This is a genomic window from Synechococcus sp. FACHB-909, from assembly GCF_014698945.1.
Classification (GTDB): Bacteria; Cyanobacteriota; Cyanobacteriia; order PCC-6307; family Cyanobiaceae; genus Cyanobium.
Genome location: NZ_JACJTY010000006.1, coordinates 57,672 through 161,369 on the forward strand (window position 1 = coordinate 57,672; position 103,698 = coordinate 161,369).

Below are 103,698 nucleotides of genomic sequence, written 5' to 3' on the forward strand. Positions count from 1 at the left end.
CCCCGGTGACCCTGGCGATCAGGCGGTTGGCCAGCAGGGAGGGCAGCAGCCGGTCCAGGGCCCCATCCTGGCGCTGGTGCCGCCAGCCGCTCACCAGGTCCAGCTCGTCCTGCTCCAGCCGGGCCAGGAGCATCGGGATGTCGGCGGGATCGTTCTGGAGGTCGCCGTCGAGGGTGACGATCACCCCGCCGCCGCTGGCATCGAAGCCGGCGGCCATGGCGGCCGTCTGTCCGTAGTTGCGCCGCAGCAGCACCGCCACCAGCTCGGGCACCCGGCCGGCCAGATCCCGCAGGACCGCGGGGGTGCCGTCCTTCGAGCCGTCATCCACCAGGACCAGCTCGAAGGTGCGCCCCAGCGGCCGCAGGGCCGCCAGCAGTTTCTCCACCAGGTGGGGAAGGCTCTCCTCCTCGTTGTAGAGGGGGACGACGACGGAAAGTTCGGGGGAAAGCTCGGGAACGGAGAGTTCCGGACTGTGGGCCAGGGCTGCCCCCGCCATGACCGTTCCCCAGGACTCGTGGCCTGAACTTACCTCAGGGGGGCAGGGGACTGCCGTCGTGGCTGTGCATCACCCGCCCCGCGCCCCGCAGTTCGGCGCGGTAGTGGCACGCCACAGGATCCCGGTTGCGGGGGTTGAGGTCGTCGATGCCGATGCCGTCGCGGCCGTGCTGGCGCCCGGAGCTGTGCAGATAGCGGCCCCCGCCCAGGTGCAGGGCCACGTGGGTGCAGCTCCGCGGGGTGCCGAAGAAGATCAGGTCCCCCGGCAGCAGCAGGCTGGTGACGCCGCTGGCCACGGCCACCGGGCGGCAGAAGCGCTCCTGCAGGTAGGCATCGCGGGGCAGCCAGATGCCGGCCTGGGCGAAGGCGGCCTGCACCAGCCCGGAGCAGTCGAAATCGGGCCCCAGGGTGCCCCCCCAGAGGTAGCGGTTGGGGCGGTGGCGGGCGGCCTCGGCGAAGGCGAGCACCGCCTCCAGGCGGGCGGCGATCCGGTCGCGATCGAGGCGGGGCAGCGGCGGCGGCGCCGCCACCTGGTGCCCGTGGCTCGCCAGGGCCGCCGCGTCCATCCAGCAGGGGTAGCCGTCCTCGTGCAGGCGGACCCGCAGGCGGGTCTCGGCGCCGCCGCCCCCTGCGGCCCCCAGCACCCTCAGGCTCCGGCCGGTGTGGACCTCGGTGGCCAGCCCCGGGCCCTGGGGCCGGCTGTAGGCCGGCAGCGGCCGGGTCAGGGTCCAGACACGGCCTGGCGCCGGCAGGGTGCCTAAGGTCGCCATCGCAAGGTGCCGCCGCTGATGGCGTTCTACAGCCCGGATCCGGCCATGGGCGAGGCCCTCCGCCAGCTGATCGGCCGACTGGAGGCGGAGGGGCGCCCGGGGCTGGGGGAGCAGATCTCCGTCACCTGGCTCCGCTACGGCGATTCCCTGGTGGGCGCGGCCGAGGGCCTGGGCCAGGAGGAGTTCTGGGGCCGGACGGTAACCGGCGCCTCCTGGGCGGGTCCGACGCCCCGCTATCCCGCCAGCGTCGTGAAGCTGGTCTATCTGGTGGCGGCCGAAGCCTGGCTGCAGCGCCAGCTGATCGAGGACGGACCGGAGCTGCGCCGGGCCCTGGCCGACATGGTGCGCGATTCGGGCAACGATGCCACCAGCCTGGTGGTGGATCTGCTCAGCGGCACCACCAGCGGTCCGTCCCTGCCGCCGGAGCGCCATGCCGCCTGGTGCCGCCAGCGCCAGGTGGTCAACGACTGGCTGGCCCGCCTCGGCTGGAGCGAGGTGGCGGGGGTGAACGCCTGCCAGAAGACCTGGGCGGAGGGCCCCTACGGCCGCGAACGGGACTTCTACGGCGCCGAGCTGGAGAACCGCAACCGCCTCAGCACCGATGTCACGGCCCGCCTGCTGCACGCCGTGATGGCCGGCGCGGCGGTCTCCCCCCCGGCCTGTCGCCGCATGACGGCGCTGCTGCACCGCTCCCTCGACCCCCAGGCCCGGGCCGCCGATCCCGAGAACCAGGTGGATGGCTTCCTCGGGGCCGGCCTGCCCGAGGGGGCCCGGCTGTGGAGCAAGGCCGGCTGGATGAGCCAGGCGCGCCATGACGCCGCCTACGTGGAGGTGGACGGGAGGGCGCCGATGCTGCTGGTGGTCTTCAGCGAGGGTCGGGTCCGGGCCGCCGACGAGACCCTGCTGCCGGCCATCGCCGCCGCCCTGCTGGACGCCTGACCCTGCCCCGCTGACTGCCCCGCCCCAGTGACGTCCCCGCCCCTCGATGTGGTTCCCCTCGCCCTGGGGGCGGCGGTGAGCCCGATGCTGCTGGTGGGACAGATGCGCACCCTCACCGCGCCGGGGTCCGGCGTGCGTCAGAGCTGGGCCTACGTCGCCGGCAACGCCGTCGTGGTGGCGGGCTGGGCTCTGGTGGGGCTGGGCTCGGGGGGCTCCCTGCCGACCCGCGCCGCCGCCGGCGCCGATCCGGTGTCCGCCGGCCTGCGGCTGGTTCTGGCCGCCGTGCTGCTCGCCATCGGCGCCCGGGCCCTGCACAGTGAGGGGCCATCGGCCTCCACCGCCCCGGGGGGGCAGTCCCTGGGCCGATCCTTCGGGCTGGGGATCGCCCTGATGGCCGGCAACCTCACCTCCCTGGTGCTCTACCTGCCGGCACTGCAGGACCTGGCCCGTTCCGGCCTGGCGGCGGCCCCCCTGGCCGCCCTGGTGCTGCTGGTGAGCCTGGTCACCCTGGCGCCTTCGCTGCTGCCGCCGCTGGTCCTGGTGCTCACGGGGGCCTGGGGTCGGGCCCGCCTTGAGCAGCTCTGCCACTGGACCGTGGCCCACCAGGGCCGGATCAATGGCGGTCTGTGCTTTGTGTTCGCGGCCTATCTGGGCTGGAGCGGTGTCGCCAGGCTCTGAGCGGACCTGGCGACGGGGGCCCGGGAAGGGCCCTGGGGTCGGCCCACCGAAGGGCCTGGAACGGAGAGGGAGGGATTCGAACCCTCGACAGAAGTTGCCTCCTGTAACTCCTTAGCAGGGAGCCGCTTTCAACCACTCAGCCACCTCTCCAGTGGCACAGCGAGCTTATCAGGGCTCGGACTCGGACCCCGGCGGCAGGGGCGCCCCCGGGTCCGGGGGCACGGCCAGACGCGGCAGGCGGTGCTTGAAGCCGCAGAGGATCTCCCAGGGGATGGTGCCGCAGCGCTCGCTCCAGTCGAGGGGGCTGATCGTCTCCCCCTCCTGCTTGCCCAGCAGGGTGACCATGCTGCCCACCTCGATGCCGGGGGCCTCGGTGGCGTCGATCACCAGCTGGTCCATGGTGATGGCGCCCACCTGGGGCAGGCGCCGGCCCTCGAAGAGGACGTCCATGCGGTTGGAGAGCTGGCGGGGCACCCCGTCGGCGTAGCCGATCGACACCACCGCCAGCCGGCTGGGCCGGCTGGTGCGGTAGCGGTGGCCGTAGCTGACGCCGACCCCCGCCCCCACCTGGCGCAGCAGGGTGACGCGGGCGTGGATCTGCAGGGCCGGCCGCAGGGGCACCACGCCGGCCAGGTGGGCCGCCGGAGGCTGGCCGTAGAGGGCCAGCCCCACCCGGACCAGGTCGTAGTGCTGAGCGTGCCCCCGCAGGGTGGCCGCCGAATTGGCAAGGTGACGGCAACAGGCCTCCAGGCCCTGTTCGGCCAGGCTGGTGAGGACCGTCTCGAAGCGCTGCTGCTGCAGCGCGTTGAGGCCGTCGTCCTCCCCGGGGGCGGCATCGGCGCAGGCCAGATGGGAGTAGAGGCCCGCCAGCTCGAGGGCCTCCATGCCCTGCAGGGCCGCCACCAGCCTGGGTCCCTCCTGCCAGTCGGCGCCGAGGCGGGCCATGCCGGTGTCCAGCTTCAGCTGCACGGTCATGGGGCGGCCGCTGCCGCTGGCCAGGTTCTGGCAGAGCAGGGCTTCCCGCATGCTGCTGAGGGTCGGCATCAGCTGCCAGCGCAGGCAGCTGCGCAGCTCCTCGGGCTGGGTGAGGTTGCCGAGCACCAGCACCGGAGCGGAGATGCCGGCGCGGCGCAGCTGCAGCCCCTCACCCAGGGTGGCGACCCCGAAACAGGACGCCCCCGCCTCCAGGGAGGCGCGGGCCACCGTCAGGGCGCCGTGGCCGTAGGCGTCGGCCTTGACCACCGCCATCAGCTGGGTGGCCGGGCCGATGTGGCGCCGCAGGGCCCGCACGTTGGCCTGGATGGCCGCGGTGTTCACCTCCACCCAGGCCCGCTGCCGCGACTGGCGGGTCTCCTCCGTCGCACTGGCGCTGGCGAGCGAAGCGGTGGTCATGGGCGACGCCTGAGGGGGTGGACCATGGAAATCATGGGAATCCCGTTAGCATGCCGCGTATCCAGCGGACGGGAATGGGCCACGTACTCGTTCTGAATGCGTCCTACGAACCGCTGAACATCACCACGTGGCGGCGCGCCATGGTGATGCTGCTCAAGGGGAAGGCCGAGGGGCTCGAGCACGACCCCGAGCGGACGATCCGTCCGGACCATTTCCTGCCCACGGTGATCCGGCTGCGCCAGTTCGTGCGGGTGCCCTACAAGCCGCTCCCCCTCACCCGCCGCAACGTCTTCCATCGTGACGGCCACGCCTGCCAGTACTGCGGCTACAGCGGCGAGCAGCTCTCCATCGACCATGTGGTGCCCCGCAGCCGGGGCGGCACCGACGTCTGGGAGAACGTCACCACCGCCTGCCTGCCCTGCAACGTGCGCAAGGGCAACCGCACCCCGCGGGAGGCGGGGATGCCCCTGGCCCGGGAGCCCCGCCGCCCCCTGGGCAGCCTGAGCTTCGAGGCCAACCGCCGCATCCGCTCCGGTCAGCACCAGGAGTGGGCCAAGTACGTCATCGGCGCCTGACCCGACTCGCGTCGTCACCGGGCCCCTCAGCCGCCGGTCCCGGTGGCTTCGAGGGCGAGGGCCTCCAGACCCTGGCGCTGCTCCTCGGCGATGCAGGCGCCGATCAGGTCCTCGATCTGGCCGGCCAGCACGGGCTCGAGGGAGAAGTTCCGCCCCAGACGGTGGTCGGTCACCCGGTTGTCCTTGGCGTTGTAGGTGCGGATCTTCTCGCTGCGGTCGCCGCTGCCCACCTGGGCGCGGCGCACGGAACGCTCGGCGGCGTTGGCTTCCGCCAGCTGGCGCTCGTAGAGCTTGGCCCGCAGGATCTCCATGGCCCGCTCCCGGTTCTGCAGCTGGGAGCGCTCCTGGGTGCAGAACACCCGGATGCCGGTGGGCTTGTGCAGCAGGTCGACCGCCGTCTCCACCTTGTTGACGTTCTGGCCGCCGGCGCCGCCGGAGCGGGCCGTGCTGATCTCCAGATCCCCAGGGTCGATCTGCACCTCCACCGGGTCGGCTTCGGGCATCACCGCCACGGTGGCGGTGGAGGTGTGCACCCGCCCCTGGGATTCGGTGGCCGGGACCCGCTGGACACGATGCACGCCCGCCTCGAACTTGAGCCGGCTGTAGACCGCTTCACCGCGGATGGCGAGGATCAGCTCCTTGTAGCCCCCCAGATCGGCCTCCGAGGCGCTCACCGGCTGCACCTGCCAGCCCTGGCCCTGGGCGTAGCGCTCGTACATGCGGGCCAGATCCCCCGCCCAGAGGCTGGCCTCATCACCGCCGGCACCGGCGCGGATCTCCAGCATCACGCTGCGCTCGTCACGGGGATCCGAGGGCAGCAGGCTCAGGGTGAGGCGGTCGTTGAGGGCGTTGATCAGGCCCTCGAGGCTGACCAGCTCCTCCGTGGCCAGGGCCGCCAGTTCCTCGCCGGCGGGGTCGTCGCGGTGGGCCCGCAGCAGGGCGCGGGCCTCCTCCCGTTCCTGCTCCAGCTTGCGCAGCCGCTGGTAGTCGTTGACCAGGGGCTCCAGCCGCGCCCGTTCCCGGGCGATCGCCTGCAGCCGGGCCGGATCGGAGGCCACCGCCGGATCCGCCAGCTGGCGCTCCAGTGTCTGGAAGGTGCGGCAGGCGGTGTCCAGCCGGGATTGCAGCAGCTCGGAATCCATGGGGCGGCACCGGCAATAAAAAGGGCCGGGTGCGTCAGGCACCCGGCCAAAGCAGAACCGGACCGTCGCGTGGTCCGGGGGGCCGAGGGATCGCTCAGGCCTAGAGACGCGTCAGGCTTCGGAGGCGGCCGGCTCTTCGGCCGGGGTGGCGGCGGCTTCGGTGGCCTTGGCGGCCTTCTTGGCACCCGAGGCGGAATCGGTGCTGCCCATGCCGTACTTGCGCATGAAGCGGTCGACCCGGCCCTCGGTGTCGAGGATCTTCTGGGTGCCCGTGTAGAAGGGGTGGTTGCCGCTCCACACGTCGACCGTGAGCTCGGGCTGGGTGGAGCCGGTGGTCATCACCACCTCTCCGTTGCAGATCACCTTGGCGTCCGGATACCAGGTGGGATGGATGTCGGCTTTCGGCATGACGGAAATCAGCGCTTGGAGAACTGGGGAGCCTTGCGGGCTTTCTTGAGGCCGTACTTGCGACGCTCCTTGGCCCGGGGATCGCGGCTCAGGTGGCCTTCGATCTTGAGGGGTTTGCGGTTGTCGGGGGAGAGATCGCAGAGGGCACGGGCCGCACCCTGCTTGATGGCATCGGCCTGGCCGGTGAGGCCGCCGCCGCGCACGTTGACCAGGAGGTCGTACTGGGCTTCCAGACCCAGGGTCTGCAGGGGAGCCTTGACCGCCGCCAGATAGACGGGGTTGTAGTTGAGGTAGTTGTCGCCGGGGCGGCCGTTGATGGTGACGCTGCCGCTGCCGGGGACGACCCGCACACGGGCGACGGCGGTCTTGCGACGGCCCGTGCCCCAGTAGACGACGCGGTTGGAGGTGCTGGTCATTGGGCGGCGGCGGCGGGATCGAGGGCGAGGGGCTGGGGCTGCTGGGCTGCGTGGGGATGCTCGGCACCCTTGTAGACCTTCAGCTTGCGGAACAGCTGGCGGCCCAGGGCGTTGTGGGGAAGCATGCCCTTGATGGCCTTCTCGATGATCCGCTCCGGCAGGCGGGCCTGCAGGTGCTCGAAGGTTTCGGTCTTCATGCCGCCGGGACGGCCGGAGTGGCGCCGGTAGATCTTCTGGGTGGCCTTGTTGCCGCTGACGCGCACCTTGTCGGCGTTGATCACCACCACGAAGTCACCCGTGTCGAGGTGGGGCGTGAAGGTGGGCTTGTTCTTGCCGCGCAGCACCTGCGCCACTTCACTGGCGAGACGGCCGAGGGTCTGGTCCGCTGCGTCGACCAGATACCACTGGCGCTCGAGCGAATCGATGGAGGGTGGGGTTGTCTTGTTCATCGCGCCGGCGGGCCGGTTTGGGGTGAGCCCATCGCAGCCGGATGGGTCGGGACAGGAAGATTCGACCCTACCGTGTCGCCGGATCCGGCGAATTCGGAGAGGCACCGGCTGCCTGGGGCCACCGGACGGGGCTCCCTGCAGGGCACTCAACCGATCGGATCGTCGCCGAAGGGATCGGCGGGAGGATCGCGCGATTCCAACAGAAATCGCGGTTGACAATCATACCAGGCGGCCTCAGGGAACACCGGCTCCGGGTAGCCCACCCGCAGCAGGCAGAGACCCTGGGGCGGCGCGGCCTCCTTCACGGCGTGGCGGGCGCCGCTGCGCCAGCGGTGCAGAAACTCCGAAGCCGCCAGGCGACCCTCCCCCACCGCCACCAGCTGGCCCATCAGCAGGCGCACCATGCCATAGAGGAAGCCGCTGGCCTGCACCTCGGTGACCAGCAGATCACCGCGGCGCTCCACGTGCACCTCCTGGAGGGTGGTGCGGGCATGGGCGCGGCGGCTGCCCGCGCGCTGGAAGGCGGAGAAATCGTGCTCGCCCAGGAGGGCCTCGAGGCACCGGGCCATCAGGGCCTCATCCAGACGCCACTGGTAGCGGTGCCAGCTCCAGGGGGCCAGGAAGAGGTTGGGGGTGCGGCCGTTGTGGATCGTGTAGCGGTAGCGCCGGTAGGTGGCGCTGAAGCAGGCGTGCCAGTCGCCGGTCACCTCGGCGGCGGCCCGCACCCGGACCGTGGGCGGCAGGCGGCCGTTGAGGGCCTTGGCCCAGCGGGTCACGGGGATGGGACCGGCGGCATCGAAGTGCACCACCTGGGCGGCGGCATGCACCCCGGTATCCGTCCGGCCCGCCGCCACCGCCCGGACGGGCCGGTGCGGGTCGAGGGCCTCGATGGCGGCCTCCAGGGTTTCCTGGACGCTGATGTGATGGGCCTGCCGCTGCCAGCCGTGGAAGGCGGCTCCGTCGTACTGCAGCGAGAGGGCGATCCGTTTCAGACCAGCTCGATGATGGCCATCTCGGCGTTGTCGCCACGGCGGCGCACCGTGCGGATGATGCGGGTGTAGCCACCCTGGCGATCGCCGTAGCGGTCTTGGGCCTTGTCGAACAGGGCGTGCACCAACTGCTTGTCGTAGATGTAGCCGATGGCGCGGCGGCGGGCGGCGAGGGTGCCGTCCTTGGCCAGGGTGATCATGCGCTCGGCTTCATCACGCAGGGCCTTGGCCCGGGCCTTCGTGGTGGTGACGCGGCCTTCACGGATGAGCTGGGTGGTGAGACCACGCAGCATGGCCTTGCGTTGGTCGGCGGGGCGTCCCAGCAGGGGGACTCGGCACTGGTGTCGCATGGTGGGGACGGGGCGGGTGGCGAAACGGGGAAGGGGAAACCGCCTTTCAGCCGCTGGTGCGGCTCTGGGGCAGGGAGATGCCGATCCTCTCGAGAGCCTCGATCACCTCGTCGGCGGACTTGGAACCGAAGTTCTTGATCTCCAGCAGGTCTTCGTAGCTGAAGCCCATGAGGTCGGAGACGGAGTTGACCTGGGCGCGCTTGAGGCAGTTGTAGGCGCGCACGGAGAGGTTCAGCTCCTCCAGGGGGATCTGGGCCTCGGCCGACGGCTCGGGTTCCAGGCCGGGCTCCTCGGTCATGGTGAGGGTGGCCAGGGGCTGGAACAGGCTGATCAGCTGGTTGGCGGCCTGGGCCATGGCGTCGTCGGGGGTGACGCTGCCGTTGGTCTCGATCTCGATGCGCAGGCGCTCGTGGGCCGAACCGCCCTCGCCGACCGCCGTCTCATCGACGGTGTAGTTGACCCGGCGGACGGGCATGAACACCGCATCGATCTGCAGGAGATCGATGGCGGAGGTGTCCTCGTTGTGGCGATCCACCGGCCGGTAGCCGACGCCGCGCTCGACGTGAACCTCCATCTCCAGGCTGTGGCCCTCGGCCACGGTGGCGATCTCCCGGTCGCCGTCGATCACCTGAACCTGGGGAGAGAACTGCAGATCCGAGGCGGTGACCCTGGCCGGGCCGTTCACCATCAGACGGCCGATCTCCAGGTCGCGGCTGCGGCTGTTGACCGGCACCGACTTGCAGTTCAGCAGGATGTCGAGCACGTCCTCGCGCACACCGGGAACCGTGGCGTACTCGTGGTTGACCCCGGAGAGACGCACCGCCGTGATGGCGCTTCCCTCGAGACCACCGATCAGCACGCGCCGCAGGGCGTTGCCGAGGGTGGTCGCCTGACCCCGGTCCAGGGGGCCGATCAGGAAGACGCCCGTCTGGGAACGGTCGTCGGCGACCTGGTGCTCGACCCGATCGATCTGGTAGTGCAACACGGTCTGAGGAGGTGAAAAGGGAACGGTGGCCGCGACGGCGGCCCGGGGAAGGCGGGAAGGAGGCCGGAGGAACTCCGGGGGCTCAGACCCGGCGGCGCTTGGCCCGGCGGCAGCCGTTGTGGGGCAGGGGGGTGACGTCGCGGATCAGGGTGATCTCGAGACCGGCCACCTGCAGGGCGCGGATGGCGGTTTCACGGCCGGAGCCGGGGCCGCGCACCAGCACTTCGATCTGACGCATGCCCTGCTCGAGGGCGCGACGGGCGGCGGCTTCGGCGGCGGTCTGGGCGGCGAAGGGGGTGCCCTTGCGGGCTCCCTTGAAGCCGCTGGCGCCGGCCGACGACCAGCTCACCACCTCACCGGCGGTGTCGGTGATGGAGACGATCGTGTTGTTGAAGGTGCTCTGGATGTGCGCGACGCCATTGGGCACGTTGCGCTTGGCCTTCTTGGGGCCGGTCTTCTTGGCTGGTTTGGCCATGGCGGTGACCCCGCGGCTGCGGGGAGGTGATCGGAGGACTGGGGGGGAGCCCCGGTGACGACCTCCGCAAGGGGAGGGCGGCGGGACTGTGGCCCGGTGGCTGCCGCGAGGGGCCACGGGCCGGGAGATGGTGCAGGCAGGGAAGGCAGGGCGGGCCCGGAGGCCCGGACCTCACTTCTTCTTGCCGGCGACGGTCTTGCGGGCGCCGCGACGGGTACGGGCGTTGGTGCGGGTGCGCTGGCCGCGCACGGGCAGGCCCATGCGGTGGCGGCGACCCCGCAGGCAACCGATGTCCTGCAGGCGCTTGAGGGCCATGCCCTCTTCGCGGCGCAGGTCGCCCTCGAGGACGAAGGAGTCGGCGGCGCCGCGCAGCTTCTGCACGTCGCCGTCGCTGAGGTCCTTCACCCGGATGTCGGGGCTGACCCCCGACTTGGCGAGAATCTTGCGGGCCCTGGTGAGCCCGATCCCGTACACGTAAGTGAGTGAGATCTCAACCCTCTTGTCACGAGGGATATCGACACCGGCGATCCGAGCCACGTCAGGAAACGATCAGAGGGCAAAGGGGGTGGCGGCCGAAGGCGGCCGCCGTGGAAGCGTGGGGGGTCAACCCTGACGCTGCTTGTGCTTCGGGTTGGTGCAGATCACCATGACCCGGCCGTGGCGACGGATCACCCGGCATTTGTCGCACATCTTCTTGACTGAGGCACGCACCTTCATGGGCGTTGTGCTCTCCGAATTTGCAAACAGCTACCTTATCACATCAGTCCGTCAAGCTGGCTACGATCCTCTCCGCGATCGCCTCCACGGTGCCGGAAGCCTCCACGTTGCAGAGCAGGCCCAGCTGGCGGTAGTGGTCGATCAGGGGGGCGGTCTGCTCCTGGTACACCACCAGGCGGTTGCGGATCACCGCTTCGTTGTCGTCGGCCCGGCCGCGGGAGAGCAGGCGCTGGATCAGCACCCCGTCCTCCAGCTCCAGCAGCAGCACCCGTTCGATGCGCTGGTCGAGCTCCGCCAGCAGGTCGTCGAGGGCCTCGGCCTGGGCGAGGTTGCGGGGGAAGCCGTCGAGGAGCCAGCCGCCCGTGTGGCCCTCGAGGCGGCTGCGCACGATCGCCAGCACCAGGGTGTCGCTGACCAGCTCGCCCCGGGCCATCACCGCCTCGGCCTCCTGGCCCAGGGCGGTGCCGGCCTTGACCTCCGCCCGCAGCAGATCACCGGTGGAGAGATGCAGCAGCTGGTGACGTTCAGCCAGGAGCTCGGCTTGGGTGCCCTTGCCGGCGCCGGGGGGACCGAGAAAGAGGAGTCGCTGTTTCATGGGAAGGGAAACGGGAGAAGGGACCTACTGGCGGACCAGTCCTTCGTAGCGCTGGGAGATCACGTAGGTCTGGACCTGCTTGGCGGTGTCGATGGCCACGCCCACCAGGATCAGGAGGGAGGTGGCCCCGAGCCCCTGGAAGGTGCGCACCTGGGTCGCGCCTTCCACGGCTGAGGGGATGATCGCGATGGCGCCCAGGAACAGGCCCCCCAGCAGGGTCAGGCGGTTGGACACGCCCGAGAGGTAGTCGGCGGTGGCCGAGCCCGGCCGCACCCCGGGGATGGCGACGCCGGAGCGCTTCAGGTTGGTGGCGATGTCCACCGGGTTGACGGTGAGGGAGGAGTAGAAGAAGGCGAAGCCGCAGATCAGGGCGAAGTACACCACGGCATAGACCCAGGGGGTGCTGCTGGTGGGGTTGAGGTAGCCCGCCACCCGGATCAGCCAGGGGCTCTTGGTGAGGTTGGCGATGGTGAGGGGCAGGAAGACCACTGCCGAGGCGAAGATGATCGGCATCACGCCGCCGGCATTGAGCTTCAGGGGCAGGTAGCTCTGGCGGGAGGCCAGGGTGCTGGCCCCGCCCACCTGACGTTTAGCGCTGACGATCGGGATACGGCGGCTGCCCTCCTGAAGGAAGATGATCCCCACGATCGTCACCAGGAAGACGAGCACCAGCACGACGATGCCGCCCACCGTGGCCCGGTCGCCGCTCTGGGCCAGCTGGATGGTGGAGCCGAGGGCCTTGGGCAGGGTGGCGACGATGTTGATGAAGATCACCAGGGAAGCCCCCTGGCCGATGCCCCGCTCGGTGATCACCTCGCTGACCCACATCACCACCATCGATCCGGTCACCAGGGCCAGGCTCGTCTGGACGACGAACAGCCATTCCGGCAGGCCCGGCAGGGCGTACTGCCGCAGGATCAGGGCGAAGACGATGCTCTGGAGGATGCCCCAGCCCAGGGCCACGTAGCGGGTGATCTGGGCCAGCTTGCGGCGCCCGGCTTCCCCCTCGTTCTTCTGCAGCTCCTCGAGCTGGGGCAGGGCCGCCGTCATCAGCTGGATGATGATCGAGGCGTTGATGAAGGGCAGGATGCCGAGGGCGAACACGCCCAGGGTCGACAGGCCGCCGCCGGTGAAGATGTCGAGGAAGCCGATCAGCTGGCCCCCCTGGCGGATGAAGTCCTGGAAGGCGACCCGGTCGATGCCGGGCACCGGGATGTAGATGCCGAGTCGCACCAGCAGCAGCAGGCCCAGGGTGGTGAGCACCCGATCCCGCAGGCCCTTCGACTGGACCAGCTGGACGAGGATTTCAGCGGCGCTCGGATTGCGCCCCCGGCTGAGGAGCATGGTGATGTCGGGAGTGGAGGGAACGGGGCGCTACGACCGGAGCCGCCTGCCGCAGCACAAGGCTACGGGCAGGCGGCTCGCGGCTGGGGACAGGGCAGGGCCCGGCCTCAGTCGATGATCTCGCAGGTGCCGCCGGCGGCTTCGATCTTGGCGCGGGCCGAGGCGGTGAAGGCGGCGGCGTGGACGGTGAGTTTCACCTTCAGTTCGCCGTTACCGAGCACCTTCAGCGGGTAGCGGGGGCTGGTGACCAGACCCGCCTGCTCGAGGGACTCGAGGCTGACCGTGCTGCCGGCCTTCAGCTCACCCAGCCGCGACACGTTGATCACGGTGTAGTGGGTGGGGTTGATGACCGGGAAGTGCTTGAGCTTCGGGATCCGGCGGTAGAGGGGCATCTGGCCACCCTCGAAGCCGGGGCGGGTGGGCCGGCCGGAGCGGGACTTCTGGCCGCGCATGCCGAAGCCGCAGCTGGCGCCCTGGCCGGCGGCGATGCCGCGACCCTTGCGCAGCTTGCGCCGGCGCGAGCCCGTCTGGGGCTGGAGACTGTTGAGAGAGAAGGACGTCATGGCGGGCCTCAGGAGTAGATCTGCTCGAGGGAGATGCCCCGCTCCTTGGCGGTCTCCTTGTGGGTGCGCAGGCCTTCGAGGGCCTGCATGGCGGCGCGGGCGTTGTTGAGCGGGGTCTTGGAGCCCAGCCGCTTCGCCAGCACGTTCTTGATCCCGGCCAGTTCGAGCACGGTGCGGATCGAACCGCCCGCGATCACCCCGGTACCGGGGGCGGCCGGCCGGATCAGCACGCTGGCGGCGCCGTCGCGGCCGTTGCTGAGGGTGGGGATCGAGCTGGTGCGGGTGAGGGGCACCTTGACCAGATGCTTCTTGCCGTCGGCCACGCCCTTGCGGACGGCACCGATGACATCGCCGGCCTTGCCGACGCCCACACCCACCTGGCCGCGTTCGTTGCCGACAACGACGATGGCCCGGAAGCTCATCTTCTTGCCGCCCTTGACGGTCTTGGAGACGCGGCGGATCTGAACCACCCGCTCCTGCCATTCGGAGTCGCGTTCCTGGCCGCGGCGGTTGTCGCGGCCACGGCCGCCGCCACCGCGGCGGTCACCCTTGGCATCGCCGCGGCCACCGCCGCCGCCGCCCCGGCGCTGCTCCTGCTGGCCTTCGGCAGCGGCGGGGACGTCGGAGGCCGCAGGCACGGCACCGGTCTGGATCTGGTCGTTGGTTTCGGTCATGGTGAGAGCAGGGATCAGAACTGAAGGCCCGCTTCCCGGGCGGCGTCAGCAAGGGCCTTGACCCTGCCGTGGTACAGGTTGCCGCCGCGATCGAAGACCACCTGCTGGATGCCCTTGGCGAGGGCGCGCTGGGCGACGAGCTGGCCCACCGCGATGGAGGCATCGCAGTTGGCACCCACCGTGACGCTGGTGCGCAGGTCCTTGTCGAGGGTGGACGCGGCACAGAGGGTGCTCTGGGCGTCGTCGTCGATGACCTGGGCGTAGATGTGGTTGTTGGAGCGGAACACGGCCAACCTGGGACGGTCGGCAGTGCCGGAGAGCAGACGACGCAGGCGGCGGTGACGCTTCTGGGTCTGCTGTTTGCGGGAGAGGGTAGACATGGGGGATCAGACGGATGACGCTCGAGCAGACCTCATTTCTTGCCGGTCTTGCCGGCCTTGCGCAGAATCCGCTCACCTTCGTACTTGATGCCCTTGCCCTTGTAGGGCTCGGGCGGACGGATGCCGCGGATCTTGGCCGCCTCGTTGCCCACCAGCTCCTTGTCGGGGCCGGAGACGAAGACCGAGGTGTTGTTCTCGACCGAGAAGGTGACCCCTTCGGGGGGAACCATCTCCACCGGGTGGCTGTAGCCGGCGCTGACCACGAGCTTGCGCCCCTGGACCTGGGCGCGGTAGCCCACGCCGACGATCTCGAGCTTGCGGGTGAACCCCTGGCTGACCCCTTCCACCATGTTGGCGACGAGGGTGCGGCTGAGGCCGTGACGCTCCCGGGAGCGGCGGTGGCTGCTGGTGGGACTGACCACCACCGTGCCGCCTTCCTGGCTGACGCTGACGCCCTCCGGGAGAACGCGGCTGAGTTCCCCCTTGGGGCCCTTCACGGTGACCGCCAGGCCATCGAGGCTGACGGTGACCTTGTCGGGGATGGGGATCGGGGCTTTACCGATACGAGACATGGAACAACTCCTGGGATCAGTAGACGTAGCAGAGCACTTCGCCGCCGACGCCCTGCTTGCGGGCATCACGGTCGCTCATCACACCCCGGGAGGTGGAGATGATCGCCACGCCGAGGCCGCCCAGCACCTTGGGCAGCTGGCGGGTGTTCTTGTAGATGCGCAGGCCGGGCTTGCTCACCCGCTGCACGGAGCGGATGGTGGGCTGACGGTGCTTGCCGCTGTACTTCAGCTCGAGCACCAGCTGGCGCTGCACACCTTCACCTTCCTCGGCGATGGCGCCGATGAAGCCTTCCTGGTGCAGCACGTTGGCGATGCTGCGGGAGAGCCGGGAGGCGGGAATCCTGGTGCGCTCGTGGCGCTTCTCACTCGCATTGCGAAGGCGAGTGAGCATGTCTGAGATCGGGTCGTGGTTGGCCATGGTCGTGTCCGGGAGGGGGCTCAGGTATTGCGGAACGGCATTCCCATTTCGCGGAGGAGGGCCCGGCCCTCTTCGTCGTTACGGGCGTTGGTCACGATCGTGACGTCCATCCCCCGGATGGCATCGATCTTGTCGAAGGAGATCTCGGGGAAGATGATCTGCTCCCGGATCCCCAGGGTGTAGTTGCCCCGGCCGTCGAAGCTCTTCGGGCTCACACCGCGGAAGTCGCGGATGCGAGGCAGCGCCAGGTGGATGAGACGCTCGAGGAAGGCATACATCCGCTCGCCCCGCAGGGTGACGGCCACGCCGATCGGCATGCCCTGGCGGATCTTGAAGGCGGCGATGGCCTTCTTGGCGCGGGTCACCACCACCTTCTGACCGGTGATGGTCGCCAGTTCGGTGATCGAGGCCTCGAGGGCCTTGGCGTTCTGGGCGGCTTCACCGAGGCCCCGGTTGACGGTGACCTTGACCACCTTGGGAACCTCGTGGACGTTGGAGAGGTTGAGATCCTTCAGCAGCTTGGGCTGGATCGTCTCCCGGTAGCGCTGTTTGAGTGACATGACGGGGGGATGGGGGGGCGCTTCTGGACGTGGTCAGAAGGCGGACGGGGAAGGGAGGCAGGGACGCGGAGCGTGGGGGGCGTCGCGGAAGGGTGTGTGGGCGGCGACGCGTTCGGGGGCGGTCAGTCGAGCACCTCCCCTGTCTTCTTGAGGCGGCGCTTCTTGCTGCCGTCCTCCTGGACGACGATTTCCACCCGGCTGGCCACCTTGTTGGCGGTGGAGTACAGCATCACGTTGGAGGCGTGCAGGGACGCCTCTTCGGTGACGATGCGGCCGGTCTCGCCCTCCTGGGTGGGCTTGACGTGGCGGGTGCGCAGGTTGATGCCCTGCACCACGACACGGTTCTCGTTCGGCAGGGTGCGCAGCACCTCGCCGGTCTTGCCCCGGTCCTTGCCGGCGATCACCTGGACGGTGTCGCCCTTGCGGATGCGCATCTTGACGCGCTGGACGGGCCGGGCCTTGGGGGTTGCGGTGGCCATCTCAGATCACCTCCGGGGCGAGGGACACGATCTTGGTGAAGTTGCGCTCGCGCAGCTCACGGGCGACCGGGCCGAAGACGCGGGTGCCCTTGGGGTTGTTGTCGTTGCCGAGGATCACCGCGGCGTTGTCGTCGAAGCGGATGGCGTTGCCGGTGTCCCGGCGCAGCGTGGCCCGGGTGCGCACCACCACGGCCTTGACCACATCCGACTTCTTGACGCCCATGTTGGGCATGGCGTCCTTGACGGCGGCCACGATCACATCGCCCACGTGGGCGTAGCGACGGTTGGTGCCGAGCACCCGGATGCACTGGATGCGCTTGGCGCCGCTGTTGTCAGCGACGTTGAGGAAGGTTTCCTGCTGAATCATGGGGAGTTCCTCAGCCGGCGCTGGTGGGGGAGAGAACCTCAGCGACGGCCCATCGTTTGGTGCGGCTGAGGGGGCGGGTCTCGGTGATCCGGACCCGGTCACCCACGCGGCAGCTGTTGGCTTCGTCGTGGGCTTTGTAGCGGGTGGTGCGGCGGACGGTCTTCTGATAGATGGGATGGGGGAAGCGGTTTTCCACCGCCACCACCACCGTTTTGTCCATCTTGTCGCTGACGACGGTGCCGACCCTTTCCTTGAGTGCCATGGGGATCGAGGGGGGAATCAGGAGGCGACGGTGGAGCGTTGACGCTCCTCCTGCACCGTCAGCAGGTGGGCCAGCTTGATGCGGGACTCCTTGAAGCGGTGCGGGTGCTCCAGACGGCGGGTGGCCTGCTGGAAGCGGAGGTCGAACAGTTCGCGACGGACGCCATCGATCTGTTCGGCGATCTGGGCGTCGCTGAGCGAACGCACATCGGTGATGGTGGGACGGGCCATGGTCAGGATTCCACTGCGAGGGCGGGTTCGGGGGCGGCTGCCACCTGATCGGCCAGGGCGAGGAACTTCGTCTTGAGCGGCAGTTTGAACTGGGCCAGACGCATGGCTTCCTTGGCGATTTCGGGCGTGATCTCGGGGCCACCCATCTCGAAGAGAATGCGGCCCGGCTTGATCACGGCCACCCAGAATTCCGGGTTGCCCTTACCGGAACCCATGCGGGTTTCGGCAGGCCGCATGGTGACGGGTTTGTCGGGGAAGATCCGGATCCAGATCTTGCCCCCCCGCTTGACGTAGCGGGTCATGGCACGGCGGCTGGCCTCAATCTGACGGGAGGTGATCCACCCGCACTCCTGGGCCTGCAGGGCGAAATCGCCGAAGGCGATGGTGTTGCCGCGCGTGGCGATGCCGCGCATGCGGCCTCGCTGCTGTTTTCGGAACTTGACGCGTTTTGGACTCAGCATGGTTCAGGCCTCCTGATCACTCCTCGTTGGAGCGGTCTTCGAACTGTTGCGGCCGGCGGTTGGCGCGGCGTTTCGGTGCTCCACCCACGGGCAGCTGGTCTTGCTGACCGGGAAGCACCTCCCCTTTGAACACCCAGACCTTGATGCCCAGGACCCCATAGGTGGTGGTGGCCACCTTGGTGGCGTAGTCGATGTCGGCGCGGAGCGTGTGCAGGGGCACGCGACCCTCGCGGGTCCACTCCGTCCGGGCGATCTCGGCGCCGTTGAGGCGTCCGCTCACCTGGAGCTTGAGACCCAGCACCCCGGCCCGCTGGGCGCGCTGCACCGCCATGCGCATGACGCGCCGGAAGGCCACCCGCTTCTCCAGCTGCTGGGCGATGTACTCGGCCAGCAGGAAGGCGTCGGCGTCGACCCGCTCCACCTCGACCACGTTGATGCGCACCTGACGGTGGGCGTCGCCGAGGGTCTTCTGGATGCCGGTGCGCAGCTCTTCGATGCCGCTGCCCTGGCGGCCCACGAGAACGCCCGGACGGGCGGTCTTGAGTTCCACTTCGAGCTGGTCGGCCTTACGGGCGATCAGCACGTCGCTGATGCCGGCGGCGGCGTACTTCTTGTTGATGAACGACCTGATCCGGTCGTCCTCCTGAAGGAGGACGGGGTAGGTCTTGCTTGGGGCGTACCAGCGGGAGCGGTGTTCCTGGGTGATCCCCAGGCGCAGGCCGGTTGGATGGATCTTGTGTCCCATCGGGCGGTGTCCTCGGGGGTCAGGCGGTGGGCGCTGCCACAGCAATGCTGATGTGGCAGGTTTGCTTTTTGATGGCGTAGGCGCGGCCCTGGGCCCGGGGCCGGAACCGCTTCAGGGAGGGTCCCATGTCGGCGCTGGCCTGGCTGATGACCAGGGTGGCCGGATCGAGGCCGAGGTTGTGCTCGGCATTGGCGACCGCGGAGCGGAGCACCTTGGTGATCGGGCCCGTGGAGCGGTAAGGCATGAACTCGAGCATGATCAGGGCGTCGCGGTAGGTGCGACCCCGGATCTGATCGAGAACCCGGCGCACCTTGGACACGGAACCGCGGATGAAGCGGCCGTGAGCCAGGGCCTGGGTGTCGGGTGTGGTGGTTGCCATCGGATCAGCGGCCTCCCTTCTTGTCTTTGATGTGACCGCGGAACGTGCGGGTGGGGGCGAATTCGCCCAGCTTGTGGCCCACCATCTGCTCCGTCACGTAGACGGGCACGTGGGCCTTGCCGTTGTGAACGGCAATGGTGTGGCCGATCATCATCGGCAGGATGGTGGAGGCCCGTGACCAGGTCTTGATCACGGTCTTGTCGTCGGCAGCGTTCTGCTTCTCCACCTTGCGAAGCAGGTGGTCGGCGACGAACGGGCCTTTCTTGAGTGAGCGTCCCATGGCGGATCAGGCGAACAGCAGAGCGGTGTGGGTCATCAGGAGTCGCGTCCGCCACGGCTCCGTTTGGAGGTGCGGCGTCGTTTCCGCAGCACGAACCGGTTGCTCGGCTTGTTGCGCTTGCGGGTCTTGAGGCCCAGGGCGGGTTTGCCCCAGGGCGTGACCGGACCGGAACGGCCGATCGGTGCCCGGCCCTCGCCACCACCGTGGGGGTGGTCGCAGGGGTTCATCACGCTGCCGCGCACTTCCGGACGGCGGCCCAGCCAGCGCTTGCGGCCGGCCTTGCCGAGGCTGGTGTTGCGCTGCTCGGCGTTGCCCACCTCACCGAGGGTGGCGTAGCACTCGCGGCGCACCAGCCGCACCTCGGTGGAGGGCAGCTTGAGGGCGACGTAGTCCCCTTCCTTGGCCACCACCTGGGCGCTGGCCCCGGCGGTGCGGACCATCTGACCGCCGCGACCGGCGTAGAGCTCCACGTTGTGGACGCTCGAGCCCAGGGGGATGGCCGAGAGGGGCAGGGCGTTGCCGTTCTCGATCGGGGCGTCCGGGCCGGAGATGACGCTCTGGCCCACCGCCACGTTGGCGGGGGCAAGGATGTAGCGCTTCTCGCCGTCGGTGTAATAGAGCAGCGCCAGACGGGCGTTGCGGTGTGGGTCGTAGTGGATCGCGGCCACCTTGGCGCTCACACCGTGCTTGTCGCGACGGAAGTCGACGATGCGGTAGAGGCGCTTGTGGCCACCGCCGCGGTGGCGGCAGGTGATCACGCCGCGGTTGTTGCGGCCCTTGTGGCGGTGCTTGGACACCACCAGGCCCCGTTCCCGGTTCTTGCCCGTGATGTCACTGAAATCAGTGACGACCAGCGTGCGGGTGCCGGGGGTGTTGGGCCTGTAGTTGCGGATTGCCATGACGTTTCAGACCCCTCAGGACTCAGGGAACAACTGGATGGCGTTGCCTTCGGCAAGGCGCACCACCGCTTTCTTCACCTGGGCACGTTTGCCGGCGAAGCGCCCCACCCGACGGGAGCGGCGGGGGGGATTCATGGTGCTGACGCCGACGACCTTGACGTCGAACAGATGCTCGACGGCCGCCTTGATGTCGGGCTTGGCGGCCCGATGGTCCACCTCGAAGGTGTACTGGTTGATCTCGATGGCCCGGGTGGCCTTCTCGGTGATCAGCGGGCGACGGATCACGTCCGCCAACCGGCCTGCAAAACGCTCAGACATCGCCGTAGACCTCCTGAATCTTCGCCAGTGCCTCTTCGCTGAGCACCAGCTTGTTGGCATGGAGCAGATCGAACACGTTGAGCTGATCGGCGGCGATCAGCTTCACCTTCTCGAGATTGCGCACCGAGCGGGTCACCGCCTCGGGAGCGCCATCGAGGATCAGCAGCACCTTGGCGCCGGCCTCGATGCCGAAGCGGGACAGGGCGGCGGTGATCTCCTTCGTTTTGGGGGTGTCGAGCCCGGCGCCGAAGCCCTTCACCACGATGATGTCCGCGACGCGGCTCATCAGGGCGGTGCGCAGGGCCAGGCGACGCTCCTTGCGGTTCATCGCCACGGCATAGCTGCGGGGCTTGGGTCCGAAGATCACGCCACCGCCGGGCCGCAGGGGGGTGCGGATCGAGCCCTGGCGGGCCCGGCCGGTGCCTTTCTGCTTGTAGGGCTTGCGACCGCCACCGGCCACTTCGGCGCGGGTGAGGGTGCTGGCGGTGCCCTGACGGGTATGGGCCAGCTGGCGCACGACGGCGCGGTGGAGCAGGCCGTTGGCGGATGTTTCCTTGGCGACCTTGAGGTCGAGGGGAGCTTTGCCGCTCTCCTTGCCTTGCCAGTCGCGGATCACACAGTCAGTCATGGGTGTTCTCCTCAGTTCGCTGCGGGCACGCCCACCCGCCGGGCCGGGCGGATGTCGAGCAGGGCGCCGGGCTTGCCGGGTACCGAGCCCTTGACGACGAGCAGATTGCGTTCTGCATCCACCTTGAGGATTGTGAGGCCGCGGGTGGTGATCTGCTTGCCGCCGTAGCGACCGGCCATCCGCTTGCCGGGGTAGACCCGGCCTGGGGTGGTGCCGGCGCCGATGGAGCCTGGCTCTCGGTGGTTCTTGGAGCCGTGGCTCATGGGACCGCGGCTGAAGCCGTGGCGCTTCTGGAGGCCCGAGAAACCACGACCGATCGTGTCGCCGCTGACGTCGACCTTCTGGCCGGGGGCGAAGTCACCGACGGTGACGGCGGCCCCGAGCTCGAGGCCGTCGATGGCCTCCAGCCGGTACTCCTTGAGGTGCCGCAGGGGCGCCTCGCCGGATTTGGCCAGGTGGCCCTTGGCGGGCTTGTTGACGAGCTTGTCGCGCGTCTCGCCGAAGCCGAGCTGCACCGCGGTGTAGCCGTCGGTGGCTTCGCTCTTGAGTTGGGTGATGCGGCAGGGACCCGCTTCGATCAGGGTGACCGGAATGGATTTGCCTTCTTCGTCGAAGAACTGGGACATACCCAGCTTCTTCCCGAGAATGCCGATGGACATGGGAGGGAGAACAACACCAGCTGGACTGCCGAGGCGTGCCGCCATGGATCTGGGCCGAGGCCCGACATCCGTGGAGGACCCGCTGGACGGCGGGGGGGCTGAATTCGTGGAATCGCAGATTGACCCGAGGGTCAGGAGCTAGCGAGGCGAATCAGCGGGCTGGGACTTGCCGGAAGCGGTGAGGCCTCGGGCAGTATCCCGACGGTCCGGACAGCGACGAGCGCTGCAGGAGTCGTACGGGCCGGGAAGGGTTCGTCACCACTGACGGACCCCGTACCGTTCTCTGGAGGCCCGGCTAGCGGACGGGCACAGATCTTCGGCACAAGAGACAACAGTACCCCATGGTGTGCACCACCACCCCTGGGACCCTCATCGGCTGCCAGACTCAGCCCCGATTCGCCTGCCGCTCCCGATGCCCCTGCTGATGACCGGCCGTGGTTTCCGCACCGAGCTGGAGCGCTGCGGTGCCCTCGCCCTGTTCGTTCCGCTGGAGGGCGGCGCCGAGACCCGGCTGCTGCGGCGGCTGCGGGCGGCCGGCTACCGGGCCCACCTCACCTCCGCCCGCGGGCTGGGGGATCCGGAGGCCTACCTGCTCCAGCTGCACGGCATCCGGCCGCCCCACCTGGGCCACCACAGCGTCGGCCAGGCGGCCGCCGTGGGCGAGGTGCAGCGGGTGATGCCCCAGCTCGGCCCTGCGCTGGCCGGCGAGGGCCCGGTGCTTCTCTGGCTGCTGGAGGGCCAGGTGCTGAGCAGCTCCGAACTGGCCGCCCTCTGCGAGCTCTGCCGCCGCGAACCGCGCCTGAAGCTGGTGGTGGAGATGGGCGGCGCCCGGGCCCTGCGCTGGCAGCCGCTCGAACAGCTCGTGCCGGCCTGAGCTGAATTCACCCCATAGCCTGGGTCCGTTCCGCGGACTCCCAGGCCTTGAGTGAGCGGCTCGGATTGATCTGGGGTTCGGCCTTCTTCGCCGGCTCCCTGGCCCAGGCCACGGCCTGGCTCACCGGCCAGCCGGCGGTGGTGCTGCTGCTGGCGGTCGGCCTGATCACGGGCCACGCCGGGTTCGACCTGGTCCATCCCGAGAACCTGGGGGCCGGCCTGGAGCCCCTGGTCGGTCTGCTGGTGAGTCTGGTGCTCTTCGACGGGGGGCTCAACCTGCGCCTGGCGGGCCGCGATCTGCAGCGGTCGGTGCTGCAGCTGGTGCTGGTGCGCCTGGTGCTGGGGCTGCCCCTGGCGGCCCTGCTGGCCCATGGCCTGGCGGGGCTGCCCTGGCCCCTGGCGTTGGTCTACGGCGCGATCGCCCTGGCCACCGGTCCCACGGTGGTCACCCCGATGGTGCGCCAGCTGCGCCTGGCTCCGAAGCTGGGCCAGCTGCTGGAGGCGGAGGGCCTGATCCTCGAACCGGTCAGTGCGGTGCTGGGCCTGGTGCTGCTCCAGGTGATCCTGGGGGACCTGGGCAGCTGGCAGGAGGTGGCCTCCCGACTGCTGCTGCGCCTGGGGGGCGGGGTGGTGCTCGGCGGCCTGGCCGGGCTGCTGCTGTCGGAGGTGCTCCGGCGCCTGGCCGCCGTGGCGGCGGCGCGCGGCGGCGCGGGGCCGGCCGAGCCCGGTGGCCTGGAGCTGCAGCTCACCCTTGGGGTGCTGTTTCTGATGTTCAGTGGCTGCGAGGCGCTGCTGCCGGAGTCGGGCCTGCCGGCGGCGGTGAGCGCGGGGGTGGTGGTGGGGCTGCGCCTCGATGCGGCCGCCACCCAGCTCGACGCCCTGATCCGCCAGCTGGCCATGCTGGCGATCACGGTGCTGTTTCCCCTGCTGGCGGCCGATGTCTCCTGGGCCGAGCTGAGTCCCCTCGGCCTGGGCGGCCTGGCCTGCGTGCTGGGCCTGATGCTGATCCGCTGGCCCCTGATCCAGCTGACGGGCCTCGGCCTGCCCAGCCTCGACTGGAAGGAGAAGGCCCTGCTCAGCTGGATCGCGCCGCGGGGCATCGTCACCGCGGCGGTGGTGAGCCTGTTCGCCCTCGAGCTCGACCGGGCCGAGGTCCCCGGCGGCGCCACCCTCAAGGGGCTGGTGTTCCTGACCATCCTGCTGACCGTGGGCCTGCAGGGGTTTTCCGCCCCCTGGCTGGTGCAGCGTCTCGGGCTGGCCCAGCCGGAGATCGCGCCGGAGCTGCCCGGCACCGGCTGAGGGCCCTGCCGGTGGCAGGATCGTTTCGCCCCACGCGCGCCATCCATGGGTGCCTTGCTCCGGGGCCCAGCGCCGATGATCCGGCAGCACCCCGAGCAGGCCCTGGCCTCCGGAGGCTGGGTGAAGCTGATCGGCGGAGCCAGCAACCAGGATCTGGCCGCCATCGAGGACCTGGCCGGCATCCATGCGCTGGCCGGGGTGCACTGCATCGATGTGGCCGCCGATCCGGCGGTGGTGGCCGCGGCCCGGCGGGGCATGGCCTGGGCCGAGGCCCGCGGCGCGGTCCGTCCCTGGCTGATGGTCAGCCTCAGTGACGGCCTCGACCCCCACTTCCGCAAGGCCTGGTTCGATCCGGACCGCTGCCCGCCCGCCTGCCCCCGGCCCTGCGAGCGGGTCTGCCCCGCCCTGGCCATCGGCGGGACCGGGGTGGTGGAGGAGCGCTGCTACGGCTGCGGCCGCTGCCTGCCGGCCTGCCCCCTGGGGCTGATCGAGGAGCGCAGCCAGGTGCTGGAGGCCGCCGGCGTGGGGGCCCTGCTCGCGCAGTTGGCCCCGGACGCGGTGGAGCTGCACACCCGGCCCGGGCGGCTGGAGGCCTTCGGCGATCGGGTGGCCCAGCTGGCCGCCAGCGGGGTGCCGCTGCGCCGGGTGGCGGTGAGCGCGGCCCTGGAGGGAGGGGCCACGGTGGAGGAGCTGGCGGCGGAGCTCTGGCAGCGGTTCCGCCTGCTCCGTGGGGCCGGCTTCCGGCCGCTCTGGCAGCTGGATGGCCGGCCGATGAGCGGTGATGTGGGGGCCGGCACGGCCCATGCGGCGGTGGCCCTGCTGGAGCGGCTGGGGCCGCTGGCGCCGCCGGGTCCGCTGCAGCTGGCCGGCGGCACCAATGCCCACACCCTTGCGGTGCTGGCCCGCTCCCCGGCGGCCCGGCCCCGGGCGGCCGGGGTCGCGTTTGGGGGGGTGGCCCGCCGCCAGCTCCAGCCCCTGCTGCAGGAGGCCCAGGCTGAGGGGCGACGGCTGCTGGACCTGCCCCTGCTCTGGCCCCGGGCCCTGGCCATCGCCGAAGTGCTGGTGGCCCCCTGGCTGGCCCGTGGTGTCAGCGGCCCCCGGGGTCTGGCGGGCCCCGGGCCCGGCTAGAACGAACGGACAGCTCCCCCCGCCGCCCCCTGGAGCCTTCGCCCCCCCCCTCCCTCTCCCCCCAGCGGGTCACCGACGACCTGGATCGTCTGCTGGCCGTGCTGCCGCCTGTGGTGCAGCGGGCCCTGGCGGGGCCGGAGCGGCGGGAGGGCCTGCTGGAGGTGGTGCTCGACCTGGGGCGGGTGCCGGAGGCCCGCTACCCCGGCCGGGTTCTGGCCCTGGGCAACGACGCGATCGCGCGTTCCGATCTGGCGGCGGTGCTGCAGCGTCTTGGCCCCTTCGGCGGTGACAACCGGGCCGGCATCGAGCGCACCCTGCACCGCATCAGCGCCATCCGCAACCGCACCGGCGACGTGGTGGGACTCACCTGCCGGGTGGGCCGGGCCGTGTTCGGCACGGTGGCGATGGTGCGCGACCTGCTGGACACGGGCCAGTCGCTGCTGCTGATGGGCCGCCCCGGGGTGGGCAAGACCACGGCCCTGCGGGAGATCGCCCGGGTGCTCGCCGACGACCTGCAGCGCCGGGTGGTGGTGATCGACACCAGCAACGAGATCGCCGGCGACGGAGACATCCCCCACCCCGCCATCGGCCGGGCCCGGCGGATGCAGGTGGCGCGCCCGGAGCTGCAGCACCAGGTGATGATCGAGGCGGTGGAGAACCACATGCCCGAGGTCATCGTCATCGATGAGATCGGCACCGAGCTGGAGGCCCAGGCGGCCCGCACCATCGCCGAGCGGGGCGTGATGCTCGTGGCCACCGCCCACGGCAACGAACTGGCCAACCTGATCCGCAACCCCACCCTCAGCGATCTGGTGGGGGGGATCCAGTCGGTGACCCTGGGGGACGAGGAGGCCCGCCGCCGGCGCACCCAGAAGACCGTGCTGGAACGGGCGGCCGAGCCCACCTTCCCCCTGGCGGTGGAGATGCACAGCCGGCACCGCTGGCTGGTGCACCGCGACGTGGCCGGCACGGTGGATCTGCTGCTGCGCGGCCAGCCCACCCATCCCCAGGTGCGGGAGCTGGGCGGCGACGGCCGCCGGGTGCTGCGCGACGACGGCCCCGCCCGCCCGGCCGCACCGCCCGCCTGGGCCCCCGCCGCCGTGCCCCCCCGGCGCCCCGGCCCCGCCCCCCTGGCGGTGGTGCCCCTGCCCGATCCGGCGGCCCCCCGGCCGGCCGCTGCCACCGCCGCCCCGGCGCTGCCCGCCCTGCGGGTCTACGGGGTGGGGCTGGCGGCCCAGCAGCTGGAGGAGGCCGTGCGCCGCCGCCAGCTGCCGGTCCAGGTGGTGGAGGGCCCGGAGCAGGCGGATGCGGTGCTGAGCGTGCGCGGCCAGCTGGGGCGCGACCCGGAGCTGCGCCGCCAGGCCCGCGACCTCGGCCTGCCGATCCTGGTGATCAAATCCGACACCCCCCACCAGCTGCAGCGGGCCATGGAGCGCCTGCTGGAGCGGCGCCGGGGGGGAGGCGGGACGGACGGGGAGGAACCGGCCGCTCCGGCCCGCCTCGACGACGCCCATGCGGCCCTGGAGGAATGCCGGCTGGCGGTGGAGCAGGTGGTGCTGCCCGAGGGCCGGCCGGTGGAACTGCTGCCCCGCAGCGAGGCGGTACGGGCCCTGCAGGCCGAGCTGGTGCACCACTACCGGCTGCGCAGTGCCGTGTTCGGGCGCGGCCTGCAGCAGCGGCTGCGGGTCTTTCCCGCCTGAAGGGGCCTGCCGCCGGGGTGGACGCCGGCGAGTTGACGAAGGACCAGCCGCTGTGGGTAACTAGCAAGGCGCCGGTTTCGGACCGACGCCTGTCCCATCCCATGGGCTTGATTGGGCCGTCGCCAAGCGGTAAGGCATCGGGTTTTGGTCCCGACATTCCTAGGTTCGAATCCTAGCGGCCCAGTTTTTTCTCTTCTTCTCACCGGTGCCTGAACGCCCGTTGCTGGTGTTCGATTTCGATGGCGTGCTGGTGGACGGCATGGCCGAGTACTGGTGGTCGGCCCGGCGGGCGGCCCTGGCCCTGGTCGCCGGAACCGCCGCCCCCGCCGACTGGCAGCTGCCGGAGCAGGCGCCCCCGGGGTTCGCCCTGTTGCGGCCCCTGATCCACAAGGGCTGGGAGATGGTGCTGATGGCCGCCGAGCTGGGACGGCCCGACGTCGATCTCGACGCCGCCCTGGCTGATTACGACACCTTCCTCGGGGCGGCCCTGCGGCGCTGGGGCTGGGCGACCGACCAGCTGCAGCAGGCGCTCGAGGGGCTGCGGGCCGAGGCCATCGCCGCCGACCCCGACGCCTGGCTGGCCCTGCACCGCTTCTACCCCGGCGTCGAGGCTCGCCTGCGGCGCCTGGCGGCGGAGGGGGCCGACTGGGCGGTGCTCACCACCAAGGGCGGGGCCTTCGCCGCCCGCCTGCTGGCCGCCGCCGGCCTCACGCCCCTGGCCCTGTATGGCCACGAACAGGGCAGCAAGCCGTCGGTGCTGGCGCAGCTGCTGGCCGGGCACGACCCCGCTGAGCGTCCCCTGTGGTTCGTCGAGGACCGCCGCCCCACCCTGGAGCTGGTGCGGCGCACCCCCGGGCTGGAGGCGGTGCGCTGCTATCTGGTGTCGTGGGGGTACCTGGGCCCCGGGGACGGGGAGGGGCTGGCCCCCATGGGCATCCGCTGGCTGGAGCCCGCCGGTTTCGAGGCCCCCCTGGCGCTCTGGCCATGAACCGCTAGAGTACGCCCGTACTACACGGGATTGATACGCCGGCCGCTCCGGGTGGCACTGGTTCTCCAGAGGTCGCAGGATGGCGCCCGGTTCCGGCCCCCTTTCCCATCCCCCACCCCGCGCCTGCACGGCTCCTGCCGGCTGCGGCCCGTTCCATCACCTACCCCCACCATGCCTGCCGATTCCAGGGCCACGGCCGCCGCCGCAGCGTCTTCCTCCTCCCCCTCCACCTCCTACGTGTCCGCCGCCGCCCCCAGCGGCGATCCCCGGGCCGCCGCGGAGCGCGACAAGGCCCTGGGTCTGGTGCTCACCCAGATCGAGCGCAACTTCGGCAAGGGCTCGATCATGCGGCTGGGGGATGCCTCCCGCATGCGGGTGGAAACGGTCCCCACTGGGGCCCTCACCCTCGATCTGGCCCTCGGGGGCGGCTATCCCAAGGGCCGGGTGGTGGAGGTCTACGGACCCGAGAGCTCCGGCAAGACCACCCTCACCCTCCATGCCATCGCCGAGGTGCAGAAGCGCGGCGGCGTGGCGGCCTTCGTGGATGCGGAGCATGCCCTCGATCCGGTCTATGCCGCCGCCCTCGGGGTCGACATCGAAAACCTGCTGGTCTCCCAGCCGGACACCGGCGAGATGGCCCTGGAGATCGTTGACCAGCTGGTGCGCTCGGCCGCCGTCGACATCGTCGTCGTCGACTCGGTGGCGGCCCTGACGCCCCGGGCCGAGATCGAAGGGGAGATGGGCGACCTGGCGGTGGGCAGCCAGGCCCGGCTGATGAGCCAGGCCATGCGCAAGATCACCGGCAACATCGGCAAGTCCGGCTGCACGGTGATCTTCCTCAACCAGCTGCGCCAGAAGATCGGCGTCACCTACGGCAACCCGGAAACCACCACCGGTGGTAACGCCCTCAAGTTCTATGCCTCGGTGCGCCTCGACATCCGCCGCATCCAGACCCTCAAGCGCGGCACCGAGGAGTACGGCATCCGGGCCAAGGTGAAGGTGGCCAAGAACAAGGTGGCGCCCCCCTTCCGCATCGCCGAGTTCGACATCCTCTTCGGCCGCGGCATCAGCACCCTGGGCTGCCTGCTCGATCTGGCCGAGGAAACGGGCGTGGTCACCCGCAAGGGCGCCTGGTACAGCTATGAGGGCGACAACATCGGCCAGGGCCGCGACAACACGATCGCCTGGCTGGAGCAGAACCCCGGGCCGAAGGAGGTGATCGAGACGCTCACCCGCCAGAAGCTCACCGAGGGTTCCGAGGTCACCGCCAACTCGATGAAGCCCCTGGCGGCGGCGGCCAAGCTGGCGGCCGCCAAACCTGCGGCCGGTCCCGAGGCCGCCGAGCTGGAGGAGCTGCCCGCCGCGGGCTGATGATCCCGGGGGCCCCTGAGCCAGGCCCCCGGGGCGCCTGGTTCAGGGCTGGGCCGGCAGAGCCGCTCCGGAAGCCCTGGTGCTGGCTGCGGCCGGCTCGGCCGTGGGCTGCAGCACCAGCACCACCCGCTGCAGTTCCTGGATCGCGTCGGCGCCCTCAAGCTTCACCAGCTCCTGGCCGTTGCGGGACTCCACCCAGCTGATGCCGAAATCGGACACCAGCAGCCGCACCATGTGGTTGTCACCCAGGTCGGCGACGAAGGAGGCGCCATGGCCGTCGCGGCCGTCGCCGCAGGTGTAGCAGGTGGCTACATGGCCCTGTTTCCGCAGGGACACTGCCAGGGCCTGGAGGCTCAGGATCAGATCCTCAACGGCCGAGCGGTACTGCTCGGCCAGACGGAGAAACATGAGTCGTTCCCATCACGATCCGCAGATCATAAGGATTTCTTCCGATTCTCGCCAGGCGCTGCGGCGCTGATGGGGAGACCCGCACCCAGGAGACCCGCACCAGGTAAGCCCCCCGGTGTCCCTGCTCAGCCGTCGGCCAGGGTCCACCAGCCGGCCGCCGGGCCGATGAAGCGCACGGTGACCCAGAAAAGGGCCAGGCCGCCGATGCCGATCCAGGCCCCCTTGGTGGTGATCGCCACGAAGCGGGAGGCCTGGTCGCGGGTCAGGGGCAGCCAGTCGACGATCCGGGGGGACGTGTCGACGGTCTTGGTTTTGCTGGCGCGTGGCTTGTCGCGGGGCGGCAGACCCTGCTCGGCCCGGCGTTTGGCTTCCCCCATCAGGCGTTCGGTGGCAACTGGCAGCAGGCTAGGAGTCGGGCCGCAACCGGTTCAGGGCCACCCAGGGCTCCAGGGCGGTGAACACCAGCCGCCCCCAGCTGCGGCCCCGCAGGCGGCCGTCCAGCACCGCCAGCCGGCCGCCGCTGCGGCGCAGCCCCGCCACGCCCCGCTGCAGCCGGTTGAGGGCCTCCGGCAGCAGCAGTTCCCGGAACCAGTCACGGCCCTGCTGGCGCAGCACCCCCACCCGGGCCGCCGTGAGCGGATCCTCCAGGCTGGCGATCGGCAGCAGGCCCACCACCACCTGGCAGGGCAGGGGCAGGCGCGGCTGGTTCTCCAGCCACCAGTCCCAGCTGCAGCACACCACCCCGTTGCTCTCCGGGGCCAGGTTCTGGTGGCACACGCGGCTGCCGAACTCGGCGGCCAGGCCGCTGGCCAGGCCCAGGCACAGGGCCGGATCGTCGATCAGCACCACCGACAGGCCGCCCTGGCCCAGGACCAGCCGCCGGCCCTGCTCCAGCAGGTGCTCGGCGTACTGGGGACTGTTGGGCAGGGGCTGGCGCAGGGGGGCGTAGAGGGGCAGGGGGTCGGAGAGGGGGGGATCGGCCAGGTCCAGCACCACCGCGGGCTTCAGCCCCAGGGCGGCACCGGAGGCGGGCTGGCCCTCCGCCGCCCGGCCGGTGGCCAGCTCCCCGATCAGCACCGCCCCCCGCCCCACCAGCAGGCCGGCCAGTTCGTTCAGGGGTTCGAGGGGTTGGCGCAGCAGGTTCCATTGCAGCAGGGACGGATCCACCCGGGCCCAGCTGCTCCAGCCCGCCCCGGCGCTCAGCCAGCGGGGCCAGGGCTCGGGGAGGGGCTCCAGCAGCCGCAGCAGGTGGCGCAGGGGGGCTTCGTCATCGTCGGCCAGGGCCACCAGCCGGTGGGGGGAGCGGGGATGGGCGAGCACCCGGCGGCTGAGCCGTTCGTGCAGGGCCAGCAGGCAGCCTTCGGCGCTGGGCTGGACGCGGCGCAGCTGGTCCCAGTGGCGGGGCTCCAGCTCCACCTCCAGGGCCTCGCGCAGGGCCGCCTCCAGGGTCTCGGCCTCGGGGATCACCAGTTGCCGTTCCCCCAGTTCGCCCTGGCGCCAGGCCGTCACCAGCTCGCGGTGGTCGAGCAGCCATAACGGGGTGCCGGCGGGGGCCCCGGGCCCTTCCCAGCAGGCCAGCTCCAGGCCCACGCTGCGCAGTCGGGGCCACTCCACCCGCAGCAGCCGCTGGCGCAGGGACGGGGTGACCACCAGGGCCAGGGGGACCTCGCTGAGGGCCAGGGGCACCAGCAGGCTGATCCACCAGCTGGGGGCGGTGCCGGGGGCCAGCCGCACCAGGGTGTGGTCGGCCCGGCGCAGGCTGCGGGCCACCAGCCTGCTGAGGGTGAGGTGATGGGGCCAGCGTTCCACCCCCTCTCGCTGCAGGAGAGCCTTGAGGTGCTGGTGGGCGCGGGCTTCCAACATCGCCGGATCGTAGGAAGCTGGCTCCAGCCGATCCGCAGCGACGATGACACCCCTCTGGCAGCGCGAACCGGTGGGGGTGGTGGGCCTGGGGCTGATCGGCGGCTCCCTGGGGCTCGATCTGATGGCGGCCGGGGCCCAGGTGCGGGCCCTGGTGCACCGGCCTTCCACCGCCGTGCGGGCCAGGGAGCGGGGGCTGGCCAGCGTGGTGAGCACCGATCCGGCGGTGCTGGCGGGCTGCGGACTGGTGCTGCTGGCCCTGCCCCTCGACCGGCTGCTGGAGCCGGATCCCGCCCTGCTGGCGGCCCTGCCGGCCGCGGCGGTGATCACGGATGTGGGCTCGGTGAAGGGGCCGGTGCTGCGCCGCTGGCGCCAGCTGCTGGCGGCGAGCGGCGGCGGCCCGGCTGCGTCCCGCTTCGTGGCCTCCCATCCGATGGCGGGCACGGCCCTGGCCGGGGTGGAGGCGGGGGAGAGGGGGCTGTTCCAGGGACGGCCCTGGGTGGCGACCCCGGAGCCGGACACCGACCCGGCGGCGCTGGCGGCGGTGCGGGAGCTGGCGGAGGCCCTCGGGGCCCGCTGGCTGTGCTGCGACGCCGAGGCCCACGACCGGGCCGTGGCCCTCATCTCCCACCTGCCGGTGCTGGTGGGGGCGGCCCTGCTGCAGGCGGCCGACGCCGGGGGCGATGCGGCCTGCGCCACCCCGGAGGTCGGGGCCGGCCTGGTGCGGGCCCTGGCCTCCAGCGGCTTCGCCGACACGACGCGCGTCGGCGGCGGCAACCCGGAGCTCGGCATGCTGATGGCCCGTTCCAACCGGGAGGCGCTGCTGGAGGCCCTGGGGCACTACCGGCGCTCCCTGGCCGGCCTCGAAGCGATGGTGCGGCAGGAGGACTGGGGCGGACTGGAGCAGTCGCTGGTGCTCAGCCAGCAATTGCGGCCCGACTTCCTCTGACGCGGCCCGACTTCCTCTGACCGTGGGATGCCGATAGGCTCCGTGCCACATCGATGCCTCCGGGCCCGGCGATGAAGACCAGGCCATCGCGACCGTCTCCGCGCATCCGCGGCGCCAGTGGCGCCACGGGCGGCCGTGGAATCCGCAGTCGCCGGATCCGGCCCGGGTCCTCCCCGGGCACCGTGGTGTTCGTGGGCGAGCAGCGGCTGGCCAAGGTGCAGATCGATGTCATCCATTACGACGCCGATGGCTGGTCGGAGCATCGCGATTTCACGGTGAACGGCTGCGCTGAAGCGGTGACGGAGGGCAGCATCACCTGGATGAACGTCAGTGGCGTCCATGACGTCGCCCTGGTGGAGCGTCTCGGCGCGTGCTTTGGCCTGCATCCGATGACCCTGGAGGACATCGCCAATACCACCCAGCGCCCCAAGGTGGAGGAGTTTCCGGGCTATGTCTTCATGGTGTTGAAGATGATCGCCTTCAACGAAGACACCCAGACCATTGACATTGAACATGTGAGCGTCGTCCTCGGCGATCACTTCGTGATTTCCTTCCTTGAGGATGACGGTGACGTCTTCGACGGGGTGCGTGACCGGATCCGTTCCTCCGGTGGCCGGATCCGCTGGATGAAGGCCGACTACCTCGCCTACTCCCTGCTGGACGCCGTTGTCGACCATTACTTCCTGGCCGTGGAACGGATGGGCGACATCATCGAGGAGGTGGATGATCGGCTGCTGGAGGATCCCCACCCCGGCGACATCAAGGAGATCCATAGCCTCAAGCGCTCCATCCTCAGCCTGCGCAAGGCCGTCTGGCCGATCCGGGAGGAGGTGGCCATGATCGTCAAGAGTGAGTCCTCTCTGCTGACGGCCGAGAGCCGGGTGTTCTGGCGCGACCTCTATGACCACTGCATCCAGATCATCGATCTGGTGGAGACCCACCGCGACATTCTCGGGGGCATGCATGACACCTACCTCTCGATCCTCAGCCATCGGATGAACGAGGTGATGAAGGTGCTGACGATCATCTCCACGATCTTCATCCCGCTCACCTTCATTGCCGGTGTCTATGGCATGAACTTCAAGGAGATGCCCGAGCTGGAGTGGCGAGGCGGCTACTACTCGGTGTGGGGGGTGATGATCGTGATCGGCGTCTCCCTGTACCTCTATTTCCGCCGCAAGCAGTGGCTCTGAGGGCCGCACCGGGATCCGCGGTGGTTATGTAGCCAATGCCACTGATTTTGGCTTTTCTTTCTCCCCGCTACGGATCATTGCCGCACCGGGCCGTTCGTGGGCGGAGGCGGCACCCGTTTCTACGGTTGCTCAGGATGCGTTGAGCACGCGTGAGTTTCCTGAGTGATGCGATGCAGCTCCTGAGGGACGCCGGCACGGCGGCGGGCCTCTCCGAAGGGGCGATCCAATGCCATGCCGGCTGCTACCGGGAGAACCTGTCCCGCTGCAGCGAGGCGATGCTGCAGTACGAGCGGGTGTGGCTGCAGCAGCAGCTGCGGGCCCTGCGGGACTGCGAGGGCCATCCGGTGCTGATGGCCCGGGTGGGCGGCGAGGATCGGCTGCGCGCGCTGGTGTCCCAGAGCGTGCTGTTCCAGCTGCTGCTGCAGAACGAGTTCGCCCGGCGCGGCCTGACGCCCGAGGAGCCCCGCGGACCGGTGGTGGCGGCCGAGGAGGCCTGGGAGATCACCAGCGTGCAGGTCAAGCGCGAGTGGGGGATCCTGCCCACCTGAAGCGGATCGCCCTGCTGCACCTGGGGCGGATCCACGACGAGACGCCGGCGCTGCGCGCCCATCTGGCCCGGCGCGGCATCGCCAGCGAGCTGGTGCCCCTGCCCCCGCTTGCTAAGGATGGCGCCCCTGCTCCTGACTGGGGACGCTTCGATCTGGTCAGTGTGCGCGACTGCCGCGGCAGCCACCGTCACGGTGACTTCCTGCCCCGGATCCGGGCCCTGGCCCAGCGGCTCGAAGCCCTCGGGGTGCCCCTGGCCAACCCCTTGCCGGTGATCGAGGCCGGCCATGCGAAGAACGCCTACCTGCCCCAGCTCGCTCAGGAGGGGGTGGCCCTGATCCCCAGCCGCTGGCTGCCCCGCGGTTGGTGCGGATCCCTGGCGGAGCTCCTGGACACGTGTGGTTGGCAGGAGGCGGTGCTCAAGCCGGCGGTCGGCTCCCTTGGGTGGCACACCTACCGGGTGCGCCGCGAAGGAGCGCACCTGACGATCACGTCAGCCGATGGCAGCCGGCCCGTGGTCGCCGGCGCGATGGCGGCAGGCGCGGTTGATGGCTGGCTGGCCTCCCTGACCCGTGGCGGGGAGGTGTGTCTGCAGCCGTTCCTGCACGGGGTCTGCATGGACGGGGAGTTCAGCGCCGTGATGCTCGGCGGACGTTTCTCCCACGCGGTGGCCAAGACCGTGGCGGCCGGCGGCTGGATCGCCCACGAACGCTTCGGGGGCGCCAACACCCCGCGGGAGGCCAGTGCGGCGGAGCGACGGTGGGCCGAGGCGATCGAGGAGCGCCTGCGCCGGCGCTTCGGGGTGCTGCCCTATGCCCGCATCGACGGACTCCGCGATGGGGCGGGCGAGCTGCTGCTGCTGGAGTGCGAGCTGGTGATCCCGCGCCTGTTCCTGGGTGAGGGCGAGGCCTTCGACCGTTACGCCGAGGTCCTGCTGGGCCCCGCCAGCACCCGCATGGCCTGGTAGCCGTCGAGGGTGGGCGGTTCGCTTTCGGGCAGCTCCTCGGAGCGCAGGGCCACGGCCACCGTCGCGACCCAGGGGCGGGTGCCCGTGTCGGTGGGGAACACCAGCACCACGGTGCCGGCCGAGGGGGTGGTGGCGGGATCCTCCGCCACGATCTCCAGGGCCACCCGGGTGCGGCGGCACTGGAGGGCACGGGCTTCCAGCAGGGCCACGAACTCGTCGGTGTTCCAGCGCGCCTCGGTGCCCTGGCAGGGGAAGCGCTCACTGAGTCCGGCGGCGCTCAGCTCCTCGATGGTGCTGCCGCGGCGCCCATCCCACACCAGCAGCAGGTTGGCGTCATGGCTGAGGGCGTTGTGCTCGACCCGTTCGCGATCCAGCACCAGACGACGCTCGAGACCCTGCTTCTCGGCGGGCATCGAGAGGCACACCTTGAGGGCCTGGGCCACCTCACAGCTGCGCCCTTCGCAGAACCCCCGATGGGCGGTGAGGATGTCGTCGGCAGCGGCCACGATCTCCAGGGCCGGCAGGCTCTGGGTCAGCTCCTGCATCATGGCGTTGAACAGAACACCCCCATCACCGAAGGGGCCGCGGTCGGGATCGGTGGCCTCCAGCATCTGATCGATGGCGGAGCGCACCAGCTCCCGCCTCCAGGTCAGATACGTCATGGGGAATCACTCCGGGTGCAATTTTTTTCAGTGTGTCCCCAGGGGCGAAAACAAGCCACGAGCTGTTACATTCGCCGGCTTTTGTATCAACAGCCACTGTTCAAGGTGTTGGATTCGTGATCAACCGGCTTCCCGTCGCAGCCGCAGCATCGGCGTCTCGCCCTCGAAGCCCTCGTCGTAGGCGGTGTCCTCGAGCTGCCCCTGCCAGCCAGGCGGCAGCGAGGCCAGCAGGGGCTCCACCCAGGGATGGACCTTCGGTCGCCGCTCGATCGTGTGGGCGGGGTAGATGCGCACCTCCCGCCGGCTCACCCGCAGCAGTTCGGCCAGGGCGCGGCGGTGCCACTCCAGGTCGAAGTCGGGTTGTTCGCTGAGTCCGCCGTCGGCGATCGGTGCGTAGCAGAAGAGCAGGTGGCCGCAGAGCACCAGATCGAAACTGGCCGCCTCAAAGGGAAGGTCCGGCAGCGCTGCCGCCCGGTAGGCCTCCGGGTGGTCCCGCCGGTCGGCGAGGAACGCCTCCAGGGCCTCCAGCTTGCCTTGCTCGAACCGGGACAGGTCGAACTCCGGCCGCAGCGAGTGACTGCGGGCCAGGCGCTCCATGGTGAAGGCCACGTCGTCGCGGCAGCGTTGTTCCAGCTCCGCCAGCGACAGGTCGAAGAGGGGGTCGGCCGCCACGCTCTCCACCCCGGCGGCCCGGGCCAGGGCGGTGAACGAGCCCGGACCGCCCGGGCAGTCGAGCACCCGCTGGCCGCGCCAGTCGGCCAGGTCGAGGTTGAAGAAGGCCAGGGCGTCGGCCCCGGTGCGTCCGAAGAACACCACCCTTGGCAGATCCATGCCCGGTCCCCATTGCGGAGCAGACGCTAGCCGCCGGAAGGGGTTGGGCCGACGGAACGCCGCTGGCCCATTGGACCGCCGGGCGCCCCGGTTCAGGACCCCGGGACGCGCCGGAGACTCAGGGCGATCGCGCCGTCGGCGCGGCGCAGCTCGAGGGCGTCGCCTTCCAGTCGCAGCGTGACGGCCGTGGGCAGGGCGGCCAGGAACTGCCGCTCCTGCTCCATCACCCCGGCGCCCGGACAGCGCCGGCGGGTCGCCACTGGCGTGCCGATGCGCAGGCGGGTGCCCTCCAGCCGCGCCGGCGCGGTGAAGTTGTTGCAGCCCGCCGAGCCGGAAATCTGGCCGCCTTTCAGGAAGCGCACCGACAGAGACGTGCCCAGGATCGGGCTCACCAGGGCCTGGCGGCCGTTGTTGAAGCCCGCCACCCGCCAGGTGCTGCCCACCAGCTGCTGCGCCTGGGGCGCCAGCACCAGCAGGGTCCGGCCATCGGCGGCGAGCAGGCGCAGGCGCCCGCCGTCGAAGCGGAAGCTCCGGCTGTTGCGCAGGGCGCTCTGGAAGGCCTCCGCCTGCTGCATCACCACCGGCGGGCAGGCCATCTTCGTGCTCATGCCCCGTTGCGACACCTGCAGGGCCGTTCCCCGCACGCTGACGGGGGCGCCATAGCGGTTGCAGCCGTCGCTGCCCGCCACCCGGCCGTTCTCGAAGCGCAGCGTCAGGCTGGTGCTCCCCACGGGCGGCCGTTCCCCCAGCCGCTCCACCACCCAGGCGGTGTTCTCCAGCCGGGCGGCGGCCGCGGTGGAGGCGAGCGCCGCGGCCTGGGGAGCCGCCGGCAGGAGCACCAGAGCGGAAACGCCGGCCAGGCCGGCCAGGAGTGTCCGGGGGCGGCGCTGTTCGTTCGCTTGCATCGTGATCACAGGGAACTCAGGAACCCAGGCGGGAGGCGATCCAGGCGCCCATGCCGCCGGCGGAGGGGTGGGGCACCGCGTCGCGGTCGAGCCACCAGAACGAGAGGGCCAGCACGTTCAGACCGATGACCAGGGCGTAGATCCGCCAGCCTTCCGGGAGCTTCATGACGTAGGCCTGCGATGGCGGCGACGATAGATCCGCCGCCGCTGGCCCCGTCCCTCAGGCGCCCGGCCGCCGTGGCAGTTGCCGGCCGGCGGCGTCTGTGAGCGAGCGGGGCAGGCGCTGCGGGTCGATGGGCCGCAGGGTGCGCAGATCGAAGCTGGTGTCCACCAGCCGGGGCGGGTGGCCGACCAGGTCCAGCACCGTGAGGGTCTGGAAAGGGTTGGTGGCCTGACCCAGCAGCCGGCGGGGGCCGCTGCCCATGGCGCCGAGGTGGAACAGATCCAGCTGGCCCAGCCGGGCCGGGAAGTAGGCGTGCTGGTGGCCGCTCACGTAAGCCTCCACCCCGTGGCGCTCCAGCAACTGCTGCAGGGCCGCCGGCTGGGCCAGCACCTCCCCCGGGCGGTCGCGGCCCTGGCTTACGGCCCGCAGCGGCAGGTGGCCCACCACCAGGCGCCGGCCGGCGGAGCGGGCGGCGGGGCCCGCCAGGACCCGCTCCGCCCAGCGCAGCTGCTCCGCCGGCACCTGGGCGGTGGAGGCGTCCCACACCAGCACGAAGGCGTCCTTCTGGCGGATGGCGTAGTGGAAGGGAAAATCGCCGCTGTCGACGAACGTGAGCCCGAGGCTGTCGCGGCGCGCCCGCCAGAAGCGGGCCGCCTCGCGGCGCTCGTCGTCGAAGAGGTAGCGGCCGCCGGAGCGGGCGCCGGAGGCGTCGTGGTTGCCCATGGCCGGCGCGAACGCCAGGCCGGCGCGGCGCAGCGGACTGAGAACGCTGCGATCGAAGCCCGCCCACATGGCGGCCAGCCGCGCCTGTCCCAGCCCCGCCTTCTGGCCCGCCACCATGTCACCGGCGCAGATCACCAGATCCGGGCGCAGCGAGGGGATCAGGGCCACGCCCCGGTGCACCTCGTCGATGTAGGTGGTGGAGCCGTAGGAGGCGTTGAGGTCGCTGATCAGCAACAGGCGGGTGCCGCCGCGGGGTGGGGCCACCAGGCCACCGGCCGCGGCCAGGTCATCGGCCAGGGATCGGGCCGGCCGGATCGCCTGCCAGAGACCCGCCCCCAGGGCCAGGCCCGAGAGGGTGAGCAGCTGACGGCGGCCAAGGGGCGGTGGCATGGGGCGGCAGCGGGGGTGGACCACGGCAATCCTGACGCCGGCAGCCCCTGGCTCCGGCAGGGGCCGCCCTTCACATCAGGCCAGGTTCCGGGCTGCCGAAGGGGGCCTGGGTCTGGGCCTGGGTCGTCTCCTGGATGGCCAGGCGGCGGCTCTCGAGGATCTGGCCGATCTCGCGGGCGAAGCTGGGCTGGCGGTCGATCATCTGGTTGACCACCGTGGCGGAGATCTTCATCACCTCCAGGTCGTTGCTGGCCGCAATCGTGACGGCGCTGGGTTCGCCGGAAAACAGACTCATCTCCCCGAAGAATTCGCCGCTTCTGAGGGACAGCAGTTCGCGATCCTCGCCGGTCCCATCACGTCGGGTCATCAGGGCCTGACCGGCCACGATGATGTAGAGGGCGTTGCCCATCTGGCCCTGGCGGATCACCTTTTCGCCGGCGGCGAAATGCTGCAGGGAAATGCCGGAGGCGGAGGGGGTGACGCTGTCGTCCTCCCGGTTGATCGGGACGTAGGAGGGGATGGCCTGCAGGCTTTCACTGAACTTCTTGGCGAGGCCCTTCTGCTGGCTCGTGGGGCCGTGGAAGTTGTAGACGGTGCGGATCGGGAAGGGGATGGAGAGATTGTTGCGTTTGGCCGCGTACCACACCCGGGTCATGAAACGTTCGCGGATCTGCTCGATCTCGCCGTAGTCACGGATGAAGAACTTCACCTCATAGGTGACAGCGGAATCGGCATAGGCGAGGGTGAACACATCGGGCTCGGGATCCAGCAGGATCCCCTTGGTTTCCAGGGCCGTGCTCTTGAGCACCTGCCGGGCCAGGTTGGGGGGATCGTTGTAGGAGAAGCCGATCTGGATCCGCTCGGCGTGGATCGGGGTGGGTTTGGTGAAGTTGCGGATCACCTCGCTGCTGATCAGCTTGTGGGGAATCACCACCATCTCCTGCTCCAGGGTGAGCAGGCGCACGGCGCGCCAGTTGATGTCGATCACCTGGCCCACCACGCCGCTCACCTCGAGCCAGTCGCCCACCGTGAACGGCCGCTCGAACAGCAGGGCGATGCCCGACATGACGCTGCCGAGGGTGTCCTGCAGGGCCAGGCCGATGACGATCGAGCTCACCCCGAGGGCGGTGACCAGGCCGGCCAGATCGGCGTTCCACACGGTGGCCAGCACGAAGGCGGTGCCCAGCAGGATCAGAAACAGGCGGGCCAGATCGATCAGCAATTTGGGCACCCGGGAGCGCCAGGTGTCGGCTTCGGCCTGCTCGAACAGGATCACGTTGAGCAGGGAGAGGGAGGCGTGGATCACGCACACCCAGAACACCGTCTCCACCGTGCGGAACAGGCGGGTGCCGGGATCGACCTGGAGCAGGTGCTGCAGGAAGACCAGCAGCGCCAGCATCGGCACCAGCACGTCCCGCACCAGCCGCACGGTGCCGACGATGGCCCGCCGCCGCCGCTTGAGCCGGTGGATGATTTCCCCCAGCAGGATCGTGGCCAGGGGGAAGCCGAAGGCCAGGCCGATCCCCCAGAGCCAGATGGGGGTGGGGGTGCTCATGGGGCGCTGACCGGCTCGCCCGCCGCCGCCGCGGTGGTGCTGGTGAGCCGCCAGACCTGCAGGGCGGGCTGGGCCTCGGCGGCCGCGCTGGTGCGCTCGAACTGGTAGAGGTCCTCGAGCCGGTGATGCACCACCGCCGAGACGAGCACGGCCCCGGCAGGACTCACCTGGCTGAGCAGGTGGGCCGTTTTCACCGTTTCTCCCCAGATGTCGTAGACGACCCGGCTCTTGCCGACGATGCCGGCGAGGATGTCGCCGGAGTGCACACCGATCTGGATGCCGAGGTCGAAGCCCCGCTCCAGGTTGAAGCGCCGCAGGATCCCGAGCATTTCGATGGCGAAATCGAGGGCCCGTTTGTCGTGGTCGAGATAGGGCACCGAGAGGCCGCACACGGCCAGGTAGCTGTCGCCGATCGTCTTCACCTTCTCGAGGCCGAAGCGTTCGGCCAGGTCATCGAAGGAGGCCACGAGGTCGTTGAGAATCGCGAGGGATTCATGGGCGCTGAGGGTGGACACGAGCCGGGAGAATCCCTTGAGGTCGGCGAACAGGACGGCCACGTTGCTGACCTCCTCGGCGATCTGGGTTTCGCCGCGCTGCAGACGGCGGGCGATGGCGGCGGGGAAGACGCTGAAGAGCAGCTTCTCGTTCTCCTGGTTCTTCTGATCGACCAGGGCCGTCTGGGTCTGGAGGCTCTGCACCACGGCATTGAAGGACTGGGCCAGCTCGCCGAACTCATCGCCCGAATTCAGGGCCGGGATGCTGGTGAGTTCGCCGGAGGAGACCTTGCGGGCGCTGTCGATCAGCTGCTGCACCGGCTTGACGAACAGATGGGCCAGGGCCATCGCCAGCACGGTGACCACCAGGATCAGCAGGGTGACGGTGATCAGGATCTGATGCTGGAAGGCGTGGATCGGGGCGTAGGCCTCCGACAGGTCCATCTGGGCGAGGATCACCCAGTCGAAGCCCTTGATCTGCAGGGGGGCGTAGGAGCTGAGCACCGGCACGCCGCGGTAGTCGATCACCTGCTGGGTGCCGCTGCCGCCGGCGATCGCCTTGGTCACGGCCGGGGTCGCCACCGGCTGCTGCAGGATCGTGGTGCCGTACTGGCGCAGGCGGGCGATGGCATCGTCCTTGACGCCGCGGGAGGAGAGCTGGGCCAGGTAGGCCTTGGGATCCTCCAGGTAGAAGCGCGAGGCGGAGCGCATCAGCGTGTCCTGGCCCACCAGGATGGTTTCCCCCGACTCGCCGAGGCCGTCCTTCTGCCAGGCCTGGTTGCCGGTCATGACGTTGTTGATCTCGTCGACGGGCATCTGGAAGGCCAGGACCCCCACCAGGGTGGAGCCGTTGTAGATGGGGGCGGCGATGAAGGAGGCGGGGGTGCCGTAGGAGGGGGCGTAGGCGGCGAAATCGACCAGCTGGGTGAAGCCCTTCTCCTTGGAGGCGATCACCTGACGCACCAGCTGGGCGAGGTTGCTGTCCTTGTAGGGGCCGTTCTGGAGGCTGGTGGCGTAATCGGTTTCCTTGAAAACGGTGTAGACGATCTGTCCCTGCGGGTTGATCAGGAACATGTCGTAGTAGCCGAATCTGGCAACGATGTTGCGGAAAATCGGGTGATAGCGGCCATGCACCTGGGAGTAGGTGCTGCCGTCGCGGGCGGCCACGAGCTGCTGCTTCTTGCCGACGGGATTGGGGTTGGCGGCGATGTAGTTGTACTGGAGGTGCCGCGTGGCCTTCCCGTTGGGGAGATAGGCGGGCAGATTCGGTGTGCCGGAATGGATCTTGTCGAGGCGCGGCAGGAACTGGCTACGGTAGTAGTTCTCTAACGCCTGCCCTGACCCGGCAGGCTCGGGTGCGGTGGCGAGCTGGCGATAGGCCGCGTCGAACTGCTCGACGGCGGCGATGATCGACAGATCCTCACTCAGGGTCTGGGTGTGATTCTGGATGGTTCGGAAATAGGACTCAATCTGATAGGCCTTGGAGGCGCGAACGCTGGTGAGCTGATTGAAGACGCGATCGGTGAGATTGATCTGGCCACTGCGATAGCCCAGGGCGGCGGAGAAGAGGGTGGAAAAGCCACTCACCAGAAGCAGCATCAGGATCAGCTTGGATTTGATGCTGAGCTGATTCACCGAACCTCTGGAGAGGTGACGCATCCACACCAGAGCTGTGACCACTGAAATGCAGAACGTCAGCGTAGTCGGCCGATTCCACTGTTTTGTATTGATTGCAACCCTTCCCTTCGCCATGGCCTGCCGGGGCACCGCGTCGCCTCAGGGCCGGCGCTTCATGCCGCAGAGCTCTGACCAGGAGCCAGGGATGTCGGGTCAGCCGCGGCTTTGCTGGCCCGCGCCAGCAGGCCATGGGCGGCCGGCACGTAGTACAGGGCCAGGGCCGTGGCCCCCACCAGGCCGCCGCAGACCGCGATCGCCAGCGGCGGCCAGAAGCCGGAGGGATCGAGCATCAGGGGCAGGAAGCCGACCACGGTGGTGATCGTGGTGGCGAGCACGTGGCGGGTGGCGTGCAGCACCACCGCGGCGGTGGCGGCCGGATCGCCGCTGCGGGCCAATGGATCGGTGCGGATGGCGGTGAGCACCACGATCGAGTCGTTCACCGCCAGCCCGATCAGCCCGAGGGTGCCGAGGATGGCGGTGAAGCCGAAGGGCGAGCCGCTGAGCCTCAGGGCCAGGGCCGCCAGCCCCACCGACAGCAGCGCCACCGACGCGATCAGGGCGGCCATCCGGAAGGAGCGGAAGGACAGCACCAGGGTGGCCGTCATCAGGATGGCCAGCACGCCCACGGTGGAGAGCAGGTTGCCGACCGCCTCGCCGCGGGCATCGGCCTCGCCGCCGTAGGCCAGGCTCACCCCGGCCGGCAGCTGCCAGCTCTCCCGCTCGAGCTGGCGGCGGAAGTCCCGCAGCACGGACTCCGGCAGCGCCCCCGCCGTCAGGAAGGCCTGCACCGTGTTGACCCGCTGCCCGTCACGCCGTTCGATCGCTGCCAGCTCCGGCTCCAGCCGCAGCCCGGCCAGGGCCCCGAGGGGAATCGGTGCCTCGCTGCCGGGGGCCACCAGATCCAGGGAGGCCACCTGCTCCAGATCGCTGCGCTGGGCCTCGGCCACCCGCACCCGCACCGGCACGGTGGTGACCCCCTCCAGGATCGACCCCCCCACGGTTCCCTCGAGGCCGCCCTGGAGCTGGCGGGCGATGGCGCGGTTGTCGAGGCCGCTGCGGCGGGCCTGCTCCTCGTCCACCGCCAGGGCGAGACGGGGCACGGCCTCGCTCAGGCTGGCGGCGGTGTGGGTCACCGGCTCCAGCTGGGCCAGGTGGCGGCGCAGCTCGTCGCCGGTGCGGCGCAGCTGCTCCAGATCGGCCCCCTCCAGCCGCAGCTCGATCGGCGCCTCGAAGGGGGGCCCCTGCTCCAGCTGCTTCACCAGGATCTGGGCCTCGGGGAACTCCTGATCCAGCGCCTGCTGGAGGGAGCGGATCGTCGTCCGCACCCCCTCCGCCCCCCGCAGCTGCACCAGGCCCTGGGCGTAATGGGGGGCGTTCTCCTCGGAGGCGATCACGTTGTAGAAGAACGGCGGGGCGCTCTCGCCGAGAAACCAGTGCACGTCGTCGACGTGGGCGTCCTGACGGATCCGCTGCCGTACGGCCATCGCCATGGCCTCGGTGCGCCCCAGGGCGCTCTGCTGGGGCAGCCGCAGCTCGATCTGGAACTGGTCGCGGTTGGTGGGGGGGAAGAACTGCTGCTCGAGGCTGCCGAAGGCCAGAAACCCCAGCAACGGCAGCAGCAGCGACAGGGCCACCCCCTTCCCGGGATGGCGCAGGGTCTGGAGCAGGGAGCGGCGGTAGGGGCGGTCGAGGAGGGCCGGGGTGATCCCCTGCTCCCACCAGCGCACGCCTGGCCCCAGGGGCTGCCAGGGCTGCAGCCGGGCGGTGAGGGCCGGGATCACCGTGAGGGAGAGGAACAGGGAGCTGGCCAGGGCCAGGATCACCGTCAGGCCGATGGTGCCGATGAATTCCCCGGTGGCCCCCGGCGAGGTGGCGATGGGCACGAAGGCCAGCACGGTGGTGAGGGTGGAGGCCAGCAACGGCACCAGCAGGTACCGCACCGAACGGCGCACCGCCTGCCCGGCGCTGTCGCCGGAGCGCAGCCGCTGCTGCACCTCGTCGACCACGACGATGGCGTTGTCGATCAGCAGCCCCAGGGCGATCACCAGGCCGGTGGCCGACATCTGGTGCAGGGGCACCTCCAGCACCCGCATCCAGCCGAACACCATCAGGGCCGACAGGGGCAGGGCCACCCCCACCACCAGGGCGGCCCGGCCGCCGAGCATCAGCACCGACACGGCCACCACCAGCAGCGAGCCGGTGATCAGGTTGCCGATCACGCCGTCGAGACGCTCCTGGACGTAGCGGCTCTGGTCGAGCACGGTGTGCAGGCCCAGGCCCGCGGGCAGGGTGGCGCGCACCGCGTCGAGCTGGGCGCGGGCCTGGCGGGCCCAGAGGTCGACCCGGGAGCCGGAGGCCACCGTGGCCGACACCACCACGGCCGGTCGCCCCCGCACCAGGGCCAGGCGGGAGGCGGGTTGGCGCACCCCGCGGCTGACGTCGGCCACCTGCCCCAGGCGGGCGCCGGCCCCATCGGCGCCGCTCTGCAGGGGGATGGCGCGGATGCGCTCCAGGGAGTCGAGGGCGCCATCCACCTCCAGCAGCAGCTCGCTGCGGGGGCCCCGCACCTGGCCGGCGGCCTCCTTGGCGTCACTGGCGGCGATCCGTTCGGCGAGCGCGCCCGGGGTGAGGCCGAGCCGGGCCAGCTCCCGGGCGCCGATCTCCACCCGGATCTCCTCCTCCGGTTCGCCGCTGAGCTCCACCCGGTCGGTGCCGGGGAGGGCGCGCAGGCGGCTGGCCAGGTCGTCGGCCAGCCGGGTCAGCAGGCCCAGGTTGGGGGGGGTGTCGAGCTCCCAGGTGAGGCCGACGATCAGGGCGCTGGCGCCGATGTTGCCGTCGCGGAACTCCGGGTCGGTGGCCTCCGGCGGCAGGTTTGGGGTGGCGTCGTCGATCTTGCTGCGCACCTTCCCCCACACCGGCGCCACCTGGCGGATCGACTCCTTGAGGCTCACGGCGATCACCGAGGTGCCGGTGGAGGAGGTGGAGTCGAGATGGTCCACCTCCTCCAGCTCCAGCAGGGCCTCCTCGAGGGGTTCGGTGACGAGGGACTCGACCCGCTCCGGGGTGGCCCCCGGCAGGGCGGTGACCACCAGGGCGTTGCGCTGGGTGATCAGGGGGTCCTCGAGCCGCGGCAGGGTGAGCAGGGCCGACAGCCCCCAGACCACCACCAGCAGCAGGGTGAGCAGCTGCAGCTGGCGGTTGCGGTGAAAGATGTCGAACATCAGGGCGCCTCCGTCACCCGGACCCCGGGCACGACCCGGTGGGTGCCGGCGGCGATCACCCGGTCGCCCGGGCGCAGGGTGCCGCGCACGAGGGAGCGGTCGCCTTCGCTGTGCAACGGCTCCACCAGGCGCCGGACCACCTGGCGCCCCTGCTCCAGCGAGGGACCGGCGGGGCCCAGCACGTACACCGACCAGAGGCCCCGTTCGGCGGCCACCAGGGCGGTGGTGGGCAGCCAGAAGCCGGCGCCCGTCTCGCTGCGCCGCAGGCTGAGTCGGGCCGTGGCCCCCACCGGCAGATCCTCGGCCGGCAGCCTCAGCACCACCGTGGCGGTGCGGCTGCCGGCATCGAGCTCCGGCAGCAGGGCGCTGACGGTGGCCTGCAGGCGCCGATCCCCCACCCGCACCGGGTGGCGCTGCCCCGGCCGCAGGCCCCGGGCGGCGTCGGGGGGCACCCCCACCCGCAGCTCCAGGGGGGCCGCTTCCACCAGGGTGATCAGCGCCTGGCCGCCGCTCACCACCACCCCCTCATCGAGCCGCCGCCGGCTCACCGTGCCGTCGAAGGGGGCCACCAGCACGCTGCGGGCCAGGTCGACATCGATCTGGCGCAGGCGGGCCTCGGCTTCGTCCACCTGGCCTTCGGCCTGGACGAGCCGACTGCGGAGAGCGGCGCTGCCGTGGATCTGCTGGTCGAGGTCCTCGCGGGAGATCGCCCCCTGGGCATGGAGCCGCCGGCGGCGGTCGCGCTGCAGCTCCGCCAGGATCAGCTGCTGACGCACCTCCTCCACGGCGGCCGCCGCGACATTCCGCTGGGCCAGGGACTGCTGGCGCTGGGCCCGGAGCCGGCGGCGATCGAGGTGGGCCAACGGCTGGCCGGCCACCACCCGGTCCCCCTCCTCCACCAGCACCCGCTCGAGGGTGCCGGGCAGCTCGAAGCCGAGGCTGCTGCTGCGGCCGGCCACCACCTCACCGGTGTAGTCGCGGCTGGTGAGGAACTGGCTCACTGGCTGGGCGGTCACCACCGCCACCGGCAGGGGGCGCTGGACCTGGGGCCGGGGCTGACGGAACACCGCCACGGCAGCAATGGCGAGGCCGGCGGCGGCCGCGGCGATCGCGATCGGGGGCCCCCAGGAGGGGGGCCGCCCCCAGCGGGACGGTCGCAGGGCGCTCAGCAGCGCTGGCGGCGTCGCTGGGGGCGTCGCGGTGGCGGAATCCATGGGGGGACGGCGGCGGGACCCCCTCTGCCCAGCACGACCTGTGCCAGGCACAGTGCTATGCAACAGATTGGGTATGCGCCAAAGTGTATGCACAACTTGTTGGGCAGGTCAATCGGGCCCGGCGGCGGCTGGGTCAGGATCGACGTCCCAGCCGCTGCGATCTCCCTCCTGCCATGGCCCTGGCGCACACGATCCTCACCGTGCTCTGCGAGCGGGACGCCAGCGGCTACGACATCAGCAAGCAGTTCGAGGAGACAATGGCCTGCTACTGGACCGCCAGCCAGCAGCAGATCTACCGGGAGCTGGCCCGGATCGAGGCGAACGGCTGGGTCCGCTGCCAGGTGGTGCCCCAGCAGGGCCGGCCGGACCGCAAGGTGTACGCCATCACCGAGGCGGGCCGGCGGGAGCTCAGCCAGTGGGCCGCCGAGCCCTCGCTGCCCACCCCCATCCGCGAGGACCTGCTGGTGAAGGTGCTCGGCGGCCCCTACAGCGAGCCCGCCCAGCTGCTGGCGGAGGTGCGCCGCCGCCGCGCCGTCCATGCCGGCCAGCTCGCCTCCTATCGGGAGAAGGAGGCCCTGTTCCACAGCCATCCGGCCCTGCCGCTGCAGGAGCAGTACCGCTACCTCACCCTGCGGCGGGGCATCCTGTTCGAGCAGGAATGGATCCGCTGGTGCGATGAGGTGATCGCCTTCCTGGAGGGGCAGCCACTGGCGCCCGGAGGCTGACGCCATCGGACCTGCGGACCTGACGCAACGCGCCGTGGCGGCCGCCACGGCTCAGGGGCCGGCCGGCTCGAGGACCCGGTAGGAGGGAATCAAATCGAGGGCCATCAGACGACGCTCCACGGCGGGTCCGTTTGCCTGCAACCAGGCCGCCATGGCGTCCCCCGTCTTCGGGCCATAGATGCGGTGGCTGACGATCACGGCGGTGCCGCGGCCATCTGTCAGGCGCCAGCGGGCGAAGACGGCCTCGCTGAAGGCGCGGCTGGGGAAGAGGGCCACGACCAGGTGCTCGGCCGGGCGGTCGGCGGTGCGGGGAATCGATGCCGTGCGCAGCACCGTGGCCCCGTGGCGCCGGTAGTTGCCAAGGGCCCGGTTGGCCATCTCGGCCAGCCCCTCGCCGTCGCTGACCCCGGGATAGGTGTTGATGGTGACCATGTCCGTCCAGCGGCTCAGGTCGTCCTGGCCCGCCGGGGTGAACTCGTGCTGGTGCTGGGACGACCAGCGCAGCCGGTAGGTCTGGCCGGAAAAGTCCAGCGTCACCGGGGTGGCCGGGGGGCCGGCTGCCGCGGGCGTGGCCATCGCTCCGCTCAGCGCAACAGCCACCAGCAGCGGGGTGGCCCAGCGACGCAGGCCAAGGGGGCTGGGCATGGCACGTCGCAACCAGGGGCAGGGTAGGAAGCTCACCGGGATCGGCAGGCGCCGGGGCGCGTAGCGTTGCCGCTTCCTCAGTGAGCTGGTGTGGATCGTCGCTGGTTCGCCCCACGGGGACGACGGGTCCTGGCTGCCCTCCTGGCGGGTTGCCTGGGCGGAGCGGGCCCCGTCCAGGCCGGGACCGACGAGGGGGCCTCGCCAGCGGCCTCACCCCAGACGGCCGGCATCCTGCGGATCGTTCGTCAGCGGATGGCCGACGACCATCTGAGGGCGGTGATCGTGCGCGTCACGATCGACGGCAAGGAGGTGGTCACCGAGGCGATGGGCGAATCCATAACGGGCGTGCCCGCCACGGAGGACATGCACGTTCGGAATGGTGCGATCGCCATCTCCTACGTGGCGACGCTGCTGCTGCAACTGGTCGACGAGAAGCGGGTGAGCCTCGACGACAAGCTCGCGAAGTGGCTGCCGGAGATCCCGAATGCGGAGCGGGTCACCCTCGGCCAGCTCGCCCGGATGACCTCCGGCTACCGCGACTACGTGATCGGCAATGCCGCGTTCGAAAAGACCCTGCTCGAGAACCCGTTCCGGCAGTTCTCCGTGCAGGACCTGCTCGCCTACGCGGACCTGAAGACGCTCTGGTACGAGCCCGGCACGAGCTGGAACTACGCGCACACGAATTACCTCCTGCTGGGCCTGGCGCTGGAGCGCATCACGGGCCAGACGATGCCCGTGCTGATGCAGGAGCGGATCTTCGGGCCCCTGAAGCTCCGAAACACGCGGGACCCGGGCGGTACGCCCGCGATCGCGCCGCCGGTGTTGCACGCCTTCTCGTCGGAACGGCGCCAAGGCCTCGGCATCCCGGCGGGGACGCGCTTCTACGAGGAGTCGACCTACTGGAACCCGTCCTGGACGATCACCCGCGGTTCGGTGCAGTTCACCACCATCCACGACATGGCCACCTCCGCCGAGGCGATCGGCACGGGACGGCTGCTGTCGCCCCAGAGCCACAGGCTGCAGATCGCTCCGACGCTGCGGGGCTTCGGCCGGCCGATCGAGGGCTGTGCCACCTGCGCCACCCTCAACGACTTCTACACCTATGGGATCGGGATCGTCCTCTCGGGCCCCTGGCTGCTGCAGAACCCGCTGTTCTCCGGGCAGGCCGGGGTGATGGCCTATCTGCCCTCACGGAAGATCGCGGTGGCGGTGGCGGTCACCTTCGACGAAGAGGCCTTTGATGCCAGCGGTGGCTACTGCAATGCCGCCGATGACATCTTCCGTGCGATCGGCGCCTATCTGGCGCCGCAGGACGCCCCGCCCGTCAGGGCCCCTGCCAGAGAAAGGTGTTGAAGGATCGCTCGCCCAGCTGGCTCCGGTACTTGAGGGTGTTCTCGCTGGAGAGACTCACCACGGCACCGAGCCGGTCGGCCAGCTTGAGGCACTGCTGGAACTGCGGGGCGCTGTAGCACTGCACATCCAGCTGGTTGCAGCCCGCCGTGGGCAGCAGGCTGGCCTGGAACGGCTGGATGCTGCAGAAGATCGGTTTGGGGTACAGCCGACGCAGCAGATAGAAGTCCTCCAGGGAGTAGTTGGCGAAGAAATGGTCGTCCACCTGGATCGCGTCGCCATGGCGGGCTTCGGCCACCAGTTGGTCGATCCGCAGCCCCCGGTACTGGGGCGACTGCACCCACACCACCGGCAGCAGTCCCTGGCGCCGCGCCGCCTGGGCCGCCTCCTGCTGCATCACCTCCGACACCTTGCGGACATCGAGGAACACCACCTTGAAGTCGCTGCCCCGGATGTCGGCCATGACGCCGTTCAGGGACTGCCTCGAGGCGTAGTACCAGATCTGGGGCTGGGACAGCCAGGTGCCGTTGGGGGCCGCCGCCGCCGCTGCCGTGCTGAGGGCCAGGGCCGCGGCCAGGCCGACGGTCGTGGCGGTGGCCAGGGAGCGGAATGGGTTGGCCAGGACCGAGCCCCGGGGTGCGTTTAGTGTGCCCCGCGCTGGCCCTCGCCAGCTCGAATCGCCCGGGCGCCATGCCGTCTTCCCTTCCCCGCCAGACCAGCGTGCTCGTGGTGGGGGCGGGTCCCACCGGCCTGCTGCTGGCGGGGGAACTGCAGCGCCGCGATGTTCCCAATCTGCTGATCGATGCCCGGGCCGAGGCCCTGCACTGGGACCGGGCCACGGTGATCCACCCCCTCTCGCTGGAGATCTTCGAGGCGCTGGGGCTGGTGGATCGGTTCCTCGAAGCGGGCTGCCGGCAGCGGCGGATCCTGATCCACGCCGATGGCCAGCGGCTGGGGGAACTGGATCTGGCCGAATGCGGCAGCCGCTTCGGCTTCAACCTCGGCCTCTCCGAAGAAGTGACCGAAACCATCCTCACGGACCACCTCGAGGGCCAGGGGGGCACGGTGCACCGCTCCTGCCGGCTGGTGGGTCTGGAGGCCCACGGCGACGGGGTGATCGCCACGGTGGACGGCGACGGGCTGGAGCAGACCGTGCAGGCCCGCTGGGTGGTGGGTTGCGACGGGCTGCGCAGCACCACCCGGGCGCTGAGTGGCCTGGACTTCGAAGGCCATGGCATCGCCCGGCCCTGGGCGGTGTTCGATGCGGCGGTGGAGGGCTGGGCCGAGAGCCACGAGGTCAACGCGGCGTATCTGGACGCCTCGCCCCTGATCCTCACGGCCCTGCCCGACGAGCGCTGGCGGGTGTACCTGCGGCCCGCCGCCGAGGAGGGCGATCTGGTGGCCGAGGCCGCCGCCGTGCTGGGGCGCTACCTGCCGGAGGCTCGCTTCAGCGGCGTGGAGAACCCCAGCCGCTTCCACTGCCACAGCCGGGTGGCCAGCGCCTTCCGCGCCGGGCCCGTGTTCCTGGCCGGCGATGCCGCCCACGTGTGCTCCCCGGCCGAGGGGCACGGCATGAACTGCGGGCTGCACGATGCCGCCAACCTGGCCTGGAAGCTGGCCCTGGTGCACCAGGGGGCCGCGGCCCCCGCCCTGCTGGACAGCTACGAACAGGAGCGGCGTCCGGTGGCCCAGCAGATCTGCCGCTCGGGCGATGCCACCGAGCAGGCCCACGGGCTGCAGGAGAGCGGTGAGCGCGCCGCCCGCGACCGGGCGATCGCCACCATGCTGGCCAACCCGGTGGCCCGGCAGCAGGAGGTGGTGGCGGAAACCGAGATGAACGTCAGCTACGCCGGCTCGGCGATCATCGGCGTTGGCGAGGGCCAGCCCTTTGCTGCCGGCCAGCGCCTGCCCACCACGATCGCGCTGCCGCCCGGGGCCGGCGCGGATCGGCTGCACGCGCTCACCCACCGCTGCGGCCACACGCTGCTGGTGCTGGCCGGCCCGGAAGCGCCTCCGGAGGCCCTCGCCGCCCTGCAGGCCGACCTGGAGGCCGAGCGGGCCGCCGGCACGGTGCCGCTGGCGTTGGTGGAGGCGGTGGTGTCTCTGCGCCTGGAGGAAGCGGCCAGCCTGGGCCTGGGGCCCCTCACCCTGCTGGCGGTGCGGCCGGACGGCTTCATCGGCTTGAGGGCCGACGCCGATCACCGCGGCGCGGTGCGGAGGTATGGGGAGCTGGTGCTGGGCGGCTGAGGCGGCCGCCTGCACCCTGCCTAGGATCCAACCAACTGTTTGCGCCTCTGCAGGGCCATGCTCACCCTGCCCCGCCAACTCAGCGAAGCGCTGCGTCTCACGCCGGCCCAGTTCGCCGAACTCTGCGCGGCGAATCCGGAGGCGGTGCTGGAGCTGGCGGCGGACGGGCGGTTGATCGAGATGACCCCTGCAGGCGGCGAAACCGGCCGGCGCAACAACCAGCTGGCTGTTCAGCTGGGTCTGTGGGCCCGCACCCAGCCCGGCTGGTGCGTGTTCGACAGCTCCACCGGTTTCCTGCTGCCCGATGGATCCGTGCTGAGTCCGGATGCCAGCGCGGTGCGGCTGGAGCGCTGGCAGGCCCTCTCCAGCGAAGCGCGCCAGGGTTTTCCGCCCCTCTGCCCCGATCTGGTGGTGGAGCTGGCCAGCCCATCCGACCGGCTGCCCGACCTGCGCCGCAAGCTGGCGACCTACCAGGCGAATGGGGCCCGGCTGGGGTGGCTGCTGCTGCCCGAAAGCCGTGGTGTGGAGGTGTGGCACGGCAGCGGTGAACCGCAGCGGCTGGAGGGGCTGGCGGTGCTGGACGGGGAGCCGGAACTCCCCGGGCTGCGGCTGGATCTGGCGGAGCTCTGGGACGGCTGACGGGTGATCCGTCACCGTGCGGGTGCTGCTCGCCAGGATGGTGACCTCAGCGACAGAGATTCGTGCAGACAGCCGTGTCGACAGCAGCGCCCACCACCGTGTTGACGACAACCTTCGCGGACTTTGCCCAGCGGGCCAACTACTCGCTGCTGGATTCCCTGCGGGCGGATCCCCAGGCCAGCGTCGACGGCCAGGATCACCGGCCCCGCCAGGTGTTCTCCGGCCATTACGTGCCGGTGACACCCACCCCGCTGCCGGCGCCGGAGCTCGTGGCGCACAGCAGCACCCTCTTCCAGGAGCTGGGCCTGGGCGATGGGCTGGCCCATGACGACCACTTCCGCCGGGTGTTTTCCGGCGACATCACCGCGGCGCAGGCGCCGATGCGCCCGTTCGGCTGGGCCACGGGCTATGCCCTCTCGATCTATGGCAGCGAATACATCCAGCAGTGTCCGTTCGGCACCGGCAACGGCTACGGCGATGGCCGGGCCATTTCCGTGTTCGAAGGCGTCTTTGGCGGCCGGCGCTGGGAGATGCAACTCAAGGGCGGCGGTCCGACGCCCTACTGCCGCGGCGCCGATGGCCGTGCCGTGCTGCGCTCCAGCGTGCGCGAGTTTCTGGCGCAGGAGTTGATGCACGCCCTGGGGGTGCCCACCTCCCGCTCGCTGACGCTCTATGTGTCGGGATCGGAAACCGTGCGCCGGCCCTGGTATTCGCCGAACTCCCGCTCGTTCGATCCCGACGTCCTGGTGGACAACCCGGCGGCGATCACCACCCGGGTGGCCCCGTCGTTTCTGCGGGTCGGCCAGCTGGAGCTGTTCGCCCGCCGCGTGCGCAGCGGTGCCCATCCGGAGGCGCGCAACGAGCTGCGGATGATCGTGGCCCACCTGATCGAGCGCAACTACCGCCAGGAGATTGATCCGGCTCTGGACTTCGTTGATCAGGTGGTGGAGCTGGCGGAGTTGTTCCGGGGACGGCTCACGTCTCTGGTGGCGAACTGGATGCGGGTGGGTTACTGCCAGGGCAATTTCAACAGCGACAACTGCGCCGCCGGGGGGTACACCCTCGACTACGGCCCCTTCGGCTTCTGCGAACTGTTCGATCCCCGATTCCAGCCCTGGACCGGTGGCGGCCAGCATTTCTCCTTCTTCAACCAACCGGTGGCCGCTGAAGCCAACTTCCAGATGTTCTGGGCCTCCCTGCGCCCCCTGCTCGAGGGCAACACAGAGGCGCTCGCGCGGCTGGATGAGATCCGTGAGGGCTTCGCTGAAGCGATGGGCCAGGAGCTCGACGCGATGTGGGCCAGCAAGCTCGGCCTGCTCCGCTACGACGCCGAGCTCGTGCAGGACCTGCTGCAGTTGATGGTGGCCTCCAAGGCCGACTACACGATCTTCTTCCGCAGGCTGTCGGATCTCCCCGAGCACGTCTCGGCCCTGCAGGAGAGCTTCTACCTGCCCTGCTCAGAGGAGCTCGATGGGCAATGGACGAGCTGGCTGCAGCGCTGGCGGCATCTGATCACCAGCAATGGCGACCCCCGCGACACATCGGCAGCGATGAAACGGGTGAACCCCGCGGTCGCCTGGCGCGAATGGCTGATCGCCCCGGCCTACGAACAGGCGGCGCAGGGCGATTACGGCCTGGTCAGGGAGCTGCAGGAGGTGTTCCGCCATCCCTACGACGCGCTGCCTGCGGAGCTGGCGGCGACGTATGACCGTCTGAAGCCCAGGGAGTTCTTCAACGCCGGAGGGGTGTCGCACTACAGCTGTTCGTCCTGAAGGGCGCTCAGGGCAGCACCCGCGAACTGCGCCTGACGCCGAAGATGGTTCAGGGCTTCGCTCCTGGGCTGAGCATCAGGAAGCCAGCTTCCGGATGGTTTGAAAAATCCTCGATGGCAGCAGCATGGTCCAACAGCAGGGCGGCAGTTGAAGCATTGCCGGCGTTGCCGATGGCCAGGCAGATCACCTTGGGCGGGAAACCTCGGCTCATGCTGAGACGAAGAAAGTCCTCGTCCTTGGTCACCAGGAGGTCGCCGTCAGCACGGGCCCGATCCCAGATCGTCAGATCATCGGCTCCACCAAGCCCGAGAAGCCGCACATGCCCTGACTCAGGAAACCGATCCGAGAGCAGAGGCAGCAGTCGCTCCGACAGGTTCTCATCCAGGAGCAGGCTGACGCTCACGCGGCGGTGGTGAGGCTGATCAGCAGGCGTTCACGATCGGCCGCATAGGCCAGGCAGGCCAGCACGTCGTCATGGGTGAGCTGTGGGAAATCCTCCAGCAGTTCGTTTTCCTTCATGCCGCTGGCCAGATACCCGAGAACATCCCCCACCGTCAGCCGGGTGCCCCGCACGCAGGGCTTCCCGAAACGCACGGCAGGATTGATAGTGATCCGTTCGTGGACATCCATGGTTGAACGCTAAACCGCCAACGCCAACTCCGGCACGAACGCCGCCGGAATCGCCCTGTGCAGCCCCCAGCGAATCGCCATCGGCCGCTCGCCCTCGTGGCTCACGTAATCCGCAAACCCCAGACACAGGAACCGCAGCGTCACCCCGCCGCGCCTGTTCTCCTCCCGCATGAACAGCAGCACCCGGCTGGCGCGCTCAACGTGGTGGATGTATCTCTGCCCGGTGGCGGACGCTTCCCGGGTGAGGCTCTGGCTCTCCCAGTGGAACTCCAGCGGGGAGATGGCGTAGTCGTTGTAGCGGGTGGTGGGGGAGAACAGGCGCTCACTCTTCTTGAGGGTGATGAAGAAGACGTCGCACTGGGTGGCTTCATCAAAGAACACCCCCTCGCGGCCTGGAAAGGGTGGGCCTCGTTCAACGGCCCGAAGGCGGCGAACACCTCGGCGCGGGAGTAGCGGCCGTGGAGTTTGAGGGGAATGGGGGGCGGATCGGCGCGGTCCCAGTCGAGCGGTGCCACCAGGTGGTCGGTGCGCTCGATCAGCAGCGCGAACAGCTCCACCAGCTCGGCGCGGAGGTCGGCAGCGGCCCAGAGCCGGACGAGGGCCTCGGCCAGGGGCAGGTGCTGCCCTGCAGGCGGCGGATCTGCTCGCGGCGTGGCCTGTGGGCTGTACCTCTGGGTGGAGATGCCGGCTACCCTCAGAGACAAGCATGGTTGGGGTGCACGCTTGACCACCATCGAGATCACCCTCCCTGATGCGCTGGCGGCGGAAGCCAGCGGAGCTGGTCTGCTGGCGCCAGAGGCGATCGAGCGCCTGCTGCGGGACAAGCTGGCCTCAGACCGCATTGCCCGTCTGCAAGACGCCAGGGCTGCTCTTGCTGCTGACCCGCCAGAGGTGCTGACCCGGCAAGAGATCAACGAGGAGATCAGCGCTTACCGCAAGGGGCAACGACTTGCGGCTGGTTCTTGACACCAACACGGCTCTCTCTGCCCTGATCTGGCAGGGAGTTCCCGGGCAGCTCATGGATGCGGCCGTTGTTGGGCGGGTTCAGCTGATCAGTACCTTTCCTCTCCTCGCCGAGTTGGAAGGCGTGCTGCAGCGACCGAAGTTCAGAGAGCCCATTTTTCGGCTTGGTGTAAGGATTGCCGATCTGTTTGATGGCTATGCCGTCCTGGTTGAGCGCGTGGAACCTGCTGATCTGGGAGGTCCCGTCAGTAGGGATCCCGACGACGATCAGGTCTTGGCTGCGGCCGTTGGTGGTCTCGCCGATCTGATCGTCTCTGGCGATGACGACCTCTTGGCCTTGGGCAACTTTCAAGGGATTGCGATTGTTCTTGCCAGGGAGGCCATGAGGCGCCTGCAGGAACCAGAGGGCCAAAGGGATACGCCTTGATCAGCTCCACGCCCTCAAACCGCCAACGCCAGCTCCGGCACGAACGCCGCCGGGATCGCCCTCTGCAACCGCCAGCGAATCGCCATCGGCCGCTCCCCCTCGTGGCTCACGTAATCCGCGAAGCCCAGACACAGGAACGGCAGGGTCACCCCGCCGCGCTTGTTTTCCTCCCGCACGAACAGCATCACCCTGCTGCCGCGCTCAACGTGATGGATGTATCTCTGCCCGGTGGTGGACGCTTCCCGGGTGAGGCTCTGGCTCTCCCAGTGGAACTCCCACGGGGAGATGGCGTAATCGTTGTAGCGGGTGGTAGGGGAGAACAGGCGCTCACTCTTTTTGAGGGTGATGAAGAGGACGTCGCACTGGGTAGCTTCATCAAAGAACACTCCCTCACGGCCCGGGAAAGGGCGGGCCTCGTTCAACAGCCCAAAGGCGGCGAACACCTCGGCGCGGGAATAGCGGCCGTGGAGTTTGAGGGGGATGGGGGGCGGATCGGCGCGGCCCCAGTCGAGCGGCGCCACCAGGTGGTCGGTGCGCTCGAGCAGCAGCGCGAACAGCTCCACCAGCTCGGCGCGGAGGTCGGCGGCGGCCCAGAGCCGGACGAGGGCCTCGGCCAGGGGCAGGTGCTGCCGGCCGCTGCCCCAGAGCTGGGCCATCAGCATGCGCCAGCTGCGCTCGGTGGCGGGATCGAAGCCCGCCGGATCGGGCGCGATGGGCGGCTGCAACTGATCCACCAGCCACTGCAACCGCTCGGGGTCGTCCAGATGCAGCAACCCGCCAACGATCCCCCGCCCCAGCCGCTTTTCATCGTCGCTGGGCTCCCCTGAGGCCGCCCCGGCTACCCACCCAAGCTCCCGCTGCAGCAACGCCTACGACCCCGCTACCTTGTAGAACTCCCCCAGCTCCATCCCAAGCCCCTCCAGCAACGCCGCCAGCGAACAGCGCCCGAGGCGGGCTTCCTTGAGCAACTCGGGACGGCGCGTGGGCAGCGAGTCGCGCAGGTTTGCCAGCACCCGCTCGCTCGACACCCGATCGAGCTGCAGGCTGCAGCCGGCCGGCAGGAAGGGAAAACCCTCTTTGATCTGCTGCTCCAGTTGGTCGCGCGTGCCGCCGAGCAGGGCGCGGTAGCGCAGGTCGAAGCTGCTGCAGGAACACGATCGCGCTCTCGGTGGGCCGCAGGAACAGCACCGTGTCGATCTCGGGGATGTCGAGCCCTTCGTTGAACAGATCCACCGCGAACAGGATCTGCAGCTCGCCGGAGCGCAGGCGGCGGATCTGCTCGGCGCGCTGCTCCCGGGGGCTGGAGGCATCCAGGGCGGCGGCGCGCAGGCCGGCGGCCACGAACTTGCGGGCCATCCAATGGGCGTGCTCCACGCTCACGCAGAAGCCCAGGGCCCGCATCGAATCCAGGTTGGTTACCTTGTCTGCCAATTCGCGCAGGATCAGGCGCAGGCGGGCGTCGTCGGCGGTGTAGAGGTTGGAAAGGGCTTCTGCGTCGTAGCCGTTGCAGCGCCATTCGATCTGCGACAGATCTGTGCCGTCGTGGAGGCCGAAGTAATGGAACGGGCAGAGCAGGCCCTGCTCCAAGGCGCTCCAGAGGCGCAGCTCGGCGGCAATGCGGCCATCGAACCAATGGAGGATGTCCTCGCCGCCCGTGCGCTCGGGGGTGGCGGTGAGGCCCAGCAGCAGGACGGGCGCCAGGTGGCGCAGCCAGCGCTCGTAGCTGGCGGCGGCGGCGTGGTGGAACTCATCGACGATCACCACGTCGAACGTGTCCGGCGCCAGGTCGGCCGGATCCAGCCCAGCGAGCGACTGCACCGAGGCGAACACATGGCGCCACTGGCTGGGGCGCTGGCCATCCACCAGCAGCTCGCCGAAGGAGCCATCGCGCAGCACCTGGCGGAAGGTGGCCCTCGTCAAACATGAAAATGGATTAAAGCTCGAAAGCGCCTATAAGGAATGGATATTAGTCTTTAGAGAAACGCGTTATAGCCATTGTCGATGGATAGGGATCTCATCGAAGATTAAATGTCAACGACACAAAAAGTGTGTGGTCGCTGTCTAAGCAGATAATTTGATTGACATTTCAGCAGCGCCCATGTTACTGATTTATCAATTTCAGGCAGATGCGCTGATTGTCAGCGCTTCTCGAATATTTCGTGCAATCTTTTCCGCCAGCGATACTGGCACTGCATTGCCGAGCTGCCTCATGGCCTCTGACCAGGCTCCATGGAAGCAAAAGTTGTCGGGAAAAGTCTGAAGCCTGGCACTCTCGCGGACACTGAAGTAACGAACGCTTCCATCGGGCCGACGGAGCATATTCTCTCCACCTGGTACACCGTGAACTCCTGCCTTAAGTGTCTTGGCTGGTTCATCAAGAGGGCTTCCTGTGTGTCCTGCGTAGCTACGGGCGCCAGGCTGAAACTGATGATTTAAAAACTCCGTAGCCCCCTTTGGGTCTTGCTCAGCATCAGGTAGACCTTCAAGCGCCTGTCGAACGGTGATCCAAGGCTTCTTGAACAAGAGTGAACCTGATACTGGCTTGTGAGTGGCAGGAGATCGTTCACTGAATGGAACTTTCATAAGCTCCCAGTATTCACCTGTTGCTTTAGTCCATTCCAAAGCGTCTTTTGAATATTCTTCCTCAGGAAAATGCCAATCTATTCCTAAATCAGAGCGGAAGCCAACAAAGAAAATGCGTTCACGCTTCTGTGGGACGCCATAATTGGCAGCATTGATAACTCTTGCGACTACATTATAGTGTAGGTCACTATGATTGCCGCTGGTTTTCTGCTCCTCTAGCCTTGAAAGATGATCAATCCAACTTTCATCTGAGTTGCGAGATAGAGAAGGATATTCTAGGCGAAGCTTTATGTATTCGTAGTAGCTGCTAAATGAAGCACGAGTCAAGCCCTTTACATTCTCAAACATAAATGCTTTTGGTTTCACTTGCTCTATTGCCCTAATTGCCTGTGGAAACATATCACGGGTATCTGCATATGCCCTGTGTTTACCACCAAGAGAGAATGGCTGACAGGGCGGGCCCCCTGAGACAAAGTCAACCTGGCCTTCATAAAGAGCAAAATCAATATTGCAAACATCATCCTCAATTATTGTCGGTTGAGGAGTCTTTAGGGTGATGGAATTTGAGAAGTTATGGCGAAGTGTAGAGCAGCACCATCGATCCCACTCCAGCATTAACACTGGCTCGAATCCAGCTCGATGGGCACCCATGCCCAAGCCTCCTGCGCCAGCAAAAATCTCAATTGACTTCATTGCCAAAATAAGAATTGGAAGAAGAGTGCAGACATCCCACAAGAAATAGACGGGGGTTGTGGAAGAAGTGGTTTTTGCGAAGCTGTTGCATAAGCAATCTTTAGGACTGTCGTGGCGGCAAGACTGATGAAAATGATCAATATTCTACCCTAAGAGGCGTCGAATGCGCTGCTCAAGGCCCGTTTTGTCACTTAGCTCACATTCCCAAACGACTGCAGTGTTCCACCCTGCTTCCAAAAGTGAGAGTATCTTTCGCTGATCACGTATTCGATTTCCTTCAATCTTGGGGATCCAGAACTCCTTGCGCGTCTTGGGGACTCTTCCAAGTCTGCAGGTAGGTGATACGTGCCCATGCCAAAAGCAACCGTGAACAAATATCGCGAGCTTCCTTGAAGGAAAGACTATGTCCGGTGTTCCAGGAAGGTCCTTTCTATGTAGCCTGAACCGATATCCGAGCTTGTGTAGAGTGGAACGCAAGATGATCTCTGGCTTAGTGTCTTTTGACCTAATCCGTGCCATATGACGACTGCGTTCATCTGGGCTTAGGTTATCCATCTATTGAAAGATGTTGGCGTGGGTAATCTGTAAGGAGATGAGGCGTCGGAGCCATTATTGTACGCCACTATGTCATGGCCCAAGAACTGTATCAGCACGAGTCGAAATGATAATCCATTTAGTCCTGGATTCTTCTAGGCTATGAACAGCCGCCTCTGGGGAGCCTCGAATTGGATGCAGTCCCACGGCTTTGGTAGTAGGCTGGTGCGCCTAGCGCCGACACACTGAAGGAGTATAATCAATGCCCGCCTGGGGAGTTTACAACTTTCACTTTCTTGATACTGTTTCAGAGCAGTTGCTGCGTGGGCTGGATCAACTGGAGTTGGCTGTTCTCGATGACGGATGCATTTCTGAACTCCATCGTTATCAGATAGCACAGGGTGCGTCAAAGGGGATTTATGTCTTATACTACCGAGAATCGCCAAAATACCTTGGGAAAGCTGATAATGTTAAAGTGCGGTTAGAGCAGCATTTCAAGAAACTCGTTGGTCGCCAGAACATAGATGTCTCAATGATTTCCTTCAAGTCGCTTCTGCTCGACCAGAGTATGAGCACAGCAGCTAACGAGGATACGTTGATATCTCTATACTCGAGAAATCATCCCCGCCTTTGGAATGGTAAAGGATTTGGTCCAAAGGATCCGGGCAGAAATCGTGACACTACCGAGCCCGGCGAGTTTGATAGGCTTTTCCCTATTCGGCGAGAATTCTTGGTTGATAACATTCAAGACAGCCTAACTCTTGGCCAGCTATTTAAGGCCATGAAAAGAAGGTTGCCATATGTCTTTCGATATCAGCAGCTTCCTGCTGCTATCTCATCCACTGAGCTGGACCTGGCCGGTGTGCCTAGGCAGGCGGAAGCACTTTTGCGTAACGCGATGATCTCTTTCCCGGAAGGATGGCACGCAGCAATCCTGAGCTATGGCATGGTCGTATACGAGGGAACCAAGGTCTACCCTCCTGGAGTTGATGTTATTCAGAGTTAACGGATTAACGCGACGACTTAAAGCGGTTTTCTTGCTGGCTTAACGCACCGCTTATTTAGACTGCTTGTTACATCCTGCTTGAATATGGTTCTTCGTGGTAACTGTATTGTCAGTTTGGCCACAAGTCATGTTGTTGCCTAGATGTGTCTTGATTCTGAGCATGAGTTCTAATCCAGGAATCTTCGGATGCCCTGGTTCAGGCCCGCCATGGCTGGGAAATCAGAGCGTTTCGGAGGCTTGGGTTCAGGCTATTTGCCTTCGCTGGGCTCGATGACTAAACTTGAAGGTATGCCAGGAGCACTCCCTCTCCTATGGGTGTTTGGCTCTGAGTGTGGACTTGAATATGGCTTTCAATTGGACACGCGATGAAGTCGAAGCAACCGTTGCAGACTACTTTGCCATGCTTGCAGCACAACTCTCAGGGGTTTCGTACAATAAAGCGGCTCACCGTCGTGCGCTCCTTAAGCGCCTCTCAGGGCGTTCCGAGCAATCCATTGAGTTCAAGCATGGGAATATAAGCGCCGTATTGCTTGACCTGCACTTCCCATACATTCCTGGCTACAAGCCTCGCTCGAACTATCAGGGTCTGCTGTTTGACGTAGTTGCGGAGCGACTTGCTTCTGATCAACAGCTCCAGACTATTGCGGCCGCAGACGCAGACAGGCCGATCGTAGTGCCGGAAGTTGAAGATATCCTTGGAGTAATCACCAAGCCTCCCGCCCCGCACCTCAGAGACCCGGATTCAGGGAGAGATATTCTTCCGTCAAAAAGTGCCAGGATCTCATTCAATTACTTAGAGAGAGAAGCGCGAAATCGCTCGCTTGGTGCTGCGGGTGAGATCTTTGTCTTGAACTATGAGCGCGCAAGGCTGATCAGTCTTGGTAAAGAGGTTCTTGCTGGGAAGATCGAGCACACATCTCAGAACCAGGGAGATGGAGTCGGGTTCGACATCCTCTCGTTCGAAGCGTCTGGAGCCGAAAGGCTCATTGAGGTCAAGACGACAAAGTATGGGCGTGAAACTCCATTTTATGTGTCCAGAAACGAGCTTGCAGTATCCGAATCGGAAGCACCTCGCTATCATCTCTACCGCTTATTTGGATTTAATTTTAAACCTAGTCTCTTCACCCTGGCTGGCTCGCTCTCAGCCACATGCAGGCTTTCCCCTTCAAGCTATCTCGCAACCGTCAACTGAGTGCTTCCTTACTGACTAACTGATCGCGCTTCAACACACCTGTCTTTCTTCAATCACCCCCCGCACCACATCCCGAGGCTCTTGGCAGCCCCCCTCCCTCCGGGGGATCAAATGCCAGTGCGCATGGAACACCGTCTGGCCCGCCGCCTCGCCTGAATTCAGCCCCCCTCTTGCGTTGAGCAAACCAGACCAACCGCTGATCGACGCGTCCTGGGCACTCGGCTGCTCCCGCCGCAGCTTCAGCAACTCCACCACGGCGTTCCACTCCGGCTGGTGCTGCTACAGCCCGTCGGCCCCATGACGACGCGGGATCACCAGGCTGTGCCCCTTGTTCTCCAGCAGCACCCGCCCGCTGCCCTCCAGCGCGCAGATCACACAGCCCGCTACGCGGTGGCCGTCGCTGGCCTGCACACCGCGGAAGACGGTGCGCCCTCTTGCGTAGGCAAACAGCCGTCGCGCTTGCCGGCGTTGCAGCGGAAGCAGAGCGCCTGCAGGTTGATGATGGCGTCGGAGCCGCCCTGGTTTTTGGGGATGATGTGGACCACCTCCAGGGCCTGCTGGTGTTCGTGCGCGCCGCAGCACTCGCAGCGGCCCTGGGCGCATCGGTGAACCCTGTCTTTCACTGAGCCGCTGATCGGGCTGCGGTGGCGGCTGCGGTGGGCAAACACCTCGTCGCCGCGCTGCTCGCGGAAGGCAAGGCATCGAGGCGCTGGCAGCAGAGCTCCAGCAGCGCGTCGCGCTCGGCGTCGCTCAGCTCGTCGCCGCCGATCAGGCTGTAGGCGCCGTTGCCATAGGCGGTGATGCCGTTGCTGGTGAGCACCTTGCCCACCATGCGCTGCCCTGGATCCGCCGGGCCACGTCCTGCGCTGGGGCGGGGCTGTTCCTCCCCAGCAGCTCCATGAGCATGAGGGGTTGGTAGATGTGGCGCATGCGCATGCGCTCGGCGATGTACTCGCGCAGGCGCTGGTAGGTGCTGGAGGGGGGCGGGGGCATGGGGGAATCCTTGCGGGTGTGACAGGGGGTGGCACTTGTAGGGGGAGGAACACAGGCAAGCCAGGCCGCCATGTCAGCGCGTGATCGCCTTCGCCCGGCCCCACTGCCTGGCGTGCCTACGTCCGGCGGGGGTAAGGTACCGGTGTGATCAGGTCGTTTCGTTGCCGCGACACCCAGGCCGTCTTTGAAGGGAAGCCGGGGCGCCGCTTTGGAAGCTTCGCTCGCACCGCCTTCTGCAAACTCGTCTTCCGCAAGCTCGCCATCCTTGATGCGGCCGCCTGCCTCAACGATCTACAAGTTCCACCAGGCAATCGCCTGGAGCCGCTCAGGGGTAACCGCCATGGCCAGCACAGCATCCGTGTCAACGACCAGTTCCGGCTCTGCTTTGTCTGGACGGAAGCCGGGCCAGAGGAGGTCGAGATCGTTGACTACCACTGAAGTGATGCTCGTGCCCCCGGGCGAGGTGCTGCTGGAGGAGTTTCTGCGGCCAATGGGGATCAGTCAGTACCGGTTGGCGCTGGCGATCGGCGTACCGGAGAGCCGCATCAACGCAATCGTCAAAGGACGGCGGGCGATCACTGCCGACACCGATCTGCGCCTGTGCCGTTTCTTCGGTCTGAGCGAGGGCTTCTGGCTGCGGATGCAAGGGAGCCATGATCTGAAGAAGGCCAAGCAGGTCTTGGCAAGCGTGCTGCCGGCAATCGTGCCAATCCAACCAATGGCGTGAGTAGGCCTGGCGGTTCAGTGCCAGCAGATGCCGCCCTCTGCGTCGCTCAGCTGCTCGTCGCCCACCAGGGCGACGGTGCCCTTCTCGCAGCGGGTGATGCCGTTGCCGGTAAGCACCTTGCCCACCATGCGCATCCCATGATCCGGCGGGGGCCACGTCCTGCGCGGGGGGCGGGGGCATGGCTTGATGCTGGCGGCTTCCGGGCGACCGGGCCAGGTCTGGTTTTTGGCGGCCCGTCAGGCCATCGCCCCTGCTGGGTCCCCTTCTGGCGTGGGCGTGATGCGGCTGCAGCCCACCCGGCTCAGGGGGTGTGGCTGTGCCGCCCCAGACCCTTTGCCCAGACAGGGGCAACATCCTGCCCACCACTGCAAGACTGGTGCCACTGGAGGGAGCCATGCAGGAAATCCTTTTCGTGGTCGAGGAGGCGGAGGATGGTTCCTTCCGGGCCAGCGCAGCTGCCGCGGCGATCCACACCGAGGCCGACACGCTTGAGGACCTCCACAGGGAGATTCGCGACGCCGTTGTCTGCCACTTCGATCCCGGCCAGGCGCCACCCCTGATCCGCCTCCATCACGTGAGGCAGGAACTGCTGGCCCTGTGAGGATTCCGCGGGACGTCAACGGCCAGCTTCTGGCCGAACGCCTGCGGCGCCATGGCTACGTGCTGACCCGTCAAACAGGTAGTCACATGCGGCTGAGCCGAAGCTCTGACGGCCAGCAGCAGCACCTCACCATTCCTGCCCACAAGCCCCTGAGGGTCGGCACCTTGCGGCAGATCCTCAAGGACGTGGCCAGCCAACTGGGCTGCTCGATTGAAGAGGTGATCGGCAGCCTTGAGTTTTAGGGCCGGGCTACGGCGCCTGAGCAGCTCGATGAGCATCAACGGTCAGTAGATGGGGCTCATGCACATCCGCTCGGCGATGAACTGCCGCAGGCGCTCGTAGGTGGCGGAGGGGGCGGGGGCATCCTCGCTGTGCTGTGACGGGGGCGGCACTGGTGGAGGAGAAGCCCCGGCGATCTCCTGGCCCACGAATGCTCTCCACCTCTCTCCCCGCAGCCGCGGCGCGTCCCCAAACCGCTGCCAGAGTGGGCAGGCTTACGGCATTCCATGCCCCACCACGGCCCGCCCCTGGCCCCACCGATCGACCTGGACCGCCTCCTGGAGGCCGGCCTGGGGCGCGACCCGGCGGCAGCGGCGCTGCAGGATCTGGACCACAGCATCGGCTGGGCCGAGCTCGATCGCCAGGCGGAGCAGCTGGCCCGGGCCTACCAGCGGCTGGGGCTGCGGCGGGGCGACCGAGTCGCTTCCCTGATCCCCAACCGGGTGGAGCTGGTCGTCCACTACCTGGCGGGGCTGCGCAGCGGCCTGGTGCTCACCCCGCTCAACTACCGCTATGTGTCCCCGGAGATCGACCATGCGCTGACGGTGAGCGGCGCCGCGGCCCTGGTGTTCCACGGCGAACGGCTCGCCGATGTGCAGGCCAGCGCCGTGGCGGGCGGGCTGCCCCTGGGCTGCCACCGCATCGACGATCCCACCGGTTTCGAGCCCCTGCTGGCCGCGGCGCCCGCCGGCGCTGAGGCCCCGCCCTGGCCGGATCTTGCCTCGGACGATCCCTGCTTTCTCTTCTTCACCTCCGGCAGCACCGGCCGGCCCAAGGGCGTGACCCACACCCGGGCCAGCTTCGCCGCCGTGCTCACCTCCCTGATCCAGGCCGTCGAACTGCGGGCCGGCGAGGAGGTGCTGGCCGGCAGCTCCCTGGCCCACCTCGCCTCCTGCGGCCTTGTCCTGGCGGCCCTGGCCGCCGGCGCCTCCGCGGCGATCGCCAGCCGCATCGATGCGGCCACCGTGGAAACCCTGCTGCGGCGCCACCGGCCCTCGGTGCTGCTGATGCTGCCCGCCGCCCTGTTCGAGCTGCTGCGCAATGACCAGCTCCAGCCGACGGATCTGGGCTCGGTGCGCCTCTGCATCAGCGGCGGCGACAAGGTGCCCCATCAGTTGCAGGAGGAGTTCCGCCGGGCCGCCGGCTTCGGGATCGACGAATGCTTCGGCATGAGTGAGATCGGCTACGCCACCCTGGCGCCCCTCTCGGGCCCGAACCGGATCGGCTCCGTCGGCCGGCTCTGCCCGGGGTTCAGTGCCAGTCTGCGCGACGAGGACGGCAACGAGGTGGCCGCGGGCGAGCAGGGACGCCTCTGGATCCAGGCGCCCTCCCGGATGCTGGGCTACTGGGACAACCCCGAGGCCACCGCCGACACCATCCGCCAGGGCTGGCTGGACACCGGCGATGAGATGCGCATCGACGCCGACGGCACCTTCTGGTTCTGCGGCCGCCGCAAGCAGATCATCGTCCACGACAGCTCCAACATCTGCCCCCAGGAGGTGGAGGAGGCGCTCTCGGAGCATCCGGCCGTGGATCTGGTGGGGGTGATCGGCATCCAGGACCCGGTGCACGGCGAGAACGTGCGGGCCTACGTCACCCTCCGCCCCGATCAGCCCGCCCCCAGCGAAGCCGAACTGATCGCCTTTGCCCGGGCACGGGTGGGGTACAAGGCGCCGGAGGAGATCCGCGTGCTGCCTGAGCTGCCCCTCACCCCCGTGGGCAAGACCGACCTGCTGGCCCTGCGGCAGCTGGCGGCGGAGGGGCTGCATGCCGGTTGAGGCCTCCCTGCTCGACTGGATCGGCAACCGCGGGCGCCGCTGCAGCGTCGGCGAGGCGGCCGCCGGCACCGGCCTGTCCCTGCAGGAGGTGGAGCCGGGGCTGCTGGCCCTGGTGGCCGAAGTGTCCGGTCATCTGCAGGTGGCCGAGGACGGCACCCTGCTGTTCGTCTTCCCCCCCGCGCTGCGGATGCGGCTGCTGGCCCTCAGCGGCCGCCGGCGCCTGCAGGCCCGGCTGCAGGCGGCCCTGCGCCTGGCCGCCCGCCTGATCCGGCTCAGCTTCGGCCTGGTGCTGCTGCTGGTCACCACCCTGGTGGTGCTCATCCTGCTGGTGCTGCTGATCGTGCGGCTGTTCAACAGCGACGATGGCGACGATGCCGGCCTGGCGTTGCTGCAGGGGCTGGCCCAGGTGCCCCTCACCATCCTGGATCTGATCGTCTCAGGCCTCCGGGCCCCGGCGCGCGGGGGCTCCTCCTCCGTCACGCCGCAGCAGCTGTGGAGCCTGCTCTGGGACCTGCCCGGCGTGGGCGCCGATCCGGCCGCCCTGGGCTTCCTCAGCGCCGTGTTCTCGATCCTGTTCGGCGATGGCGATCCCAATGCCCGCCTCGAGCCGCAGCGCTGGCGCCGCATCGGCGCCTTCCTGCGCAAGCGCGGTGGCGTGGTGATCGCCGAGGACCTCGCCCCGCTGCTCGATCTGCCCGACTGCCCCTCCGATCCCGACCGCCGCCGTGACCTCGCCGATGCCGCCATGCTGCCGGTGCTGCTGCGCTTCGACGGCCGCCCCGAGGTGAGTGAGGACGGGGACCTGATCTATGGCTTCCCCTCCCTGCCCGCCCGCGCTTCCCGCGTTGATGGGCCGGTGCCGCCGCTGCGCGAACGGGCCTTTCGCTTCAGCCGGGCGGGACGCGGGCAACGGGTCGCCTATGGCCTCATCGTCGGGGCCCTGCTGGTGCTCTCGCCGTGGCTGCTGGCGATCACGCCCGCCTGGCTGCCCCCCGTGGCTTGGCTGGCCCGATTCGCCATCGGCTACGCCCTGTTGCTGCTGCTCCTGCCCCTGGCCCGCCTGCCGCTGCAGCACTGGCGCAACCGTGCCATCGCCGCCCGCAATCGGCGCCGCCAGGCCTGGGCCGAGGCGGCCCGCCACGCCGATCCCCAGCTGAAGCGCCGCCGTGCCGTCGCCCGCCGACTGGGCGCCACCGAGGCTGGCCGGCCGGCGCCGCGGGTCGTGTACGACAGCGGCCGCGATCTGCTGGAGCAGTCCATCGACGACCTGGACGCTGGGCCCCGGCCGATCGCCTGAGACAATCCACGCTCGCCTGTGCCCAGCCAAAGACATGTCCGTTCTCGGCAGAGAGGCGATCCTGCAGGCGATCGAAGCGGGCGCGATCGGGGTCACGCCCTTCGTTCCCGAGCGGCTGGGCCCCGCCTCGCTCGACCTCACCCTCGCCCCCACCTTTCGCGTGTTCCGCAAGGTGCACGAGGTGATCGAGGTGCGTGAGCACACCGACTACCGGACGCTCACCGAGAAGATCGTGGTGCCCGAGGGCGAGCACATCCTGATCATGCCGGGCGAGACGGTGCTCGGCATCACCCAGGAGCGGCTGCGCCTGGGCCCCGGCCTCTGCGGCTGGCTGGAGGGCCGCAGCCGTTTCGCGCGGCTGGGCCTGATGGTGCACATCAGCGCCCCCTTCATGGGGCCGGGGATCGACAGCCAGCAGGTGCTGGAGATGAGCAACTTCGGTCCCGCTCCGCTCGCCGTGCATCCCGGCACCGCGATCTGCCAGTTCGTGTTCCAGAAGCTGCAGGGCATCGAGAGCTACGCCGGCCGCTTCGCGGGCCAGACGGAAGACTCCTTCTGAGCTTCCCCGGTTAGAGACCCTGGCAGGTGGGCCTCACCCCAGGTCGTTGATCAGCACGATGCGGTAGCGGGCTTTGCCGGCGCGGAGGTGATCCAGGGCTTCATTCGCCTTGGACATGGGAAAGAACTCCGTGGTGGGCGCGATGCCGTGGCGACAGCTGAAATGCAGCATCTTGTCGGTGGTGGATGGGCTCCCCAGGGGAGAACCGGAGAGGCTTTTCTGCCCGAGAATCATCGGGAAAGCGGCCAGGGCGATCGGTTCAAGGACGGCCCCCACGGTGTGCAGCCGGCCCTTGGGTTTGAGGGCGGCGATGTAGGTGTTCCAGTCGAGGCTGGCGTTGGTGGTGTTGAGGATGAAGTCGAAGCTGCCCGCTGCCGCGGCCAGTTCTTCGGCGTTGCGGGAGTTCAAGGTGCGATGGGCGCCCAGCTGGAGCGCTTCCTCCCGTTTCGAGTCGCTGGTGGTGAAGGCGGTGACGTCGCATCCCCAGGCCCGCAGAAACTTCAGGGCCATGTGACCCAGGCCGCCGATCCCGATCACCGCCACGCTGTCGGTGGGTTGGATGCCGAGCTCAACGATCGGGTTGAAGACGGTGATGCCACCGCAGAGCAAGGGGCCGGCCTTCTCGGCATCAAGGCCTTCCGGCAAGGGCGCCACCCAGGTCCACGCGGCCCGCACCCGCGTGGCGAAGCCACCGTGACGCCCGACGATGGTGGCCTCGGCTTTGAGGCAGAGGTTCTGGTTGCCGGAAAGGCATTGATCGCAGGCACCGCAACTGCCGGAAAACCAGCCCAGCCCAACCCGGTCGCCGATGCTCAGGCGCTTCGTGTGCTCCCCGAGGGCAACCACTCTCCCGATCACTTCGTGGCCGGGAACAAACGGATAGGCGGTCATGCCCCATTCGTTGTCGAGCATGGAGAGATCGCTGTGGCAGATGCCGCAGCTCTCGACGGCGATCTCCACCTCCTCGCTGCCCAGCGGGTCGGGGGTGTAGGCAAAGGGTTGGAGCGGTTGCCCGGCACCGGGAGCAGCAAGGGCCTGGATCGCTGCGGTCATGGGATCGGCGGGCATGGAAATCTCTGGCATGGGATGGCTCCGTTGCCTCCAGGGGCTGGCCGTGCCGATCGGATGCAGGGGCGATCCTAGGCAGAGCGGTCCATCCCTGTCCGCCTCAACCTTGACGTGACCCCCATCCAGCCCGTCGCCTCAGAAAATCCCCAGCGTCTTCTTCTTGCAGTAGCCCGCCCCGATGTTCATCCAGCCCGAGAGACAGGGCTTGCCGTTGGTGGGCCGCACCTCGTAGTAGATCGGTGAATTGCAGTGCTGCTTGAGGTCGTTCACATATCCCAGCGGGCATTCGTTGTAGCCCGGCAGCTTGGGAATCCGCTTCTGGGCCAGTGCCGGGCCCGGAGTGAGCAGAGGAGCGCTCAGCAGCGGCAGGACCATGAGCCCGGCGGCCAGGGCGAGGGGTGGTTTCGGCATCGTTCTGCTCCTCACATCTTCAGACCCTAGGAACCGCTGGCCGGCGGCGCCTTCGTGACGACGGGCTCATAGCCGAGGGGGAGAAGGTTCCAGTCGCCGTTGAAGACGTGCACCCGCCGGGTGGCCTTGCCTCCGGCTTCGAATGGCAGGCCGGCATGGGCCCAGGCCAGGGCGCTGCCGGCCAGATTGCGCACCGCGAAGCCCCGGCCCCTGAGCTCCCGGGTGTAGAGGCCGCTGCGCAGGCCGATCGTGCAGTAGGGAACCACCAGCCAGGAGCGGTAGCGGGCGCTGTCGCGCTCGAAGTCCTCCTTGGTGATCGCGCCCGGCAGCATCGAGACGCGCCGTTCGTGGGGCTCGCGCACATCGACCAGCACCGCCGGACGGTCCTTGGGCCGCGCCAGCCACTCGGCCACGGAGATCTCCGGCTGGCCGGGAAACAGCAGCCGCTTCATGCCCCCGTAGCGGCGCCCCACCTCGGCCGCCAGCACGCTGTCGGCGGTGCCGAGGGCCGGCCCACCGCGGCCCACGCCGAGCCCATGCAGCGCCAGCCCGATGGCGACGGCGGCCGTGGCGGCGACGCTGGCGGCGACGACGACCACGCGCCCCCGCCGGCGCCGGCCCGGGGCCGTCATCGCAAGGGGATCTCCTGGCACCGGCCGTTCCATGGCCCCAGCCTGGCGCGGGGGCGGCCATGGCGGCAGCGTCTCCATGTCGTGTCGTTTCGCCCCTGGCCCCCAGACTGACTGTCACGACCTGCCCAGCGCGCGGGCACCCCAGCAACGCCATGCCCACCCCCTCCCTGCCGCCGATCGCCGGCCGCGAAGCCGAGATCCTGGCCCTGGTGCGGCAGAGCGGGCCCGTGGCGCTGCCCCGCACCAACCTGCAGCTCGAGGCGATCACCTCGGCCTTCGCCTGTGCGCTGCACATGCACCAGCCCACGATCCCCGCCGGGGCGGACGGGGCGCTGATCTCGCACCTGCAGTACATGCTCGAGCACCCGGGCGAGGGCGACAACCACAACGCCGAACCCTTCGCCCACTGCTATCGGCGCCTGGCCGAGCTGATCCCCCAGCTGATCGCCGAGGGCGCGAACCCGCGGATCATGCTCGATTACTCCGGCAATCTGCTCTGGGGTTTCCAGCAGATGGGCCGCGACGACATTCTCGAAGCGCTCAGGTTCCTGGCCTGTGATCCCGCCGTCGTGCCCCATGTGGAGTGGCTCGGCACCTTCTGGAGCCATGCCGTCGCCCCCTCCACGCCGATCCCCGATCTGAAGCTGCAGATCCTGGCCTGGCAGCACCACTTCGCTGCCCTCTTCGGCGCCGAGGCCCTGCAGCGGGTGAAGGGCTTCTCGCCCCCGGAGATGCACCTGCCCAACCACCCCGACACCCTCTACGCCTTCGTGAGCGCCCTGCGGGACTGCGGCTACCGCTGGTTGCTGGTGCAGGAGCACAGCGTCGAGAATCCCGACGGCAGCGGCCTCAGCCGGGAACAGACACTCGTGCCGAATCGGCTGGTGGCCCGCAGCTCCAGCGGCGAGGAGGTGTCGATCACGGCGCTGATCAAGACCCAGGGCTCCGACACCAAGCTGGTGGGCCAGATGCAGCCCTGCTACGAGGCCCTGGGGCTGGGGCGGGTCCCCCTGGGCGACACGTCGGTGCCGGCGTTGGTGGCCCAGATCGCCGATGGCGAGAACGGCGGCGTGATGATGAACGAGTTCCCCCCCGCCTTCCTCCAGGCCCACCGGCGCCTCGCGGCCCAGGACGGCGGCGACGCCGGCACGGTGGCGATCAACGGCAGCGAATACCTCGAACTGCTCGAGGCCGCCGGGGTGGGCGAGGCGGCCTTCCCGGTGATCCAGGCGGTGGGGCAGCAGCGGCTGTGGCAGCGCGTCGGCGCCGCCCCCACCCCCCAGGCCGTGGAGACGGCTATCGCCGAACTGGCCGCCAGCGACTCCTCCTTCTCGATGGCCGGCGCCTCCTGGACCAACGACCTCAGCTGGGTGGAGGGCTACGCCAACGTGCTGGAGCCCATGAACCAGCTCAGCGCCCGCTTCCACCAGGTGTTCGATCCCCTGGTGGCCGAGGATCCCGCCGTGACCCGGAGCGCGCCCTACCAGGAGGCCCTGCTCCACCTGCTCCTGCTGGAAACCAGCTGCTTCCGCTACTGGGGCCAGGGCACCTGGACCGACTACGCCCGCGAGATCCACCGGCGCGGGGATGCGGCGATCGCCAGGGGCGCCTCAGCCCTAGTCTCCGTCGGCTGAAGCCCCTTCCGGGAGCGGAGCCACTTCGGGGAAGTACCTGGCCATGCAGGCATTGCAGACGCCGTGGGAGAACTCGACGTTGTCGTGGCTCTTGATGAAGGACTCCACGGTCTGCCAGTAGCCCTGGTCGTTGCGGATGCCCTTGCAGTAGGAGCAGATCGGGATCAGGGTTTCCATCACCTCGATGCGCTCCAGGGCGGCGGCCAGCTGGTCGGAGATCCGCTTCAGCTCCAGCTGCAGCACCACCTGGTGGGCCAGGGTCTCGAGGGCGCGGATCTGCAGGTCGCTGAGCTCACGGGGCCGTTGATCGATGACGCAGAGCGTGCCGATCTTGGCCCCGCCCGGTGTGCACAGGGGCACCCCCAGGTAGAAGACGATGTTGGGTTCGCTGCACACCAGCGGATTTTCCCGGAAGCGTTCGTCCTGGCGGGCATCCTTCACCACGAGGGTCTGGTCGCCGAGAATCGCGTGGGCGCAGAAGGACACATCCCGGCTGGTTTCGTTCACCGCCAGGCCCACCTTGGATTTGAACCACTGACGATCGGCATCCACCAGGCTGATCAGGGCGATCGGCACATCACACAACTGGGCAGCCAGGAAGGTGATGTCGTCGTACGACTGCTCGCTCGCCGTATCGAGGATGCGGTAATCGTTCAGGGCCTCCAGCCGGGCCGCCTCGCGGGGAGCCACGTTCGCGCGCATGGGGAGCCCCTGCCTCTGAGTAAACGTAGGCAAGGCCTTTCGGGGGCCCCACCGCGGTTCACATCTCCTCACCCCCTTCGGCCCTGGGCGCCGGGCTGCAGGCGAACGGGGGTGCCGACCGGGTAGACCAGGATTGTGCCGTGCGCTGAGGACTCCTGGCTGGTCCGTTCTCCCGTCTGTTCGGCCGCTTTACGTGGTCTGAACGCCTCAGCGGCGATCCCGCCCCCGGATGGAGCCGCCAGCGGATTCGCGGCGAGAGCGTGCTGCTGGCCGCCATGATCTTCGCCGTCGCGGGGGTGGCCCTCAGCGCCAACTACGTGAGCGCCACCCGACTGCTGCGCAACCAGCTGCGCGACAACCTGCACAGCCTGGTGAGCATCGCCGCCAGCGAGATGGATCCCACCCTCGTCGCCGCCATCACCCGGCCGGAGCAGACGGGAGATCCGGACTATCGCCGCGCCACCGCACCCCTGCTGCGGCTCCGCAGGCTCGTGCCTGACATCTATTACGCCTACGTCTTCATCGCCACGCCGGATGGGCTGCGCTACACGCTCGACAGCACCTACTACGTCCAGAACCCCGGGGCTCCCGCCAGTGCCGTCAGCGTCGGTGACCTCTACGTCGATCCCTCCGACGATGCGCTGCGCGCCGCCCGGAGCGGGGTGGTCACCGTCAGCACCAGGCCCTACACCGATCACTTCGGGTCCTTCATGAGCGGCTTCGCCCCCATCCGCGATAGCGACGGGGAGCTGGTGGGTTTCGTCGGGATCGACATCTCGCTGGCCCAGCTGCGACGCAAGGAGTTGCCCCTGCAGCTCACCTACCTCCTGGGTCTGGTCGGCAGTGCCGGCTTCTCGGTGCTGGCGGCCAACTTCCATCGCCGCTCCCTCAAGGCCCGTGCCCGCGCCTTCCAGGCCATGGCCTCCGCCGAACGGGCCAAGAGCACCTTTCTCGCCACCCTCAGCCACGAGATCCGCACCCCCCTCAACGGTGTCATCGGCATGACCGGTCTGGTGCTGGCCACCGAGCTCTCGCCGCAGCAGCGGGAGTGTCTCGACATCGTCCACAGCTCGGGGGAATCCCTGCTCACCCTGCTCAACGGCATCCTCGATTTCACCAAGATCGAGTCCGGCCATCTGGAGCTGGAGCTCGCCCCCTGCCGGCTGCGTCCCCTGCTGGAGGACACCATCGCCGCCTGCTCCAGCCTCGCCAGGGTCAAGGCGATCGACCTGGACCTGACGATGCCCTCGGAGCTGCCCGAGGCCATCGTCACCGACGCCATCCGCCTGCGCCAGATCCTGCTCAACCTGATCGGCAACGCCATCAAGTTCACCGACGCCGGCCGCGTTGTGGTCTCAGTGGTGGCCGGGGTTCCGGCGGCGAAGGCGGGGACGATCCCCCTCGAATTCGCCGTCGCCGACACCGGAATCGGCATCCCCGCCGACCAGCTGGATCGCCTGTTCCAGCCCTTCTCCCAGCTGGGCGCCACCGCCCATGCCCCCCAGGCCGGCACCGGTCTGGGGCTGGCCATCTGCCGGCAGCTCGTCGATGCCCTCGGCGGCACGATCGAAGTGGAGAGCACCCCCGGCCAGGGAAGCGTGTTCCGATTCCGCCTGCCCGTGCAGGTGGTGGATGCCGCTGCCGCCCCCGCTCCCGCCGCGGCCTCTGTCGCTGACCCGCCGCCGCTGCCGCCCGCCGACCCGTTCGCGGCGCGCCATCCCCTGCGCATCCTGCTGGTGGACGACAGCGCCGTGAACCGCCGGCTCTGCGAACTGATGCTGCGGCGTCTTGGCTACGAGCCCGAGTCCGCCGTCGACGGCCAGGAGGCGCTGGAGCGCCAGCGGCTCCTCGATCCCGACCTGATCCTGATGGATGTGCAGATGCCCCGGCTCGATGGCCTCGAGGCCACCCGCCGCATCAGGGCCGCCACCGGCCAGGCGGATCGGCCCTGGATCGTGGCGCTCACCGCCTTCACCTCCGCCGAGGAGCGGGAGGCGGCGCTGCAGGCGGGCATGAACGCTGTGCTCGCCAAGCCGCTCAAGGCCGAGGCCCTCCTGGCCAGCCTGGTTGCCGCCCATGCCCATGGCCCAACGTGATCCCCAGGCCCACCCACTGAGGATCAGGGCAAGCACAGGCCTCGCTGTTGCCGCTCAGGTCCGCCAGGTCGTGATCAGCCCCTGGACGATGGTGTAGATCCCCGCCGCCAGCAGCACCAGGCTGCTCACCCGGGTGAGGGTGTCGGCGTGGTCGAGCAGTCGCCGGGAGGCGCTCATCAGGCCGACCCAGAGGCTGGAGGCGGCAATCACAGCGGTGTACCCCAGGGCATAGCTCACCATCGTCAGCACGGAAAGCGCGGTGGAACCCGTGACGGCGGCTGCGGCAAGCACCGAGAACAGCACCGGACTGGCACAGGGGGAGCTCACCAGGGCAAAGCCCATCCCCACCAGGAATGGACCACCGGAAGCAGGCAGCTCGGGCAGGCGGGGCAGGGTCAGCGGCAGCCAGCCGCCCAGGTTCAGGCCCATCACCAGGATGATCAGCCCCACCACCAGATGGACCGGACCGCGATGGTCCACCACAATCGCTGAGGCGAACGAGGCGATCAGCCCGAAGAGGCTCAGCACCAGGACGGTGCCGGCCACGAACCCCCCCACCCTGCGGAAGGCCTGAGGCCGGCTGATGGGCCCGAGGGTGCCGATGTAACTGAGGTTCAGCGGCAGCATGGCCAGCACGCAGGGCGACACGCTCGCCAACACCCCGCCACTGAACGCGAACAGGGGAAGCAGAAGTCCCGGCCCGCCGGGCAGGGCCTCCAGCCGATCGGCGTAGGCCTGCGACGCTGACTGGATCGCCAGATCCAGCTGCATGCCGATCACGGGCAGCCAATGGGCCGCCAGGACCCCCAGCAGGGCCAGCCCACCCAGGAGCACAAGAAAGGCCAGGCCTTTCCTGCGGACGGCAGAGCTGTTCATGGCTTGATCATCGACTGGGCTTTCTTGATCGCCGCGATGTAGGCGCGCTCATCCGTGCTGGCGCGGAATGTCTGCACCGTGGCGCCGGTGGCTGGGTTGATCACGGCCACCAGGGAGGTCTGGCTGCGGTTGGCCTCCAGGAACGGGCCAAGTCCGAGGGCACGGGCGGTCTCGCGCGATTTCTTCAGCTGGCTGGCATTGGAGACATCGAATTTCAGGAACGTGGCCTTGCCGGCCTTCTGTTGTCGAAGGGAGCTCAGGGTTGGGTCGATCGTCTGGCACTTGGAGCACCAGCTGGCATAGATGTCGACCACCACGGGTTTGCCCTGCAGGGAGGGGGCGAGGGCACCAGCCCGTGCCTGGGCGACCCGTTCGGTGACAACCGTGGCGGATGGCCAGGTGCCGGTCACAGAGGAACCAGGCAGGGCAAAGGGATGGCTTCCCCCGAGCGTGAGAGCCAGAGCGGTGAGGGGAGCAGTGATCGGATGTGGCATGGGGGCCCCGAGGGTGACTGTGTTCAGTACCGCCGCAGGCGCCAACCGGATGTCCTCAGGGCAGGGTGAAGCCGGAGGTGTTCAGGTGCTTGAGATCCAGCATCACCACCGTGACCCAGACCAGCACGGCCAGGCCGACGAGGGAGCCGATCACCATCAGCAGGCCGATGATCACCGACCGGGGGGTATCGCTGGCGTTCGGCACGGGCAGGGGACGAGCTCTCGCCACTGTCCCACGGCCCGGCGGCCTCAGACGGTCGCCTCGGCCCCTTCAGCGCCATCGGCCAGCACCAGCCGCAGCAGCACTGGCGCCAGGAAAGTGGTGCCCATCACCATCAGCAGGATCGCCGCCTCCAGGGACGGTCCCAGCACCCCGGTCTGGGTGCCCAGGCCCAGGAAGATCAGGCCCACCTCGCCCCGGGGCATCATCCCCAGCCCCACCGCCAGCCGGTTGGTGGGCCCGCTGCTGAGGTAGCTCCAGCCGGCCGCCACCTTGCTGACCACGGCGGCCGCCAGCAGGAAGCCGGCCATCACCAGACCCTCATGGTTGGCCGCATCGAAGGGGTTGAGCACCGACAGGTCCATGCCGCTGCCGATCAGCACGAAGAACACGGTGGCGAACAGGGCCACCAGCGGCTTCACCGCCTCCTCGATCGCGTGCCGATGCCGCGAGCCGCTGAGGATCAGGCCACCGGCGAAGGCCCCCAGGGCCGCCTCCAGCCCGAAGGCCTGGGCCGCGAAGCAGGCCAGCGACATCACCAGGAAGGCCGCCACCACCACCTCGCCCGGGGCCTTGAGGCGATCGAGCAGCCAGTCGAAGGGGGGCGCGGCGGTGCGGCTGAGGAACAGGGCCACCACCACGAACACGGCGGCCGCGGCGACCAGCTTCAGGATCGGGCCGAGGCTGAAGCCTTCGCCGCCGGCCAGGGCCACCACCACGGCCAGGATCACGATGCCGAGGATGTCATCGAGCACGGCGGCGCCGATCACCGTCTGCCCTTCGCGGGTGCGCAGGAACTTCAGCTCCCCCAGCACGCTGGCGGTGATGCCGATGCTGGTGGCGGTCATGGCGGCACCGGCGAAGATCGCCGGCAGCAGGGGCACGCCGAACAGGAACTGCAGGCCGAAGGTGCCCAGGGCAAAGGGCAGCACTACCCCGGTGAGCGCCACCGTGATCGCCTGGCCCCCCACCGCCATCAGCTCGTCGAGTTCGCTTTCCAGGCCGGTGAGGAACAGCAGGGCCAGCAGGCCGATCTTGGCCACCGCCTGCAGGTTGGTGAAACCGTGGTCGTAGATCTCCTGCACCTGGTCGGGGCCCACGTGGGCGAGGGCGGCGATGGTGCCCTCGGCGAGGGCGTTGAGCTGGCCGCCCAGCTCCGGCGCCAGGATCAGGTGCAGCCCCGAAACGCCGATCAGCACCCCCGCCACCAGCTCGCCGAGGATGGCCGGCAGGCGGAACCGCACCATCAGCTCCGCCAGGGCCCGGGCGGCGAACAGGATCACGATGAAGCGGCCCACCTCGATCAGGGTCTCGGCCGCCTCGATCTGGTGGCCCCCGGTCGCGAGCAGCAGGGAGGACATGTCCATGGCGGGCTGGCTGGGTCGATGCCGAAATCCTTTCATCCCTCCGCAGGCCGTGGGCCCGGGATCAGCGGACCGGGATCACGGGCCTGGATACTGAAGGGCCAGCCGTCTCCGCCGCCCGCCTCGATGGCCAGGTTCAACCGCTCGCGGCGCCAGCGCCCCGTCAGGGGACGGCTCCGGCCCGGCGCGGTTCCCCCGGAGGGCAGACCGCCGGTCTCCCTGGGGGTGGTGGTCGCCATCGGCCTGCTGCTGGCTGGCGTGCCGCTGCTGCTCTTCAACCAGCAGCACTCCGGCGACCAGCTGAAGATCCGCCGCGAACTGCGCAAGTTCTGAGCCCAACGCCCCGTGACCCTGTTCCGCCGCCGCCGCTGGTTCCTGCTCCTGCTGGGGGGCCTGCTCGCCACCACCCTGCTGGCCGCCATGGCGGGCTGGGCGGGCACCACCGCCCGCCCGGCCGATCCCCTGCCCTCCTGGAATCCGGGGGCGGCCCGCGACGGCATCGTCCGCTTCGTCCGCCAGACCACGGACCCCGCCAGCCCCGGCTTCGTGCCCCCTGCCGAGCGCATCGCCACCTTCGACCAGGACGGCACCCTGTGGGTGGAGCAGCCGGTCTACCCGCAGGTGCGCTTCATCCTGGAGAAGGTGCCCGGGGCGGTGACCACCCGCCAGGAGCTGGAGCGGCTGGCCGCCACGGCCCTCAGCGGCATGACCCTGGACACCTTCAAGGCCGATGTGCGCCGGTGGCTGGCCACGGCCCGCCACCTCCGCTGGCAGCGCCCCTACACCGCGCTCACCTACCAGCCGATGCAGGAGCTGCTCCGCTACCTGCGCGCCAATGGCTACAAGACCTACATCGTCACCGGCGGCGGCCAGGACTTCGTGCGCGTCTATGCGGAGGAGGTGTATGGCATCCCGCCGGAGCAGGTGATCGGCAGTGCCGGCGCCACCCGCTACGGCTACGACAGCTCGGGCCGGCCCTTCCTGACCAAGGAGCCCCGGCTGCTGCTCAATGACAACGACGCCGGCAAGCCCGAAGGCATCCAGCTGATGATCGGCCGGCGGCCCATCGCCGCCTTCGGCAACTCCACCGGCGACCGCCAGATGCTGGAGTACACCAAGGCCGGCGACGGCGCGCGCCTGGCGATGCTGGTGCTGCACGATGACGCCCGCCGCGAGTATGCCTACGGGCCGGCCCTGGGGCTGCCGGACACCAAGGTGGGGCCGTTCACCCAGGGCCTCTATGCCGAGGCGGGCCGGCAGGGGTGGATCGTGATCAGCATGAAGAACGACTGGAAGCGGATCTTTTCCTTCGAGCGTTGACGGGCGAACCTTGATGGCCGAGATCCCCACTGCGCTCTAGGGTCGAAGTCAGTCGATCCGCCGCCATGAAAGTCCTGGCCGTTTCCCTGCTCAGCGCCTCGCTCGCCCTCGGTGCCGGCTCCGCCGCCCAGGCCCAGCAGCGCTGCACTTTCCTGCAGCCGATCGGTGGCGATGGCACCTCCCCGATCGTTTCCAAGCGGGTCGGGGCTGCCAAGCTGCTCGGCAAGGAGAACTGGAACACCGACTTCATCGTCAACCAGCCCTACAGCAGTTTCAAGTTCTTCTTCACCGCCAACTCCTCCGACGCCAACGCCAAGTACCCGGTGAGTGGCTTCATGAAGTTCAGCGATGGCAGCAATCTGCAGGTGATCAACGAGGTCATGAACCCGCCGATCGGTACCGGTCGCATGTTCGGTCCCTTCCCTGCCATTCCGGGCAAGCAGGCCAGCCAGATGAACTTCAAGGTGGGAGCCAGCAGCGACCCCGGCGCCTTGGGCTTCAGCTACCGGATCTCGGTCCAGGGCTGCCTGTAGGTCCCATTCCGATGCTGCTCCCCCTGCTGCTGGCCCTCTCACCGGCTCCCGGCCCGGTGATCACCAACGGGCCTGTGGTGGCCGTGCTGGAGAACCGTCGCCAGCCCAAGCCGGATGGCATGGATGAGGTCCAGCCGGTGGCCACCGTCCGGGTGGAGGGGAAGGTGGTCGGTCAGCTGATGGGGGCCCTGCGGATCGGCCCCGGCAGCATCGATTCGGTGCTGCAGGTGGTGGAGATGGATCCCTCCAATCCCTACCCGGAGGTGCTGCTTTCCTCGTTCACGGGCGGCGCCCACTGCTGCAACGACACCCGCGTGCTCACCAGCAGCCCCGATGGCCGCCGCTGGTTTGAGGTGCGCCGCGATCCGGTGAACGGTGGGCCCAACGGCGCCAGCGACCCGCTCGGCAACGGCCGCTACCTGCTGGTGGACGTGGACAACCGCTTCCTCTACCAGTTCGCCAGCTACGCCGGCAGCAGTGCCCCCAGCCAGATCTGGCAGCTGAACGGACCCCGCTTCGTCGACATCAGCCATCGCCCCCAGGTGCTGCCGTTGCACCGGCGCCGGCTGCAGGAGATGGAGAGTTGGTTCAAGCAGCCGGCCGATCAACGCATGGAGGCCAATGGTTTCCTGGCCGCCTGGGTGGCCACCAAGGCGCTGGTGGGGGAATTCGACAGCGGCTGGAAACGGATGCTGGGCCTCTACGACCGGAGCTCCGACTGGGGGCTGACCTCCTGCGAGGCCGGCTACAACGACAAGGGTGAGTGCCGGCAACCGGAGAAGCGCTATGCCAGTTACCCAGAGGCGCTCCGGGCCTTCCTGCGCCGCACCGGTTACCTGCCGGCGGCGCCCTGACTCAGCCCAGGAAGGTCATGGTCAGGCTCACCAGGGCCAGGCCGGTGAGGCCGGTGGCGGTCAGCAGTCCGATGGATCGGTGCACGGGCGTCTCCCTCATGGGCCGAAATGTAGAGCAATCCTTAAGACGCGCAATCGCTTCGTCCTGGCTCGCAGCAATCCGTCATGGAACCGAGCCTCGCGGTGGCCGCTTCCTCCCTGCCAGGCTGGCCACCCCGGCGACGCACCATGGCGGGTGCCCCCACCATCGCCCTGGCCCTGGAGGGCCAGCTGCGCCTCGATGACCAGCCCGCCCTGCACCGGGCCGTGGCGCTGGCGCGCCAGCGCGGCGCGCGCCTGCTGGTGCTGGCCTGCCGGCCCGAAGGCCAGCGGCTGCGGGGCCCCCACCAGCGGCGCCTGGAGGGCCAGGCCCTGGCCTCACTGCATGAACGCCTGGCGGCGGCGGGGATCCCCCTGCTGGCCTTTCCCCAGCACACCACCGCGGCCGCCCTCGCCGAGCTCCGCCCCCTGGTGCAGCCGGAGGCGGTGCTGCAGGCGGAGGAGAGCCGCCTGTTCGACACCTGGCCGGTGGCGGCCGAGCGTTTCCCCTTGGTGTTCAGCCCGTTCCGCCGCGGTCTCGAGCGCGATCCGGAACCGCCCCTGCCCCCACCGGATCTCGCCGGGCTAGGGAACGCCTGGAACGAGCTCCCCCGGTCCTGGCTGGCCCCGCCGGTGGCGCCCGGGGCCGGGAGCGATGACCGCAGCGCCTTCCCCTTCCCCGGTGATGAACCCACGGCCCTGGCCCGGCTGGACCACTACCTGTTCGGCTCCGGCGGGCTGCGCGATTACAAGGCCACCCGCAACGGGCTGGTGGGCACGGAGTTCTCCGCCAAGTTCTCCCCCTTCCTGGGGGTGGGCTCCCTCTCGGTGCGGCGGATCTGGCAGGAGGTGCTGCGCTACCAGGAGCTCCACGGCGCCGATGAGGGCTCGGTATGGATGCAGCAGGAGCTGCTCTGGCGTGAGTTCTTCCTCTGGTCGGAGCAGAAGCACGGCGACGCCTTCCATGCCCCCGGCGGCCTTCAGCAGCGTCCGCCCGACTGGGTGGAAGACCGGGAGCGCTTCGTGCGCTGGACCCGCGGCGTCGCCGGCCATCCCCTGATCGATGCCCAGCTCAACGAACTGCTCACTACCGGCTACCTCTCCAACCGCGGTCGCCAGTGGGTGGCCTCCCACTTCGTCAACGAGCTGCGGCTGCCCTGGATCTGGGGCGCCCGCTTCTTCGAGTGGGCCCTGATCGATGCCCACCCGGCCCTGAACACGGGCAACTGGGCCTACCTGGCCGGCGTCGGCTCCGACCCGCGCAGCTTCGGCGGCGCCCCCCGCCGCTTCGACCTGGAGCGCCAGGTGGGCCTTTACGACCCTGAGCGGCAGCACCTTCGCCTCTGGGGCCGATCGTCCCTGGAGCCGGCCGCACCAGCGTTGCCATGACCCTGACCCTGATCCTCGGCGACCAGCTCCACCCCGACTGGCTGAGCCCCTCCCCCCTGCAGCTTGCCCCCGGCCAGCGGGTGCTGATGATCGAGGACCTGGCCGTGGCCTCCACCTGGCGCTACCACCGCCTGCGGCTGCTGCACACCTTCGTGGCCATGCGCAGCTTCCGCGATGCGCTGGTCGCCCGCGGGGTGTTGGTGAGCTATTTCGAGCTGCCTTCCTCCCAGGAGATGCCGTTCTGGCAGCGGCTGGCGGCCGAGCTGGAGGGCGAGCCCGCCAGCCGCGAGCTCCAGGTGGCCGAGGTGGCCGACCGCAGCTTCGAGTCGCGGCTGCAGCGCTTCTGCGCCGAGCAGGGCGTGCGACTCAGCGTGCTGCCCTCGCCGGCCTTCCTGGAATCAGTGGCCGAGAGCCGCAGCTGGTTCGAGGGCCGCCGCCCGTTCATGAAGACCTTCTACGAGCGCCAGCGGCGCCGCCTCGGCCTGCTGCTGGAGGCCGATGGCTCCCCCAGCGGCGGCCGCTGGAGCTTCGATGTGGAGAACCGCCGCAAGCTGCCCAAGGGGTATGTGGAGCCCACCCTGCCGGCGGTGCCGGCCAGCCCCCATGAGCCGGCGGTGCGGGAGCTGATCACCCGCCATTTCCCGGACCACCCCGGTGAGCTCGGGCCCCTGTGGATTCCCTTCGATCAGGCCGGCGCCGCGGCCTGGCTGCAGCGCTTCCTGGTGGAGCGCCTCGATGGCTTCGGGCCTTTCGAAGACGCCCTCAGCCGGCAGCACGCCACCCTGCACCACTCCCTGCTCTCGCCCCTGCTCAACATCGGGCTGCTCACCCCCGCGGCGGTGATCGCGGCCACCCTGGAGCACGCCCAGCGGAGGCAGGAGGGCGGCCAGCCGGTGCCGATCGCCTCGCTGGAGGGCTTCCTGCGCCAGGTGATCGGCTGGCGCGAGTTCGTGCGCGGCATCGACCGGGTGCACGGCGAGCGCCAGGCGGCCACCAACTTCTGGAACCACCAGCGCCGGCTCGCCCCCTGCTGGGACGACGGCAGCAGCGGCCTGCCGCCCCTGGATGCGGCGATCGAGCGGGTGAACCGCCTGGGCTACAACCACCACATCGAGCGGCTGATGGTGATCAGCAACCTGATGCTGCTGTGTGAGATCCACCCCGGCGAGGTGCACCGCTGGTTCATGGAGCGCTACCTGGATTCCTACGAGTGGGTGATGGGCCCGAACGTCTACGGCATGGGCCAGATGAGCGACGGCGGCCTGTTCGCCACCAAGCCCTACATCGGCGGCTCCAACTACATCCTCAAGATGGGCGACTACAAAAAGGGCCCCTGGTGCGAGATCTGGGACGGCCTCTACTGGCGCTTCATCGACCGCCACCGGGCCTTCTTCCAGGCCAACCCCCGCCTCTCGATGATGGTACGGATGCTGGAGAAGATGGACCCCAAGCGGCGCGAGGCCCTGGAGGCCGCCGCCGAGGGGTTCCTGGCGCGGGCCACCCTTTAGGGGGCCTTGGGAACGACGACGCGGGGCGCCAGGTTGAGGTGGCGGATGCGCTGGGCGAAGCCGCGGTCGTCGAAGGAGGCGAGCGTGTCGCAGCCACGGCAGCTGGCGTGGTGCAGGGCATCGGCGAAGTCGAGCCCGGCGCGCAGCCCGGCGACGGCCTGCTCGAGGGCCGGGCGATCCTCCGCGCTCAGGCCAGGGTGGGCCAGCAGGTGGTCGAACACCAGCAACACCTGCTCGGCCCGGAAGCCGTAGTAGCCGCGCAGAACCCACTCCAGCTCCAGGGCCACGGTCTTGGGCAGGAACAGAGGCTGCCCTGACTCGATCAGGATCCGGGCCGCCTGGCGCTGGCGTTCGGTGGCGGCATCGGCCCCGTCCTCTTCCACGAAGTAGCGGGCCAGCACGTTCGTGTCGAGGCCGATCACGGCGTCAGCAGGCTGGCGGGGTCGAAGTCCGCCGGCACCGGCGGACGGGGGCTCCTGAGCAGGCCGAAGCCACTGGCCGGCAGTGGCTGCTCCGGCTTGCAGGAGCGCACTTCGATGTGATCGCCCACCAGCTGGAAACTGACCCGACCGCCTCGGGCCAGGCCGAGCTGCTGCCGCAGGGCCTTGGGGATGGTGACCTGTCCCTTGCTGGTGATCGAGCTGGTGGCGGCGTCTTCGGCTGGCATCGTCACCGCATCCTGAAGCTGGGTCTTACCTGGTAAGGATACGTCGATCAGCGCCGATGGATGAGCATGGTCGCGCCCTGACCCACCCCTGCCCGTGACCGCCGCCGCCGCCGACGCTGCCACCCGGCCGCCCGCCCCTGCCCTGCTGCTGGAGCGCCTGGCGGCGGTGGAGGGCATGGGGCCCGGCCGGCGGCGGCTGGTGGTGCTGCTCAGCCAGCTGGGCGACTTCGACAGCCTCGAGTACGCCCAGGCGCTGGCACCGGTGCTGCCGAAGCTGGAGGCCGCCGGCATCGCCGTGCTGGCGATCGCCATCGGCGACGCGGCCGGCCGCGAGCGCTTCTGCGCTTTCACCGGCTTCCCGCCCGATTGGCTGCTGGTGGACGCCGAACCCCATCTGCACCGCGACCTGGGGCTCTACGAGGGCCTGAAGCAGGCGGGTGGGCCGTGGCCCAACCTGCTGCTGATGTGCGCCGGCCTGGGTTCCCCCGGCACCCTGGCCGAGGTGCTGCGCGGCTACACCGGCGATCGCAGCGCCCCCCAGCGCATCGCCGACGACGAGACGATCCAGGCGGGCCCGCTGCCGCCGATCAAAGGGTCGTTCTTCGCACGGGCCGGCGGCCGCGGCTTCCAGCGCCCCTTCGAGCTGGCCACCGTGCGGCTGCGCAACATGGCTGAGGTGCTGGGCCACTGGCGCACCTATGTCCCCTGCGACGACTTCCTCACCCAGCGCGGGGGCACCTACCTGCTGGAAGCCGATGACACCGTCCTCTACAGCCACCGCGACCGGGGCATCCTCGGCTTCTCGGCCACCATGGCCCGGCCGCTGAGCTTCCTGGAGCCGTTTCTGGGCTGAGGGGGGGCGCTGCAGGCAGAGACTTAGTCCATGACTAAACTAACAAAGAGTCTCGACCCGGCCCTGTGGAGCGTCCAGAACCGGCACCCCGTCTGGTGAATGTGCACCAGGCCAAAACCCAGCTCTCGCGGTTGATCGATGACGCCCACGCCGGTGAGACCATCGTGCTGGCCAAGGCCGGCAAGCCCTGGGCACGGTTGATGCCCCTGGAGGCACCGGCTCCCCAGCGGCTCCCCGGTCGTCTGCGCCACCTGGGTCCCCTCAGCCGGCCCGACGCCCTGCTGGAGCCCATGGCGCCCGATCAGCTCGCCGACTGGGAAGCCAGCCCCGTGGTTCCGGCGTCAGCTCTGCCGTGAGCAGCACCTCCGCCTACCTGCTCGACAGCCATGCCCTGCTGTGGTGGTGGTTCGATCCGGAGCGGCTTTCGGGTGCCGTCTTGGACCTTCTGGTGGATCCCACCAGCCGGATCCTGCTGAGTGCCGCTTCGGTCTGGGAACTCAGCCTCAAGCACCATCAGGGCAAGCTGCCCGAGCTGGCCGCGGCCCTGGCGGATCTCCCCGGCCTGCTCCAGGCCGATGGCTTCCAGGCGCTGCCGATCTCCCTGGCCCATGGCCTGAGGGCCGGCGGCTACAGCCAGCCCCACCGCGATCCCTTTGACCGGATACTGGCGGCCCAGGCCGAGCTGGAGCGGCTGGTGCTGCTCACCGCTGATCCGCAGATGTCCTCCTTCCCATGCCAGACGTTCTGGTGAGAAGCGGGGCCGGCCAGAAGAAGCCAGCCAGAAAAGGCCAGCCGCCGTTACAGCCCCTCCAGCAGGGGGCGCAGCGCCTCGGCCGGTCCGCTCTCGGGCTCAAACAGGGGGCCGTCGCCCTCGATGACCTGGCCGCTGTGCAGGCAGATCCGGAAAAGGGCGTCGCCCATGGAGTCCACCACGATGCAGTGGCGGGCCCGCTCGCTGACGATCGGCAGGAACCCGGCGAGCCACTCCATGGTGCCTCTGATCCGGCGGGCGTCCCGTTCGTTGTCGTCGTCGAAGCCGCCACAGGCCAGGCGCAGGAACAGGCTGCCCCAGGGCTCGCGGCGCTGGTAGTAGAAGGCGTGGCTGTTGAGGCCATGGCCCCAGAAGCCCACGCAGAAGGTGCCGAGGGGAGCGGCGCTCAGGAAGGCATCGATCGTGCTCTGCAGCAGGTAAAGCGGCTCCGTGCCCCGGGCCGTGCCGAACAGGGTCTGCCCCTGCCAGTGCAGCGGCCGATCGGGAGGCAGCAGGCTGAGGGGGAAGGGCCCACCGATCCGCTCGGCGTAGAAGGTCAGAAGGCTGTCGAGCGTTGGCTCCATCGGCGGGTCTGCGGCGGGATCCATCCTCCCCAGCTCGTCTGGATCGAGGCGATTTTCCCTGCGAAGGACCAGAGATGACGAGGCGCTGCTGGTGTCACAGAGCCCCCAGCCCCGCCTTCAGCCCCTCGGTGACGGCCGCCAGGAACGGCAGATCCAGCGTGTCGATCGTGTCGCTCATCTGGTGGTAATGCGGGTTGCGCATGAATGAGGTGTCGGTCACCATCACGGCGTCGTAGCCCGCATCCCAGAACGGGCTGTGGTCGCTGAGGCGCACGTCGGGAATCGCCCGGCCGGCATCGGGCACCGGCAGCACTTTGGTGATGACGTGCTTCCCCATCCGGTTGGCCAGGCCAGGCAGCATGGCGCCGGCACCAAGGTTGCCCACCACGGCGATGAAATCGCCCCGATTGCCGTAGAGCGCCCGCATCGCCGGGTGGGGATAGCTCTGGGTGGCGGCGGTGTAGGCGAGCATCTCCAGGCTCACCATCAGCTTGAGCTTTTGGCCACTGGCCTTGAGTTCAGAAGCCAAGGCCGTGCTGCCGAGCATGCCCCATTCCTCCTGGTCGAAGGCCACGATCCACACCGGCCGCCGGGGCGGCTGGCCCTTCCAGTGCACCGCCAGCTCGATCAGGGCCGCCAGGCCGGAGGCGTTGTCGTCGGCGCCGATCGAGTGCAGGGGGCCGTCGTAGTGGGCCGCCACCAGCAGGGGGGCGAGCTCCGGATGCTGGCCGGGGAGCTTGAGGATCAGGTTGGTGCCCGCATCGATCCCCTCACGGAAGTGGTGCTCCTGCACCGGCCCCAGGGCGCCCAGCTGTTCGATCAGGTAGGCGCGCACCGCCATCAGGCCCATGGGATCCCAGCGGACATGGCGGGGCCGGGCCAGATGCTGCAGGTGTTCCAACAGGGGCGCGGGGTCGGGAGTGGGGTGTTCGATGGTGGCTGGCCAGGAGGGGCTCGAAGCCTAACCGCTTGACACCTGCACTGCAAGTGTGGATAATTAGGGAATGGTCAAGGTCTTCGCCCCAGCTGACGCTCTTTTCGGCCTCGAGGAGCTCCTCCTCGTCGCCGGCAAGCTGCTGGACGAGGAGATCTCGCCGCGCACCGTGCGTCTCTATGCCACCCAGGGGTTGATCGATCGCCCCGGCAAGGAGGGGCGCAGTGCGGTGTACGGCCACCGGCACCTGTTGCAACTGGTGCTTGTGCGCGCCCTGGCCCGGCGCGGCCTCAGTCTCTCCGCCATTGCTCCCTTCTGCGTTCTGGCCGACGCCGATCTGGAGCAACAGCTGGAGCAGCTCGATGGGGAGGGGGCGGCGGCCACCGTTCCCTCCGCCTCCACGACCAACGAGGCCCTTCAGTACCTGCGGGATCTGCCGTCCACGGTCGACGACGGCGGTGACCCGCCCGATGGCTCTCCGTCCTTCGCACGAAAAGCCGCGGCCATGGGCTCCGTCCTTGGGATGCTCAACAAACCCCTGTCCTCCCGCTCCCGTTCCGACCGCACCCCCTCCGGATCCCGCTCCAGCGACAACGGCAGCCGCTGGCTGCGTTTCACCCTCGCCCCCGGCATTGAGGTGCACGTCCGCGACTCCGTTCTGCCTCCTCCCGCCGGCCCCCGGCGCCAGCAATGGCTCCAGCACCTCCTGGACCGCCTCAACGCCCTGCTCGACGACGGCTCCCGCTGAACCATTCCCCCCGTCCCACCGCTACCCCCCACCATGACCCGTCCCACCCTTCGCTTCCGGCCCCTGCGGCCGGCGGTGGCCTCCGATCGCCCGTCGACTCTGGATCTGCTGCTCACGATCACCCCGCCGCCGCTGGCCGCCGCAGCCAGCCTTCGCGAGCGGCCGCCGCTCAACCTGGCCCTGGTGATCGACCGCTCCGGCTCGATGGGCGGCACCAAGCTCAGCTACGCCCGCAAGGCCGCCCGCTTCCTGGCCGGCGAGCTCACCGGCCGCGATCGCCTCGCCATCGTCAGCTTCGACGATGAGGTGCAGATCGTTGAGCCCTCGCGGCCCGTGGCCGATCCCCAGCCCTTCATCGCCGCGATCAACACGATCCACAGCGGCGGCTGCACGGCCCTCTTCGATGGCTGGCGAGCCGGGGCCACCCAGGTGGCCGAACACCTCAATCCCGGTGCGATGAACCGGGTGCTGCTGCTGTCCGACGGCCAGGCCAACGAGGGCCTCACCAACCAGGAGCAGATCGCCGCCAAGGTGGCGGGCCTGACCCAGCGGGGCATCAGCACCAGTGCCTTCGGCCTGGGGGATGACTTCGACGAAGACCTGATGGGGGCCATGGCCGCCGCGGGCGACGGCACCCTGGCCCACATCGAAACCCCCAGCCAGCTGGCCGACCTCTACGCCTCCGAGCTCCAGGGGCTTACCAGCACCTTCGGGCGGCGGGTGAGCCTCGGGGTGCGCGGCAAACATGGCGCCGAGGTGGTGGATCTGCTCAACGACCTCACGCCCACCGATGCCGGCAACCACCAACTTCCCAACCTGCGCGCCGGCCAGGAGCTCAACGTGGGCCTGCGGCTGGAGCTTCCCGCCTGGATCCCGAATCAGGAGATCCTCAGCGTGCGGCTGGCCTGGGAGGCTCCCGGCAGCGGCGACCGCCAGAGCCTGATCGAGCACCTGCAGTTGCCGGTGATGGAAAGCGAGGAGCTCAAGCAGCTGGAGCCCGATGACGCGGTGGCCGAACAGCTGGCGCTGCTGCGGGCCAACCGGGAACGCCGGCAAGTGATCGCCGATCTGGATCGAGGGGATGTCATCAGCGCCAGCGCCAGCCTGGGCAAGCTGTTCGGCGACCTGTCGGCGATGCCTGCCACCCCGAGGCTCACTCGGGAGCTCGACCTGCTCAGCGAAAAGCTGGCCCTGCTCAAGAGCGATCCCAAGCGCAGCCGCAAGCGCCTGCGCAACGAATCGCAGCGCTCCAGCCTCAATGTGTGGGAGAGCGACGATGAACAGACCTGATGTGGTGGCGATCGGGGATGTGCACGGCTGCGCCTCCCTGCTGGAGCAGGAACTCACCCCGCACTTTGATTCAGGCGCCGAGCTGATCTTCCTGGGGGACCTGATCGATCGGGCCCCGGAGCCCGATGGTGATCGGAAGGTGCTCGAGCGGGTGTGGCAGCTGCAGGAGAACCCCGGCGCCTACGGGCTGGCGGCGGTGACGGTGCTGCGGGGCAACCACGAGCAGATGCTGCTGAAGGCGATGGCACCGAGAGCGCCGGATGAGGACGTGGAGTTGTGGCTGTGCAACGGCGCCAACCCCGACCTCCTGCCCCTGGCCCGCGAACGCCAGGCCTGGTTCGAGCAGCTGCCGTACACGGCAATCCGCGGCCGCTATCTGTTCGTGCACGCGGGCGTGCGCCCCGACATCCGCCTGGAGCACCAGGCCACAGACGATCTGATCTGGATCCGGCGGCCGTTTCTGAGCCGGCCCCATGGGTTGCCGTACACCGTGGTGCATGGGCATACGTTTCGCCATGACTTCAAGGTGACGCGGCTGCCGCATCGGATCGGGATTGATACCGGGGCTTATCTGAGTGGGGTGTTGACGTGTCTGGCTCTGAACCCAGACTCTGAATGACATTTATGATATAGTAATAATGAGCCCGATGAATTGGCGGCCTCAGTCTCAAAGCTTCTCTGAATCAAGTAAAATCCATATTTCTCAAGGCAAATTCTAGTCCAACTTTTTCTTCGTTCTCCATGACCGTTGATCTCAGTCTGATCACAAAAGTTCTCTACATCAAGCTTGGCAACAAAGGCGATCGAGAGTCGGATTGCATTGCGAAGAACCTTTGCTATATTGGGTTTTGCTCGTCGGACCCAGATTGCTTTCAGCTGATACTAGAAGCTCTGCGACCCAGTAACAATGAGACCAAGAAAGAGGCTTGGAAGAGGGTAAGGCAATTCCATAAAGATAGAGTGTCGGGGACTCCCCAAAAGTGCGAATCGGAAGCGACTAAGCAAGTAAACCAATTGAGAGAATTTTTTGAATCTGGAGAGAAAACACTTTGGGTGACTTTTCACGCGCGCAAGCTCTACTACGCAGTTCTTGATCCCGCTATTCAGCCGAGACGATCTGAGGAAGATGGCGGTAGTTATCGCTCAGTGGTCGACCAGTGGCGCTGTGTCGATATCGAAGGCAACGAGCTGTTGGAAGATAAGCTTTCTGGCCGAATAACTCAAACGAAGTCTTTTCGGGGCACTTCTTGTGCCGTCAAGGATGATGTAATGGATTATCTTAAAAGGAAGATCGGTTGTCAGCCGCACTCCTATCGGCTCGTGATTGACAACGCAATGGCGGCCCTTCAAAATGGTCTCTCCTCCGCCATCAAATCTCTTACGCCTGGCGACTTTGAGCTCCTTGTCGAACTCATCTTTTCGCGAACGCTTCGACGGATCAGCACAACTGGAAAGGTTCTGGAGTTCATTGATATTGCTTTTGAGAATCCCTTGAACGGAGACTTGGTAAGCGTTCAGGTTAAAGCGAGAACCAATCCAAGGGAGTTTAAGCGATACATGCAATCTGCTGATCGTGGTGTCTATGATGCCTTTTATTGGGTCTTCCATTCTTCTGGAAGTACTACCTTGGATGATTTTTATCGTGAGCTTGAGCCTGACGATTCCACTACCACCATTCTTGACATATCTAGAATTGCCTCCATGGCAATTGAGGCAGGCCTTGTCTCCTGGGTCATCGACAAAGCTGGCTGATCTAATCACATCTCGCGTTTATGACCTCTCGCCTGATCACCCCCAGCCAACTCGCCCTCTTCAGCCGCAGCCCGCGGATCGGCGCCTGGTGGGAGGAGCTCAAAGCAAGGGGTCTGTTCACGGGCGAGCAGCCACCCCCCTCTTCCCTTGATGAGCAACTGTTCGCCGATGGCCTGCGTCTTGAGCAGGTGTTGCTCAACCAACTGGAAGCCGAGGGCTATCGCATCGCCCGCCTCTCCGGCCAGCAGCGTGAGGCCGATTACGCCGCCACCAGTGCCGCCATGGCAGAGGGCTTCGACTTCATCCACCAGGCCTCACTGAACAACGGCGAGATCCGCGGCTCGGCCGATGTCCTGCGCAGGATTCCCCAGCCCTCCGATCTGGGCGACTGGAGCTACATCCCGATCGAATGCAAGCTGGCCAGCAAGCCTCGCACCACCTTCCTGGTGCAGGCCTGCGCCTACGGCGAACTGCTCACCCCCCTGCTGGGGCACCGTCCCGATCGCTTCGAGTTGTTTCTCGGTGGTGGTCGCTTCCAGTCTTTCGACACCGATCGTTTCTGGGCCTGGTACCAACAGCTCAGGGCCCGCTACCGCGATTTCCGCGCTGCCTTCGATCCCGCCTCACCACCGGAGGATGAACCCGGTGATCACGGCAGCTGGGGCGCCTTCATCGAGGAGCGCCTAGCCGCCGAGCGGGATCTGGTGCTGGTGGCCAACCTGCGCCAGAGCCAGCGCCTCAAGCTCAAGGCCGCCGGCATCCACACGATCGAGCAACTCAGTGCTCTGGCTCCAGGCACCACCATTCCTGGCCTGGCCCACGAGGCGCTCCATGAACTGCAGCAGCAGGCCGAACTGCAGCTCACCCCCGCCGATGCCGCCGGCAGACCGGCCTATCGGGTGCGGCCCTTGCGGCCGGGCAAGGGTCTGTCCGCCCTGCCCGCTGCCGACGCGGGCGACATCTGGTTTGACATGGAAGGGGTGCACGATGCCGTCGCCGCCAGGAAGCTTGAGTACCTCTTTGGCGCCTGCTATCGCGATGAACCCGGCGGCTCGCCCCAGTTCAAGGCCTGGTGGGCCCACTCTCCACTGCAGGAAAAGAAGGCCTTCGAAGGATGGGTTGATTGGGTGGAGGACCGCCGTCGTCAGTTCCCTGGCCTGCGCATCTACCACTACGCCAGCTACGAAAAGACGGCCATGCGCCGGCTGGCCCAGCAGCACTCCACCCGGGAGGCGGTGATCGATGAATGGCTGCGCTCAGGGCTGCTGGTGGATCTGCTGCCGGTGGTCACCAACGCGATTGTGCTGGGCGAGGAGAGCTACTCGATCAAGAAGGTGGAGCACCTCTACATGGAGGCCCGCTCGGCCGACGTCACCAATGCCGGGGATTCGGTGGTGGCCTACACCAACTGGCAGGCATCGGGTGAACCTCCCCTGCCGGGCCCAGCCCCTGAGGCCAGCCCGCAGCTGCAGGCGATCGAGGACTACAACCGGGAGGACTGCGAATCCACCGTTTACCTGCATGACTGGCTGCTCCAGCTGCGCTCCGACCAGGGCCTGCCCGAGCAACCCCTCCAGCTGGAAGACCCAGAAAGGCCCGAGAAAGAACCCTGGCCCCTGGAGGCCCTCGCTGCAGAGCTGATCGCCGAGCTGCCGGAAACGCTCCAGAGCGATCCCGCCGCCGATGCACCAGAAGCAGTGCTTCAGGAGCAAGAGCAACACGGGCCCCGAGGCTTGAGCTGGCGGGTGCAGCGGCTGTTGGCCCAGTTGCTCCCCTTTCACCACCGGGAAGCCAAGGTGGCCTGGTGGGCGTACTTCGATCGCAAGCAGAAAGCGCTGGAGTCCCCAGGGGATCTGGAGAGCGACGGCGAGGCCATCGAAGGGGCCGTATGGGAATCGATGGAGAGCCGCACCAGCGCCCGCACCGGCGCCGACTACCACAGCTTCCGCTTTGATCCCAGCCAACCGCTCAAGTTGCGCGCCCAACCGGGGCAAAGCGGACTCAATCTCGAGATCCCGGAAGCAGGGCTGCAACTGGGGGTGGACGCACTTGATGCGGAGCAGGGTCTGGTGACGCTCAAATTTCCCTGGAGCAAGCGGGACCGACGTCTGGCCGAGGGGCTCAGTGCAGACCTGCCCCGCACGCCGGTGGCTCTGATCAAGGTGCCCGCCGACATCACTGAAAGTCTGCGCGCGCGTCTCGATGAACAAGCCCAGGGCTGGGTCCATGAGCAACATCCCCTGCCCGAGCCGATCCGTCACCTGCTGGAGCGTGAACCTGTGGCCGAGTTGGTGGCGCTCAACGCGCTCGTCCGCGCCGAGCCCTCGGCGGTGGTGGAGCAGCTGGCCTCCTTCCTTGAGGCCAGCAGCGGCAAAACCCTTGCCCTGCAAGGCCCGCCCGGCACCGGCAAGACCACGGTCACGGCCCAGGTGATCGCCGAACTGGTGCGCCGTGGCCAGCGCGTCGCGATCAGCTCCAACAGCCATGCGGCCATCAACAACCTGCTGCTCAAGACCCAGGCCGTCATCAGCGAGCAAGGCCTGGCCCGGGCGGTGGTCAAGTGCAGGAGTGACAACGACGACCCAGCCCTGGTGGGCACCCCGATTGCTCTGGTGAAGCCCGACCAGCTCACAGAAGCCATGGCCGTGGTGGGCGGCACCACCTTCATCCTCTGCCGACCAGAAGTGGCAGGCGCCTTTGACCTGCTGGTGGTGGATGAGGCGGGCCAGGTCTCCCTGGCCAATCTGCTGGTGATGGCCCGCTGCGCCCGTTCGATCCTGCTGGTGGGCGACCAGCAGCAACTGGCCCAGCCCTCCCAGGCCGATCACCCTGGGGACAGTGGTGATTCCTGCCTCGAGTACCTGATGCAGGACGCCCATGTCGTCCCTGCCGATCGGGGCGTGTTCCTGGCCACCAGCTGGCGTATGGAGCCCTCACTCACCGCCATGGTCTCGGAGCTGTTCTATGACGGCCGCCTCCAGGCCAGCCCCGCCAACGTCATCAACCGCATCGACTGGCGGGAGCCCTTCACCGCCAGCCATGGCGGGGTCCTGCCCGGCCAGGGGTTGGTGTTCGAGGCGGTGGAGCACTCCGGCCGCAGTGTCAGCTCAGAGGAGGAGATCGAGCGCATCGCCCAGCTGGTGGAGATGCTGCTGGGCTCCAGCTACCACCATGCCTCCGGCAGCGGCGAACGCAGCGGGGTGTTGACCCCTGACGACATCCTGGTGACCGCTCCCTACAACGTGCAGGTGAACCATCTGCAGCACCGGCTGGGTCATCGTGCGCGGGTCGGAACGGTGGACAAGTTCCAGGGCCAGGAGGCACCGGTGGCCATCCACTCCCTCACCGCCAGCGATGGTGATGCCGCCCCCCGAGGCCTGGGTTTTCTGCTGGAACCCAACCGACTGAATGTGGCGATCAGCCGTGCCCATTGTCTCTCGATCGTGGTGGGCTCGCCCGGCCTGGTGAGCGGGATCGCCAGCACGGTGGCGGAAGCGGAGCAGATCAATCGGTTGTGCCGCTTGGTCCAAGCTTCGATGGAAGGATGATCTCAGAGATTTCTGCTGAACTGAAAGGAATGCCCTTCTCCATCCATTGAGGAACAGCCGATTCTGATCCATTGTGTCTCTGACGTGACCCCTCGGAGGGACCTATGTCGTTCAACGTCAAGTCTTGGTTGGTCGATGCGGTGGTCGATTCTGTACTGGCCAAGCCATCCGGCTCACGCAACGGAATCACTGGATTCAGGCGCGCATCGCTGGACCGCGTACGCAATGAGCGCATCCTGAGGGTTGGTACGCTCCATGGGCATCACTTCTTGCTTGCCGCTGAGATTGACCCGATTGCGACGCACGTGATGGACCTGAAGCGTCTTGATGAGTATGTCGAGCACGAGATCCTCAAACACTCGAATGACAAGGACTCCTATTCCATAGAAGCTGCTCGCGCCCACGTACAGGAATGCGTCGAGAAAGGGCGCATCGTCGTCGCCCTCCGGAATGCGCGTGCCTTCACCGGAGGGTTCAAGAGCAATGGGCGCAACCTGGTCTGGTATGAGTAAGATCAGTGATCTTGAAGCCCAACCCAACAGCCCAAGACCTCACACCCCATGTCCGCCTGACATCCATCGGCCCGGATCGCCCTCACCGCCAGCGATCGCGACGCCGCTCCCCGGTCCTGGCGACGGGGATCACCAGCACAGTGGCGGAAGCGGAGCCGAACAATCGGTTGTGCCGGATCAGGCAGGAAAGCCTTCGTGGTAGCGGCCAGTGGATTGGTAGCGAATCCGCTGATTCATGGAGTCCATACTGAAGTCAAACAATTCACCGTCGTTGAGATCGATGAACTGACCGGCAAGGAAGATGCCCTGTTCGATCTTCTCTATCAGCTGGCCATAGTCGATTCTGTAGAGGTGAGCGTGGTTCCCATAGGAGTCCTTGATGGCCGCAAACAACTCTGAAAGGTTCTCGCTGAATTCCTCATCGAATACCTCCGCGGAGGACATGCCCTCCGGCAGGTTGTAGGCCGTGGGGCGCAGCAAGGGAATCCCGTCCGGCACCACGACGTCCTCCTCCGGTGCATAGACCATCGGGCAGTTGCCATGGGTTTCGAGCATCCACTCCAGAAGCCTGTCCAGGCCCTCCGCATCAGCGGTCATCAGCGCCACGTCACCGTCCGCGTCCGGCTGGCTCTTCACCCAGTCGATCGCTTCGATGGCGGCCAGGCCCTGGCCACCGTCCATCCAGGGCAGGAGATCCTGCAGGGAACAACCCTGGAATCCCTCCTCCACGAGGCTGTCGATGCTGCGGGTGCTGGTGATGAGCTGATCGAGCCACCGCTGGGCCACTGGAGGGAGATCGGTCATGGGGCGGCCGGGGGCGAGGGGCCGTGGATTCTAACCTGCGTTTACAGTTGCAGTGGTACTGCCGCCTTCTCCGACGGTGAGGGTCGGGCCTTGCGTGGGTCCTCTGCTCGGATACCAATCAGAATCTGTCGTAAGCCTTGCTCCATACATGCCAACACCTTGGGCATGAGCGACTCCGGCCTCCAGAGTTTTTCTGCAGCGATGATGCTTCCCTCCCAGCTGGCCCATGAAGCACGCGGAATGGTGGCTACTGGCGCATCTCCCGCGGCATAAGGGCGTCACGCAGGACCCACGGCAGTCCATCCACACCTGATCAACACCGGACCTGATTTCCTTGGAGAGTCCTTCGCCTTCGAAACCATGGGTCCCTTTGAGTACGGGTTCTTCATCGAGTCCTGCAGCCTCAGCGGTATGCGCGGCAGGATCTGCCCGCCGGTAGACAAGGAGATCAGCTATGCCACCAAAGCCGTACGGGAGTTGCTGTTGGAATCGGGTCTCAGCCCCGACGCATCGGCCGATCTCCTGTTGCGTATTGCCGACCGTATCCACGCCTTGGAGCCTCAGCTGGCAGCAGATCTGAATGTGACGCGTGGAATTGCAGGTCTGCCGGGCGCGCCGCAAGCGCTCAATGCCCGATCCACAGCTGATCCACACCCCGCTGTTCAACCTGCTCCCCATCACCCTGTCTCCCCTCTCATGACCACCGCTTCCTTCGATGGCCATCTCGTCTTTGTCTACGGCTCCCTCAAGGCTCGCCACGCCAACCATGGCTACCTCGGCGGCGGAGCCTTCCTCGGCCGCCGGCTGCTGATCGGTGCCCACCTCCACAACCTTGGCGCTTACCCGATGGCCGTTCTGAATCAAGACAGCGAAGCCGTGCTCCATGGCGAGCTTTACCGAGTCGACACCGCCGGCCTGGCGCAGCTTGACCGTCTGGAGGGCTATCCCGGCTACTACAACCGCAGCCGCTGCCGTCTCAGCGACGGCACCGTGGCCTGGGTTTTCCACGGGCAGTCAGATCAGGTGTCGCAGGCCCCGCGTCTTTCTAACGGCGACTGGGCCACGACGCCTGTGCTGCACTACGGCTCCAACCTCGATCCCAGCCGGCTGGCACGGCGCTGCCCTGACTGGGACGGCCATGGCCTGGTGGTGGAGCTGGATGGCTGGAGCTGGGCCATCGACAAGCAGGCTCACGGCAGCACCATCCACGGGTATGCAGGGATCAGGCTCCGTCCCGACTCCTCAACCTGGGGCGTGGTGACCCACCTCAGTGGAAGCGACATCGAGGAACTTGATGTCTGCGAGGGGGTGAGCGGGGGGCACTACGTCAAGACGACGGTAACCGTGAAAAGCCGTTGCGGGGCGGCATTTGAGGTGCTCACCTACGTGCCCGGCGATTCCTTCCGCCGTTCCGGACTTGTGGCCGCTGCCGCCTATCGCAACCACATCCTCACGGGCCTGGATCACTGGGAACTGCCAGCCGCCTGGCGCAGCACGTTGGATGCATCCCTCAGCACTACCGCATAAGGGGGCTTGAGCCACCACAACACCTCACCCCGGGTACCGGTGCTGCGAGTGATCACCCTGCGGCCGGGATGATCGGCCAGCTCTGCACTGCTCACCCGTATCCATTGGGGCTGTGAGGCTTCCGGACGGATTAGCCGTTCGTCGTCCCACAGCAGAAAGCGGTCCTGCACCGTCGTGGCGAGCATGGGTGCAGGTGCCGCCTGGCCGAGCACCTGCGCCACACCGATCAGGATCTGGGCCTTGATATTCCCGCCTGCTTCCCTCAGGCGGCTGCCACGCCCGTGTTCACCGGGGAGCGCAACGGTGCTATCGACCAACAGCCAGCCCTCCTGCCGATACTCCTCCAAGTGGGCTTCCGCCAGCCACTCGCTCAGCTCCACCTTCATGGAATTGCGGACTCCCGAATGGATGCAGAGGGTGAGGCCCGTGGTGCCATGGCGCGCCTTGGGGTCGTACAGGAGATTGTGCAGATCAGAGGGACTGCCTTGGCTGAGGAGCAGCAGTTCCAGCAGGCTGGTGGTGGGATCCTGGATCAACACATCCAGGGGCGGCCTCTGACGGCACTCCGCTTGCTCAGCCCTGTGGCAATCGAGAATTTCCACCAGATCGTTCTCCGGGATCCTCCCAAGGTCTCGCCCCCTGCACACAGCAAGGAAGAGCCGAGCTCGGGTCAGATCGCCTTCGCCGGCAAGCACCACATTCAGCAGGGCTTCTGCGAGGACCCACTCTCGGTTGCGCATGGCCACATGGGCGAGCCGGTAGCGGAAGCGATCGAGCACAACTCGTGCCGCTGGGGTCAGACCGTGTCTGGATTCCATCGCCACCGCCGCCAGTTCATCCAGAGACCGGTGGCCGCAGAGGGAGCGGAGGACCTTCGCATCGATCAACTCGACCACCATCGCCTCCAGTTCCCGCTCCGCTTTGCGCCTCTTCTCCGGGCTCCCGGCATCGACCATGGCCGCCAGCACGGCCGACAGGTTCTGGGCATCCAACATGGCGGCGTTCACAAGGGGGACCGTGGCCCAATCGAGCAGCAAGCCTCCCAAGCGGGTTGCCAAGCCATGCCCTGTCAGGCAGACCTTTGCCGAGGGTAGAGGCTGCCTCAGGCTCTCTCGGAGGTCAACGACCTGGGTAAGCCAGAAAGCATTGACTTGATGATTCATCCTGGCCCATGACCCTTCTGGTTGCTGTCCGCCAGCGGTAGCAGCACTCCCGGGCCTCTTGCTGTCTGAAGACAGCAAGCAGCACCGCTGCGAATCATCAGATAGGACCCCTGCTCTGCAGGTGTGGATGCAAGAGCCATGGCACTGATCTGCGCTTCCGGCACCTTCGGGCGGCGGGTGAACCTTGGGGTGCGCGGAACCGGGTCGTGGGAAGCGACCTTCTCAAGGACCTCAAGCTCACCTGAGCCGGCATCAACCAGCTCCCAAAACTGCACGCCGGCCAGAAGCTCAACGTGGGCTTGACACTGGGTGGTCCCCCTACAGAGAGCACACACGTGATCGCCCAGCAGGTTCGTCACCAGCACCTGCCATCTGTCCAGCAACGCCCGCTTGCGACGACCCCCCGGCAGCCGGATGAGGCCGTGCAGGATCTCCGCTTCGTTCATCGCCGTGATGCCCACCTCCGCGGGAACGAGACCATCCGCCCAGGCCAGCACCGCCGGCTCCGGCTGGGGCCGCATCAGCTCGGCAATCACGATTGCGTCAAGAACGATCAGGCCGGCAGTTCCAGCTCCACGCCACCAAGCGCAGCGAAGTGGGCGTGGATGCGACTCCCCAGACATGGGCTGTCAGAGGCAGAGGGCTGGGGAAGCACGGCCTGGCGAAGGATTCTGCGGGCTTCCTCCGCCATCGAGTGACCATGGCGCACGGCCTGCAGACGCAGCTGAACCTTGGTGGTGTCGTCGAGGTTGCGGATCGTGAGGGTGGCCATGTCGACCTCCGAACGGGAGCTGCTGTCAACGCTTGCATCGTTAGCGCTTGCGATCAAGTTCCAGTGGTGGCCCCTGGCAAAACCTGAGCACGCCCCGTTCAGCGCAGCAGGAACACCGCCAGCAGGCCCCAAACCAGGCCGAGCACATGCATGGCGAGGGGGACAGGCTCGTGTGGCGGGTAGGAACTCAGCAGGCGCGTGCGGCAGAGCTCCTGCTGGGCAAGGAACAGGGCACAGACCAGGGACAGGAGGTAGACCAGCAGCACCCCGAGGTGTTCGAGGGTTTCCGCGATGGCGTTCGGCGCCGGCCCGATCAGGTGCTGGACGAGGTGGAAGATCTGGCTGGGCAGCTCGGCGCTGAGCATGAACACGAAGAACAGGGCCACCCCTTGGCGGCCCAGGCGGGCGATCTGCGCGGCTGACGGGTGCGCCATCGTTCCGGAGCAGGGGTTGCTGAAGTCTGACCCTGGCATCAGGTGGAGACGACGATCCAGATGCCGCTGAGAGCGGAAAAGGTATAAAATCAGCTCACAATGGATGTGGAGTTCGACCCGGTCAAGAGCGAGGCCAACCTGGCCAAGCACGGCATCGATTTCGTCGAGGCTCAAGCCCTCTGGAGCGATCCAGCCTTGCTTGAGGTCCCTGCACGCACAACTGGCGAGCCGCGCTTCCTCGTGATTGGCAAGATCCATCGCAAACATTGGTCGGCAGTGATCACCTACCGCGGCTCGACAATCCGCCTCATTTCCGTCCGTCGCTCCCGCCTGGAGGAGGTCCAGCTCTATGAACAGCTCTGAATTCGATCGCCGCTTCGATGCCGGTCAATCCGTGCTGGAGGCGCTCGATCTCAACGGCGCCCGTCGAGCCCCCGTGAAACAGAAGCGGGTCAACGTGGATTTCCCCCTCTGGATGGTCGAGCAACTCGACCGTGAGGCCTCACGCCTCGGCGTGACCCGCCAGTCGATCATCAAGGTCTGGCTCGCGGAGCGACTTGAGCAAGGGCGTCCTGACGCGTCGTCTCCGGCCAGCAGCGGCCACGCGTCATCGCAGGAGAGCCGCTGAATCCGCTTGCCCCCAGCACCTGCAGCCGTCAGGGCTTGGGTCCCAGCAGCTCAGCCAGATAGCTGGAAAGGCGGAACCCGGCCGGATGGGCATAGACGATGTCGGCGATCTTCCAGCTGCCGGCAGGGCCGCGCACCAGCTGATAGCGCAACAGCTGCGGCGCCTCAATGGGGCGGTTGCGCAGGCCTGCCTGCACCGCCACCCGGGCTTCCAGCCCTCCGCCGGGGGCAGCGGTGCAGCCCAGCACCTTGGCGCCGAAGGTCCCCACCTGGGTGCCGCTGAACAGATCGAAGTCGACAAAGCTGCCGCTGTTCGGATCGAGCCCATAGGCACGCCGCAGCTTCTGGTACAGCCCATCGGTGAAGCGGCTTTTCTGGCTCTTGAGCTCGATCGGACCGCTCACGTCCTGCCGAGCCACCTGCCAGCGGTAGAGGCCATCGAGCTGGGCCTTCACGGGAGCGGGGCAAGGGGCGATCGCCACGGCCGCCAACAGCGGCATCAGCTGGGGCAGGGGCATAACGGCGTTGCTGGCGTTGCGTTGAATCCTGGCAGCGGGAGCGGCCAGCTCAGGGCAGTTCCAGCCAACCCCGCAGGGCCAGATCCAGCTCGATCAGTAGCTGGGGCTCCAGTTGCCCCACCACCTTGCCCAGGGAGCTGAGCGGCACCGTGAACAGCTTGTCGACCATCAGCTGGGACGGCTTCTTCAGGCCATTGCGTGCCGTTGGCTGGACGGGAAGCCGGACAAGGGGAGCGTCCACCAGGGTGCTGGTGAGCGGACAGAGGGTGACGCTCGGATGGGCCTGCAACCAGCGATCCGCCTGGACCACCACGGCGGGGCGTGGTTTGCCGGAGTACGCCCCCGGGCTGGCCACGGTCACCACGGTGCCGCGGCGGAGCGCAGGCAGGCTCATGCGGTCCAGTCGCTCCAGTCAGGGAGTTGTTCGCTCCAGTGCTGTTGCGGTTCCCGTTCGGCCAGCCGTTGCGATTGACGGCGGGCTTCCTCGCCATCGCCATGGCGCAGGAGGTACTGGGTGATGGCGTCGCGCACGCAGGCACTGCGGCTCTTGCCGAGCTGGAGGGCCAGCTGATCGAGCCGCCGCTCGAGTTCCGGCTCCACCCGCACCCCGATCGCCATGAATCCTGATGTTGAACGTTTCGTTCTACAGCGTAGGGGGGTGGCGGATCTGGGGGCCTCAGGCGTTCGATCGATGCCCGGCCCTGGCCTTGTCGCCGTGAGACCAGAGCAAGCAGTGGTGGCTACCACTGCTCACTACCGGATCAGGGCCTGCCATGGACACCGCACGTCTGTTCCAGTCGGGCCGCAGCCAGGCGGTGCGGCTGCCGAAGGCGTGCCGCTTCAGCGGCAGCGAGGTGGTGGTGAAGCATTTCGGCAATGGGGTGCTGTTGCTGCCCATCGATGACCCCTGGCAAACCCTGGAGGCCGGGTTGGCCGCCTTCGAGCCGGGCTTTGTGATCACGCGTGGGCAGTCGGAAGAGCAGATCCGGGAAGCGATCAGCCCATGATCCTGCTCGATACCAACATCTGCATCACCATCATCAACGCCAATCCAGCCGCGGTAGTGGGGCGGTTCAAGCGCTACCGGCTCGGAGAGATTGGCCCCTGTAGTGTGGTGGCGGCCGAGCTGCGTACGGACCTGGAGCGCCGGGGCACTCCAAATGGCCCACTCGACACGATGATCGCGGCCCATGCCCTGAGCCTGCAGGTTGAAAACTGGGTGCCGACGGCCTAGGTGTGCTTTCCCACCAGGTTGTTCATGCCTGCAGCTGAGCGAGCCGCTGTTGGGGGGTGAGGCCACCCAGGGCCATGGGGCACCTGCGGCTGTTCTAGATCCGCAAGTAGGCCGGCAGCAGGGCTCGATCAAGGCCAGGAAGGCTTCCCAGGGAACCGTGGCCTCCATCGCATCCAAGAAGCGCTGGCGACGCGTCCTCTTTTTGGCGTGAGTTTGCTCGTGGTCCGACAAGCCCAGCTGGAGGGGGACGACCTTCCGTTCCAGCCTCAGTCTTGATCTCGGTTGATTTTAGTACGTTTTTCAGATGTTCCCTAGGGTTCAATGCTGCTGGCTCGCTAAAAATGTAATCCGCCGTCATTCGCGCTCAATGGTTCACGCTGAACTTATGGAGCCACCGATGGAGGTCTCTGCGATCCTCCCATCGAATCAGCTAACCATTCACTTTCAACCCATCGTCTCCCTGAAGCAAACCTCCGTGGTGGGCCTGGAGGCCCTCGCGCGCCCGGCGCTCATGGGTGTCGGACAGAAGTTCGCCAAGGCCCGCAAGGCTGGGAAGCTGCTGGAGCTGGATCGCCGCTGCCGCATCCGGGCCATGGAGGCCTACCGGGATCTCAACTTGCCCCGGTCCCTGCGCCCCTTTCTGTTTCTCAACTTTGAAACGTCCTTGATCGACGAGGGAATTGAAGGCTCGGGAGCCTTGCTCGAGGCCACCGAGGCCACGGGTCTGGAACCCAGCGACATCGTGATCGAGCTCAACGAAACCAAGGTTCAGGACACGATGACCCTGAAACGCTTCGTGGAGCGCCATCGCGAATTGGGTTTCCTGATCGCCATCGACGACTTGGGATCCGGCCACAGCAACCTGCCACGCATCGCCGAATTGCGGCCCCACATCATCAAGCTCGACCGCAGTCTCATCGCCGGAGTCGACCGCGACTTTGTCAAGCAGGAAATGATGAAGTCGCTGATCTTACTTGGAAAGACCATCGGCACTCTGGTGCTGGCTGAAGGGGTGGAAACCAAGGCAGAACTGGACACCTGCGCCGCCCTCGGAGCAGAGTTCTTCCAGGGCTATCACTTTGCGCGCCCCAAGCCAGCGGCCAACCTGCACCTGGCGGCCCTGCACCCAGCGCTGATGGAAGCCGCCCGCCGGCAACGGGTCAAAGCCGTGGCCGCCATCCAGGCCCGCCAGATGGAGGGCCTCGATCTGATCAATCTGGCCCGCGCAGGGTGTGTAGGCCTACGCCACATCCCTGCCCAAATGTTCGACGGCGCCCTTGCCAGCTGGGTAGGCACCAACACCATGATCGAAGCGGCCTACGTGCTCGATGGCGACGGACTGCAGATCAGCAACACGCACCTGGGCCAGGGTCTCCCCCGGTCGAGGAACCGCCTGTTCACACCCGCCACGCGGGGCACCGACCACGCCAACAAGGAGTATTTCTTCAGCC

Annotated in this window: 130 protein-coding genes and 2 tRNA genes (2 of these 132 running past the window's edge); 53 read left to right on the forward strand and 79 right to left on the reverse strand. The window is 68.1% G+C overall.

Annotation, left to right across the window (positions count from 1 at the left end):
• Together H6G99_RS10560 and H6G99_RS10565 are read right to left on the reverse strand one after the other, a co-directional pair.
• On the reverse strand, positions 1-496 hold the 5' portion of the coding sequence (locus H6G99_RS10560; protein ID WP_190611501.1) for a glycosyltransferase family 2 protein. Its footprint begins 509 nt before the window's first position; only the first 496 of its 1,005 coding nucleotides appear in the window; the start codon lies at positions 494-496; its stop codon lies beyond the left edge, outside the window.
• A gap of 34 nt (positions 497-530) precedes the next feature.
• Positions 531-1,265, reverse strand: a complete 735-nt coding sequence (locus H6G99_RS10565; protein WP_190611502.1) for a C40 family peptidase — start codon at positions 1,263-1,265, stop codon at positions 531-533.
• Positions 1,266-1,283: 18 nt separating this feature from the next.
• Between H6G99_RS10565 and H6G99_RS10570 the strand changes: the two genes are divergently transcribed.
• Together H6G99_RS10570 and H6G99_RS10575 are read left to right on the forward strand one after the other, a co-directional pair.
• Entirely contained in the window at positions 1,284-2,204 is a 921-nt protein-coding gene (locus H6G99_RS10570) for a serine hydrolase (protein ID WP_190611503.1), read from the forward strand.
• 27 nt (positions 2,205-2,231) lie between these two features.
• Complete coding sequence (locus H6G99_RS10575; RefSeq protein WP_190611504.1) at positions 2,232-2,882, forward strand: GAP family protein; 651 nt, start codon at positions 2,232-2,234, stop codon at positions 2,880-2,882.
• A gap of 61 nt (positions 2,883-2,943) precedes the next feature.
• Here H6G99_RS10575 and H6G99_RS10580 read toward each other — a convergent pair.
• Together H6G99_RS10580 and alr are read right to left on the reverse strand one after the other, a co-directional pair.
• Positions 2,944-3,032, reverse strand: a tRNA-Ser gene (locus tag H6G99_RS10580).
• Between the two features lie 18 nt (positions 3,033-3,050).
• On the reverse strand, positions 3,051-4,274 hold the full coding sequence (gene alr / locus H6G99_RS10585) for an alanine racemase (protein ID WP_190611505.1): 1,224 nt from the start codon (positions 4,272-4,274) through the stop codon (positions 3,051-3,053).
• Between the two features lie 74 nt (positions 4,275-4,348).
• Here alr and H6G99_RS10590 point away from each other — a divergent pair, with 74 nt between their 5' ends.
• Complete coding sequence (locus H6G99_RS10590; RefSeq protein ID WP_015109429.1) at positions 4,349-4,849, forward strand: HNH endonuclease; 501 nt, start codon at positions 4,349-4,351, stop codon at positions 4,847-4,849.
• Positions 4,850-4,875: 26 nt separating this feature from the next.
• Here the strand turns inward: H6G99_RS10590 and prfA are convergent, their stop codons facing one another.
• The 30 genes from prfA to rplC form a co-directional block, all read right to left on the reverse strand.
• Positions 4,876-5,991: a peptide chain release factor 1 gene (gene prfA / locus H6G99_RS10595; protein ID WP_094586005.1), complete on the reverse strand. Its 1,116-nt coding sequence runs from the start codon at positions 5,989-5,991 to the stop codon at positions 4,876-4,878.
• A gap of 111 nt (positions 5,992-6,102) precedes the next feature.
• Positions 6,103-6,399, reverse strand: a complete 297-nt coding sequence (gene rpmE, locus H6G99_RS10600; RefSeq protein ID WP_094586006.1) for a 50S ribosomal protein L31 — start codon at positions 6,397-6,399, stop codon at positions 6,103-6,105.
• Between the two features lie 8 nt (positions 6,400-6,407).
• On the reverse strand, positions 6,408-6,815 hold the full coding sequence (gene rpsI, locus H6G99_RS10605; RefSeq protein ID WP_015109426.1) for a 30S ribosomal protein S9: 408 nt from the start codon (positions 6,813-6,815) through the stop codon (positions 6,408-6,410).
• Positions 6,812-7,264: a 50S ribosomal protein L13 gene (rplM, locus tag H6G99_RS10610; RefSeq protein WP_015109425.1), complete on the reverse strand. Its 453-nt coding sequence runs from the start codon at positions 7,262-7,264 to the stop codon at positions 6,812-6,814. Before rplM ends, rpsI begins: the two co-directional genes overlap by 4 nt.
• 146 nt (positions 7,265-7,410) lie before the next feature.
• Complete coding sequence (gene truA, locus H6G99_RS10615) at positions 7,411-8,256, reverse strand: tRNA pseudouridine(38-40) synthase TruA (protein WP_190611636.1); 846 nt, start codon at positions 8,254-8,256, stop codon at positions 7,411-7,413.
• Complete coding sequence (gene rplQ / locus H6G99_RS10620) at positions 8,253-8,603, reverse strand: 50S ribosomal protein L17 (protein ID WP_015109423.1); 351 nt, start codon at positions 8,601-8,603, stop codon at positions 8,253-8,255. The genes truA and rplQ overlap by 4 nt, the downstream gene beginning before the upstream one ends.
• A gap of 46 nt (positions 8,604-8,649) precedes the next feature.
• On the reverse strand, positions 8,650-9,588 hold the full coding sequence (locus H6G99_RS10625) for a DNA-directed RNA polymerase subunit alpha (RefSeq protein ID WP_094586008.1): 939 nt from the start codon (positions 9,586-9,588) through the stop codon (positions 8,650-8,652).
• Between the two features lie 82 nt (positions 9,589-9,670).
• On the reverse strand, positions 9,671-10,063 hold the full coding sequence (gene rpsK / locus H6G99_RS10630; protein ID WP_094586009.1) for a 30S ribosomal protein S11: 393 nt from the start codon (positions 10,061-10,063) through the stop codon (positions 9,671-9,673).
• 171 nt (positions 10,064-10,234) lie between these two features.
• On the reverse strand, positions 10,235-10,600 hold the full coding sequence (gene rpsM / locus H6G99_RS10635; protein ID WP_094586010.1) for a 30S ribosomal protein S13: 366 nt from the start codon (positions 10,598-10,600) through the stop codon (positions 10,235-10,237).
• A 66-nt stretch (positions 10,601-10,666) separates the two neighbouring features.
• Positions 10,667-10,780 (reverse strand): 50S ribosomal protein L36, encoded by a 114-nt coding sequence (rpmJ, locus tag H6G99_RS10640; protein WP_006173336.1) that lies wholly within the window; start codon positions 10,778-10,780, stop codon positions 10,667-10,669.
• Between the two features lie 43 nt (positions 10,781-10,823).
• Positions 10,824-11,375 carry an adenylate kinase gene (locus H6G99_RS10645; RefSeq protein ID WP_190611506.1) on the reverse strand — a complete coding sequence of 184 codons (552 nt, stop codon included), beginning with the start codon at positions 11,373-11,375 and terminating at the stop codon, positions 10,824-10,826.
• 24 nt (positions 11,376-11,399) lie between these two features.
• Positions 11,400-12,719 (reverse strand): preprotein translocase subunit SecY, encoded by a 1,320-nt coding sequence (gene secY / locus H6G99_RS10650; protein WP_190611507.1) that lies wholly within the window; start codon positions 12,717-12,719, stop codon positions 11,400-11,402.
• Positions 12,720-12,826: 107 nt separating this feature from the next.
• The gene (rplO, locus tag H6G99_RS10655) at positions 12,827-13,282 is read right to left on the reverse strand and encodes a 50S ribosomal protein L15 (RefSeq protein WP_094586013.1); all 456 of its coding nucleotides are present in this window, start codon (positions 13,280-13,282) and stop codon (positions 12,827-12,829) included.
• Between the two features lie 8 nt (positions 13,283-13,290).
• The gene (rpsE, locus tag H6G99_RS10660; protein WP_015109416.1) at positions 13,291-13,956 is read right to left on the reverse strand and encodes a 30S ribosomal protein S5; all 666 of its coding nucleotides are present in this window, start codon (positions 13,954-13,956) and stop codon (positions 13,291-13,293) included.
• 14 nt (positions 13,957-13,970) lie between these two features.
• On the reverse strand, positions 13,971-14,336 hold the full coding sequence (gene rplR / locus H6G99_RS10665) for a 50S ribosomal protein L18 (protein WP_094586014.1): 366 nt from the start codon (positions 14,334-14,336) through the stop codon (positions 13,971-13,973).
• A gap of 32 nt (positions 14,337-14,368) precedes the next feature.
• Positions 14,369-14,908, reverse strand: coding sequence for a 50S ribosomal protein L6 (gene rplF / locus H6G99_RS10670; protein WP_094586015.1), 540 nt, complete (start codon positions 14,906-14,908; stop codon positions 14,369-14,371).
• A gap of 16 nt (positions 14,909-14,924) precedes the next feature.
• Positions 14,925-15,326, reverse strand: coding sequence for a 30S ribosomal protein S8 (rpsH, locus tag H6G99_RS10675; protein WP_015109413.1), 402 nt, complete (start codon positions 15,324-15,326; stop codon positions 14,925-14,927).
• Positions 15,327-15,346: 20 nt separating this feature from the next.
• Complete coding sequence (rplE, locus tag H6G99_RS10680) at positions 15,347-15,886, reverse strand: 50S ribosomal protein L5 (protein WP_094586016.1); 540 nt, start codon at positions 15,884-15,886, stop codon at positions 15,347-15,349.
• 122 nt (positions 15,887-16,008) lie between these two features.
• Positions 16,009-16,365, reverse strand: a complete 357-nt coding sequence (gene rplX, locus H6G99_RS10685) for a 50S ribosomal protein L24 (protein ID WP_190611508.1) — start codon at positions 16,363-16,365, stop codon at positions 16,009-16,011.
• 1 nt (position 16,366) lies between these two features.
• Complete coding sequence (rplN, locus tag H6G99_RS10690) at positions 16,367-16,732, reverse strand: 50S ribosomal protein L14 (protein ID WP_015109410.1); 366 nt, start codon at positions 16,730-16,732, stop codon at positions 16,367-16,369.
• A gap of 10 nt (positions 16,733-16,742) precedes the next feature.
• A complete protein-coding gene (gene rpsQ, locus H6G99_RS10695; protein ID WP_094586018.1) occupies positions 16,743-16,994 on the reverse strand; it encodes a 30S ribosomal protein S17 in 252 nt (83 codons plus the stop codon).
• Positions 16,995-17,011: 17 nt separating this feature from the next.
• A complete protein-coding gene (gene rpmC / locus H6G99_RS10700) occupies positions 17,012-17,224 on the reverse strand; it encodes a 50S ribosomal protein L29 (RefSeq protein WP_094586019.1) in 213 nt (70 codons plus the stop codon).
• A 2-nt stretch (positions 17,225-17,226) separates the two neighbouring features.
• A complete protein-coding gene (gene rplP, locus H6G99_RS10705) occupies positions 17,227-17,685 on the reverse strand; it encodes a 50S ribosomal protein L16 (RefSeq protein ID WP_094586020.1) in 459 nt (152 codons plus the stop codon).
• Between the two features lie 16 nt (positions 17,686-17,701).
• On the reverse strand, positions 17,702-18,430 hold the full coding sequence (rpsC, locus tag H6G99_RS10710) for a 30S ribosomal protein S3 (RefSeq protein ID WP_094586021.1): 729 nt from the start codon (positions 18,428-18,430) through the stop codon (positions 17,702-17,704).
• 19 nt (positions 18,431-18,449) lie between these two features.
• Positions 18,450-18,809 carry a 50S ribosomal protein L22 gene (gene rplV, locus H6G99_RS10715; protein ID WP_015109405.1) on the reverse strand — a complete coding sequence of 120 codons (360 nt, stop codon included), beginning with the start codon at positions 18,807-18,809 and terminating at the stop codon, positions 18,450-18,452.
• 4 nt (positions 18,810-18,813) lie between these two features.
• Positions 18,814-19,089 carry a 30S ribosomal protein S19 gene (gene rpsS / locus H6G99_RS10720; RefSeq protein WP_015109404.1) on the reverse strand — a complete coding sequence of 92 codons (276 nt, stop codon included), beginning with the start codon at positions 19,087-19,089 and terminating at the stop codon, positions 18,814-18,816.
• 35 nt (positions 19,090-19,124) lie between these two features.
• Positions 19,125-19,988 carry a 50S ribosomal protein L2 gene (rplB, locus tag H6G99_RS10725; protein ID WP_094586022.1) on the reverse strand — a complete coding sequence of 288 codons (864 nt, stop codon included), beginning with the start codon at positions 19,986-19,988 and terminating at the stop codon, positions 19,125-19,127.
• A 15-nt stretch (positions 19,989-20,003) separates the two neighbouring features.
• Positions 20,004-20,306 carry a 50S ribosomal protein L23 gene (locus H6G99_RS10730; protein ID WP_094586023.1) on the reverse strand — a complete coding sequence of 101 codons (303 nt, stop codon included), beginning with the start codon at positions 20,304-20,306 and terminating at the stop codon, positions 20,004-20,006.
• Positions 20,299-20,934 (reverse strand): 50S ribosomal protein L4, encoded by a 636-nt coding sequence (gene rplD, locus H6G99_RS10735; RefSeq protein ID WP_094586024.1) that lies wholly within the window; start codon positions 20,932-20,934, stop codon positions 20,299-20,301. Before rplD ends, H6G99_RS10730 begins: the two co-directional genes overlap by 8 nt.
• An 11-nt stretch (positions 20,935-20,945) precedes the next feature.
• A complete protein-coding gene (gene rplC, locus H6G99_RS10740; protein WP_094586025.1) occupies positions 20,946-21,593 on the reverse strand; it encodes a 50S ribosomal protein L3 in 648 nt (215 codons plus the stop codon).
• Between the two features lie 412 nt (positions 21,594-22,005).
• Between rplC and H6G99_RS10745 the strand changes: the two genes are divergently transcribed.
• The 7 genes from H6G99_RS10745 to recA all read left to right on the forward strand — a co-directional run bounded on the left by H6G99_RS10745 (position 22,006) and on the right by recA (position 28,952).
• Positions 22,006-22,467, forward strand: a complete 462-nt coding sequence (locus tag H6G99_RS10745) for an NAD(P)H-quinone oxidoreductase subunit N (protein ID WP_190611509.1) — start codon at positions 22,006-22,008, stop codon at positions 22,465-22,467.
• A gap of 47 nt (positions 22,468-22,514) precedes the next feature.
• Entirely contained in the window at positions 22,515-23,765 is a 1,251-nt protein-coding gene (locus tag H6G99_RS10750) for a cation:proton antiporter (protein ID WP_190611510.1), read from the forward strand.
• 75 nt (positions 23,766-23,840) lie between these two features.
• Positions 23,841-24,893, forward strand: a complete 1,053-nt coding sequence (locus H6G99_RS10755; protein WP_190611638.1) for a Light dependent period protein LdpA domain-containing protein — start codon at positions 23,841-23,843, stop codon at positions 24,891-24,893.
• Between the two features lie 89 nt (positions 24,894-24,982).
• Positions 24,983-26,593, forward strand: a complete 1,611-nt coding sequence (locus H6G99_RS10760) for an AAA ATPase domain-containing protein (protein ID WP_502707686.1) — start codon at positions 24,983-24,985, stop codon at positions 26,591-26,593.
• Between the two features lie 112 nt (positions 26,594-26,705).
• Positions 26,706-26,777, forward strand: a tRNA-Gln gene (locus H6G99_RS10765).
• 36 nt (positions 26,778-26,813) lie between these two features.
• The gene (locus H6G99_RS10770; protein WP_199297136.1) at positions 26,814-27,581 is read left to right on the forward strand and encodes an HAD family hydrolase; all 768 of its coding nucleotides are present in this window, start codon (positions 26,814-26,816) and stop codon (positions 27,579-27,581) included.
• 171 nt (positions 27,582-27,752) lie between these two features.
• Positions 27,753-28,952 (forward strand): recombinase RecA, encoded by a 1,200-nt coding sequence (gene recA / locus H6G99_RS10775; protein WP_199297137.1) that lies wholly within the window; start codon positions 27,753-27,755, stop codon positions 28,950-28,952.
• 42 nt (positions 28,953-28,994) lie between these two features.
• Here the strand turns inward: recA and H6G99_RS10780 are convergent, their stop codons facing one another.
• The 3 genes from H6G99_RS10780 to H6G99_RS10790 all read right to left on the reverse strand — a co-directional run bounded on the left by H6G99_RS10780 (position 28,995) and on the right by H6G99_RS10790 (position 31,223).
• Positions 28,995-29,360 (reverse strand): DUF1815 family protein, encoded by a 366-nt coding sequence (locus H6G99_RS10780; RefSeq protein WP_190611513.1) that lies wholly within the window; start codon positions 29,358-29,360, stop codon positions 28,995-28,997.
• A 125-nt stretch (positions 29,361-29,485) separates the two neighbouring features.
• Positions 29,486-29,737 (reverse strand): DUF2839 domain-containing protein, encoded by a 252-nt coding sequence (locus H6G99_RS10785; RefSeq protein ID WP_094584911.1) that lies wholly within the window; start codon positions 29,735-29,737, stop codon positions 29,486-29,488.
• Between the two features lie 28 nt (positions 29,738-29,765).
• Positions 29,766-31,223 (reverse strand): helicase, encoded by a 1,458-nt coding sequence (locus H6G99_RS10790; RefSeq protein ID WP_190611514.1) that lies wholly within the window; start codon positions 31,221-31,223, stop codon positions 29,766-29,768.
• 43 nt (positions 31,224-31,266) lie between these two features.
• On the opposite strand from H6G99_RS10790, the gene H6G99_RS10795 reads away from it, so the two are divergent.
• The 4 genes from H6G99_RS10795 to H6G99_RS10810 all read left to right on the forward strand — a co-directional run bounded on the left by H6G99_RS10795 (position 31,267) and on the right by H6G99_RS10810 (position 34,875).
• Complete coding sequence (locus tag H6G99_RS10795; protein ID WP_190611515.1) at positions 31,267-32,169, forward strand: prephenate/arogenate dehydrogenase; 903 nt, start codon at positions 31,267-31,269, stop codon at positions 32,167-32,169.
• A 71-nt stretch (positions 32,170-32,240) separates the two neighbouring features.
• A complete protein-coding gene (corA, locus tag H6G99_RS10800) occupies positions 32,241-33,362 on the forward strand; it encodes a magnesium/cobalt transporter CorA (RefSeq protein ID WP_190611516.1) in 1,122 nt (373 codons plus the stop codon).
• 149 nt (positions 33,363-33,511) lie between these two features.
• Complete coding sequence (locus H6G99_RS10805; protein WP_190611517.1) at positions 33,512-33,910, forward strand: hypothetical protein; 399 nt, start codon at positions 33,512-33,514, stop codon at positions 33,908-33,910.
• Positions 33,889-34,875: an ATP-grasp domain-containing protein gene (locus tag H6G99_RS10810; protein WP_190611518.1), complete on the forward strand. Its 987-nt coding sequence runs from the start codon at positions 33,889-33,891 to the stop codon at positions 34,873-34,875. Before H6G99_RS10805 ends, H6G99_RS10810 begins: the two co-directional genes overlap by 22 nt.
• Here the strand turns inward: H6G99_RS10810 and H6G99_RS10815 are convergent.
• The 9 genes from H6G99_RS10815 to H6G99_RS10855 all read right to left on the reverse strand — a co-directional run bounded on the left by H6G99_RS10815 (position 34,827) and on the right by H6G99_RS10855 (position 46,710).
• On the reverse strand, positions 34,827-35,537 hold the full coding sequence (locus tag H6G99_RS10815; RefSeq protein WP_190611519.1) for a hypothetical protein: 711 nt from the start codon (positions 35,535-35,537) through the stop codon (positions 34,827-34,829). The genes H6G99_RS10810 and H6G99_RS10815 overlap by 49 nt on opposite strands.
• 120 nt (positions 35,538-35,657) lie before the next feature.
• Positions 35,658-36,368, reverse strand: coding sequence for a class I SAM-dependent methyltransferase (locus H6G99_RS10820; RefSeq protein ID WP_190611520.1), 711 nt, complete (start codon positions 36,366-36,368; stop codon positions 35,658-35,660).
• 92 nt (positions 36,369-36,460) lie between these two features.
• Positions 36,461-37,273, reverse strand: coding sequence for an META domain-containing protein (locus H6G99_RS10825; RefSeq protein WP_190611521.1), 813 nt, complete (start codon positions 37,271-37,273; stop codon positions 36,461-36,463).
• Between the two features lie 16 nt (positions 37,274-37,289).
• A complete protein-coding gene (locus tag H6G99_RS10830) occupies positions 37,290-37,439 on the reverse strand; it encodes a hypothetical protein (RefSeq protein ID WP_158219505.1) in 150 nt (49 codons plus the stop codon).
• 54 nt (positions 37,440-37,493) lie between these two features.
• Positions 37,494-38,549: a metallophosphoesterase family protein gene (locus H6G99_RS10835; protein WP_190611522.1), complete on the reverse strand. Its 1,056-nt coding sequence runs from the start codon at positions 38,547-38,549 to the stop codon at positions 37,494-37,496.
• A 70-nt stretch (positions 38,550-38,619) separates the two neighbouring features.
• Positions 38,620-40,104 (reverse strand): mechanosensitive ion channel family protein, encoded by a 1,485-nt coding sequence (locus H6G99_RS10840; protein ID WP_190611523.1) that lies wholly within the window; start codon positions 40,102-40,104, stop codon positions 38,620-38,622.
• The gene (locus H6G99_RS10845; RefSeq protein WP_286191106.1) at positions 40,101-42,197 is read right to left on the reverse strand and encodes an adenylate/guanylate cyclase domain-containing protein; all 2,097 of its coding nucleotides are present in this window, start codon (positions 42,195-42,197) and stop codon (positions 40,101-40,103) included. Before H6G99_RS10845 ends, H6G99_RS10840 begins: the two co-directional genes overlap by 4 nt.
• A gap of 191 nt (positions 42,198-42,388) precedes the next feature.
• Complete coding sequence (locus H6G99_RS10850; RefSeq protein ID WP_190611524.1) at positions 42,389-45,496, reverse strand: efflux RND transporter permease subunit; 3,108 nt, start codon at positions 45,494-45,496, stop codon at positions 42,389-42,391.
• Complete coding sequence (locus H6G99_RS10855) at positions 45,496-46,710, reverse strand: efflux RND transporter periplasmic adaptor subunit (RefSeq protein ID WP_190611525.1); 1,215 nt, start codon at positions 46,708-46,710, stop codon at positions 45,496-45,498. Before H6G99_RS10855 ends, H6G99_RS10850 begins: the two co-directional genes overlap by 1 nt.
• 173 nt (positions 46,711-46,883) lie before the next feature.
• Here H6G99_RS10855 and H6G99_RS10860 point away from each other — a divergent pair, with 173 nt between their 5' ends.
• Positions 46,884-47,435 carry a PadR family transcriptional regulator gene (locus H6G99_RS10860; protein WP_190611526.1) on the forward strand — a complete coding sequence of 184 codons (552 nt, stop codon included), beginning with the start codon at positions 46,884-46,886 and terminating at the stop codon, positions 47,433-47,435.
• Positions 47,436-47,486: 51 nt separating this feature from the next.
• Here the strand turns inward: H6G99_RS10860 and H6G99_RS10865 are convergent, their stop codons facing one another.
• Positions 47,487-48,080 (reverse strand): hypothetical protein, encoded by a 594-nt coding sequence (locus H6G99_RS10865; RefSeq protein ID WP_190611527.1) that lies wholly within the window; start codon positions 48,078-48,080, stop codon positions 47,487-47,489.
• A gap of 90 nt (positions 48,081-48,170) precedes the next feature.
• Here H6G99_RS10865 and H6G99_RS10870 point away from each other — a divergent pair, with 90 nt between their 5' ends.
• Positions 48,171-49,433 (forward strand): serine hydrolase domain-containing protein, encoded by a 1,263-nt coding sequence (locus H6G99_RS10870; RefSeq protein WP_190611528.1) that lies wholly within the window; start codon positions 48,171-48,173, stop codon positions 49,431-49,433.
• On the opposite strand, the gene H6G99_RS10875 is transcribed toward H6G99_RS10870, so the two are convergent.
• Positions 49,405-49,893, reverse strand: coding sequence for a hypothetical protein (locus H6G99_RS10875; protein ID WP_286191107.1), 489 nt, complete (start codon positions 49,891-49,893; stop codon positions 49,405-49,407). The genes H6G99_RS10870 and H6G99_RS10875 overlap by 29 nt on opposite strands.
• A 227-nt stretch (positions 49,894-50,120) precedes the next feature.
• Here H6G99_RS10875 and H6G99_RS10880 point away from each other — a divergent pair, with 227 nt between their 5' ends.
• The 3 genes from H6G99_RS10880 (at position 50,121) to H6G99_RS10890 (ending at position 54,088) form a co-directional block, all read left to right on the forward strand.
• Complete coding sequence (locus H6G99_RS10880) at positions 50,121-51,677, forward strand: FAD-dependent monooxygenase (RefSeq protein WP_190611529.1); 1,557 nt, start codon at positions 50,121-50,123, stop codon at positions 51,675-51,677.
• Between the two features lie 57 nt (positions 51,678-51,734).
• On the forward strand, positions 51,735-52,316 hold the full coding sequence (locus H6G99_RS10885) for a Uma2 family endonuclease (protein WP_190611530.1): 582 nt from the start codon (positions 51,735-51,737) through the stop codon (positions 52,314-52,316).
• 62 nt (positions 52,317-52,378) lie between these two features.
• Entirely contained in the window at positions 52,379-54,088 is a 1,710-nt protein-coding gene (locus H6G99_RS10890) for a protein adenylyltransferase SelO (protein WP_353617226.1), read from the forward strand.
• Positions 54,089-54,137: 49 nt separating this feature from the next.
• On the opposite strand, the gene H6G99_RS10895 is transcribed toward H6G99_RS10890, so the two are convergent.
• Genes H6G99_RS10895 through H6G99_RS16595 form a run of 3 tightly spaced genes read right to left on the reverse strand, consistent with a single transcriptional unit; the run spans position 54,138 to position 55,099 of the window.
• A complete protein-coding gene (locus H6G99_RS10895; protein ID WP_094584931.1) occupies positions 54,138-54,491 on the reverse strand; it encodes a DUF5615 family PIN-like protein in 354 nt (117 codons plus the stop codon).
• Entirely contained in the window at positions 54,488-54,718 is a 231-nt protein-coding gene (locus H6G99_RS10900) for a DUF433 domain-containing protein (RefSeq protein WP_094584932.1), read from the reverse strand. Before H6G99_RS10900 ends, H6G99_RS10895 begins: the two co-directional genes overlap by 4 nt.
• Before the next feature lie 9 nt (positions 54,719-54,727).
• Entirely contained in the window at positions 54,728-55,099 is a 372-nt protein-coding gene (locus H6G99_RS16595) for a DUF3427 domain-containing protein (protein WP_190611531.1), read from the reverse strand.
• 342 nt (positions 55,100-55,441) lie between these two features.
• Between H6G99_RS16595 and H6G99_RS10910 the strand changes: the two genes are divergently transcribed.
• Together H6G99_RS10910 and H6G99_RS10915 are read left to right on the forward strand one after the other, a co-directional pair.
• On the forward strand, positions 55,442-55,684 hold the full coding sequence (locus tag H6G99_RS10910; protein ID WP_190611532.1) for a hypothetical protein: 243 nt from the start codon (positions 55,442-55,444) through the stop codon (positions 55,682-55,684).
• Positions 55,668-56,108: a putative toxin-antitoxin system toxin component, PIN family gene (locus H6G99_RS10915; protein ID WP_190611533.1), complete on the forward strand. Its 441-nt coding sequence runs from the start codon at positions 55,668-55,670 to the stop codon at positions 56,106-56,108. The genes H6G99_RS10910 and H6G99_RS10915 overlap by 17 nt, the downstream gene beginning before the upstream one ends.
• A 14-nt stretch (positions 56,109-56,122) precedes the next feature.
• On the opposite strand, the gene H6G99_RS16215 is transcribed toward H6G99_RS10915, so the two are convergent.
• The 4 genes from H6G99_RS16215 to H6G99_RS10930 all read right to left on the reverse strand — a co-directional run bounded on the left by H6G99_RS16215 (position 56,123) and on the right by H6G99_RS10930 (position 59,939).
• Positions 56,123-56,881: a DUF3427 domain-containing protein gene (locus H6G99_RS16215; RefSeq protein WP_286191109.1), complete on the reverse strand. Its 759-nt coding sequence runs from the start codon at positions 56,879-56,881 to the stop codon at positions 56,123-56,125.
• A gap of 31 nt (positions 56,882-56,912) precedes the next feature.
• On the reverse strand, positions 56,913-58,028 hold the full coding sequence (locus H6G99_RS16220; protein ID WP_199297138.1) for a DEAD/DEAH box helicase: 1,116 nt from the start codon (positions 58,026-58,028) through the stop codon (positions 56,913-56,915).
• 198 nt (positions 58,029-58,226) lie between these two features.
• On the reverse strand, positions 58,227-59,426 hold the full coding sequence (locus H6G99_RS10925) for a DNA cytosine methyltransferase (RefSeq protein WP_286191110.1): 1,200 nt from the start codon (positions 59,424-59,426) through the stop codon (positions 58,227-58,229).
• 102 nt (positions 59,427-59,528) lie between these two features.
• Complete coding sequence (locus H6G99_RS10930; protein WP_190611534.1) at positions 59,529-59,939, reverse strand: very short patch repair endonuclease; 411 nt, start codon at positions 59,937-59,939, stop codon at positions 59,529-59,531.
• Between the two features lie 241 nt (positions 59,940-60,180).
• Here H6G99_RS10930 and H6G99_RS10935 point away from each other — a divergent pair, with 241 nt between their 5' ends.
• Complete coding sequence (locus tag H6G99_RS10935) at positions 60,181-60,924, forward strand: GIY-YIG nuclease family protein (protein WP_190611535.1); 744 nt, start codon at positions 60,181-60,183, stop codon at positions 60,922-60,924.
• A 343-nt stretch (positions 60,925-61,267) separates the two neighbouring features.
• Complete coding sequence (locus tag H6G99_RS10940; protein WP_190611536.1) at positions 61,268-62,116, forward strand: protein NO VEIN domain-containing protein; 849 nt, start codon at positions 61,268-61,270, stop codon at positions 62,114-62,116.
• A gap of 30 nt (positions 62,117-62,146) precedes the next feature.
• Here the strand turns inward: H6G99_RS10940 and H6G99_RS16600 are convergent, their stop codons facing one another.
• From H6G99_RS16600 to H6G99_RS10955, 3 genes are all read right to left on the reverse strand, one after another.
• On the reverse strand, positions 62,147-62,371 hold the full coding sequence (locus H6G99_RS16600; RefSeq protein ID WP_199297139.1) for an HIT family protein: 225 nt from the start codon (positions 62,369-62,371) through the stop codon (positions 62,147-62,149).
• Between the two features lie 128 nt (positions 62,372-62,499).
• The gene (locus H6G99_RS16605) at positions 62,500-62,784 is read right to left on the reverse strand and encodes an HNH endonuclease (RefSeq protein ID WP_353617227.1); all 285 of its coding nucleotides are present in this window, start codon (positions 62,782-62,784) and stop codon (positions 62,500-62,502) included.
• A complete protein-coding gene (locus tag H6G99_RS10955) occupies positions 62,736-62,948 on the reverse strand; it encodes a hypothetical protein (RefSeq protein ID WP_190611538.1) in 213 nt (70 codons plus the stop codon). The genes H6G99_RS16605 and H6G99_RS10955 overlap by 49 nt, the downstream gene beginning before the upstream one ends.
• Positions 62,949-63,253: 305 nt before the next feature.
• Between H6G99_RS10955 and H6G99_RS10960 the strand changes: the two genes are divergently transcribed.
• The 4 genes from H6G99_RS10960 (at position 63,254) to H6G99_RS16405 (ending at position 64,679) form a co-directional block, all read left to right on the forward strand.
• Positions 63,254-63,547, forward strand: coding sequence for a type II toxin-antitoxin system RelE/ParE family toxin (locus H6G99_RS10960; protein ID WP_190611539.1), 294 nt, complete (start codon positions 63,254-63,256; stop codon positions 63,545-63,547).
• 4 nt (positions 63,548-63,551) lie between these two features.
• Positions 63,552-63,836 (forward strand): HigA family addiction module antitoxin, encoded by a 285-nt coding sequence (locus tag H6G99_RS10965; RefSeq protein ID WP_190611540.1) that lies wholly within the window; start codon positions 63,552-63,554, stop codon positions 63,834-63,836.
• A gap of 394 nt (positions 63,837-64,230) precedes the next feature.
• Positions 64,231-64,437, forward strand: coding sequence for a 2-oxoisovalerate dehydrogenase (locus H6G99_RS10970; protein ID WP_094510596.1), 207 nt, complete (start codon positions 64,231-64,233; stop codon positions 64,435-64,437).
• Positions 64,434-64,679, forward strand: coding sequence for a type II toxin-antitoxin system HicA family toxin (locus H6G99_RS16405; RefSeq protein WP_190611541.1), 246 nt, complete (start codon positions 64,434-64,436; stop codon positions 64,677-64,679). Before H6G99_RS10970 ends, H6G99_RS16405 begins: the two co-directional genes overlap by 4 nt.
• A gap of 42 nt (positions 64,680-64,721) precedes the next feature.
• Here the strand turns inward: H6G99_RS16405 and H6G99_RS10980 are convergent, their stop codons facing one another.
• The gene (locus H6G99_RS10980) at positions 64,722-64,865 is read right to left on the reverse strand and encodes a hypothetical protein (protein ID WP_190611542.1); all 144 of its coding nucleotides are present in this window, start codon (positions 64,863-64,865) and stop codon (positions 64,722-64,724) included.
• A gap of 78 nt (positions 64,866-64,943) precedes the next feature.
• Here H6G99_RS10980 and H6G99_RS10985 point away from each other — a divergent pair, with 78 nt between their 5' ends.
• From H6G99_RS10985 to dcd, 3 genes are read left to right on the forward strand one after another with little or no spacing between them, the layout of a single operon-like run.
• Positions 64,944-66,494, forward strand: a complete 1,551-nt coding sequence (locus H6G99_RS10985; RefSeq protein WP_190611543.1) for a class I adenylate-forming enzyme family protein — start codon at positions 64,944-64,946, stop codon at positions 66,492-66,494.
• Positions 66,484-67,791, forward strand: a complete 1,308-nt coding sequence (locus tag H6G99_RS10990) for a hypothetical protein (protein ID WP_190611544.1) — start codon at positions 66,484-66,486, stop codon at positions 67,789-67,791. Before H6G99_RS10985 ends, H6G99_RS10990 begins: the two co-directional genes overlap by 11 nt.
• Before the next feature lie 34 nt (positions 67,792-67,825).
• The gene (gene dcd, locus H6G99_RS10995; RefSeq protein WP_190611545.1) at positions 67,826-68,350 is read left to right on the forward strand and encodes a dCTP deaminase; all 525 of its coding nucleotides are present in this window, start codon (positions 67,826-67,828) and stop codon (positions 68,348-68,350) included.
• 33 nt (positions 68,351-68,383) lie between these two features.
• Here dcd and ahr read toward each other — a convergent pair whose 3' ends face one another.
• From ahr to H6G99_RS11010, 3 genes are all read right to left on the reverse strand, one after another.
• Positions 68,384-69,403 carry an NADPH-dependent aldehyde reductase Ahr gene (gene ahr / locus H6G99_RS11000; RefSeq protein WP_190611546.1) on the reverse strand — a complete coding sequence of 340 codons (1,020 nt, stop codon included), beginning with the start codon at positions 69,401-69,403 and terminating at the stop codon, positions 68,384-68,386.
• A 150-nt stretch (positions 69,404-69,553) separates the two neighbouring features.
• A complete protein-coding gene (locus tag H6G99_RS11005) occupies positions 69,554-69,829 on the reverse strand; it encodes a hypothetical protein (RefSeq protein WP_190611547.1) in 276 nt (91 codons plus the stop codon).
• A gap of 26 nt (positions 69,830-69,855) precedes the next feature.
• Entirely contained in the window at positions 69,856-70,461 is a 606-nt protein-coding gene (locus H6G99_RS11010) for a rhodanese-like domain-containing protein (protein WP_094584947.1), read from the reverse strand.
• Positions 70,462-70,613: 152 nt separating this feature from the next.
• Between H6G99_RS11010 and H6G99_RS11015 the strand changes: the two genes are divergently transcribed.
• On the forward strand, positions 70,614-72,095 hold the full coding sequence (locus H6G99_RS11015; RefSeq protein WP_190611548.1) for a polysaccharide deacetylase family protein: 1,482 nt from the start codon (positions 70,614-70,616) through the stop codon (positions 72,093-72,095).
• Here H6G99_RS11015 and H6G99_RS11020 read toward each other — a convergent pair.
• Positions 72,078-72,797 carry a GAF domain-containing protein gene (locus H6G99_RS11020; protein WP_190611549.1) on the reverse strand — a complete coding sequence of 240 codons (720 nt, stop codon included), beginning with the start codon at positions 72,795-72,797 and terminating at the stop codon, positions 72,078-72,080. The two genes, H6G99_RS11015 and H6G99_RS11020, sit on opposite strands and share 18 nt — an antisense overlap.
• 260 nt (positions 72,798-73,057) lie before the next feature.
• Here H6G99_RS11020 and H6G99_RS11025 point away from each other — a divergent pair, with 260 nt between their 5' ends.
• The gene (locus H6G99_RS11025) at positions 73,058-74,893 is read left to right on the forward strand and encodes an ATP-binding protein (protein WP_190611550.1); all 1,836 of its coding nucleotides are present in this window, start codon (positions 73,058-73,060) and stop codon (positions 74,891-74,893) included.
• Positions 74,894-74,947: 54 nt separating this feature from the next.
• On the opposite strand, the gene H6G99_RS11030 is transcribed toward H6G99_RS11025, so the two are convergent.
• The 4 genes from H6G99_RS11030 to H6G99_RS11045 all read right to left on the reverse strand — a co-directional run bounded on the left by H6G99_RS11030 (position 74,948) and on the right by H6G99_RS11045 (position 77,850).
• Positions 74,948-75,769: a sulfite exporter TauE/SafE family protein gene (locus H6G99_RS11030; protein WP_190611551.1), complete on the reverse strand. Its 822-nt coding sequence runs from the start codon at positions 75,767-75,769 to the stop codon at positions 74,948-74,950.
• Complete coding sequence (locus tag H6G99_RS11035; protein WP_353617229.1) at positions 75,766-76,179, reverse strand: thioredoxin family protein; 414 nt, start codon at positions 76,177-76,179, stop codon at positions 75,766-75,768. Before H6G99_RS11035 ends, H6G99_RS11030 begins: the two co-directional genes overlap by 4 nt.
• A gap of 139 nt (positions 76,180-76,318) precedes the next feature.
• A complete protein-coding gene (locus tag H6G99_RS11040) occupies positions 76,319-76,468 on the reverse strand; it encodes a hypothetical protein (protein WP_190611553.1) in 150 nt (49 codons plus the stop codon).
• 44 nt (positions 76,469-76,512) lie between these two features.
• The gene (locus tag H6G99_RS11045) at positions 76,513-77,850 is read right to left on the reverse strand and encodes a cation:proton antiporter (RefSeq protein WP_190611554.1); all 1,338 of its coding nucleotides are present in this window, start codon (positions 77,848-77,850) and stop codon (positions 76,513-76,515) included.
• A gap of 123 nt (positions 77,851-77,973) precedes the next feature.
• Here H6G99_RS11045 and H6G99_RS11050 point away from each other — a divergent pair, with 123 nt between their 5' ends.
• The 6 genes from H6G99_RS11050 to H6G99_RS11075 all read left to right on the forward strand — a co-directional run bounded on the left by H6G99_RS11050 (position 77,974) and on the right by H6G99_RS11075 (position 83,529).
• The gene (locus H6G99_RS11050) at positions 77,974-78,180 is read left to right on the forward strand and encodes a hypothetical protein (protein ID WP_143594043.1); all 207 of its coding nucleotides are present in this window, start codon (positions 77,974-77,976) and stop codon (positions 78,178-78,180) included.
• A 12-nt stretch (positions 78,181-78,192) separates the two neighbouring features.
• On the forward strand, positions 78,193-79,167 hold the full coding sequence (locus H6G99_RS11055; protein WP_353617230.1) for an HAD family hydrolase: 975 nt from the start codon (positions 78,193-78,195) through the stop codon (positions 79,165-79,167).
• A gap of 65 nt (positions 79,168-79,232) precedes the next feature.
• A complete protein-coding gene (locus tag H6G99_RS11060) occupies positions 79,233-79,700 on the forward strand; it encodes a hypothetical protein (protein ID WP_094584955.1) in 468 nt (155 codons plus the stop codon).
• A gap of 11 nt (positions 79,701-79,711) precedes the next feature.
• The gene (locus H6G99_RS11065) at positions 79,712-80,554 is read left to right on the forward strand and encodes a hypothetical protein (RefSeq protein ID WP_190611555.1); all 843 of its coding nucleotides are present in this window, start codon (positions 79,712-79,714) and stop codon (positions 80,552-80,554) included.
• A gap of 228 nt (positions 80,555-80,782) precedes the next feature.
• Positions 80,783-82,021, forward strand: coding sequence for an FAD-binding domain-containing protein (locus H6G99_RS11070; protein ID WP_190611556.1), 1,239 nt, complete (start codon positions 80,783-80,785; stop codon positions 82,019-82,021).
• A complete protein-coding gene (locus H6G99_RS11075) occupies positions 82,018-83,529 on the forward strand; it encodes a cryptochrome/photolyase family protein (protein ID WP_190611557.1) in 1,512 nt (503 codons plus the stop codon). Before H6G99_RS11070 ends, H6G99_RS11075 begins: the two co-directional genes overlap by 4 nt.
• Here H6G99_RS11075 and H6G99_RS11080 read toward each other — a convergent pair.
• Together H6G99_RS11080 and H6G99_RS11085 are read right to left on the reverse strand one after the other, a co-directional pair.
• The gene (locus H6G99_RS11080) at positions 83,526-83,951 is read right to left on the reverse strand and encodes a type II toxin-antitoxin system VapC family toxin (protein ID WP_190611558.1); all 426 of its coding nucleotides are present in this window, start codon (positions 83,949-83,951) and stop codon (positions 83,526-83,528) included. The two genes, H6G99_RS11075 and H6G99_RS11080, sit on opposite strands and share 4 nt — an antisense overlap.
• The gene (locus H6G99_RS11085) at positions 83,948-84,196 is read right to left on the reverse strand and encodes an AbrB/MazE/SpoVT family DNA-binding domain-containing protein (protein ID WP_094584960.1); all 249 of its coding nucleotides are present in this window, start codon (positions 84,194-84,196) and stop codon (positions 83,948-83,950) included. Before H6G99_RS11085 ends, H6G99_RS11080 begins: the two co-directional genes overlap by 4 nt.
• Before the next feature lie 175 nt (positions 84,197-84,371).
• Here H6G99_RS11085 and H6G99_RS11090 point away from each other — a divergent pair, with 175 nt between their 5' ends.
• The 3 genes from H6G99_RS11090 to H6G99_RS11100 all read left to right on the forward strand — a co-directional run bounded on the left by H6G99_RS11090 (position 84,372) and on the right by H6G99_RS11100 (position 85,800).
• Entirely contained in the window at positions 84,372-85,049 is a 678-nt protein-coding gene (locus H6G99_RS11090) for an AhpC/TSA family protein (protein WP_190611648.1), read from the forward strand.
• A 95-nt stretch (positions 85,050-85,144) separates the two neighbouring features.
• Positions 85,145-85,405 carry a type II toxin-antitoxin system Phd/YefM family antitoxin gene (locus H6G99_RS11095; RefSeq protein WP_353617231.1) on the forward strand — a complete coding sequence of 87 codons (261 nt, stop codon included), beginning with the start codon at positions 85,145-85,147 and terminating at the stop codon, positions 85,403-85,405.
• Positions 85,402-85,800: a type II toxin-antitoxin system VapC family toxin gene (locus tag H6G99_RS11100; RefSeq protein ID WP_190611559.1), complete on the forward strand. Its 399-nt coding sequence runs from the start codon at positions 85,402-85,404 to the stop codon at positions 85,798-85,800. The genes H6G99_RS11095 and H6G99_RS11100 overlap by 4 nt, the downstream gene beginning before the upstream one ends.
• A gap of 47 nt (positions 85,801-85,847) precedes the next feature.
• On the opposite strand, the gene H6G99_RS11105 is transcribed toward H6G99_RS11100, so the two are convergent.
• Both H6G99_RS11105 and H6G99_RS11110 read right to left on the reverse strand, forming a co-directional pair.
• Positions 85,848-86,408 (reverse strand): hypothetical protein, encoded by a 561-nt coding sequence (locus tag H6G99_RS11105; RefSeq protein WP_190611560.1) that lies wholly within the window; start codon positions 86,406-86,408, stop codon positions 85,848-85,850.
• Between the two features lie 70 nt (positions 86,409-86,478).
• Entirely contained in the window at positions 86,479-87,285 is an 807-nt protein-coding gene (locus H6G99_RS11110) for a M20/M25/M40 family metallo-hydrolase (protein WP_190611561.1), read from the reverse strand.
• A 103-nt stretch (positions 87,286-87,388) separates the two neighbouring features.
• On the opposite strand from H6G99_RS11110, the gene H6G99_RS11115 reads away from it, so the two are divergent.
• The 6 genes from H6G99_RS11115 (at position 87,389) to H6G99_RS11140 (ending at position 95,168) form a co-directional block, all read left to right on the forward strand.
• Positions 87,389-88,066, forward strand: a complete 678-nt coding sequence (locus H6G99_RS11115) for a MerR family transcriptional regulator (protein ID WP_190611562.1) — start codon at positions 87,389-87,391, stop codon at positions 88,064-88,066.
• A 33-nt stretch (positions 88,067-88,099) separates the two neighbouring features.
• On the forward strand, positions 88,100-89,356 hold the full coding sequence (locus H6G99_RS11120; RefSeq protein WP_190611563.1) for a vWA domain-containing protein: 1,257 nt from the start codon (positions 88,100-88,102) through the stop codon (positions 89,354-89,356).
• Positions 89,343-89,975: a metallophosphoesterase family protein gene (locus H6G99_RS11125; RefSeq protein WP_190611564.1), complete on the forward strand. Its 633-nt coding sequence runs from the start codon at positions 89,343-89,345 to the stop codon at positions 89,973-89,975. Before H6G99_RS11120 ends, H6G99_RS11125 begins: the two co-directional genes overlap by 14 nt.
• 122 nt (positions 89,976-90,097) lie before the next feature.
• Positions 90,098-91,108 carry a PDDEXK family nuclease gene (locus tag H6G99_RS11130; RefSeq protein ID WP_190611565.1) on the forward strand — a complete coding sequence of 337 codons (1,011 nt, stop codon included), beginning with the start codon at positions 90,098-90,100 and terminating at the stop codon, positions 91,106-91,108.
• 20 nt (positions 91,109-91,128) lie between these two features.
• Positions 91,129-94,656: a TM0106 family RecB-like putative nuclease gene (locus H6G99_RS11135; protein WP_190611566.1), complete on the forward strand. Its 3,528-nt coding sequence runs from the start codon at positions 91,129-91,131 to the stop codon at positions 94,654-94,656.
• 104 nt (positions 94,657-94,760) lie between these two features.
• Positions 94,761-95,168, forward strand: a complete 408-nt coding sequence (locus H6G99_RS11140) for a hypothetical protein (RefSeq protein WP_190611567.1) — start codon at positions 94,761-94,763, stop codon at positions 95,166-95,168.
• Between the two features lie 177 nt (positions 95,169-95,345).
• Here H6G99_RS11140 and H6G99_RS11145 read toward each other — a convergent pair whose 3' ends face one another.
• A complete protein-coding gene (locus H6G99_RS11145; RefSeq protein WP_190611568.1) occupies positions 95,346-95,972 on the reverse strand; it encodes a hypothetical protein in 627 nt (208 codons plus the stop codon).
• Between the two features lie 360 nt (positions 95,973-96,332).
• Here H6G99_RS11145 and H6G99_RS11150 point away from each other — a divergent pair, with 360 nt between their 5' ends.
• Positions 96,333-97,499, forward strand: coding sequence for a gamma-glutamylcyclotransferase family protein (locus tag H6G99_RS11150; protein ID WP_190611569.1), 1,167 nt, complete (start codon positions 96,333-96,335; stop codon positions 97,497-97,499).
• Here the strand turns inward: H6G99_RS11150 and H6G99_RS11155 are convergent.
• The 4 genes from H6G99_RS11155 to H6G99_RS11170 form a co-directional block, all read right to left on the reverse strand.
• On the reverse strand, positions 97,436-98,536 hold the full coding sequence (locus H6G99_RS11155; RefSeq protein WP_190611570.1) for a hypothetical protein: 1,101 nt from the start codon (positions 98,534-98,536) through the stop codon (positions 97,436-97,438). The two genes, H6G99_RS11150 and H6G99_RS11155, sit on opposite strands and share 64 nt — an antisense overlap.
• 122 nt (positions 98,537-98,658) lie before the next feature.
• Positions 98,659-99,198 carry a PIN domain-containing protein gene (locus tag H6G99_RS11160; protein ID WP_190611571.1) on the reverse strand — a complete coding sequence of 180 codons (540 nt, stop codon included), beginning with the start codon at positions 99,196-99,198 and terminating at the stop codon, positions 98,659-98,661.
• A gap of 17 nt (positions 99,199-99,215) precedes the next feature.
• On the reverse strand, positions 99,216-99,434 hold the full coding sequence (locus tag H6G99_RS11165) for a FitA-like ribbon-helix-helix domain-containing protein (RefSeq protein WP_094585074.1): 219 nt from the start codon (positions 99,432-99,434) through the stop codon (positions 99,216-99,218).
• 98 nt (positions 99,435-99,532) lie between these two features.
• Positions 99,533-99,868, reverse strand: a complete 336-nt coding sequence (locus tag H6G99_RS11170; RefSeq protein WP_094584972.1) for a hypothetical protein — start codon at positions 99,866-99,868, stop codon at positions 99,533-99,535.
• Between the two features lie 99 nt (positions 99,869-99,967).
• On the opposite strand from H6G99_RS11170, the gene H6G99_RS11175 reads away from it, so the two are divergent.
• The gene (locus H6G99_RS11175; RefSeq protein WP_094584973.1) at positions 99,968-100,231 is read left to right on the forward strand and encodes a BrnT family toxin; all 264 of its coding nucleotides are present in this window, start codon (positions 99,968-99,970) and stop codon (positions 100,229-100,231) included.
• Positions 100,218-100,496: a type II toxin-antitoxin system BrnA family antitoxin gene (gene brnA / locus H6G99_RS11180; RefSeq protein ID WP_219904301.1), complete on the forward strand. Its 279-nt coding sequence runs from the start codon at positions 100,218-100,220 to the stop codon at positions 100,494-100,496. The genes H6G99_RS11175 and brnA overlap by 14 nt, the downstream gene beginning before the upstream one ends.
• A 28-nt stretch (positions 100,497-100,524) precedes the next feature.
• Here brnA and H6G99_RS11185 read toward each other — a convergent pair whose 3' ends face one another.
• From H6G99_RS11185 to H6G99_RS11195, 3 genes are read right to left on the reverse strand one after another with little or no spacing between them, the layout of a single operon-like run.
• Entirely contained in the window at positions 100,525-101,013 is a 489-nt protein-coding gene (locus tag H6G99_RS11185) for a hypothetical protein (RefSeq protein ID WP_094584974.1), read from the reverse strand.
• A 49-nt stretch (positions 101,014-101,062) separates the two neighbouring features.
• Entirely contained in the window at positions 101,063-101,407 is a 345-nt protein-coding gene (locus H6G99_RS11190; protein ID WP_190611572.1) for a type II toxin-antitoxin system PemK/MazF family toxin, read from the reverse strand.
• The gene (locus H6G99_RS11195; protein WP_094584975.1) at positions 101,404-101,631 is read right to left on the reverse strand and encodes a ribbon-helix-helix protein, CopG family; all 228 of its coding nucleotides are present in this window, start codon (positions 101,629-101,631) and stop codon (positions 101,404-101,406) included. Before H6G99_RS11195 ends, H6G99_RS11190 begins: the two co-directional genes overlap by 4 nt.
• A gap of 155 nt (positions 101,632-101,786) precedes the next feature.
• On the opposite strand from H6G99_RS11195, the gene H6G99_RS11200 reads away from it, so the two are divergent.
• The 3 genes from H6G99_RS11200 to H6G99_RS11210 form a co-directional block, all read left to right on the forward strand.
• Positions 101,787-102,020: an antitoxin gene (locus tag H6G99_RS11200; RefSeq protein WP_094584976.1), complete on the forward strand. Its 234-nt coding sequence runs from the start codon at positions 101,787-101,789 to the stop codon at positions 102,018-102,020.
• Positions 102,017-102,247 carry a PIN domain-containing protein gene (locus H6G99_RS11205; RefSeq protein ID WP_190611573.1) on the forward strand — a complete coding sequence of 77 codons (231 nt, stop codon included), beginning with the start codon at positions 102,017-102,019 and terminating at the stop codon, positions 102,245-102,247. The genes H6G99_RS11200 and H6G99_RS11205 overlap by 4 nt, the downstream gene beginning before the upstream one ends.
• A 397-nt stretch (positions 102,248-102,644) precedes the next feature.
• Positions 102,645-103,698: the 5' portion of a sensor domain-containing phosphodiesterase gene (locus tag H6G99_RS11210; RefSeq protein ID WP_190611574.1), read on the forward strand. Its footprint extends 146 nt past the window's final position; only the first 1,054 of its 1,200 coding nucleotides appear in the window; the start codon lies at positions 102,645-102,647; its stop codon lies beyond the right edge, outside the window.

What these genes read in the sequence shown, in the direction of transcription:
- H6G99_RS10565 (WP_190611502.1), bottom strand. Translation starts at nt 1,265, where the DNA reads ATGGCGACCTTAGGCACCCTGCCGGCGCCAGGCCGTGTCTGGACCCTG.
- H6G99_RS10570 (WP_190611503.1), top strand. Translation starts at nt 1,284, where the DNA reads ATGGCGTTCTACAGCCCGGATCCGGCCATGGGCGAGGCCCTCCGCCAG.
- alr (WP_190611505.1), bottom strand. Translation starts at nt 4,274, where the DNA reads ATGACCACCGCTTCGCTCGCCAGCGCCAGTGCGACGGAGGAGACCCGC.
- H6G99_RS10590 (WP_015109429.1), top strand. Translation starts at nt 4,349, where the DNA reads ATGGGCCACGTACTCGTTCTGAATGCGTCCTACGAACCGCTGAACATC.
- prfA (WP_094586005.1), bottom strand. Translation starts at nt 5,991, where the DNA reads ATGGATTCCGAGCTGCTGCAATCCCGGCTGGACACCGCCTGCCGCACC.
- rpmE (WP_094586006.1), bottom strand. Translation starts at nt 6,399, where the DNA reads ATGCCGAAAGCCGACATCCATCCCACCTGGTATCCGGACGCCAAGGTG.
- rpsI (WP_015109426.1), bottom strand. Translation starts at nt 6,815, where the DNA reads ATGACCAGCACCTCCAACCGCGTCGTCTACTGGGGCACGGGCCGTCGC.
- rplM (WP_015109425.1), bottom strand. Translation starts at nt 7,264, where the DNA reads ATGAACAAGACAACCCCACCCTCCATCGATTCGCTCGAGCGCCAGTGG.
- rplQ (WP_015109423.1), bottom strand. Translation starts at nt 8,603, where the DNA reads ATGCGACACCAGTGCCGAGTCCCCCTGCTGGGACGCCCCGCCGACCAA.
- rpsK (WP_094586009.1), bottom strand. Translation starts at nt 10,063, where the DNA reads ATGGCCAAACCAGCCAAGAAGACCGGCCCCAAGAAGGCCAAGCGCAAC.
- rpmJ (WP_006173336.1), bottom strand. Translation starts at nt 10,780, where the DNA reads ATGAAGGTGCGTGCCTCAGTCAAGAAGATGTGCGACAAATGCCGGGTG.
- H6G99_RS10645 (WP_190611506.1), bottom strand. Translation starts at nt 11,375, where the DNA reads ATGAAACAGCGACTCCTCTTTCTCGGTCCCCCCGGCGCCGGCAAGGGC.
- secY (WP_190611507.1), bottom strand. Translation starts at nt 12,719, where the DNA reads ATGCTCCTCAGCCGGGGGCGCAATCCGAGCGCCGCTGAAATCCTCGTC.
- rplO (WP_094586013.1), bottom strand. Translation starts at nt 13,282, where the DNA reads ATGACGTCCTTCTCTCTCAACAGTCTCCAGCCCCAGACGGGCTCGCGC.
- rpsE (WP_015109416.1), bottom strand. Translation starts at nt 13,956, where the DNA reads ATGACCGAAACCAACGACCAGATCCAGACCGGTGCCGTGCCTGCGGCC.
- rplR (WP_094586014.1), bottom strand. Translation starts at nt 14,336, where the DNA reads ATGTCTACCCTCTCCCGCAAACAGCAGACCCAGAAGCGTCACCGCCGC.
- rplF (WP_094586015.1), bottom strand. Translation starts at nt 14,908, where the DNA reads ATGTCTCGTATCGGTAAAGCCCCGATCCCCATCCCCGACAAGGTCACC.
- rpsH (WP_015109413.1), bottom strand. Translation starts at nt 15,326, where the DNA reads ATGGCCAACCACGACCCGATCTCAGACATGCTCACTCGCCTTCGCAAT.
- rplE (WP_094586016.1), bottom strand. Translation starts at nt 15,886, where the DNA reads ATGTCACTCAAACAGCGCTACCGGGAGACGATCCAGCCCAAGCTGCTG.
- rplX (WP_190611508.1), bottom strand. Translation starts at nt 16,365, where the DNA reads ATGGCCACCGCAACCCCCAAGGCCCGGCCCGTCCAGCGCGTCAAGATG.
- rplN (WP_015109410.1), bottom strand. Translation starts at nt 16,732, where the DNA reads ATGATTCAGCAGGAAACCTTCCTCAACGTCGCTGACAACAGCGGCGCC.
- rpsQ (WP_094586018.1), bottom strand. Translation starts at nt 16,994, where the DNA reads ATGGCACTCAAGGAAAGGGTCGGCACCGTCGTCAGCGACAAGATGGAC.
- rpmC (WP_094586019.1), bottom strand. Translation starts at nt 17,224, where the DNA reads ATGGCCCGTCCCACCATCACCGATGTGCGTTCGCTCAGCGACGCCCAG.
- rplP (WP_094586020.1), bottom strand. Translation starts at nt 17,685, where the DNA reads ATGCTGAGTCCAAAACGCGTCAAGTTCCGAAAACAGCAGCGAGGCCGC.
- rpsC (WP_094586021.1), bottom strand. Translation starts at nt 18,430, where the DNA reads ATGGGACACAAGATCCATCCAACCGGCCTGCGCCTGGGGATCACCCAG.
- rplV (WP_015109405.1), bottom strand. Translation starts at nt 18,809, where the DNA reads ATGGCAACCACCACACCCGACACCCAGGCCCTGGCTCACGGCCGCTTC.
- rpsS (WP_015109404.1), bottom strand. Translation starts at nt 19,089, where the DNA reads ATGGGACGCTCACTCAAGAAAGGCCCGTTCGTCGCCGACCACCTGCTT.
- rplB (WP_094586022.1), bottom strand. Translation starts at nt 19,988, where the DNA reads ATGGCAATCCGCAACTACAGGCCCAACACCCCCGGCACCCGCACGCTG.
- H6G99_RS10730 (WP_094586023.1), bottom strand. Translation starts at nt 20,306, where the DNA reads ATGTCTGAGCGTTTTGCAGGCCGGTTGGCGGACGTGATCCGTCGCCCG.
- rplD (WP_094586024.1), bottom strand. Translation starts at nt 20,934, where the DNA reads ATGACTGACTGTGTGATCCGCGACTGGCAAGGCAAGGAGAGCGGCAAA.
- rplC (WP_094586025.1), bottom strand. Translation starts at nt 21,593, where the DNA reads ATGTCCATCGGCATTCTCGGGAAGAAGCTGGGTATGTCCCAGTTCTTC.
- H6G99_RS10745 (WP_190611509.1), top strand. Translation starts at nt 22,006, where the DNA reads ATGCCCCTGCTGATGACCGGCCGTGGTTTCCGCACCGAGCTGGAGCGC.
- H6G99_RS10755 (WP_190611638.1), top strand. Translation starts at nt 23,841, where the DNA reads ATGATCCGGCAGCACCCCGAGCAGGCCCTGGCCTCCGGAGGCTGGGTG.
- recA (WP_199297137.1), top strand. Translation starts at nt 27,753, where the DNA reads ATGCCTGCCGATTCCAGGGCCACGGCCGCCGCCGCAGCGTCTTCCTCC.
- H6G99_RS10780 (WP_190611513.1), bottom strand. Translation starts at nt 29,360, where the DNA reads ATGTTTCTCCGTCTGGCCGAGCAGTACCGCTCGGCCGTTGAGGATCTG.
- H6G99_RS10785 (WP_094584911.1), bottom strand. Translation starts at nt 29,737, where the DNA reads ATGGGGGAAGCCAAACGCCGGGCCGAGCAGGGTCTGCCGCCCCGCGAC.
- H6G99_RS10790 (WP_190611514.1), bottom strand. Translation starts at nt 31,223, where the DNA reads ATGTTGGAAGCCCGCGCCCACCAGCACCTCAAGGCTCTCCTGCAGCGA.
- H6G99_RS10795 (WP_190611515.1), top strand. Translation starts at nt 31,267, where the DNA reads ATGACACCCCTCTGGCAGCGCGAACCGGTGGGGGTGGTGGGCCTGGGG.
- corA (WP_190611516.1), top strand. Translation starts at nt 32,241, where the DNA reads ATGAAGACCAGGCCATCGCGACCGTCTCCGCGCATCCGCGGCGCCAGT.
- H6G99_RS10815 (WP_190611519.1), bottom strand. Translation starts at nt 35,537, where the DNA reads ATGACGTATCTGACCTGGAGGCGGGAGCTGGTGCGCTCCGCCATCGAT.
- H6G99_RS10820 (WP_190611520.1), bottom strand. Translation starts at nt 36,368, where the DNA reads ATGGATCTGCCAAGGGTGGTGTTCTTCGGACGCACCGGGGCCGACGCC.
- H6G99_RS10825 (WP_190611521.1), bottom strand. Translation starts at nt 37,273, where the DNA reads ATGCAAGCGAACGAACAGCGCCGCCCCCGGACACTCCTGGCCGGCCTG.
- H6G99_RS10830 (WP_158219505.1), bottom strand. Translation starts at nt 37,439, where the DNA reads ATGAAGCTCCCGGAAGGCTGGCGGATCTACGCCCTGGTCATCGGTCTG.
- H6G99_RS10835 (WP_190611522.1), bottom strand. Translation starts at nt 38,549, where the DNA reads ATGCCACCGCCCCTTGGCCGCCGTCAGCTGCTCACCCTCTCGGGCCTG.
- H6G99_RS10840 (WP_190611523.1), bottom strand. Translation starts at nt 40,104, where the DNA reads ATGAGCACCCCCACCCCCATCTGGCTCTGGGGGATCGGCCTGGCCTTC.
- H6G99_RS10845 (WP_286191106.1), bottom strand. Translation starts at nt 42,197, where the DNA reads ATGCTGCTTCTGGTGAGTGGCTTTTCCACCCTCTTCTCCGCCGCCCTG.
- H6G99_RS10850 (WP_190611524.1), bottom strand. Translation starts at nt 45,496, where the DNA reads ATGTTCGACATCTTTCACCGCAACCGCCAGCTGCAGCTGCTCACCCTG.
- H6G99_RS10855 (WP_190611525.1), bottom strand. Translation starts at nt 46,710, where the DNA reads ATGGATTCCGCCACCGCGACGCCCCCAGCGACGCCGCCAGCGCTGCTG.
- H6G99_RS10860 (WP_190611526.1), top strand. Translation starts at nt 46,884, where the DNA reads ATGGCCCTGGCGCACACGATCCTCACCGTGCTCTGCGAGCGGGACGCC.
- H6G99_RS10865 (WP_190611527.1), bottom strand. Translation starts at nt 48,080, where the DNA reads ATGCCCAGCCCCCTTGGCCTGCGTCGCTGGGCCACCCCGCTGCTGGTG.
- H6G99_RS10875 (WP_286191107.1), bottom strand. Translation starts at nt 49,893, where the DNA reads ATGGCCGACATCCGGGGCAGCGACTTCAAGGTGGTGTTCCTCGATGTC.
- H6G99_RS10880 (WP_190611529.1), top strand. Translation starts at nt 50,121, where the DNA reads ATGCCGTCTTCCCTTCCCCGCCAGACCAGCGTGCTCGTGGTGGGGGCG.
- H6G99_RS10885 (WP_190611530.1), top strand. Translation starts at nt 51,735, where the DNA reads ATGCTCACCCTGCCCCGCCAACTCAGCGAAGCGCTGCGTCTCACGCCG.
- H6G99_RS10900 (WP_094584932.1), bottom strand. Translation starts at nt 54,718, where the DNA reads ATGGATGTCCACGAACGGATCACTATCAATCCTGCCGTGCGTTTCGGG.
- H6G99_RS10930 (WP_190611534.1), bottom strand. Translation starts at nt 59,939, where the DNA reads ATGGATAACCTAAGCCCAGATGAACGCAGTCGTCATATGGCACGGATT.
- H6G99_RS10935 (WP_190611535.1), top strand. Translation starts at nt 60,181, where the DNA reads ATGCCCGCCTGGGGAGTTTACAACTTTCACTTTCTTGATACTGTTTCA.
- H6G99_RS10940 (WP_190611536.1), top strand. Translation starts at nt 61,268, where the DNA reads ATGGCTTTCAATTGGACACGCGATGAAGTCGAAGCAACCGTTGCAGAC.
- H6G99_RS10955 (WP_190611538.1), bottom strand. Translation starts at nt 62,948, where the DNA reads ATGGTGGGCAAGGTGCTCACCAGCAACGGCATCACCGCCTATGGCAAC.
- H6G99_RS10965 (WP_190611540.1), top strand. Translation starts at nt 63,552, where the DNA reads ATGCTCGTGCCCCCGGGCGAGGTGCTGCTGGAGGAGTTTCTGCGGCCA.
- H6G99_RS10970 (WP_094510596.1), top strand. Translation starts at nt 64,231, where the DNA reads ATGCAGGAAATCCTTTTCGTGGTCGAGGAGGCGGAGGATGGTTCCTTC.
- H6G99_RS10985 (WP_190611543.1), top strand. Translation starts at nt 64,944, where the DNA reads ATGCCCCACCACGGCCCGCCCCTGGCCCCACCGATCGACCTGGACCGC.
- H6G99_RS10990 (WP_190611544.1), top strand. Translation starts at nt 66,484, where the DNA reads ATGCCGGTTGAGGCCTCCCTGCTCGACTGGATCGGCAACCGCGGGCGC.
- dcd (WP_190611545.1), top strand. Translation starts at nt 67,826, where the DNA reads ATGTCCGTTCTCGGCAGAGAGGCGATCCTGCAGGCGATCGAAGCGGGC.
- ahr (WP_190611546.1), bottom strand. Translation starts at nt 69,403, where the DNA reads ATGACCGCAGCGATCCAGGCCCTTGCTGCTCCCGGTGCCGGGCAACCG.
- H6G99_RS11005 (WP_190611547.1), bottom strand. Translation starts at nt 69,829, where the DNA reads ATGCCGAAACCACCCCTCGCCCTGGCCGCCGGGCTCATGGTCCTGCCG.
- H6G99_RS11010 (WP_094584947.1), bottom strand. Translation starts at nt 70,461, where the DNA reads ATGACGGCCCCGGGCCGGCGCCGGCGGGGGCGCGTGGTCGTCGTCGCC.
- H6G99_RS11015 (WP_190611548.1), top strand. Translation starts at nt 70,614, where the DNA reads ATGCCCACCCCCTCCCTGCCGCCGATCGCCGGCCGCGAAGCCGAGATC.
- H6G99_RS11020 (WP_190611549.1), bottom strand. Translation starts at nt 72,797, where the DNA reads ATGCGCGCGAACGTGGCTCCCCGCGAGGCGGCCCGGCTGGAGGCCCTG.
- H6G99_RS11030 (WP_190611551.1), bottom strand. Translation starts at nt 75,769, where the DNA reads ATGAACAGCTCTGCCGTCCGCAGGAAAGGCCTGGCCTTTCTTGTGCTC.
- H6G99_RS11045 (WP_190611554.1), bottom strand. Translation starts at nt 77,850, where the DNA reads ATGGACATGTCCTCCCTGCTGCTCGCGACCGGGGGCCACCAGATCGAG.
- H6G99_RS11050 (WP_143594043.1), top strand. Translation starts at nt 77,974, where the DNA reads ATGGCCAGGTTCAACCGCTCGCGGCGCCAGCGCCCCGTCAGGGGACGG.
- H6G99_RS11060 (WP_094584955.1), top strand. Translation starts at nt 79,233, where the DNA reads ATGAAAGTCCTGGCCGTTTCCCTGCTCAGCGCCTCGCTCGCCCTCGGT.
- H6G99_RS11065 (WP_190611555.1), top strand. Translation starts at nt 79,712, where the DNA reads ATGCTGCTCCCCCTGCTGCTGGCCCTCTCACCGGCTCCCGGCCCGGTG.
- H6G99_RS11070 (WP_190611556.1), top strand. Translation starts at nt 80,783, where the DNA reads ATGGCGGGTGCCCCCACCATCGCCCTGGCCCTGGAGGGCCAGCTGCGC.
- H6G99_RS11075 (WP_190611557.1), top strand. Translation starts at nt 82,018, where the DNA reads ATGACCCTGACCCTGATCCTCGGCGACCAGCTCCACCCCGACTGGCTG.
- H6G99_RS11085 (WP_094584960.1), bottom strand. Translation starts at nt 84,196, where the DNA reads ATGCCAGCCGAAGACGCCGCCACCAGCTCGATCACCAGCAAGGGACAG.
- H6G99_RS11090 (WP_190611648.1), top strand. Translation starts at nt 84,372, where the DNA reads ATGGGGCCCGGCCGGCGGCGGCTGGTGGTGCTGCTCAGCCAGCTGGGC.
- H6G99_RS11105 (WP_190611560.1), bottom strand. Translation starts at nt 86,408, where the DNA reads ATGGATCCCGCCGCAGACCCGCCGATGGAGCCAACGCTCGACAGCCTT.
- H6G99_RS11115 (WP_190611562.1), top strand. Translation starts at nt 87,389, where the DNA reads ATGGTCAAGGTCTTCGCCCCAGCTGACGCTCTTTTCGGCCTCGAGGAG.
- H6G99_RS11120 (WP_190611563.1), top strand. Translation starts at nt 88,100, where the DNA reads ATGACCCGTCCCACCCTTCGCTTCCGGCCCCTGCGGCCGGCGGTGGCC.
- H6G99_RS11125 (WP_190611564.1), top strand. Translation starts at nt 89,343, where the DNA reads ATGAACAGACCTGATGTGGTGGCGATCGGGGATGTGCACGGCTGCGCC.
- H6G99_RS11130 (WP_190611565.1), top strand. Translation starts at nt 90,098, where the DNA reads ATGACCGTTGATCTCAGTCTGATCACAAAAGTTCTCTACATCAAGCTT.
- H6G99_RS11135 (WP_190611566.1), top strand. Translation starts at nt 91,129, where the DNA reads ATGACCTCTCGCCTGATCACCCCCAGCCAACTCGCCCTCTTCAGCCGC.
- H6G99_RS11140 (WP_190611567.1), top strand. Translation starts at nt 94,761, where the DNA reads ATGTCGTTCAACGTCAAGTCTTGGTTGGTCGATGCGGTGGTCGATTCT.
- H6G99_RS11145 (WP_190611568.1), bottom strand. Translation starts at nt 95,972, where the DNA reads ATGACCGATCTCCCTCCAGTGGCCCAGCGGTGGCTCGATCAGCTCATC.
- H6G99_RS11150 (WP_190611569.1), top strand. Translation starts at nt 96,333, where the DNA reads ATGGGTCCCTTTGAGTACGGGTTCTTCATCGAGTCCTGCAGCCTCAGC.
- H6G99_RS11165 (WP_094585074.1), bottom strand. Translation starts at nt 99,434, where the DNA reads ATGGCCACCCTCACGATCCGCAACCTCGACGACACCACCAAGGTTCAG.
- H6G99_RS11170 (WP_094584972.1), bottom strand. Translation starts at nt 99,868, where the DNA reads ATGGCGCACCCGTCAGCCGCGCAGATCGCCCGCCTGGGCCGCCAAGGG.
- H6G99_RS11175 (WP_094584973.1), top strand. Translation starts at nt 99,968, where the DNA reads ATGGATGTGGAGTTCGACCCGGTCAAGAGCGAGGCCAACCTGGCCAAG.
- brnA (WP_219904301.1), top strand. Translation starts at nt 100,218, where the DNA reads ATGAACAGCTCTGAATTCGATCGCCGCTTCGATGCCGGTCAATCCGTG.
- H6G99_RS11185 (WP_094584974.1), bottom strand. Translation starts at nt 101,013, where the DNA reads ATGCCCCTGCCCCAGCTGATGCCGCTGTTGGCGGCCGTGGCGATCGCC.
- H6G99_RS11190 (WP_190611572.1), bottom strand. Translation starts at nt 101,407, where the DNA reads ATGAGCCTGCCTGCGCTCCGCCGCGGCACCGTGGTGACCGTGGCCAGC.
- H6G99_RS11195 (WP_094584975.1), bottom strand. Translation starts at nt 101,631, where the DNA reads ATGGCGATCGGGGTGCGGGTGGAGCCGGAACTCGAGCGGCGGCTCGAT.
- H6G99_RS11200 (WP_094584976.1), top strand. Translation starts at nt 101,787, where the DNA reads ATGGACACCGCACGTCTGTTCCAGTCGGGCCGCAGCCAGGCGGTGCGG.
- H6G99_RS11205 (WP_190611573.1), top strand. Translation starts at nt 102,017, where the DNA reads ATGATCCTGCTCGATACCAACATCTGCATCACCATCATCAACGCCAAT.